82 protein-coding genes and 2 pseudogenes (1 of these 84 running past the window's edge) are annotated in these 85,199 nt (G+C 41.1%); 53 read left to right on the forward strand and 31 right to left on the reverse strand.

The genetic code is table 11. The features are described from left to right. A protein-coding gene (locus ACM0OR_RS02130) for a sensor histidine kinase (RefSeq protein ID WP_414574812.1) crosses the window boundary here: on the reverse strand, positions 1 to 858 show its 5' portion. 474 nt of this gene lie to the left of the window's left edge; the window shows 858 of its 1,332 coding nt (coding positions 1–858); the start codon lies at positions 856 to 858; the stop codon falls past the left edge of the window. Positions 859 to 1,138: 280 nt separating this feature from the next. Here ACM0OR_RS02130 and ACM0OR_RS02135 point away from each other — a divergent pair, with 280 nt between their 5' ends. Further along, positions 1,139 to 1,456, forward strand: a complete 318-nt coding sequence (locus ACM0OR_RS02135; RefSeq protein ID WP_190702843.1) for a DUF3155 domain-containing protein — start codon at positions 1,139 to 1,141, stop codon at positions 1,454 to 1,456. A 554-nt stretch (positions 1,457 to 2,010) separates the two neighbouring features. On the opposite strand, the gene ACM0OR_RS02140 is transcribed toward ACM0OR_RS02135, so the two are convergent. Further along, positions 2,011 to 2,544, reverse strand: coding sequence for a cofactor assembly of complex C subunit B (locus tag ACM0OR_RS02140; RefSeq protein WP_414574813.1), 534 nt, complete (start codon positions 2,542 to 2,544; stop codon positions 2,011 to 2,013). A 231-nt stretch (positions 2,545 to 2,775) separates the two neighbouring features. Beyond that, complete coding sequence (locus ACM0OR_RS02145; protein ID WP_190702849.1) at positions 2,776 to 3,123, reverse strand: PadR family transcriptional regulator; 348 nt, start codon at positions 3,121 to 3,123, stop codon at positions 2,776 to 2,778. Between the two features lie 680 nt (positions 3,124 to 3,803). On the opposite strand from ACM0OR_RS02145, the gene ACM0OR_RS02150 reads away from it, so the two are divergent. The 11 genes from ACM0OR_RS02150 (at position 3,804) to rpsN (ending at position 9,911) form a co-directional block, all read left to right on the forward strand. Continuing rightward, the gene (locus ACM0OR_RS02150) at positions 3,804 to 4,382 is read left to right on the forward strand and encodes a DUF3611 family protein (protein WP_414574814.1); all 579 of its coding nucleotides are present in this window, start codon (positions 3,804 to 3,806) and stop codon (positions 4,380 to 4,382) included. Between the two features lie 249 nt (positions 4,383 to 4,631). Further along, positions 4,632 to 5,912, forward strand: a complete 1,281-nt coding sequence (gene serS, locus ACM0OR_RS02155) for a serine--tRNA ligase (protein WP_414574815.1) — start codon at positions 4,632 to 4,634, stop codon at positions 5,910 to 5,912. Between the two features lie 118 nt (positions 5,913 to 6,030). Next, the gene (locus ACM0OR_RS02160; RefSeq protein ID WP_323265349.1) at positions 6,031 to 6,267 is read left to right on the forward strand and encodes a type II toxin-antitoxin system Phd/YefM family antitoxin; all 237 of its coding nucleotides are present in this window, start codon (positions 6,031 to 6,033) and stop codon (positions 6,265 to 6,267) included. Further along, positions 6,264 to 6,527, forward strand: a complete 264-nt coding sequence (locus ACM0OR_RS02165) for a Txe/YoeB family addiction module toxin (RefSeq protein WP_414574816.1) — start codon at positions 6,264 to 6,266, stop codon at positions 6,525 to 6,527. The genes ACM0OR_RS02160 and ACM0OR_RS02165 overlap by 4 nt, the downstream gene beginning before the upstream one ends. A gap of 100 nt (positions 6,528 to 6,627) precedes the next feature. Then, entirely contained in the window at positions 6,628 to 6,810 is a 183-nt protein-coding gene (locus ACM0OR_RS02170) for a hypothetical protein (RefSeq protein WP_323265347.1), read from the forward strand. A 7-nt stretch (positions 6,811 to 6,817) separates the two neighbouring features. Then, positions 6,818 to 7,060 carry a hypothetical protein gene (locus tag ACM0OR_RS02175; RefSeq protein WP_414574817.1) on the forward strand — a complete coding sequence of 81 codons (243 nt, stop codon included), beginning with the start codon at positions 6,818 to 6,820 and terminating at the stop codon, positions 7,058 to 7,060. After that, complete coding sequence (locus ACM0OR_RS02180; protein WP_323265345.1) at positions 7,053 to 7,436, forward strand: type II toxin-antitoxin system VapC family toxin; 384 nt, start codon at positions 7,053 to 7,055, stop codon at positions 7,434 to 7,436. The genes ACM0OR_RS02175 and ACM0OR_RS02180 overlap by 8 nt, the downstream gene beginning before the upstream one ends. 142 nt (positions 7,437 to 7,578) lie before the next feature. Next, the gene (rseP, locus tag ACM0OR_RS02185) at positions 7,579 to 8,664 is read left to right on the forward strand and encodes an RIP metalloprotease RseP (protein ID WP_414574818.1); all 1,086 of its coding nucleotides are present in this window, start codon (positions 7,579 to 7,581) and stop codon (positions 8,662 to 8,664) included. Then, the gene (nth, locus tag ACM0OR_RS02190) at positions 8,661 to 9,380 is read left to right on the forward strand and encodes an endonuclease III (RefSeq protein WP_414574873.1); all 720 of its coding nucleotides are present in this window, start codon (positions 8,661 to 8,663) and stop codon (positions 9,378 to 9,380) included. The genes rseP and nth overlap by 4 nt, the downstream gene beginning before the upstream one ends. A 13-nt stretch (positions 9,381 to 9,393) precedes the next feature. Beyond that, entirely contained in the window at positions 9,394 to 9,531 is a 138-nt protein-coding gene (locus ACM0OR_RS02195; RefSeq protein WP_414574819.1) for a hypothetical protein, read from the forward strand. Positions 9,532 to 9,608: 77 nt separating this feature from the next. Beyond that, positions 9,609 to 9,911 (forward strand): 30S ribosomal protein S14, encoded by a 303-nt coding sequence (gene rpsN, locus ACM0OR_RS02200; protein ID WP_190702869.1) that lies wholly within the window; start codon positions 9,609 to 9,611, stop codon positions 9,909 to 9,911. A 76-nt stretch (positions 9,912 to 9,987) separates the two neighbouring features. Here the strand turns inward: rpsN and ACM0OR_RS02205 are convergent, their stop codons facing one another. Continuing rightward, positions 9,988 to 10,317, reverse strand: a complete 330-nt coding sequence (locus tag ACM0OR_RS02205; protein ID WP_190702872.1) for a hypothetical protein — start codon at positions 10,315 to 10,317, stop codon at positions 9,988 to 9,990. A gap of 126 nt (positions 10,318 to 10,443) precedes the next feature. Here ACM0OR_RS02205 and aat point away from each other — a divergent pair, with 126 nt between their 5' ends. From aat to hpsP, 7 genes are all read left to right on the forward strand, one after another. Beyond that, complete coding sequence (gene aat, locus ACM0OR_RS02210) at positions 10,444 to 11,019, forward strand: leucyl/phenylalanyl-tRNA--protein transferase (protein ID WP_323265342.1); 576 nt, start codon at positions 10,444 to 10,446, stop codon at positions 11,017 to 11,019. A 388-nt stretch (positions 11,020 to 11,407) separates the two neighbouring features. Continuing rightward, positions 11,408 to 12,883, forward strand: coding sequence for a phosphoglucosamine mutase (glmM, locus tag ACM0OR_RS02215; RefSeq protein WP_323265341.1), 1,476 nt, complete (start codon positions 11,408 to 11,410; stop codon positions 12,881 to 12,883). Positions 12,884 to 13,090: 207 nt separating this feature from the next. Next, positions 13,091 to 13,834, forward strand: coding sequence for a glycosyltransferase family A protein (locus tag ACM0OR_RS02220; RefSeq protein ID WP_414574820.1), 744 nt, complete (start codon positions 13,091 to 13,093; stop codon positions 13,832 to 13,834). Between the two features lie 59 nt (positions 13,835 to 13,893). Continuing rightward, positions 13,894 to 15,534 carry a hormogonium polysaccharide biosynthesis protein HpsL gene (hpsL, locus tag ACM0OR_RS02225; protein WP_414574821.1) on the forward strand — a complete coding sequence of 547 codons (1,641 nt, stop codon included), beginning with the start codon at positions 13,894 to 13,896 and terminating at the stop codon, positions 15,532 to 15,534. 86 nt (positions 15,535 to 15,620) lie between these two features. Beyond that, on the forward strand, positions 15,621 to 16,616 hold the full coding sequence (hpsN, locus tag ACM0OR_RS02230; RefSeq protein ID WP_323265338.1) for a hormogonium polysaccharide biosynthesis glycosyltransferase HpsN: 996 nt from the start codon (positions 15,621 to 15,623) through the stop codon (positions 16,614 to 16,616). A gap of 32 nt (positions 16,617 to 16,648) precedes the next feature. Then, a complete protein-coding gene (hpsO, locus tag ACM0OR_RS02235) occupies positions 16,649 to 17,824 on the forward strand; it encodes a hormogonium polysaccharide biosynthesis glycosyltransferase HpsO (RefSeq protein ID WP_414574822.1) in 1,176 nt (391 codons plus the stop codon). A 27-nt stretch (positions 17,825 to 17,851) separates the two neighbouring features. After that, positions 17,852 to 19,036: a hormogonium polysaccharide biosynthesis glycosyltransferase HpsP gene (gene hpsP / locus ACM0OR_RS02240; RefSeq protein WP_414574823.1), complete on the forward strand. Its 1,185-nt coding sequence runs from the start codon at positions 17,852 to 17,854 to the stop codon at positions 19,034 to 19,036. A gap of 1 nt (position 19,037) precedes the next feature. Here the strand turns inward: hpsP and ACM0OR_RS02245 are convergent, their stop codons facing one another. The 3 genes from ACM0OR_RS02245 to ACM0OR_RS02255 form a co-directional block, all read right to left on the reverse strand. Further along, positions 19,038 to 20,159: a substrate-binding domain-containing protein gene (locus tag ACM0OR_RS02245; protein ID WP_414574824.1), complete on the reverse strand. Its 1,122-nt coding sequence runs from the start codon at positions 20,157 to 20,159 to the stop codon at positions 19,038 to 19,040. Positions 20,160 to 20,380: 221 nt separating this feature from the next. Next, the gene (locus ACM0OR_RS02250; RefSeq protein ID WP_414574825.1) at positions 20,381 to 21,106 is read right to left on the reverse strand and encodes a hypothetical protein; all 726 of its coding nucleotides are present in this window, start codon (positions 21,104 to 21,106) and stop codon (positions 20,381 to 20,383) included. A 51-nt stretch (positions 21,107 to 21,157) separates the two neighbouring features. Then, positions 21,158 to 22,870 carry an extracellular solute-binding protein gene (locus ACM0OR_RS02255; protein ID WP_414574826.1) on the reverse strand — a complete coding sequence of 571 codons (1,713 nt, stop codon included), beginning with the start codon at positions 22,868 to 22,870 and terminating at the stop codon, positions 21,158 to 21,160. A 399-nt stretch (positions 22,871 to 23,269) separates the two neighbouring features. Here ACM0OR_RS02255 and ACM0OR_RS02260 point away from each other — a divergent pair, with 399 nt between their 5' ends. The 4 genes from ACM0OR_RS02260 (at position 23,270) to ACM0OR_RS02275 (ending at position 27,362) form a co-directional block, all read left to right on the forward strand. Continuing rightward, a complete protein-coding gene (locus tag ACM0OR_RS02260; RefSeq protein WP_190702906.1) occupies positions 23,270 to 23,908 on the forward strand; it encodes a peroxiredoxin in 639 nt (212 codons plus the stop codon). A gap of 172 nt (positions 23,909 to 24,080) precedes the next feature. Beyond that, entirely contained in the window at positions 24,081 to 24,665 is a 585-nt protein-coding gene (locus tag ACM0OR_RS02265) for a Uma2 family endonuclease (RefSeq protein ID WP_414574827.1), read from the forward strand. 790 nt (positions 24,666 to 25,455) lie between these two features. Then, on the forward strand, positions 25,456 to 26,199 hold the full coding sequence (locus ACM0OR_RS02270; RefSeq protein WP_414574828.1) for a hypothetical protein: 744 nt from the start codon (positions 25,456 to 25,458) through the stop codon (positions 26,197 to 26,199). A gap of 275 nt (positions 26,200 to 26,474) precedes the next feature. Continuing rightward, on the forward strand, positions 26,475 to 27,362 hold the full coding sequence (locus ACM0OR_RS02275; protein ID WP_414574829.1) for an alpha/beta hydrolase: 888 nt from the start codon (positions 26,475 to 26,477) through the stop codon (positions 27,360 to 27,362). Positions 27,363 to 27,568: 206 nt separating this feature from the next. Here ACM0OR_RS02275 and ACM0OR_RS02280 read toward each other — a convergent pair whose 3' ends face one another. The 3 genes from ACM0OR_RS02280 to ACM0OR_RS02290 all read right to left on the reverse strand — a co-directional run bounded on the left by ACM0OR_RS02280 (position 27,569) and on the right by ACM0OR_RS02290 (position 32,436). Further along, entirely contained in the window at positions 27,569 to 29,809 is a 2,241-nt protein-coding gene (locus tag ACM0OR_RS02280) for a dynamin family protein (protein WP_323265329.1), read from the reverse strand. 198 nt (positions 29,810 to 30,007) lie between these two features. After that, a complete protein-coding gene (locus ACM0OR_RS02285; protein WP_414574830.1) occupies positions 30,008 to 32,092 on the reverse strand; it encodes a dynamin family protein in 2,085 nt (694 codons plus the stop codon). Between the two features lie 17 nt (positions 32,093 to 32,109). Then, the gene (locus tag ACM0OR_RS02290; protein WP_190702923.1) at positions 32,110 to 32,436 is read right to left on the reverse strand and encodes a DUF3040 domain-containing protein; all 327 of its coding nucleotides are present in this window, start codon (positions 32,434 to 32,436) and stop codon (positions 32,110 to 32,112) included. 484 nt (positions 32,437 to 32,920) lie between these two features. Between ACM0OR_RS02290 and ACM0OR_RS02295 the strand changes: the two genes are divergently transcribed. The 3 genes from ACM0OR_RS02295 to ACM0OR_RS02305 all read left to right on the forward strand — a co-directional run bounded on the left by ACM0OR_RS02295 (position 32,921) and on the right by ACM0OR_RS02305 (position 35,277). Beyond that, positions 32,921 to 33,895: a cysteine synthase A gene (locus ACM0OR_RS02295; protein WP_414574831.1), complete on the forward strand. Its 975-nt coding sequence runs from the start codon at positions 32,921 to 32,923 to the stop codon at positions 33,893 to 33,895. 68 nt (positions 33,896 to 33,963) lie between these two features. Further along, positions 33,964 to 34,296 carry a (2Fe-2S) ferredoxin domain-containing protein gene (locus tag ACM0OR_RS02300; RefSeq protein WP_323265326.1) on the forward strand — a complete coding sequence of 111 codons (333 nt, stop codon included), beginning with the start codon at positions 33,964 to 33,966 and terminating at the stop codon, positions 34,294 to 34,296. Positions 34,297 to 34,413: 117 nt separating this feature from the next. Then, a complete protein-coding gene (locus tag ACM0OR_RS02305) occupies positions 34,414 to 35,277 on the forward strand; it encodes a DUF5331 domain-containing protein (RefSeq protein WP_414574832.1) in 864 nt (287 codons plus the stop codon). Positions 35,278 to 35,552: 275 nt separating this feature from the next. Here ACM0OR_RS02305 and ACM0OR_RS02310 read toward each other — a convergent pair whose 3' ends face one another. Further along, entirely contained in the window at positions 35,553 to 36,590 is a 1,038-nt protein-coding gene (locus ACM0OR_RS02310; RefSeq protein WP_414574833.1) for an adenosine deaminase, read from the reverse strand. 376 nt (positions 36,591 to 36,966) lie between these two features. Between ACM0OR_RS02310 and ACM0OR_RS02315 the strand changes: the two genes are divergently transcribed. From ACM0OR_RS02315 to ACM0OR_RS02340, 6 genes are all read left to right on the forward strand, one after another. Continuing rightward, positions 36,967 to 38,310 carry an adenylosuccinate synthase gene (locus ACM0OR_RS02315; protein WP_190703141.1) on the forward strand — a complete coding sequence of 448 codons (1,344 nt, stop codon included), beginning with the start codon at positions 36,967 to 36,969 and terminating at the stop codon, positions 38,308 to 38,310. Between the two features lie 132 nt (positions 38,311 to 38,442). After that, the gene (gene rplY, locus ACM0OR_RS02320) at positions 38,443 to 38,742 is read left to right on the forward strand and encodes a 50S ribosomal protein L25 (protein WP_190702936.1); all 300 of its coding nucleotides are present in this window, start codon (positions 38,443 to 38,445) and stop codon (positions 38,740 to 38,742) included. Between the two features lie 258 nt (positions 38,743 to 39,000). Beyond that, the gene (locus ACM0OR_RS02325; protein ID WP_414574834.1) at positions 39,001 to 40,545 is read left to right on the forward strand and encodes an AAA family ATPase; all 1,545 of its coding nucleotides are present in this window, start codon (positions 39,001 to 39,003) and stop codon (positions 40,543 to 40,545) included. Between the two features lie 189 nt (positions 40,546 to 40,734). Then, positions 40,735 to 41,238 (forward strand): hypothetical protein, encoded by a 504-nt coding sequence (locus ACM0OR_RS02330; RefSeq protein WP_414574835.1) that lies wholly within the window; start codon positions 40,735 to 40,737, stop codon positions 41,236 to 41,238. A 52-nt stretch (positions 41,239 to 41,290) separates the two neighbouring features. Continuing rightward, the gene (locus ACM0OR_RS02335; RefSeq protein ID WP_414574836.1) at positions 41,291 to 42,082 is read left to right on the forward strand and encodes a YdcF family protein; all 792 of its coding nucleotides are present in this window, start codon (positions 41,291 to 41,293) and stop codon (positions 42,080 to 42,082) included. A gap of 56 nt (positions 42,083 to 42,138) precedes the next feature. Then, on the forward strand, positions 42,139 to 42,357 hold the full coding sequence (locus ACM0OR_RS02340) for a hypothetical protein (protein WP_190702945.1): 219 nt from the start codon (positions 42,139 to 42,141) through the stop codon (positions 42,355 to 42,357). A gap of 314 nt (positions 42,358 to 42,671) precedes the next feature. Here the strand turns inward: ACM0OR_RS02340 and ACM0OR_RS02345 are convergent, their stop codons facing one another. Continuing rightward, complete coding sequence (locus ACM0OR_RS02345) at positions 42,672 to 44,831, reverse strand: hypothetical protein (protein WP_414574837.1); 2,160 nt, start codon at positions 44,829 to 44,831, stop codon at positions 42,672 to 42,674. Positions 44,832 to 45,621: 790 nt separating this feature from the next. On the opposite strand from ACM0OR_RS02345, the pseudogene ACM0OR_RS02350 reads away from it, so the two are divergent. Continuing rightward, positions 45,622 to 45,824 (forward strand): annotated as a pseudogene (locus ACM0OR_RS02350) (DUF4277 domain-containing protein); the annotation flags it as partial. A 282-nt stretch (positions 45,825 to 46,106) separates the two neighbouring features. Further along, on the forward strand, positions 46,107 to 47,165 hold the full coding sequence (mnmA, locus tag ACM0OR_RS02355) for a tRNA 2-thiouridine(34) synthase MnmA (protein WP_414574838.1): 1,059 nt from the start codon (positions 46,107 to 46,109) through the stop codon (positions 47,163 to 47,165). Positions 47,166 to 47,425: 260 nt separating this feature from the next. On the opposite strand, the gene ACM0OR_RS02360 is transcribed toward mnmA, so the two are convergent. Together ACM0OR_RS02360 and ACM0OR_RS02365 are read right to left on the reverse strand one after the other, a co-directional pair. Further along, the gene (locus ACM0OR_RS02360) at positions 47,426 to 48,547 is read right to left on the reverse strand and encodes a sodium-dependent bicarbonate transport family permease (protein WP_414574839.1); all 1,122 of its coding nucleotides are present in this window, start codon (positions 48,545 to 48,547) and stop codon (positions 47,426 to 47,428) included. 780 nt (positions 48,548 to 49,327) lie between these two features. Further along, a complete protein-coding gene (locus ACM0OR_RS02365; RefSeq protein WP_414574840.1) occupies positions 49,328 to 49,573 on the reverse strand; it encodes a hypothetical protein in 246 nt (81 codons plus the stop codon). Positions 49,574 to 50,153: 580 nt separating this feature from the next. Here ACM0OR_RS02365 and ACM0OR_RS02370 point away from each other — a divergent pair. Continuing rightward, the gene (locus ACM0OR_RS02370; RefSeq protein ID WP_414574841.1) at positions 50,154 to 50,471 is read left to right on the forward strand and encodes a P-II family nitrogen regulator; all 318 of its coding nucleotides are present in this window, start codon (positions 50,154 to 50,156) and stop codon (positions 50,469 to 50,471) included. Positions 50,472 to 50,774: 303 nt separating this feature from the next. On the opposite strand, the gene ACM0OR_RS02375 is transcribed toward ACM0OR_RS02370, so the two are convergent. Then, the gene (locus ACM0OR_RS02375) at positions 50,775 to 51,371 is read right to left on the reverse strand and encodes a glyoxalase-like domain protein (protein WP_414574842.1); all 597 of its coding nucleotides are present in this window, start codon (positions 51,369 to 51,371) and stop codon (positions 50,775 to 50,777) included. 195 nt (positions 51,372 to 51,566) lie between these two features. Between ACM0OR_RS02375 and ACM0OR_RS02380 the strand changes: the two genes are divergently transcribed. Next, complete coding sequence (locus ACM0OR_RS02380) at positions 51,567 to 52,196, forward strand: sigma-70 family RNA polymerase sigma factor (protein WP_414574843.1); 630 nt, start codon at positions 51,567 to 51,569, stop codon at positions 52,194 to 52,196. Positions 52,197 to 52,290: 94 nt separating this feature from the next. Beyond that, a complete protein-coding gene (locus tag ACM0OR_RS02385) occupies positions 52,291 to 53,394 on the forward strand; it encodes a tetratricopeptide repeat protein (RefSeq protein ID WP_414574844.1) in 1,104 nt (367 codons plus the stop codon). Between the two features lie 21 nt (positions 53,395 to 53,415). Here the strand turns inward: ACM0OR_RS02385 and ACM0OR_RS02390 are convergent, their stop codons facing one another. The 3 genes from ACM0OR_RS02390 to ACM0OR_RS02400 all read right to left on the reverse strand — a co-directional run bounded on the left by ACM0OR_RS02390 (position 53,416) and on the right by ACM0OR_RS02400 (position 56,677). After that, on the reverse strand, positions 53,416 to 54,219 hold the full coding sequence (locus ACM0OR_RS02390) for a hypothetical protein (protein ID WP_414574845.1): 804 nt from the start codon (positions 54,217 to 54,219) through the stop codon (positions 53,416 to 53,418). Positions 54,220 to 54,517: 298 nt separating this feature from the next. Continuing rightward, on the reverse strand, positions 54,518 to 54,997 hold the full coding sequence (locus ACM0OR_RS02395) for a DUF2267 domain-containing protein (protein WP_414574846.1): 480 nt from the start codon (positions 54,995 to 54,997) through the stop codon (positions 54,518 to 54,520). Between the two features lie 150 nt (positions 54,998 to 55,147). Further along, positions 55,148 to 56,677, reverse strand: a complete 1,530-nt coding sequence (locus ACM0OR_RS02400) for a sensor histidine kinase (protein ID WP_414574847.1) — start codon at positions 56,675 to 56,677, stop codon at positions 55,148 to 55,150. A gap of 327 nt (positions 56,678 to 57,004) precedes the next feature. Between ACM0OR_RS02400 and ACM0OR_RS02405 the strand changes: the two genes are divergently transcribed. Continuing rightward, positions 57,005 to 58,270 carry a hypothetical protein gene (locus ACM0OR_RS02405; protein ID WP_414574848.1) on the forward strand — a complete coding sequence of 422 codons (1,266 nt, stop codon included), beginning with the start codon at positions 57,005 to 57,007 and terminating at the stop codon, positions 58,268 to 58,270. Positions 58,271 to 58,446: 176 nt separating this feature from the next. Then, positions 58,447 to 59,259: a hypothetical protein gene (locus ACM0OR_RS02410; protein ID WP_414574849.1), complete on the forward strand. Its 813-nt coding sequence runs from the start codon at positions 58,447 to 58,449 to the stop codon at positions 59,257 to 59,259. A 112-nt stretch (positions 59,260 to 59,371) separates the two neighbouring features. Here ACM0OR_RS02410 and ACM0OR_RS02415 read toward each other — a convergent pair whose 3' ends face one another. Continuing rightward, entirely contained in the window at positions 59,372 to 59,974 is a 603-nt protein-coding gene (locus ACM0OR_RS02415; RefSeq protein ID WP_414574850.1) for a DUF411 domain-containing protein, read from the reverse strand. Positions 59,975 to 60,339: 365 nt separating this feature from the next. Between ACM0OR_RS02415 and fldA the strand changes: the two genes are divergently transcribed. The 3 genes from fldA (at position 60,340) to ACM0OR_RS02430 (ending at position 62,745) form a co-directional block, all read left to right on the forward strand. Continuing rightward, positions 60,340 to 60,852, forward strand: coding sequence for a flavodoxin FldA (fldA, locus tag ACM0OR_RS02420; protein WP_414574851.1), 513 nt, complete (start codon positions 60,340 to 60,342; stop codon positions 60,850 to 60,852). Positions 60,853 to 61,057: 205 nt separating this feature from the next. Further along, positions 61,058 to 61,447: a hypothetical protein gene (locus ACM0OR_RS02425; protein ID WP_414574852.1), complete on the forward strand. Its 390-nt coding sequence runs from the start codon at positions 61,058 to 61,060 to the stop codon at positions 61,445 to 61,447. Between the two features lie 116 nt (positions 61,448 to 61,563). Next, positions 61,564 to 62,745 (forward strand): HAD-IC family P-type ATPase, encoded by a 1,182-nt coding sequence (locus ACM0OR_RS02430; RefSeq protein ID WP_414574853.1) that lies wholly within the window; start codon positions 61,564 to 61,566, stop codon positions 62,743 to 62,745. A gap of 93 nt (positions 62,746 to 62,838) precedes the next feature. Here the strand turns inward: ACM0OR_RS02430 and ACM0OR_RS02435 are convergent, their stop codons facing one another. Genes ACM0OR_RS02435 through ACM0OR_RS02445 form a run of 3 tightly spaced genes read right to left on the reverse strand, consistent with a single transcriptional unit; the run spans position 62,839 to position 67,831 of the window. Then, positions 62,839 to 63,048: a hypothetical protein gene (locus tag ACM0OR_RS02435; RefSeq protein ID WP_414574854.1), complete on the reverse strand. Its 210-nt coding sequence runs from the start codon at positions 63,046 to 63,048 to the stop codon at positions 62,839 to 62,841. Between the two features lie 48 nt (positions 63,049 to 63,096). Beyond that, positions 63,097 to 66,219 carry an efflux RND transporter permease subunit gene (locus tag ACM0OR_RS02440; protein WP_414574874.1) on the reverse strand — a complete coding sequence of 1,041 codons (3,123 nt, stop codon included), beginning with the start codon at positions 66,217 to 66,219 and terminating at the stop codon, positions 63,097 to 63,099. A 25-nt stretch (positions 66,220 to 66,244) separates the two neighbouring features. Next, positions 66,245 to 67,831 (reverse strand): efflux RND transporter periplasmic adaptor subunit, encoded by a 1,587-nt coding sequence (locus tag ACM0OR_RS02445; protein ID WP_414574855.1) that lies wholly within the window; start codon positions 67,829 to 67,831, stop codon positions 66,245 to 66,247. Positions 67,832 to 68,013: 182 nt separating this feature from the next. Between ACM0OR_RS02445 and rppA the strand changes: the two genes are divergently transcribed. Both rppA and rppB read left to right on the forward strand, forming a co-directional pair. Further along, positions 68,014 to 68,718, forward strand: coding sequence for a two-component system response regulator RppA (gene rppA, locus ACM0OR_RS02450; protein ID WP_414574856.1), 705 nt, complete (start codon positions 68,014 to 68,016; stop codon positions 68,716 to 68,718). Continuing rightward, positions 68,705 to 70,045 carry a two-component system sensor histidine kinase RppB gene (rppB, locus tag ACM0OR_RS02455; RefSeq protein ID WP_414574857.1) on the forward strand — a complete coding sequence of 447 codons (1,341 nt, stop codon included), beginning with the start codon at positions 68,705 to 68,707 and terminating at the stop codon, positions 70,043 to 70,045. The genes rppA and rppB overlap by 14 nt, the downstream gene beginning before the upstream one ends. 24 nt (positions 70,046 to 70,069) lie before the next feature. Here rppB and ACM0OR_RS02460 read toward each other — a convergent pair whose 3' ends face one another. Next, on the reverse strand, positions 70,070 to 72,070 hold the full coding sequence (locus ACM0OR_RS02460; protein ID WP_414574858.1) for a protein kinase domain-containing protein: 2,001 nt from the start codon (positions 72,068 to 72,070) through the stop codon (positions 70,070 to 70,072). Between the two features lie 51 nt (positions 72,071 to 72,121). Beyond that, entirely contained in the window at positions 72,122 to 73,822 is a 1,701-nt protein-coding gene (locus ACM0OR_RS02465; protein ID WP_414574859.1) for a protein kinase domain-containing protein, read from the reverse strand. Between the two features lie 108 nt (positions 73,823 to 73,930). On the opposite strand from ACM0OR_RS02465, the gene ACM0OR_RS02470 reads away from it, so the two are divergent. Beyond that, on the forward strand, positions 73,931 to 75,448 hold the full coding sequence (locus ACM0OR_RS02470; protein WP_414574860.1) for a phenylacetate--CoA ligase family protein: 1,518 nt from the start codon (positions 73,931 to 73,933) through the stop codon (positions 75,446 to 75,448). A gap of 86 nt (positions 75,449 to 75,534) precedes the next feature. Here the strand turns inward: ACM0OR_RS02470 and glp are convergent, their stop codons facing one another. After that, a complete protein-coding gene (glp, locus tag ACM0OR_RS02475) occupies positions 75,535 to 76,767 on the reverse strand; it encodes a gephyrin-like molybdotransferase Glp (protein WP_414574861.1) in 1,233 nt (410 codons plus the stop codon). Positions 76,768 to 77,111: 344 nt separating this feature from the next. Between glp and ACM0OR_RS02480 the strand changes: the two genes are divergently transcribed. The 4 genes from ACM0OR_RS02480 to ACM0OR_RS02495 all read left to right on the forward strand — a co-directional run bounded on the left by ACM0OR_RS02480 (position 77,112) and on the right by ACM0OR_RS02495 (position 80,406). After that, positions 77,112 to 77,669 (forward strand): RDD family protein, encoded by a 558-nt coding sequence (locus ACM0OR_RS02480; RefSeq protein ID WP_190700636.1) that lies wholly within the window; start codon positions 77,112 to 77,114, stop codon positions 77,667 to 77,669. 43 nt (positions 77,670 to 77,712) lie between these two features. Then, entirely contained in the window at positions 77,713 to 77,907 is a 195-nt protein-coding gene (gene rpmG / locus ACM0OR_RS02485) for a 50S ribosomal protein L33 (RefSeq protein ID WP_190700638.1), read from the forward strand. 2 nt (positions 77,908 to 77,909) lie between these two features. Continuing rightward, positions 77,910 to 78,125, forward strand: coding sequence for a 30S ribosomal protein S18 (rpsR, locus tag ACM0OR_RS02490; RefSeq protein ID WP_190700641.1), 216 nt, complete (start codon positions 77,910 to 77,912; stop codon positions 78,123 to 78,125). A gap of 220 nt (positions 78,126 to 78,345) precedes the next feature. After that, positions 78,346 to 80,406, forward strand: a complete 2,061-nt coding sequence (locus tag ACM0OR_RS02495; protein WP_414574862.1) for a ribonuclease catalytic domain-containing protein — start codon at positions 78,346 to 78,348, stop codon at positions 80,404 to 80,406. Between the two features lie 116 nt (positions 80,407 to 80,522). Here ACM0OR_RS02495 and ACM0OR_RS02500 read toward each other — a convergent pair. Next, positions 80,523 to 80,783: pseudogene (locus ACM0OR_RS02500) on the reverse strand (IS66 family transposase); the annotation flags it as partial. A gap of 145 nt (positions 80,784 to 80,928) precedes the next feature. Here ACM0OR_RS02500 and ACM0OR_RS02505 point away from each other — a divergent pair. Then, positions 80,929 to 81,306, forward strand: a complete 378-nt coding sequence (locus ACM0OR_RS02505; protein WP_414574863.1) for a CpcT/CpeT family chromophore lyase — start codon at positions 80,929 to 80,931, stop codon at positions 81,304 to 81,306. A gap of 127 nt (positions 81,307 to 81,433) precedes the next feature. Here ACM0OR_RS02505 and ACM0OR_RS02510 read toward each other — a convergent pair whose 3' ends face one another. The 4 genes from ACM0OR_RS02510 to ACM0OR_RS02525 form a co-directional block, all read right to left on the reverse strand. Then, positions 81,434 to 81,784, reverse strand: coding sequence for a DUF5615 family PIN-like protein (locus ACM0OR_RS02510; RefSeq protein WP_414574864.1), 351 nt, complete (start codon positions 81,782 to 81,784; stop codon positions 81,434 to 81,436). After that, on the reverse strand, positions 81,784 to 82,098 hold the full coding sequence (locus ACM0OR_RS02515) for a DUF433 domain-containing protein (RefSeq protein WP_414574865.1): 315 nt from the start codon (positions 82,096 to 82,098) through the stop codon (positions 81,784 to 81,786). The genes ACM0OR_RS02510 and ACM0OR_RS02515 overlap by 1 nt, the downstream gene beginning before the upstream one ends. A 69-nt stretch (positions 82,099 to 82,167) precedes the next feature. Continuing rightward, the gene (locus ACM0OR_RS02520) at positions 82,168 to 82,770 is read right to left on the reverse strand and encodes an MBL fold metallo-hydrolase (RefSeq protein WP_237988324.1); all 603 of its coding nucleotides are present in this window, start codon (positions 82,768 to 82,770) and stop codon (positions 82,168 to 82,170) included. Between the two features lie 224 nt (positions 82,771 to 82,994). Then, positions 82,995 to 83,213 (reverse strand): DUF1902 domain-containing protein, encoded by a 219-nt coding sequence (locus ACM0OR_RS02525; RefSeq protein ID WP_414574875.1) that lies wholly within the window; start codon positions 83,211 to 83,213, stop codon positions 82,995 to 82,997. A 234-nt stretch (positions 83,214 to 83,447) separates the two neighbouring features. On the opposite strand from ACM0OR_RS02525, the gene ACM0OR_RS02530 reads away from it, so the two are divergent. The 3 genes from ACM0OR_RS02530 to ACM0OR_RS02540 all read left to right on the forward strand — a co-directional run bounded on the left by ACM0OR_RS02530 (position 83,448) and on the right by ACM0OR_RS02540 (position 84,377). Then, positions 83,448 to 83,675 (forward strand): hypothetical protein, encoded by a 228-nt coding sequence (locus ACM0OR_RS02530; protein ID WP_414574866.1) that lies wholly within the window; start codon positions 83,448 to 83,450, stop codon positions 83,673 to 83,675. Between the two features lie 106 nt (positions 83,676 to 83,781). Next, positions 83,782 to 83,982 (forward strand): hypothetical protein, encoded by a 201-nt coding sequence (locus ACM0OR_RS02535; RefSeq protein ID WP_414574867.1) that lies wholly within the window; start codon positions 83,782 to 83,784, stop codon positions 83,980 to 83,982. After that, entirely contained in the window at positions 83,973 to 84,377 is a 405-nt protein-coding gene (locus ACM0OR_RS02540; protein WP_414574868.1) for a type II toxin-antitoxin system VapC family toxin, read from the forward strand. Before ACM0OR_RS02535 ends, ACM0OR_RS02540 begins: the two co-directional genes overlap by 10 nt. Before the next feature lie 296 nt (positions 84,378 to 84,673). Here ACM0OR_RS02540 and ACM0OR_RS02545 read toward each other — a convergent pair. Further along, positions 84,674 to 85,199 (reverse strand): WD40 repeat domain-containing protein (locus ACM0OR_RS02545; protein WP_414574869.1); only part of this gene is annotated, 526 nt, incomplete at its 5' end.

Consider the following 85,199-nt stretch of genomic DNA (forward strand, 5'->3'; position numbering starts at 1 on the left):
GGAGCAATCAGTTGCTTTGTCTCCCGTGCCTGGTAGTAATAGTACAGGTTGAGATTCTTTTTGTACAGTAGCTTCTACAAATGCTTCGTTGTCTGGTAGTGAAAGAAGCTCTAAATCTAGATTTGCCCAATCGATGACCTGATCAAATTTTTGCAGCAATTCCGTCAGGCGATCGCTTTCCCTGACGATATTGTCTCCCACATCCCGATTTATATCTCCTGGTCGCAACCGCTTTAATAACAGTTTGCCAAAGGTGCGTAAGGCAGTTAACGGGTTACGGAACTGATGTAATAAGTTATCTAACAAATCTCGCTGTTGTTCTTGCAAAATTTGCTGTTGATGCAGTTGTTGTTGCAACCAGGCTCGACGTTGATCCAATATACAAGCGATCGCTAATGTTTGCCCAATGGTTTGAATTTGGTTCTGTTCAGGTTCACTCCACGGGCGATCGTCTCTACCTGTCACCAATAATCCCATCATCACACCCTCATGAATTAAAGGAAAGACAAATTGATACCCACTCAACAAAAAGTCTTCTTCTAATTGCGGTTGTTCAGTTTGGGGTGTTTCTGTGGTTGGTGCTGGTGTCAATAAATTTCCTTGTTGCTGAGGCAGTGCCAACAAATTTCCTATTTGCAGTTGTTTGCTGGCTGTAGCCTCAAAAATTTCCTCTCCTGGCAATATTACTGCGGTTTCTGGGTAAACTACTACAGGAATGAGTTTTGTCTCACCTGTGGGAGACTCTACCAATTCTTGGGTTAAATAAACCACGCTTAAAGATGCTCCCAGCCCTTGGGTCAATAGTGCTATTTGCTCTCGGCATAGAGCAACAAAATCTGAACTGGCAGACATTAACATTTTTCAGCTCTTGCTCAGGATCACAGAATTTGAGAGAAGATAAAAGAAAATACTTTGTTTTCCCCCATTATTTAATAAAGCTTAACTAAATATTTTCAGTAATAGTTTTCACCAAAGGATTATTTACTTTTTCGCTCTCATTTAATCTACTGTCAATAATAATATTTTCGCTGTATCAAAAATTAAAAAACTATTGATCTTTTGAACTAGAACCTATATAATTACGACGGATTTTGTAGCTATCACTACAATCTATAGCTTGAAAGAGGAGGAAAATAGGTTGGCAAGGAGACGCAAAAGAAAGAGTCGTCGTCGCCAAGAAGGACGGCGTATTTTAGAACACGTGCCTCAATATAGCATCGAGAGCGGCGAAGAAAAACCTGTGACAGCAGCCAGAAAATTCATTCAAGCTGAAGGTATCTTGCCACCAGCATTGCTACTCGTAAAGCGAAATGAACACACAACAGACCGCTATTTCTGGGCAGAAAAAGGGCTGTTTGGCGCTCAATATGTGGAAGAGAACCATTTTTTGTTTCCTAGCCTGCGGATATTAGAACCTCCCGTAGGTTTAGAACCAGTGGCTGTGGGCAGTCGCTGATTTACGAATGGTTATCTTACGTGATGAGTGCAACTTCTGACAACCATTTAACTGGCAAAGATGCTCAGTTTATGCAAAGTTTCCATTTTTTTTAAGTTTGTAACTGATTTGCCAGTAAATTTAGACCAAGTACATGGGCAATCAACCATAAACCAAGATTTTTGGTTTTTATTGATTTCTATTTGGTCGCATCCTACACAAGGGAGTCAAGATAGAGCAAAAAGCATCCAAAAGCGAGAGTTAAGATGTACTTTCATCTTCTGGATTGCCAACAAAGCTCTGCCAGCACATACTGATTTCCCTTACGGCATTATGTCGTAGGGGAAATCAGTATCCGAATTGGTATCTATCTAATTCCCTATTGTTTATCCGGTTGCTCGACAGGTGCAAAATTCGGTATTTTAAAACCAGCGATTTAGCACCAACGGCAACAGGAAAGTTGTCAAATACTCAACATTTAGCCCAAACATTCAGGTCATCAGACGCATCGAACATCAATTACTAGTACAGCAGGGCGTAAAAAGCCTATTCTATAAGCTTTTTGACTTTTAACTCTAGGCATTGCCAGGCTTTAGCTGCAATGTTTTTTGTAGTTCAGCCAGCTCATCACGATGAGCTGTCACAGTAATTTTGCTAAAAGAAACTTGATCTTTAAAGTTTGGTTCAAGTTTGAGCAACACTTTTTCAAGTCTTCCCGCCTTTTGCCAATAGAAAAAACCACTCAAAGGTGAAAGTAGTAACAGCCCGAAAAAAAGAAGGCTGTATTGAGGAAAAAGGAAAGATAGAACCAATGATAAACAGACAAGACCAACAGCAGCTAGCAGCGTTAAAAAGAAAGCTAGAAAAATGCTGGGCTTGACAAATCCTTCAAAAGCTACTACGTTTTTTGACTTGTCTATCTCTACTACTCGGTAAGAGCGAGAGCGAAAATAATCTTGTAATTGAGGCATGAAGACTGCTTCATCTTGCTCAGATATCAGCTGTGTTGTCTGTGTCCTGTCTTTAGTCGCAGCACGAATAAAGAAAAGCAGCCCAACCGATAATAACAAGGTTAGCAGTAAGGTGGATGGCAAAATAGCAGTATCCATGATTGGTTGTGACTGTTTAACATCGAGGAGATTTATTCATTATTAATTATCAACGCCAGTTAATATAATTATCCGCTTTGATTTTTGTATACCTTACGGGAGCATAGCCATACTTGCTTGCGTAGTCAGGGAATAGGGAGTAGGGAATCAGCATTTTCAAGTTTTCGAGTTATGTTGACTATACTTCTACACCCCTAGACATTTACCTAACTAGCGACTTGGGTTATTTAATTACTTTATCCTCTGAGTTATGTAATCTTGCCAAAGCCGAGCCAAATCGAGTGATTGTCCTTCCCATTCTGGGGAAATTTGGTACATTCGCCTAGGCCGACCTCGACCCTCCAACTTCTTCCAATACCCATTAATAGCATTATGGTCTTCGAGAAATTTAATGGCACTGTAAAGCACAGTGTCAGAAAGCCGATAGGTGGGGTATTCAGTTTCTAATTGTTGAATCAACTCAGTACCGTAGGATTCCCCTTGTAGCAACACATCCAGAATGTAACAAATTGCTAGTTCTTGGCAGAGATAAGTTGGCGGAGGATTCTCAAAGAATTGATATATATCCTCAATTTTCATAATTTAGTAAATGGCTAAAAGTATGCCTTAGGGTGGAATTTACATCTTTGTAGCCAGTATACGCTGCTACTCTAATCCGAGTAAGTATATAGTGCTACCTAGACAGAATTTCCTAAGTGTAAACATCAAAATGAGAACCCACGATTAGAAATCAGGGAAAATAACAAAAGTTTTAGGAGCGTGAAAATAAAACGCTCCCAGCCTAGCTTTAATTAGTGTTGTGAGGAGCAATCAAGACAGTAGATTTTTCTACTACCTTTGTTTTAAGTAATGCGGAGCTGGTTAGAACTGCTTAAACGTAAGATGCTATCGAAAGAATTTTACAGGTAAAATGTCTTTTTGTCTGTAAATCTGGAAAAGTTAACCAATACTTTTTTAAAAAATCAACATTTTAGTGCAAATCATCAAAAAATTGAGCAACTAATGATGATATGGTGGCAAGCTCAAGACCTGTAGACAGGCTCAAAATATGCAACACTGAGATGTCTAACCTTGAGATATTCGTATCTCATCTGGTAAGTGTAGTATTAACAGGGCTGACACCAAAATGGTAGGGATATAGGGGTGTGAGTGTAAAAGATTTGATCACTAACATTCTTGAGCCTAGGCTTTCAGCTATCGTTACCTGTGTGTAAGTCATCCATAAAATCAGTAAGTGCCTAGCAGGTTGGTGATTCAGTATGTCACAAAACTCCGATGCTCCTTCGTCCTCCTCTAATCTCCGAACAATTGCCCAGACATTTCGCCTCACGGGTTGGATTAGCTTTTGGATTCAATTAGTGCTAGGTGTAGTTTCTGGGATTATTGTCTTATTATTTGCTGTTTTCAGTCAAAGAGCAGGCAGTCCTAGTAATAATCCTGGGTCTAGTTTCGGTGTCTTTTTAGCAGTTTGTGGAATATTAATCTTAGGTGGTGGGCTATATCTGGCTTATCGTTATACCAGAATTGGTAAGCAATTGCTGTCATCGAACCCTAGCAATCGTCCTCGGAAAATTGAGACAGTACAGGTTTTACGGTTAGGGCTATGGGTAAATTTAGGGGGAACACTAATTACACTTTTGGGAGCGCAGGCGATCGTCGGTACACTGGTAGCTAGGTCAATATCTCCGCAAGCCATCACAACTCAATTTTTTGACCCCACCAGAATCATTAGTGGTTTAGATATGTTGGTGGTACAGGCAAATATTAATACTGTGTCAGCTCATTTTGCTGGGTTAGTTGCTTCACTATGGCTACTCAATCGCATCAACCGCTCTTAATCAATTCAAAATTCAAAATGAAAAACCCAGCATTTATTAGCATCCTAGCCATACACTGTATGCAAATTCAATGTGGAACAGCTTATTAGCCAAAACGAGGCGAACCAGTTGTTTGCCCCATTCCCTACTCCCCACTCCTGATTCCCTCTTTTAATATAATTTTTGTATTTGCTTTTCTTGGCATGGCAAGTCAAAATCAGTATATGCTGATGTGTTGGCAGGAATTAGGCAAAAGACTGAGAAAAATCTGTGCTGGATATTAAGCAAATACGGGAAAACCCCCAACTAATTCAGGAACGGTTGAATAGTCGTAGTGGTAAATACGACATAGAACCGATATTACAGTTAGATAGGCAGCAACGAGACATAGAAGTTACTCGTAGCCAACTGCAAGCTCGAAGTAATGAAATTGGTAAACTCGTTGGGCAGAAGATTAAATCTGGCGTGAGTCCTCAAGACCCAGAAATTCAAGCACTACGGGATGAGGGTAATAGTGTTAAAGCCCAATTGAGCGAACTAGAACCTAAAGAAAAGGAACTCAAAGCAGAAATTGAGCAACTTATCCTCGCAATTCCTAATGTACCCAGTGATTTTACACCCCTAGGTAAAAGTGAGGAAGATAACTTAGAAGTTCGCCGTTGGGGTGATGAGTACATACCTCAGAATCCCAATATTCTACCGCATTGGGAAATTGGCGAAAAGCTAGGTATTCTCAATGTCGAGCGAGCTGTGAAAGTTGCTCAAAGTCGCTTTGTCAACCTTATCGGTGCTGGTGCAGCATTGGAGAGGGCATTAATTAACTTGATGCTGACGATGCAAACCCAAGCTGGGTATGTAGAAGTTAGTCCACCGCTTTTGGTAAATAGTGAGTCTTTGACGGCGACAGGCCAGTTACCTAAGTTTGCGGAAGAAAGCTTTAAATGTGCTGATGATGACTTATGGCTGATTCCGACGGCAGAAGTACCCGTTACAAACCTTTATCGGGGAGAAATTCTAGGGGCAGAAAGTTTGCCTATATACCATTGTGCTTATACTCCTTGCTTTCGTAGAGAGGCGGGTAGCTATGGGCGTGATATGCGGGGGTTAATTCGCTTACATCAATTCAATAAAGTGGAGTTGGTGAAATTTGTACATCCCAGTACCTCTTTTGATGAGTTAGAAAAATTGGTAGGAAATGCAGAAGCGATTTTACAGGCTTTAAAGTTACCTTACCGCGTGATCAATTTATGTAGTGGAGATTTGGGTTTCTCTTCCACTAAAACCTATGATTTAGAAGTTTGGCTACCTTCTTCTGGTAAGTACAGAGAGATTTCTAGTTGTTCCAATTTTGTAGACTTCCAGGCGCGAAGGGGGGATATTCGCTTCAAAGAAGCCGGCAAGAAGGGGACTCAGTTTGTCCATACCCTCAACGGTTCAGGCTTGGCTGTGGGGCGCACAATGGCAGCTATTTTGGAAAATTATCAACAACCCGATGGGACAGTGTTGATACCGGAAGTATTGCAACCTTTCTTGGGAAGAGAAGTGTTGTAATTAAGTCAAAGGGTAAACCAGTAGAGGCGTTTTAGGTAGCGTCTCTACACTGTCGTATGATTTTGTAGAAATCATCTTAGTAGGGGATAACAAATAAAGGATAAGGATTGACAAATTAATGATTCCAATTAATGAAGCTCAACAGCAGTTACAGGATTTAATTGATTCAGTGAATCAGTCCCATCAACCTATTGTGATTGCAGGGAAGAGTAGCAATGCCGTTTTGTTGTCGGAAGCCGACTGGGTATCTGTACAGGAAACCCTCTACCTTCTCTCAGTTCCAGGAATGCGGGAATCAATTCAGGCAGGACTTGCAACACCGATTGAGGAGTGCAGTCGGGAATTAGAGTGGTGAGTTGGGATTTAGTTTACACTAAACAAGCTCAGAAAGATTCTAAGAAACTAGCTGCTAGCAATTTACGAGATAAGGCGCAAAAATTACTCGATATTATTCAAATCAATCCATTTGAGAATCCGCCACCTTATGAAAAGTTAGTGGGAGATTTAGAAGGTGCATACTCCCGACAAATTAACATTCAGCATCGTTTGGTGTATGAAGTTATTGAATCCGAAAATACGGTAAAAGTCTTGCGGATGTGGACGCATTATGAGTAGTAGGATACCTCAGTTACGTTCAATTGGCTTAATCCCAATGTAAGCGATCGCCCAAACTATAATTTAAGAAAGCACAAAGGTTAATAAAACCCTGATTGCCATGTTAAAAAGTTACGAAGCGATTTATGAAAATGGTCAAGTAAAATGGGTATCGGAACAACCCCAAGTTAATACCGCTCGTGTCATTGTTACCTTTATAGAAGAAACCTTACCATCGAAAAAACAACGCACTCCCCCGGCATCTATTGCTGGCAAAGGTAAAACATTGGGGGATATTGTTTAGTTCAATTATGAGAGCATTAGAAATAATCGTCACAATTACCCAGGATGGTAAGTTGCTAGTTAATTCTCCTATAGACCTACCTGTGGGTGAATATAATGCTGTCCTTGTACTAGAAGATCAACCCATCAGTAGTAGTATTCAAACTTCTGTCCAAGAAGCTCAGGCTCTTTTGAGAAAATATATTCCTGCTAGTAGAAGGCTTTCTCAAGAGTTAATTGAGGAGCGAAGATTGGAGAGCTTGAGTGAGTGAAGTTGTTGTAGATGCTTCTGCTGTTTTAGCGTTGCTTAATCAAGAAACTGGTAGCGAAGAAATTTTGCAGTTGATTGACAATGCAGCAATTAGTAGTGTCAACCTATCGGAAGTTATAGCAAAGTTAGCAGAAGCAGGAATCCCTGAAGAAGAGATTAGGCAAATTCTATTGAATCTAAATCTTGAGGTAATTCTTTTTAATGAAGAACAAGCTCTGAGGGCTGGTATGATGCGTCCGGCTACTAAATCTATCGGACTTTCATTTGGAGATCGTGCTTGTTTGGCTTTAGGTGTTATTCTCAACCAGCCTGTGATCACCACTGATCGTTTGTGGAGTAACCTTAATATTGGAATTGAAATTCGAGTAGTGCGTTAGTGCGTAGGCGTAACATCATTATAGACATCGCTAGGCTGAATCCAAGCATCATCTCACCCTGAGAGATAGGTTGAGTCTGTGCGTCCGTTCCCTAACTACTACAATAAAAATATATATCCAAATATTTTGACTAATTTGCTCTATGTCAGTTTTAGCAGCGATCGCAGTCTTGGCTGTATTAATTTTGGTACATGAGTTGGGACATTTTATTGCAGCCCGTTCTCAAGGTATTCATGTCAACCGCTTTTCTTTGGGGTTTGGCCCAGTTCTTTGGAAGTACCAAGGATCTGAAACCGAGTATGCTATCCGCGCTTTTCCTTTGGGTGGCTTTGTTGGGTTTCCTGATGATGACCCCGATAGCGATATTCCGCCCAATGACCCGAATTTGCTGCGTAATCGGCCAGTTTTAGATCGAGCGATCGTCATTAGTGCAGGGGTAATCGCCAATTTAATTTTTGCCTATATGTTACTGGTAGGCCAAGTTAGCTTCATTGGTATCGGCCAAGCTAGTCAACCAGGGGTATTAATTCAACAGCTAGCACCAGATGTCAGTAATGTAGCCACTAAAGCCGGACTACAAGCAGGAGATGTGATTCTTGCAGCTAATCAACAACAATTTGGCACTTCCCTCCAAGGAATCGATAGTTTAAGAGACATCATTAAAAGTAGTCCCAATCAGTCGATTCAACTAGAAATAGCCCGTGGTGACAAAACGCTGTCTGTAAATGTTATCCCTGAAGCCAAGCCTAATGGTGGCAGTATTGGGGTGGGACTTGCACCTAATGGTAAAGTTGAACGCCGTGCAATTACTAATCCCGGAAAGGCTTTAAGTATCGGTGCTACTGAATTTCAGCGCATCGTCACTATGACTTTTAAAGGCTTTGGACAGCTAATTACTAACTTTGGTGAAACAGCCAGTCAAGTCTCCGGCCCCATTAAAATTGTCGAAATTGGAGCTAACATTGCCCAAAACGATACAGGTAGTTTGTTCTTCTTTGGGGCTTTAATTAGCATCAACTTGGCAGTCATTAATATTTTACCCCTCCCGGCTTTGGACGGAGGACAATTAGCATTTTTGCTGATCGAAGGTTTGCGCGGTAAACCCTTACCTAATCGGATTCAAGATGGTGTGATGCAAACTGGTTTAATGCTACTCTTGGGTCTGGGAATTTTTCTGATTGTTAAAGAAACTACCCAGTTGGAGTGGGTACAAAAATTGTTCCAGTGAGTACAAACCGCAAATCCCTATCTAAAAAGCAAAAAGCTCTAGAAATTCTGACTCGCTTGAAGCGGTTGTATCCAGATGCCACTTGCTCCTTAACTTATTCAACCCCTGTGCAGCTGCTGGTGGCTACGATTCTTTCGGCTCAATGTACAGATGAGCGAGTTAATCAAGTCACCCCAGCTTTATTTAGTCGGTTTCCTGATGCCGCGAGTTTAGCAAATGCTGACTTAGCGGAGTTAGAAAACTTGGTACGTTCCACTGGGTTTTATCGCAATAAGTCCAAAAATATCCAAGGGGCTTGTCGGATGATTGTGAACGAGTTTGACTCTGTAGTTCCCGATCAAATGGAACATCTGTTAAAGTTGCCTGGGGTAGCACGTAAGACTGCCAATGTGGTTTTAGCCCATGCCTATGGGATTAATGCGGGGGTGACAGTAGATACTCATGTTAAACGTCTCAGCCAACGCTTGGGTTTAACGAAGTATCCAGATCCCATCCACATTGAAAAAGATTTGATGAAGTTATTACCGCAGCCAGATTGGGAAAATTGGTCAATTCGCCTGATTTATCATGGTCGCGCTGTGTGTAAAGCCCGTTCTCCTGTTTGTCTAGCTTGCGAACTAGCTGATTTATGCCCTGCGGTGATGGTAGGAGGTAGGGGAGCAGGGGGATTAGAGGAGCAGGGGGAGCAGGGGGAGCAGGGGGAGCAGGGGGAGTAGAGGAGAAAAACTAATGACTCAAGACTCAGCACGGGCTAAACGCCCCGCTACCGCTAACAGCACTCAAGACTCAGCACTCAAGACTCAGGACTCAGCACTCAGGACTCAGGACTCAGAACTCAGAACTCAGCACTCAGCACTCTCTAGATAAATAGTCAAAAAGAGAGACGATCAGCGTGTACTAAATGTAGAATGGAAAATGCTGTCTTTACGTTGGTAAGATAATTTATGGCAAAGAAAAGTATGATTGAGCGCGAGAAAAAACGCGCTAAGTTGGTGGAAAAGTATGCTGCCAAGCGTGAAGCTCTTTTAGAAGAGTTCAGAACAACAGAGTCTCCCTTAGATAAACTAGCAATTCACCGCCAAATCCAACAGCTACCCCGCAATAGTGCGCCTACTCGTCAGCGTAACCGTTGCTGGTTAACTGGTCGTCCTAGAGGTGTTTACCGTGATTTTGGGCTGTCTCGGAACGTGCTACGGGAATGGGCGCACGAAGGCCTATTACCTGGAGTAGTTAAGTCTAGTTGGTAGTTATTTAGTCAATAGTCATTAGTCAATAGTCCAGACATGAGCTTTTGACTTTGGACTTTTGACTGTAGACTTTCTTTTATTGTCCGCAACAACGGTCGATACCCAGACTTTCTAAGAGTAGATCGCTGACAGCGTTAGCGATCGCAAACTCTCCATAAAAGCTTTTGGAAAAATCAAACGCCTGCATCTCTGTGACAATGGCAATCACTAGAGAACCAAGGTCATTTTCCCCTTCCATTCTTTGACGCAAAAAAATCTGTGCAGCGCGTTGAGCAATCTTTTGATTAACTGCTTCTGGAATAAATTCTGTATCCAGCCACCGCAGCAAACGTTCTTGTAACCATTCACCTTCGAGGTGGGGATTGTCTGAGGGTGGTAGGGTGATAGGTGGTATTGGTTGTGTCATCGTTCTTAAACGCACAGTATGGGGCATTGGGTATGGGGCATAGGGCGTAGGGCATTGGGGTAAAATTTCCTCCCCTGCTTCTCTGCTTTCTGCCTTGTTTTTTTATGTTTATTTTTAGTTTTATCTATGCAATATGATCTTGCCGCTATTATACAAGGCTATGCTCAAGGCTATTTTCTCATGGCTGATGACGATACTGGACTGGGATGGTACAAAAGTCGCGATCGCACTTTGATTCCTTTAGATGATAAATTTCGCTACCCCAAGTCTTTGCAGCGTGTCTTAAATCAAGAACGGTTTACTGTGGCGATTAACCGTGATTTTCACTCTGTAGTCGCCGGTTGCTCTAACCGAGAAACCACCTGGATTTCCGCAGAATTAGCAGAGATTTACTTATTACTGCACGAAGCTGGCTTTGCTTATAGTTTTGAAACTTGGCAAGGTGACAAACTCGCTGGGGGTATTTTAGGCATTGTCATTGGTGGTGCTTTCATTGGCGAATCGATGTTTTACCTGATTCCCGAAGGTTCTAAAGTAGGGATGGTCAAGTTAGTCGAAAGATTACGCCAAAGACAATTTGTTCTGTTTGATGCTCAAATGATGAACCCCCATTTGGAAAGGTTTGGTGCTTATTGCATCAATGATGAAGACTATCAAATTCTACTGCAAAAAGCATTGTTGAATCCTTGCACTCTGCTCTGAGGGTGTAAGCAATACGGTTCGGATCAGATAATTTGCCAAAATAATCACGTCTATCAGAGACTTTGCAGTGCAACGTCTCTACCTACTAATGACTATTCACCTCTTCTTTAAAAAAAATTTTGTGAAGTTAACAAATTTGCCCTGGTAAATACCGCAATCAGGAGTTACACTTGGGAGCATCTTAGTTAGGCAGGTATATTGAGATGTAAAAAATTCCCGAAACCTCGTTATTTTCTCAGTAAAATTCCCTAAGAAGTGAAGTAAAAAATTTCTGAATAACAAAGAAAAATAATTATCATAAAAGCAAAGCAAAGAACGTTGACTATAAATTGTTAAATAACCTTTAAAGTGATAATCTCCTGTGTGAGTGTGTGGGGTGTTTAAGCATATGGTTTCATCAATAACTCGAACTCAAAGCAACATTCGAGTGATTTCTGCTTCTGAAGTTGAAAAGTTAGGTAAGGGATTTGAGCAGAATAATGCACTGAATTTACTATCTTTGCCTGCAAATCCCCTGTTTGGTACAGATGGGATTCGTGGCAAAGTCGGAGAATTGCTAAGTGCGCCGTTGGCATTGCAAGTCGGTTTCTGGACTGGTGTAGTTCTACGTGACCATGTTGATCGGGATGGACCGATCATTTTGGGACAGGATTCCCGCAACTCTAGTGATATGTTGGCGATGGCATTGAGTGCAGGGTTAACAGCCGCAGGAATAGAAGTTTGGTATTTAGGATTATGTCCTACTCCTTGCGTCGCTTATCTGACTAGCATCAGTGCAGCCATAGGTGGGGTGATGATTTCTGCTAGCCATAATCCACCAGAAGATAATGGGATTAAGATTTTTGGGGCAGAAGGTACTAAGTTATCACTAGCGTTACAGAAAAAAATTGAAGATGGATTGCGTGGTAGTACCTCAGTTACAGGCGAGGGGAATCATTGCGGACGGCATTACTCACGTCTGGAATTAATTAAAAATTATGGCGAAGCTTTACAAAAACCCTTAGAAAATGCTGGCAATCTTCAGGGAATGAAGATTGTTTTAGATTTAGCGTGGGGTGCATCTGTGGGGTTAGCACCTGCTGTGTTTCAAGAAATGGGGGCAGAGGTCATTTGCTTGCATAATGAAGCCGATGGCGATCGCATTAATGTTAACTGCGGTTCTACCCATTTAGACATTCTCCAAGCTACCGTTCAAGAACATAACGCTGACTTAGGGTTCGCCTTTGATGGCGATGCCGATCGCGTTTTGGCTGTAGATCATACTGGCAGATCAGTCAATGGTGATTACATTCTCTATCTTTGGGGACAAAATCTCAAGCAACAGCAACAATTACCAGATAACTTGATTGTATCTACAGTCATGGCTAACTTGGGCTTTGAGAGGGCTTGGCAACAACAAGGTGGGCAATTAATTCGCACAGCAGTAGGTGATCAATACGTGCAAGCCGAAATGCTGAAAACGGGAGGGATGTTAGGTGGTGAACAATCTGGTCATATCCTTTGCCGACACTATGGTTTGACTGGGGATGGGTTACTAACAGCCTTACACATAGCTGCTTTGGTGAAACAGGCTGGTGTTTCTTTAGCGGAATTGGTAGACCAAAGTTTTGATACCTATCCCCAATTGTTGCGGAATGTGCGCGTGACAGATCGCGATCGCCGTTTGAATTGGCAAGATTGCGAACCTGTGCAGAAAGCGATCGCCTCTGCGGAAGCGGCAATGGGCAATTCTGGCAGAATCTTAGTCCGGGCTTCTGGTACAGAACCAGTGATTAGAGTCATGGTAGAAGCGGCTAGCGCAGAACTAGCTAACTACTGGACAGATGAACTAGTAACACAAGTACAGCAACACCTTGCCATCTAAGTTTCTGTGATTCCACCAATCTTGGTTGTTGCCCCATTTCTCAGCAACATTTCTATTGCGGAGAAATGGGATAATTAGCCAGGATGATTTGCGTATAGCAGGATACATGAGAAGACTTCTTCATATATATCTCAGCGACGGGACATTAATTGTTACTATGTTATTATTTACGCGTTAACTATTGCGGTACTTATAAAAGGTAACAATATGCTTGTTTTTGTTATCCCACTTAAAGGTCGAGAATTTTCAAAATCATGGGAGCGTGTTACACATTTATTTGAAAGATGTATTAAATCAGTTTGTCATCAAACTTCGCCAGATTTCCGGGTAATTGTGGTTTGCAACGAGCAACCAGAAATAGAATTTCATCACCCTAACATAACATACTTGACAGTTGATTTTTCAGACCATAAAGAGTCCCTTTATATCAATCGTGGACGCACAGATAAAGGAAGAAAAATCCTGCAAGGATTAGTATATGCCCAACAATTTGCTCCTACTCATACTATGGCATTAGATGCCGATGATTGTATCAGCAGAAAGTTAGCAGAGTTTGTCAAAAACAATCCTCACAGTAATGGATGGTTTATCAATCAAGGTTATAAATATCAAGAAGGTAGTGACTATATATATAGTAAAAGAAATAACTTTTATAGAATGTGTGGTAGTTGTAATATTTTGCGATATGATTTAAATTTTTTACCAGAACACCCAGAATATAACCGTGGATATGGCTATTATAAATATTATCTAGATCATGCCAAAGTTAAAGATATTTTGACAGACAAAGCCCAACCTATTAGCCCATTACCATTTCCCGGTGCAATTTATATATTAGAAACAGGAGAAAATCTTTACTATGATCGCACAAAGCTAACTTTCAACATTTTTAATCGTAAAAAGATTACGCAATCGATGAGAGAGGAATTTGGATTATATAACTTACCGTAATCTGAATTTATTAGGTCAAAAATATACTTTTTCTAAGGCTGATAGGCTAAAACGCACCTATGCCAAAATTAAAATCCAAGTCATCACGTGCTAAAAAATCAACACAGCAACCACAGAAAGAAACGCCAACCCTGAGCCTAAAAGACAGGTTAGCCAAAAAGCGGAAAGAGACTCAAGCGCGGAAAGAACTAATTAGTTTACTGACTACCGTTTCTTTCGTCAGCTTATTTGTTGGTATCTTGCTGTTTTTAACTGTAGGAATTAAGGCAGCAGTTCCCACTGTTTTGGGAATTATTGTGATGTCTATATCTTACAAATATCCAAGGTTAGCTCTTTTTGCCTTTCTTGTTTACGTACCTTTTGGGGGTACAATCACTTACTACATTGGGAACAGTCCTATCTTACAACTTGCTAAGGACTCGTTCTATTTGCCTGCTTTAATCGCAATTTGGCAAACTTGTCGTAAGCAGAAACTACCTCTAATTCTGCCCTCTGCTATCAGAACTCCACTATTTATTTTATTTGGCTTGTGTATGTTGACGTTGCTGTTTATCAATGGTGGACAGCAACTAAACCCACCTAGTGTGGGGCCATTCCAAGGAGCTACTAGCGAAATACCTATAGGTATGGGTATTTTGGGACTAAAAGTATTTTTAGGGTATGTCCCTTTGATTGGTTGCGCTTACTACTTAATTCGTGACAAACAGGATTTTCTCTTCTTATCTCGCCTCCAGGTAAGCGCGATCCTCATATGTGGAGCATTAGGTATTATTCAATACGGACTATTGTATACAGGGATCTGTGAAGGTACTAGAAATGCTTCAGGTGCTGACCTATTCAAAGCCACCCTGGACGCACGTTGTTATTTTGGTGGTTCTCTAGTTTATAGTCCTAGCCAAGGAATTATTCGCTTACCGGGAACATTTGTTGCTCCTTGGCAATGGGCATGGTTCTTAATTTCTAGTACCTTTTTAGCCTTTGCTGCGGCTTTCTCTGACCCCTCTTTCATTTGGCGTGCAATCAGTTTAGGTTCATTGGCAACGGTATTTATTAATGCCGTTGTTTCGGGGCAGAGAATTGCACTAGCTTTAGTACCAACGTGCTTTATGTTGTTGCTAATACTCACAGGTCAAATTGCCAACCTCAAACGCTTTATTCCCATTGGTATAGGCTTGGCTGCCATCTTAGGAATTGCAATGGTCACTAACCCTGCTGTAGTTCAAGAAAGGGTTGATAGTTTATCTGGTCGTTGGGACGCTTCACCACCAGAGGAATTTATCGTCCAACAATTTGAAGAGAACTGGAAAACTGTAGAGACTCCCATAGGCAGTGGTTTGGGAAGGGCTACTAACTCGGCTCGCAGTTTAGGTGGAACTAAGTTGGTGGAAACCTACTATCCCAAAGTGCTGTATGAAGTTGGCATTGTGGGATTATTGGGTTTTGTCGCCTTAGTGACTACCCTGACGGTTACAGCCTTTAAAACGTATCGTTCGATAAAAAACCGTAGTTTCCGTACTTACGCAGCTGCTATATGGGTGTTTATATTGTTTATCAGTTACAACACTTACTACTATCCTTTAGATGTCGATCCAGTAGCTGTATATTACTGGTTTTTTGCTGGAGTTCTTTTCAAATTACCAATACTGGATAAACAAGAAAGGAAAAATGAAGCACTTGAAGAAAAAGGAAAAAGTGTTTGATGTTGAAAAAATAGTCTGACCTGTTTGTGCGGATATATGACCAGAAAAAAACTTAAATTTTGATAGCTTCATTTATCATCAAAAATATGAATAATCAGCCTTTAATCACTGTAATTATTCCTACATACTGTAGAGAAGAAGCATTAAGAGATAGCGTTGCAGATGTTTTAAATCAAGATTATCCAAATTTTGAGGTTTTGGTAGTAGACCAGTCACCAACACACCAACCAGAAGTGCAAAATTATTTGGAAGAACTAGCAGCAGCAGAAAAAATTAAATGGTTTAAACTGAACTGGGCAAGTTTACCGGGTGCGCGGAACTATGGTGTCAGACGGGCATCTGGGGAAATAATTATTTTTATTGATGATGATGTCAAGTTAACCTCCAACTATATCTCATCTCATGCCAAAAACTATCTACAAAACCCAGAAATAGGGGCGGTGGCTGGACGGGTATTTGACAGAATGAAATTAGGTGATTCTGGGGGAGAATTTGAGATTGAATATCTACCCCCAGAGGCGATGGACGCGGGAATAGCTTGGTATCACATTGACTTAGTACACACCATTAAGCCCCAACAAGTTCTGACAGCCAGGGGTTGCAATATGTCCTTCCGCCGGGAAATTTTCACTAAATACGGACTGCACTTTGATGAGAGGTTTCGCGGTAGTGCAGTGCGGGAAGAATCAGATTTTTGTCTGAGGTTACGGCAGACAGGGTATAAGATTTGGTATGACCCAGAAGCTAATTTAGTCCATCTGGGGGAAGAAACAGGAGGCTGTCATGATATTAGTATGCGATCGCTCAAATATCAAATGACCTTCTATCACAATCATTTTTTGATGGGGCTGAAAAACCTTACTGCTAGCCAATCTTTACGTTTATACGCCCGTTTATTTGATTGTCACGTCCTTGGTCGTCCCCCTTGTCATAAGAGTGGCTCACCTATAAAAATTGCTACTCGTGGTGTATTCTATATCTTGGGTTTCTTCAAAGCTTTGGGAACTGTCATTCAATCTAATTGGGATGATGGGCAAATTTACAGTCGTCTTGATCAAGAGTCAACCCCTACGGGGAATTAAAAATTAAAAATTAAAAATTAAAACCCCCATAAATGAAGATTTTAGTTGCCAGTCATACCTATATCGTAGACCTCAATTGTGAAAAACTTCGGGCTTTATCTCAACTGCAACCTGGTATTGAGGTGACAGTTGTAGTTCCTAAAGTTTGGAAACCTGGTGGTGTACAAAATAAAACTATTGCCACCCAATATAGAGATGAAGGTGCATTTAGAATAGTTCCGGTTTCTAATTTTAGTCAAAACCATCAAGGTCTACTTACCTTCGGTGCTGATTTAATATCTTTATTGCGACAGTTCCGCCCCCAAATTATCCAAGTAGAACAAGGTTCTAGGAGTCTGGCTTATACTCAGATGATTGTCTTAAATCAGTTATTAGGACTGGAGGCAAAAAATATCTTTTTTACTTGGTGGAATTTACCTTACGAATTAAAACTACCAGTTGCTTTATTAGAAAAATATAACCTTAACCACAGCCACGGTATCATCTCTGGTAATCAGGATGGGGCTGAAGTTTTACAACAAAGGGGTTATCAAGGTGCAATTAAAGTCATGCCGCAATTGGGTGTAGATGAAAATCTTTTTACTCCTCAAGCACAACCAGAACTAGCTGCTAAATTGGGTATCACACCCAAAGATTTCATTGTGGGCTTCGTAGGGCGTTTTGTTCCAGAAAAAGGTTTATTAACACTCTTAAAATCATTAATTACTTTAAAAAATAAACATTGGAAACTACTACTATTGGGACGAGGTGTTTTAAAAGAAGAATTAGTCAAAATAATTACAGAAAATAATATTCAAGATAGGGTGATTTTCGTAGAGAGTGTGCCTCATGATGAAGTCCCCAACTACATTAATTTAATGAGTACCTTAGTCTTGCCTTCAGAAACTACATACAAATTTAAAACTCTCACTTCTGTTGGTTGGAAAGAACAGTTTGGTCATGTACTAATTGAGGCTATGGCTTGTAAAGTACCTGTGGTTGGTTCTGATTCGGGGGAAATACCTTATGTAATTGGTGACGCTGGTTTGGTATTTCCTGAAGGTGATGCTCAAGCTTTAGCTAATTGTTTATTACAGCTTATGGAAAAACCAGATTTGGCTCATAATTTGGCTGAAATTGGTTATCAGAAAGCAATGGATAAATATACGAATAAAGCTTTAGCCAAGCAACAATTTGAGTTTTATCAGGAGTTAGTCAATAGTCATTAGAATTATAATCAATAAAAATTAAATAAAATGAAAATTTTACATATTGTTCCATCGATTTCTTTAATCTATGGTGGCCCTAGTCAAATGGTGCTAGGACTAGCACCAGCTTTGGCTAAAGAAGGGGTAGAAGTTACGGTACTAACTACAGATAGTAATGGTGATAATGGTCAAAAACCTCTGGATGTACCTTTAAATGTACCTATAAAACAAGATGGCTATGATATTATTTATTTTCGCTGTGCGCCATTTCGGCGTTATAAATTTTCTTTGGATTTACTAAATTGGTTAAAAACTTACGCTAAAGATTTTGATTTAGCACATATTCATGCTTTATTCTCTCCGGTGAGTAGTGCGGCGGCGGTTGTATGTAGCCAACAAAAATTACCTTATATTTTACGTCCTTTAGGAACGCTTGATCCGTCTGATTTACTGAAGAAAAAACAATTAAAAAAGCTGTATGTAGAAATTATTGAACGGCGTAATTTAGCTAAAGCAGCAGCGATTCATTTTACAAGTGAACAAGAGGCAAAAATCTCAGAAAGATTTGGTGCAGCTACACGAGATTTGGTGATTCCTTTAGGTGTGATTCCTCCTAAATCTTTACCTAAAAATGGGAGAGATTTGATAAATAATAATTTAGGTATATCAAAAGATTTACCTTTAGTGCTGTTTATGTCACGACTTGACCCAAAAAAAGGTTTAAACCTGCTAATTCCAGCATTAGAAAAATTATTAGCATCTGGCACAAACTTTCATTTTGTCTTAGCTGGTGCAAGTCCCCAAGACCCAGATTATGAACGCAAAATTAAAGAACAAATCGATAATTCACCTTTAAAATCGCACACAACCATCACAGGTTTTGTCAGTGGTGAATTAAAAACTAGTCTACTGCAAGCAGCTGATTTATTTGTCTTGCCTTCTTATTATGAAAACTTTGGTATTGCCGTAGCTGAGGCTATGGTAGCCGGAAAACCTGTAGTTATTTCCGACCAAGTGCATATTTGGCAAGAGGTGCGTGATAGTGAATCAGGGTGGGTGGGAACAACAGATGTATCATCGTTGGTAGACTTGCTACAAGAGGCTTTGCAAAATCCTCAAGAATGTCAGCGTCGGGGATTAAATGCTCAAAAGTATGCCCTAGAAAATTTTAGCTGGAATGCGATCGCAAAACAAACTATCCGAGCCTATCAAGAAATTATTACGAATCAGTGAATTAATTTGCTCTTTCCCAGAGACGCTGAATTTCTCTAATTGTCTGAGTGTTGGGTGGTGGGATGGTTTGCACAGTTGGCTTAATTTCAGCACCAGGGATATTTTGATTCCAAGGACTATTAGGTACAGCTTTTAAATCAACCGCATTATTCACTGGACGGAAACCATGCTGAACTAGAACGGCTTGTTGTGGGGGTTGTGTCAGGAAATCTAAAAACTTCCTAGCTGCATTTGCTGTTCCGCCATCAACATCCCGGCGGACAATTGCGGCTGTAGCTGTAGACTCACTGGTGGGATTTAGATAGTAGATTTGGTAAGGTTTACCTTGATTAGCACCTGATTGTTGCCAACGATAGAGAGCTATACTTTCATATACTGTGGCCACATCTGCATCGTTGGGACCTCTAGTAATAAACTCTTGCAAGAGAATATCTGTAGAACGGGGTGGCTGATAGACTGATTTTTTCACCAACCCAAATAAAGACTGTACAGATGGGTTATTAAAACTATTTTGGTTGATATTTGTACCTAATTTTGCTTGTGTCCATAGGTTTAGTGTCACCTGACCACTATTAGAACGGGTGGGGTCTGTCGTGACAAAATCAAAGCTACCCCAGTCATTAGCACCGCCAATTTTTCCCCAGTTACTAGCTTGCATTGCTTGTTCGATTTTTTGCCATTGGAAGCGTCCATCTGGGAACAGGACTTTACCCCGTTGTGGCCAAGCAATGGCTACCAATAAGGTTTTAGCTATTGGTGTGGGAGAATCATAAAATGGGTCGATGTTGTTGGTAGCTTGCAGGCGATCGCTCAATTCTGTTAAAATTTCTCCACTTGCAGGTATTAACACCGCAGGTTTAAAGTCGTTCTTCTGATTAACATAATTATTAATTAGTTCTTGAGAACCTTGAAACTTGAGTTCTAACTTAATATTTGGGTTCTCCTGCTCAAATTTTGCTTCTAGTTTTTGCAGTGGTTCTTGTAGTTCCGTCCCACTCACAATTACCACAGTTTGCTGTAAACCAGGAATCGGCACATAGGTTAAACCTAATGCAGCTAAGATGATGGCGATTGAGGTAAAAAGTTGATTTTTGCGGTTTAATTTAGACTTTTTCGTTTTCATAATTATTTTCTTTTGATTAGGAAATGTAAATGTTGGGTTTCCTAATTTCAAACCAACCTACCTGATTTAGTGTTTTTAGCTTAACCGACAAGTATTGAGATTCTTTCCTACGGAACGCTTCGCGAACCTTACGCTCCGCTCCAGTCAGAATGACATTTTTATTTTGAATTGTGAATTGATTCATACCTCTTCCGACTTTTTAAACAACCGCTAAAACAAAATTATTGTCGTACTACTAAATCTAGGTTTTCTGAAAGACTACTTAGTTCATCGGCAATTAATTGTAACCCATTAATTTGTTCAGAATCAGTTAAATCAGATGTACGTAATCTTGTTTGCAGTTTTTGCAATACACCTGCAAAATCTTGTATTAAAGTAGCAATATTAATAATCCTGGCTAGACGACTATCTTCACCTTCTTGTGCTAACTGTATATTGCGCTTGAGACTCTCTGATAATTGATTGAGGTGTCGTTGAGCCACCCCAGAACTAGAGGGTAATTTCTTTTGTACTTCTGTGAGTTGCTGTTGTAAAGTCTCGATAGAAAGGAGTAAATTGGTATGATGCAGATTAAAGACTAACTTATCAATTTTACCTGGAAGTTCGACAGCGCGATCGCAACTTATAGAAACAGTAGCCAATAGTTCAATTTGAAAAGTATCATTTAACAGCTTTTGGGCTGCCAAATTTAGTCCATTAGCTTGGTTTGCTAAAGCCAAAGCCGATGTTTTAACTGCTAAAATTTCCCGTTCCAATGCTGGATTATCTAACTCTAAAAATTCTGGTTCACGAGACTTTAAAAAACTAGCCCCAGCAACAGCAATACCAGCAGCAAAAGGTATCATAAATGGACTTGGCAATTGTCCTAAACGCACACCTACAAATAAAGTTACCCCTCCAGCTAACACAGCTAACGGATAAAACATTGGGTTTGCTAATTTCAGCATAATAGAAAAAACTCCGCGTACCTTTGCGTTTCCCTCAGCGTACCTCTGCGTTTAAAACTCAACCTGCAAATCTGACATCAACCGAGCAATTGTTTCCGGATCACCCTTAGAATAATATCCCCCATTCAACTCAGCAATCCTCTTCAAATCATCCGGATTAAACTCACCCTCTTTCCCATAACCAACAGTAAAAAAGCCAATTCTTTGGTCAGTAGAAAAACCGCTTTTTTGCAATTCACTTGATAGTTTATCTAAAGAAACTTGCGAGCCAGAATCTTCCCCATCTGTCAATATTAAAACAGCATTAATTGCATCTTGACGACGATTTCGCTGTAACCAATTGCGAGCTTGTAAAGCAGCATCATATAATCTTGTTCCACCATCCGCCTTCAGTCCACTAATAAATTGCAGGCCGCGATCGCGCCCTTGGGGTGTACCATCTACTAACACTGGGGGACGAATCTCCGAATCAAAATCAATCAAAGCAATCTGCTCTTTTACACCGAGATTATTAATGTAATTTAATAGAGTATTTTGGACGGCTGGTAGTTTATTTCCCCCCATCGAACCAGAAGAATCAACAACTACCACCACTAACGATGGTTTCTTCGAGGCTTCCTGCCAAGATTTCAACATAGCGTCAACCACCTCTGGTTTAGGCGGTCTGAGGGAATCATACTTGGCTTGAGATTCCACACCAAAATCAGGAGAAAACTTTGCACCTAAAGCGACGCCGGGAGTTCCTGGTCTTAAACCTAAATCGGGGGCAATTTTTTGAGTTTCCGGCGATCGCCAATAGGTGATAAACTTCTCAGCAGCAGCCTTCTCATCTGCACTCACCCAAGGCGTATTCGGCACAATTGCCCGCATATTAGAAGTAAACGTCACTTTGGGATAAACAGCTGTATAACGCTGCTGTCCTGGTTGCAAGCCAGAATTAGCCACAATCACACTAGACTCGTAAACAGACCCCACCGAAGCCCAAAATGTCCCATTTTTCACCATCGATTGGGCGAGAGAATTAGTAGAGACACCATAACGGGTAATCTTGCTTTGGATTTGCTGAATTTGCGGCTGAAACTTCTGCACATCAGCAACAGTCAACTCTTCAGGACGCTTATTCGATACACTGACATATTGAGCTACTAGTGTTTGTAACCCAGAATTAGAACGAGTCGGCGCAGTGTGGACATAGTTAACAGTTAATGGCGGCGCGGCTGGGTCAATATCCCGGTGAGTCTTCGCTGTCACCAAAGCTTGATAAGGGTCAGCAACTTTTTTTAGTCCTCCAGCCACATCCGGCTGCGCCATAAACACCATTGGCGTGTTTGCTATTAGCTGTGCGTCAGTAATGTCGGGAATATAATTTTGTCCTGGAAACAGTTGGTTAATTCGGTAAACTAGCTGACTGTGATATATCTCTCCATCCAGAGAAATAATACTTGGTAAGTCTGGTGCATCTGCTGGCAAAGTCCCATTTTTCAGTTGCGTCGCTGAAGTAACCACCTTTGTCACCACATCGCCGCTACCTAATGCTTCGCAACTTACCCGAAACCCTGTCCCATTATCTAACTTCGGTTGAGTATCATTAAAATTCTTTGCGGCTTGGTTGCAAAAATCACCCAAGGCACTACCCACCAAAAGCTTAACTTTCAAACCCGTAAAGTTATCATCAGAGTTGGCATTACTATTACAAGCTGTTAGTAACAGTAAACTAAAGGCTGCCGTCAAACGCGTAATTGACCAAGACCCTTTGAGAATCATGTATTTATCCCAGAAAGTCAGTTACCTAGTAATCTCTGCAATTTCCTACTACAAGCAAATATTTTAATATCAGCCGCCTAAAAAGCGTATATATGTAAGTAAAGCTTGTAACAAGTATAACTTAACTCAGATTATACGAATACCTCTAAAAACTACAAATATTTGCCAGACTATTCCAGCAAATTTGTCACATTATTTCATAGTTAAGAAAAAACAAATACATTGTATTTATGCAATAATCAGATTCCGTCAGTTATTATTCCCCATCTGGAAAGACTTCTTAAAGGCTCAAAAGTTAAAATTTTGTTACAAACAACTAAAAGCCGATGGGGAAACCGATGTTGTGTCAAAACGACACGCTAAAATACATAAGCCTTATTTAACTACAGGGAATCTTATATGGCTCTCCGTCTTGGTGATACAGTACCCAACTTTACACAAGCGTCTACACATGGCGACATAGATTTTTACGCATGGGCTGGTGATAGCTGGGTTGTGCTGTTTTCTCACCCTGCTGACTATACACCAGTTTGCACAACTGAGTTAGGTACAGTTGCCAAACTAAAACCAGAATTTGACAAGCGTAACGTAAAAGCGATCGCTCTCAGCGTTGATGATGTAGAATCTCACAAAGGCTGGGTAGGCGACATCGAAGAAACTCAAAGCACCACCCTCAACTATCCAATTTTGGCAGACGCAGATCGTAAAGTTTCCGATCTTTACGACATGATTCACCCCAACGCTAACGCATCTGTTACAGTGCGTTCAGTATTTGTGATTGATCCCAACAAAAAACTACGTCTTTCCTTTACTTACCCCCCCAGCACCGGACGCAACTTTGATGAACTGTTGCGGGTAATTGATTCACTGCAACTTACCGACAACTACAGCGTCGCTACCCCAGCCGACTGGAAAGATGGTGACGATTGTGTAATTGTACCCTCGCTCAAAGATCCAGAAGTATTGAAGGAAAAATTCCCCAAAGGCTATCAAGAAGTTAAACCCTACTTGCGGATGACTCCTCAGCCTAATAAATAAAAGGTGACAGGTTACAGGTGACAGATGATTGGGCGTAGCCTAGTCCAGCTTTAAACCTGTACCACTGTTTGTAAATTTTTAAGTCAGTTCATGTACAAGACGCAAAGATGAAGCTTTGCGTTTTTTTTGTATTTACGTAAAAATGGAAAATAAAGTCAGCTGTTGAAATTTTATGCTGTCATCTTCCTTCGTGATACAAATGCCGCCATCAATGCAAATGACAGACGAGCAATTCTTTGAGTTCTGTCAAGTGAATCGTGAATTACGCATTGAGCGCAATAAATTAGGAGAAATCTCAATTATGCCGCCTACAGGTTCAGAGACAGGGTATCGAGGAGGTAATATATTTGGACAGTTGTGGGTATGGTCAGAACAAGATGGTACAGGTATTTGTTTTGACTCCAGTACAGGCTTTACATTATCCACGGGTGCAAAACGCTCTCCTGATGCTTCATGGATGAAATTAGAACGGTGGAATACTCTCTCATCAGAACAGCAACAAAGCTTTGCACCTATTTGTCCCGATTTTTTAGTGGAACTGCGATCGCCTAGCGATAACCTCCAACCCCTGAAAGATAAAATGGTTGAATATATGAAAGAGCCAGGGGTAAAGTTAGGTTGGTTGATTGACCGCAAGTATCGCCGAGTTTATATATATCATCCAGGTCAACCAGAAGAATGTTTAGAAAGTCCTGATAAAGTGAGTGCAGATCCAGCTTTACCCAGATTTGTCTTGAATATGTCTAAAATTTGGTAACTCTCAAGAAATAATCTTTCTACCCCTACACCCTTAAACTTATCGCAATTTAAGGTTTCATAAAATGCAGATGCACGACTAGCGGCTTCCAGTCTGCCATTTGTTACCTTGATTGCACCAGCACCCTTGATGCTTTAAGCGAGTTTGACATAATATCTGTTAAGTGAGCTAAGTGAGCAGACTGTCTCTATTTTTGCTCAACATACATAACTTTCTACTCATATACATATTTGAGTCAACCACTAGGGTGTGAGAGGAAATTCTGGCTTCATCCCCACTTAAATACACAGGTTTTGATGCCTAATTAAAATCCTCGTTACAAAACGTAATTACGTTAGCGAAGTTTTTTAATGGTCTTCACATAGTTTTGTTTTTTCGTGCCTAGTTACTTATGTACTTTTATCTAGGCTCATCAACATTTAGGAGCGTTTGCCCTGCCTTTCAAAGGCGGTGTTAGCTTTCAATTTTATGTAATTTTCCCAAAGTTATCATTTTTGACCTAATCTTTATATAAATTTAAGTATTTATAATGTATTATCGTGATGTAGGCTAAAAAGTATGATCAAGCTCCAAAAATAAAATGCCCTGCCGTTCGGGTTGGTGCAGCCGCTTGGCTGTAACTTAAACCGCAAAGACTTACTGCCTTACCGGATCAAAAATATTTTTTATACAATCCATATATTTTTGACGCTTTTGCACTCAATGCAGAAGCGGCGGTCAAGCATTTTATTACTGGTAAGTGCCTAGCTCTTTGTTTATTCTGCCAACGGGAAAAGATATGAGCATCAAAATGAAATCAATTCTTGAGTTGATCGAAAAGAAGAACCAGGAGTACGCCCAGTTGCCGTTCTTTCAGTATATGGAAGACGAGACAATTGACCCCCGGCAGAGGTTAGCATTTGCACCTGTAATTACTCCACTGGCAATGGAGTTCAGTGAGTTGTGCAAAAGAGTTCTCAGAGATGAGCCAACGACCAATTACATTCAAGATATGGTCAACGTGCATACCCACGAAGAGCATTTCCATTGGCAATGGTTATTGGAAGACATGGAAAAGATGGGCATTGACTATCCTATGCGGTTTAGCGATGCGGTGCGATTCATTTGGAGTGAGCATACTAAGGTTTCCCGTTCCATGTTTCCTCTGTTCGAGCGGTATACTCATGGAGCGCATCCGATTATCAAATTAGTTGCCATAGAAGTCTCTGAAGTGACAGCAAATGTCTTTTTCCGTTCAACTATGTCTGCGGCACTACAACTGCAAGAACTAGTTGAAGCAGAGTTCCGTTATTTCGGAATGCGGCACAACCACATAGAAAATACTCACACTCTCCATACTCCTGCTTCTCTGCAAGTAATGGCAGAGATTGAAGTGCCAGAGGAGATTCATCAGCAAATACTAGAATTTATTGATGTGGCGTTTGAGTATTTTGCTGACTTGATCAATGAGTTTCATGCCTATATTACAACTCATTCCTATCAAGAACCCTTCGCTAGAGTTTATCAATCAGAGCGATCGCTAATTCCTGTCTAAGCTATCTGCTCAATTTTGAGTCTTCGTGCGATGGTAAAGAGTTCAAAGCTTTCTACCGAATGACAGGGTTGCAAAGTGCAAGTCCTTCTACCATCGCTTCTTTCACGGCGATCGCTACTGCATAAACAGCATTGCGCTCTGACCGATCAAAAGCCAGCTGCTGCTCTACGGTTCAACCCTATGGGCTGTTTTCTCCTGCCTATTCCTTGATGTGCTGACTTTTGAACAAATATCCAGTTTTTTAACTCATATAAAATATAAATCAGAAAAATTTAATGCTTTACCGTAATTTTCAAACTCAAACAGAGCTAGATTTTCAGTACAATCCTGGTGAACTAGGCCTTGATATACCTGCGTACATGAATTTTTATGCTACAAACAGTGCTAAAGTGCGTGACAAACTACGCTGCCATTTAAATGTTGCTTTTGGCCCTACCGTAGCCGAACACTTAGATATTTTCCCTGCAACAGAGCCAAACTCTCCAATTTTGGTATTTATCCACGGTGGCTATTGGATAATGGGAAGCAGTAAAGACTTTAACTTTGTCGCCCAAGGTCTGGTAGCTGCAAATGTTACAGTCGTGGTGGTCAACTATGCCTTGTGTCCCAAAGTGACCATTGATGAAATTGTCCGCCAAAATCGTTCAGCAATTACCTGGATTTATCATCATGCCGAAAGCTTTGGCGCAGACCCCAATCGGATCTATGTAGCTGGTCACTCAGCAGGTGGTCATTTAACCGCAATGGTCATGGCTACAGACTGGAAAAACGAGTATGGAGTGCCAGATAACATCATTAAAGGTGGTTGTGCTATTAGCGGTTTGTTTGATTTGATGCCGTTTCCCTACACCTGGCTACAACCCAAACTACAACTAACCTGGGCTGAAGTTCTTCGTAATAGTCCTATGCTTAATCTTCCCGAAAAAGCTGGCTCTTTACTCATAACTTATGGAGGAGAAGAAACTTCAGAATTTCAACGACAGTCGCAAGATTTTCTGACTACATGGAAGGAAAAAGGATTGACTGGTGAATACTTACCACAGCCTCAAGAAAATCACTTTACCGCAATCAAAGGTTTTTTAGATGCGGATAGTCCACTATGTACAGCAATTTTGAAACAGATGAACGTGAGTTCAATAAAATTACATGAGAGCAGGAAGTAGCACAAGTGAGACAACTGGTGTTAGATGAGCAGGCTTCTTCTTTTAAAGAATAGAGGGTAATAGACCATATCAGGCGATCGCTTATTTCTTGGCGACTCCCTCAAATGTTCACAAATACAGTTAGGCTGCAATCATAATGTAAATTTATACCGGGGTCTACCCCGGTTTTTGTTGGCAAGCGACCATAGTCAAAAATCCAAAATAAATCAACTTTTAGCAGTAGATAATACTGTATAAGCTTCATTAAGCAAACGCATTTTTTCCTGAGCTTGTTTTTGCATCTGAGGTTGGTTGACAAATAAATCTGGATGCCATTTTTTAACTAAAGTTTTATAAGCCTGTTTGATATCCGCAAAAGCTGCATTTTGTGGCAAACCTAAAATATTATACGCGCGAGCAATTTTATCTTTTTCTACTTGGCTTTGAGGTGGTTTAGGTGCTTGCTTACTTTGATTTGTCTGCTGCTGACTATTCTGAAAACCAGGAATACGCATTTCTGCTTTCATTCGTGCTATTTCTTCATCCATTTCCCAGTTACGAAACTTCGCTTCTAACTCTGCGGGATTGGGTGAAGGAGTAGTTTTTGGTGGTGGTGGGGGAGAATAAACTTGTTGTTTTGGAGATTCTACCTTTTTTTCAGGAGTCTTAGGTGTATTCTCCTGTCTTGGTGGGTTATAAGTAGCTTGAGGTGGGCGAGTATAAATCCGTTCTTGTTGGCGCGAAGACTTTTGTTGAGGTTGACTAACTTTTGGCGTTTCTATATAAGGTTGATAGTTAGAAGGAATTTTCGCTTTTTCTAACTCACCAAGTAATTGATTAAATCCTTGTTGCAGTCGTCGTAAACATTCACGTTGTTGATTAACTTCTTGGGGTTCTTGAGTAATTTTAAAGTAAATCACTTTTTCAGCGTGACGTTCAAATTCAAATAACTTTGATAAAGCTTGACTACTAAATTGAGACAAATAATCTTCAGTTGCATTTATACAAAGTTTAGCAACTTGTTGATGATATGATTCGTTTGCTGATTTTTCTTCATACTGTTGAATATTTTTATTTAATACATAAGAAATACTCCCAACAACAGCAGCACCTACTGGCCCACCTAATAACCAACCAATCCCACCACCTACAGCCATTGCTCCAGGTTCACTTAATATTTCAGTATTATCTGGTTTTGATGGTAAAGTAATTTGTGGTTCTGGCGGGAAAGAAATTAATAAATCTTCAGGTCGTTCTTCCTTAAAAAAATCATAAGCTTGATATAGCCATTTCATTACAGCTAACTGTAATTCTATGAGTTCTTTTTTGAGTTGATTTTTTTGCCAAGATTTAAAATTATTTTCTGCTAGTGCAACAGCTGCATCAGCTTGATATTTAGCTAGTAAGTTTGGTAAAGACAGCCAATTTCTTAACTCATATAGACTAGTATTAAAGCCTTGTTTGATCAGATTTTGTGCTTTTTGTTTAATTTCTATTTTGGCATTTTGTTTTGCATCAAAAACTTTAAATTCGTTAGCAATAGGGTCAATTTTATTTTTTAATGATAATTGAATTTGGGATGAGATCGCCTGCACTCTTGGCAACCTGACACCACCCCGATTTTGTTGTAAAATACTCACAATATTTTGCAAAGCCGTCTCAAAAGCCACTAAGCCACTACTACTAGCCGCCGCCACATCACCTTTTAATCTAGCGCGCAAAGCAGGTAAAGCGTCCACACGATATAAATTACTAAAACCAGGAGGTAATTCCGCACGGAAACTTTCTGCAACAAACCGCAGCCGATTCTGCACTTGTTTTTGCTCTTCCGAGTCAAGTAAATTAATAAAATTAGCAACAAAAATAACTGTTTTAATACCCCTATCTAATAACCAATCTCGCAAGTTTTCCCGCTCACCTAAAGTCATCAACTTGCGTGCATCTAGTAACTGCACAACTAAATCAGCACTGAAAAGTTGCTCTCGAACTAAATTATCCTGCTCATCCCGATCATTTGTCCCTGGTAAATCAATAAACTCTACACCAGTTTCTAAAAAAGTATGAGGACAAAAAACTTCAACAGATATTACATCTTTTCGCATCTGTCTATCACCATCAAGGATTGCATATTGTTGTAAAACTTCCGTACCACTGCGATAGATTTCTGATCCATCTACCAACATGATGCGAGTTCTGACATCAGAACCATATTTCACAGTAATAGCTGCGCCTGTGGTGGGAATTAAATCTATCGGTAACGTGCGAGTTCCTAAGATAGCATTTAACAGCGTTGATTTACCATGATTAAAGGGGCCAAAAACTGCAACCCTAAAGTTAGGATTAGTCAGATAATTGCCAATATTAATAATATCTTGATGTAGTTGTGATGTGCGTTCTAAACCTAGTAATGTAGATGCAGATTTTAAAACCTCTGCTAAGTCTCTGTATCTTGTATCCTGTTGTGGCATATTCCCCTCATTCTAGGTTTAGTCTGTAAACTTTTAACTACAGATAAACACAGATAATTTTATCAGTGTTCATATGTAGTTAAGGGAGCATCACAATTTTTTAACCTCTAAACACAAAGCTTTCATTCAACCTCGGCGTTTAAAAATTACCACTTCTCTCTATATTGTAGCCAAGAGAGAGATGAGATTTGATTGATACTAGCCATAGTAAGCTAAAAGATTACTATAAGCTGTCTCAATCTTTTGTAATTGAAAGATGACATTTTCTTGCAAAGTTTTAAACCGCTTTAACTCACTCTCCCGATTTATTTCTCGTGTTTCTTTTTGCTTAAGCAGATTATCTAACTCAGATTTACGAGCAGTAATATCATCATTAATCCTTTTACTCACTTCTCTTTCGTAGCTGTCAAAACACTCTTTTACTGCATCATATACAGTTCGTGATTTTTCATTTGCTACTTGAGGTAAATATTTGATTAACTCTTTCTTCGCAGTTTTAACTAACTCTTTTCGAGCTTGATCTGCTTGTAAAACACCTACTCCCAAACCAAGTAAAGCAAATCCAATGGGGCCGAGAAGTATACCTGTAACTGCGGTGATAATACTCCCCACACCAATGACAGTGAAATAATTTAATAAGATATTTTTCCAGTCAAATCCAGCTCCAGCCATTGCAAAACCAGCTAGATTCCCCCTAGAAAGTGATAACAATCCCATTGCCCATTTTGCCCAACTGGGAGCATTATCTTCTTCTGTATTACTGTTATTAGTGTTGACTTTAACTTGTTTTCCAGTGAGTTTTTCTGTAATTTGCTCAGTGACTTGGTTGTAAGATGCACCATACTGCGCTGCACTACGAGATAATTCTTTAAAAGCTGCATTAATATCTTTCTCAGCAGTTAAAGTCCAAGCTGCACATTTATCAGTCATGTATTGTTCAAAGGCTTTTTGCAGTGCAGCATTAAATGCTTCTCGTTTCCCATTACTAAGAAAATCTAATATCTTTAATTCTGGTTGATAACGTAAGAAATCACTTTCAAAAGTATTGCCTAAATTTAAAACATAACTGCGGAAAGATTCAGATATTTTGCGTGATTGGGTGTCTCTAGTAGTAAAGATTTCTCTCTGGAATTGATCTCGAATATTCGTGAGCTTTTTAAACTCAGGTTCTACAGAATTAATGCGTGTTTTTAATTCTTCGACATCTTGATCAAGTAATGGTATCCTTCTACCTATGGCTTCGCGAGTATGGTTAACCGCTTGTCTAGCTAATGTTCTTGCTTGTCGGAGTTCTGCGATCGCGCGTTCTCTAGTAAGAAAAGTATTAAGCGCACCCATAAAATCAGGGAAGCCAGTCCCGCTTAAATCTGCTTGGGGATTCTTTAAACGTAGCCGCAGTGCTTGAATCGATGACAGTTCAAATACTCTTTCATCATAAATATTTTGGCCGTCTACTTGGCAATATTCTGCTAAATTCGCCTTAAAAACTTGTCTTAATCTATTTTCAGCAGATTTAATCTCTTCTACATCATCAGGATCAATCAATGATTCTTTTACCTGATCCCAAGCATTAATTAAGAAGAAAACTGATAAACCTCGCCCTTTAATATAGTTTTCTAGATAACGACGCTCACCCAACGTACACGGTTGGGAAGCTCTCATCACAAATAGAATCGCATGGCAATTATTGACATACCCTAAAGATAACTCATTCCTGGCTTCTGTATCATTTAATCCTGGACTATCAACAATTTCAATCCCTTTTTCTAGAAGTGTTAAAGGATACTCAACTACTGCATAATCAACATCAGGAAATGCCTGTTTTTTCTCTTGCTCTAACTTTTTAGCTTCGGCTGGATCAATTGTATATTTATATTTAAAACTTTGAAAATCTAGCTGTTGTGGTTTTTTGCCATCATTAAAATGAATCGTAACTTTTTTTTCTGGCCCGTAGCGTAAAACTGTTAAAACTGCGGTACAGGGGTTAACATCACTGGGGAGTAAGTTTTCTCCAATTAAGGCATTGAGAAAAGTGCTTTTACCCCGCTTCATATCGCCTAAAACCAACAAGCGAAATACACCTTTTTTTAAGTTTTTACTTGCTATATCAATATCTTCTAAATCCCGTTCTAAACTAAGCTTACCAGAGGAAGATTCCCCATCTAATTCAGCTTTGTTAATGGTTTCAGATAGATGTTGTAAACACATTGCCATCTCAGAACGTACCTGAGCAACACGTTCTAAATCTTCAATAAATCTATCAGTTGCTACTTGATTAACCATCACCATTTCCCCTTAATTTAAGATGATTTTTTGCGATTTTCAAAAAATAGCTTGTATGCTACCCAAGCTAGAACTGCCATAATGACAAATCCGGCCAAAACCGATGCGACTCTGACTGCAACTAACGCCGCTACACCAAGAGCAAATAATTTACCACCAAGAATTACTTTTTTCATCCAGGGTTTAGGAGAATTGTCTGGTTGGTGTTTCAACGTCTTATGAAATGGTGCATCATTAGTAGGCATTTGTTGTTCCATTTCTCGGAGTCGTAATTCTACTTCTTTCTCTCGCAGTATCCGTTCCCTTTGCTCCAGTTCATGATGGTGATTATTTTGAGATGTCATGGATATCCACCCCATTGAGGATGATATTATTACTTATCAATTTTCTGTATATTAACTTACGTATGTAGCTGAAAACCCCAGTGAATTTACTATTTTGATTCAGGGGTTTTTAAATTGACTTCAGAGAATAGATCCTACAGCTTAGGCTTGCTTTTCGGAAATTGCAGATGAATTTGTTGGGCTACGCCCCGCTAACGCTAACACGCAGAGGCGCATTCGCGGAACGTCCCGCAGAGAAGACGCGGAGAGTTAAGAAAAGTGGAATTTTGGTAGAGATGGCGTGGCGTATCCGCCCACGTAGGCGCAGCCTCTCGACACGCTCCGCGTAACCCTCCTGGGTGAATCCTACGGATACGCTACCGCAGGGAAAGTAGAGATGGTCTCCGAGCGTCGGTCGGTCATCGTTTTACGGATTAAAATCAGTGTATACATACCACCGCTATGAGCCACAATTTTTATAGGTAAGAACTCAAGTAAAATGACAATGGATATTAAAAATGGTTTCATAGGCACTGTTGGCAATACCCCACTGATTCGCTTAAATAGCTTCAGTGAAGAAACAGGGTGTGAAATCCTGGCTAAAGCAGAATTTCTTAATCCTGGGGGTTCAGTCAAAGACCGCGCTGCACTTTACATCATCAAAGATGCAGAAGAAAAAGGTTTACTTAAACCGGGTGGTACTGTCGTCGAAGGAACTGCTGGTAATACTGGCATTGGATTGGCACATATTTGCAATGCCAAAGGCTACAAATGCCTGATTATCATTCCTAACACCCAATCACAAGAAAAAATAGACGCGCTTACAGCCTTGGGTGCAGAAGTTCGTCCCGTTCCGGCTGTACCCTACAAAGACCCCAATAACTATGTCAAGCTATCTGGCAGAATTGCGGCTGAGATGGATAATGCTATCTGGGCAAATCAGTTTGATAATTTAGCTAACCGTCGCGCTCATTACGAAACTACAGGAGCAGAAATCTGGGCGCAAACTGACGGAAAAGTTGACGGTTGGGTGGCTGCAACTGGTACTGGGGGAACATTTGCGGGTGTTTCCATGTACCTGAAGGAAAAAAATCCAGCAATTAAATGTGTAGTTGCTGACCCAATGGGTAGTGGACTGTACAGCTACATCAAAACAGGCGAAATCACAATAGAAGGTAATTCTATCACCGAAGGCATTGGTAACAGTCGAATTACAGCCAACATGGAAGGCACACCAGCTGATGATGCTATCCAAATAGATGACAAAGAAGCCTTGCGAGTGGTTTACCAGCTATTGCGAAAAGATGGTTTATTAATGGGTGGTTCGACGGGTATCAATGTAGGCGCAGCTGTGGCTCTAGCCAAGCAGTTAGGCCCCGGACATACCATTGTCACCATATTATGTGATAGTGGTTCTCGCTATCAGTCGCGGATATTTAACCGTGAATGGTTAGCATCAAAAGGACTGTCTGTGGATTAGTCATTAGTCAATAGTCATTAATTATGATGACTATTGACTGAGTTTTTGCAGGGTGGGAAACATTACCTATGGCCAACTTCATTCAAGAATTTAACTCCCCAGCTACAGAACAACCATCTACTCCTAGATGTGTAAGAGTTTGCCAAAATCGCACCTGTAAAAAGCAAGGTGCGAAGGAAGTATTAGCAGCTTTTGCAGTTTTGCCAGTTGCTGAAGCGATGGTGACAGCTAGCAGTTGTTTAGGACAGTGCGGTAACGGGCCGATGGTGTTGGTGTTGCCGGATATGGTCTGGTATAGCGGCATTCAACCCCATGAAGTACCTCTAGTTATAGAAAAGCATTTATTAGGTGGTCAAAGAGTTCAAAAGATGCTCTATCATCGGTTTCATCCCCAGGGATAAATCAGTGAAAAATAAACAGTGAAAAGTTATCAAGTTTTCCTTGCACTGATAACTGATAACTGGTAACTGTTAACTGTTAACAGGTCTGCACTATTGTTGACTGAAGCGAGGCATCCGATGAATATTCAGGAGCTGCGTCAATCCTTAAAAATGAAGTGGCTGGATTATTATGAGCAAAATCGTCCTTGGTTAGTCAAATTGAGAGTTTGGGCTGCCTATGATGGTTTACGCCGGCCTTCGTCTGGGTTTATTTTGGCAACACTGTCTGTTTTAGAACCAGAGTTTGATCAAATTCTGGCTTTTGTGATGGAACTAAATAACAATCCTGATGAGATAGTTGCAGCTTTGGGTTTGAATTTTAATCCTGACAAAGAGTTAGGCTTAATCGAATCACAGATGAATTTGGCTGTCACCAAAGTCGAACAAGAATACCCAGAGGAGCAACCAGTAACATCAGTTGCACTCACGGTTCAGGATGTTCCACAGACGCTAACCCATGTAGATAGGTTGGAAAAGTTGGTAGTGATGCCATGCTCATATCATGTACCAACGTTACCAGCGATCGCTACAGAAGTCAGGACATCTGGAAGAGCGATCGCAACTACTGCCAAAATGAATATAAAGTCTACTATCCACAAATCATCCTCTCAACAAGGACAGTTATTCGCTATCACTCTGGAACTACCGAAAAAAGACAAACCTTTGACTTCCTTGGCATTAGCTACCACCAAACCCCGCAATGGCAAAGTAGTCAGTTCACTAGAAATCACTACTGAAGTTCCCGGTACACCCAAGACATTAATATCGTCAAAAATGGTAACGGAAATTTCCCAAAACGGGCAATATGTGCATAAAAAACCACCCGCACCTGCTAACAAATTTAATCCTAGACCGCATACTAATGCCAGTAATCTAGCTTCTTGGGTGGATGAATTTTGTCTGGGTACTGGGTGGAATTCGGAAGAGGCTGTTTCGATGTAGGAGACAAATCAATTCAAAATTCAAAATGACGCTCTCTACGAGACGCTGCGCGAACGCGGACTCGCTAACGCTGCGCTAACAAAATTCAAAATGAAGAATGGAAATAATTTTGAATTAATTAATTCTGGGTACAAGAAAGAGCCACAATCTTCTCTACGTTCCCTGCGGTAGCGTTGCGTAGCAAAGCAAGCTACGGCAACGCTGCGCGTTTCCTTCGGAACACTGCGTGAACGCGAAGCGTCCCGCAGGGAACGTAGAGAAGCGACTTGACCCCCTTAATTTGCCAAAGCTTTTAATGGTTCAGGTTTTAACAACCCATTTAACAGAGATGCTGGACGTTGAGCATAAGGCCAAGCAAAGGCATGACGAAAAGCTGCATCCTGACAGGCTTGCAGCTGTTCAAAATTGATAATGTCGTAAGTTAGAAGATTTTCATACTCAAATGGCAACCGAACATTATGCAGTCCAGCATTATCTGTACAAATAGCTATGTCTACCCCAGCCTCAAAGCAACGGTCAAACACTAACTTAAGTTGACGGATATCTTGTAAAGTACCTGTTTTTAGATAAGTTGTGGGGCAAACTTCCAAACACTGCCTACGTCTTGCCACTTCAGGCAGTAACTCTGGATACAATAGGGGAATTTGGATACCGTGACCAATTCGCAAGAGGTAAGGTAACAATTCTGGGTAACAGCCATCGGTGGTTTCGTATAGGTGTCCGGTGGTATTAATCCCCAGCGATCGCGCATAATCATATAGACTAACCCATTCTGTCAGGCGATCGGCATAGTGGCTATCACCTCCAGCTACGTCAATAGCACAAATATACTGTCTGTTTTGCGCGGCTAAATCAATAATCGCCTTATTCACTTCATAGGGTAGCCGCGAGTGCATACAGAGAATTTGGCTAGTCACAATGGGATATTCTGGCAGGTGGCTGGCTTTGCCCACAACTTCCACAATTTCCGTCATCTTGTCAATTCTCTGGGATTGACTCAAATGCTCTGGTGTCCGCAAATAGGGAGTATAACGGAGTTCTAGATAAGCTAAATTCTCAAAAATATAAGCCCCGCGCACTAGGCGAGAGATAAAGTACGGTAATGTCTCTGCTGTTTGCACACTTTCTACTAAAGTATGCAACTCTAGATATTCGTCTAGAGTGTTGCGTGGACGGGTGTAAAAATCTTCAAACTCTGGATAATTGCTAAAACGAGAAATTAACTCTGATGAATGTCGCTCAAAATAACGCCATAAGACACGGGGGACAACAGAACCGCCCAAGTGTCTGTGTAACTCAGCATATAAAGCCATAGTGATACTTTGTCTATAAAAAGTTTAATAATATTAACAAATACACTGAGTAAAACCCTCTGTACCACAAAAAAGATTGTGTAAATTTAATTTATCTAGAGTAGAGGGCAGGGGATAGAGGACAGGTGACAGGTGACAGGTGACAGGTGACAGGTGATAGGTGATAGGTGATAGGTGATAGGGGATAGGGGATAGGGGATAGGGGATAGGGGATAGGGGATAGGGGATAGGGGAATTTTAGATTTTAGTATTGAGATCCCAATCCAAAATCCACTCATTGAATTGCCCAATTCCCAATTCCCAATTTCCATTGACAAATATCGCAGAATATGTTGATAATGATTCTTTGTGGAAACTTTACCTCAATAATAAAAGCTTGGCTAACGTCATTGTTATAGGCGCCCAATGGGGCGATGAAGGAAAAGGTAAAATAACTGACTTACTCAGCCGCTCCGCAGATGTGGTAGTACGTTACCAAGGGGGTGTGAATGCTGGACATACAATTGTAGTCAAAGGTCAGACCTTTAAGCTGCACTTGATCCCCTCTGGTATTTTGTACCCAGAAACTAAGTGCGTCATCGGCTGTGGTACGGTCATCGATCCACAGGTTTTGATCAAAGAACTCGACCAATTAGAAACTTTAAATATTTCTACTAAAAATCTGCTCATTTCTGAGACAGCCCACGTCACGATGCCCTACCATCGATTAATAGATCAGGCATCTGAAGAACGACGGGGAAGCCATAAGATTGGTACGACTGGTCGAGGGATTGGCCCTACTTACGCTGACAAATCAGAGCGTACAGGGATTAGGGTACTAGACTTGATGGATCAAAATGCCCTGCGCGACCAGTTGGAATGGGCAATTAATAATAAAAACCTTATTTTAGAAAAGCTGTATAACCTACCACCTTTAGATCCACAGCAGGTAATTGAAGAGTATCTAGGTTATGCAGAACGCCTGCGGCCTTACGTTGTTGACACCTCGCTGAAGATATATGATGCAGTGCAACGGCGGCTTAACATATTATTTGAAGGGGCGCAAGGTACTCTCCTCGATTTAGATCATGGAACTTATCCCTATGTCACTTCCTCAAACCCTGTCGCTGGGGGGGCTTGTGTTGGTACAGGGTTAGGCCCGACAATGATAGACCGCGTGATTGGGGTTTCTAAAGCCTACACCACACGAGTTGGAGAAGGGCCATTTCCTACTGAGTTGGACGGTGAGCTAGGTGAATTACTGTGCGATCGCGGGGCAGAATTTGGTACAACCACCGGACGTAAACGGCGTTGTGGCTGGTTTGATGCCGTTATCGGTCGCTATGCCGTGCGAATTAACGGTATGGACTGTATGGCGATTACCAAATTAGATGTTCTCGATGAATTAGAGGAAATTCAAGTCTGTGTCGCCTATGAAATAGACGGCGAACGATCTGATCACTTCCCCACTAGTTCTAGGACTTTTGCGCGGTGTCGTCCAATTTACAAAACCTTACCAGGCTGGCAAGTGCCAACAACAGAATGCCGTACCCTGGAAGACTTGCCACCGCAAGCACTGGACTATCTGAAATTCTTAGCAGAATTGATGGAAGTCCCGATCGCGATCGTCTCTTTAGGTGCTAGCCGCGATCAAACCATAATTGTAGAAGACCCCATTCACGGGCCAAAACGTGCCTTGTTGCACGCCGACGGTACTCCAGCTTCTTTGCTAAGTGCTTAGTGAGTAATGAGTGCTGAGTGCTGAGTGCTGAGTAGTGAGTAGTGAGTAATGAGTAATGAGTAATGAGTCTCAAGTTTTTTGACCATTGACCATTGACAACTAACAAATAACAAATAACAACTGATAAATTTTATGGCTCTGACTGTCGAATCTAAACCCAGACCAGAAGGAAGCAAACCTAAAGCTTTACGCCGTTCTGGACTTATCCCTGCTAACTTATACGGTCACAATGCTAGAGAATCAATTTCTTTAGTGATTGATGCCAAAGTCGTAGAACGTCTACTGAAAGCAGCTGCTGTTAACAAGACGGAAATTGAACTTAGTATTCCTGAATTGCAATGGACTGGTAAAACTGTACTTAGAGAAGTTCAGATACATCCAGCAAAAGGTAATCCTTACCACATCAGCTTTTTTGCAACTGCCAAAGGCTAAGGCAGTGAGTGACAAATTTTGTCTCAACTTGCCATTTAAAGTTTGTAATAATTACTGATAAAACCAGGGATAAAACCCTGGTTTTTTTGTTGTTTGGCTTTCTTGACTTTTTCTGTAATTATCTAATAGTTGCTTAAAGTTTCAATCTATAAGTAAGCCAGTTTGTAGTAAGGACTTTAGTCCTGATTCTTTTAAGCACTAAAGTGCTTATTACAAACCATCAAAACTAGCTTGACAAATTACTCAGCCAAAATTTTTATGACCGAAATAACTCTTCCAGCCTTAATTCAACAAATGTTACAGCCGGGATTTTATCCCCATTCTATACAAGAACCGATTCAATTAATTCAAACCCACGTTTCTTATGTCTTGCTGACTGGTGACTATGCCTATAAATTGAAAAAACCAGTGAATTTTGGTTTTTTAGATTTCTCCACCCTAGAGAAACGCCAGCATTTTTGTCAGGAAGAGTTGCGCTTAAATAAACGAGGCGCAGCTGAACTGTATTTGGAAGTGTTACCTATAACTTTGGAGGGTGAGCAATACGTTCTAGGGGGAACAGGTAATCCTGTGGAATATGCAGTAAAAATGCGTCAGTTTCCCCAAGAGACTCTACTTAGTTCACTGTTTGCAGACGATAAGTTAAAAGAAACCGATTTAGAAGAATTAGGACGGGTAGTAGCTCAATACCACGCCAAAACTGAAACAAATGATTACATCCGTAGTTTTGGGGAAGTATCTCAAATCAGGGCTGCGTTTGATGAAAATTACCAACAAACCGCAAAATACATTGGGGGGCCGCAAACTCAGGCGCAGTTTGACGAAACTAAAGCTTACACTGAGCGTTTCTTTGCAGAACGACAAGAGTTATTTCAGCGTCGCATCCAAAATGACTACATTCGAGAGTGTCACGGCGACTTACACCTGAGAAATATTTGTCTGTGGCAAGATAAAATTTTGCTGTTTGATTGTATTGAGTTTAACGAACCGTTTCGCTTTGTCGATGTGATGTTTGACATTGCTTATGCGGTGATGGATTTGGAAGCACAACAACGTCCTGATTTGAGTAATGCCTATCTTAATACCTATGTAGAGCAGACTGGCGATTGGGAGGGATTAGAGGTATTACCTATATATTTAAATCGTCAGTCTTATGTGCGGGCAAAGGTGACATCGTTTTTGTTAGATGACCCCAGTGTACCCGTCACAGTTAAGGAAGAAGCAAGCAAAACAGCCGCAAAATATTACAAACTCGCTTGGGAATATACTAAACCCAAACAAGGAAAAATACTTTTAATGTCGGGTTTGTCTGGTTCTGGAAAGAGTACGACAGCCAAATATTTAGCGAGACAAACCGGAGCAATTCATCTGCGTTCAGATGCAGTCAGGAAACACCTGGGAGGAATTCCCCTGTATGAACGTGGAGGCGATGATTTATATACGCCGGAAATGACCCAGAAAACTTATGCGCGGTTGTTAAATTTGGGGATTATACTAGCTAATCAAGGTTACACCGTGATTTTAGATGCTAAGTATGATAAACAAGAACTTAGACAGGAAGCGATCGCTCAAGCTCAAAAACACCAACTACCCCTGCAAATTATTTACTGTACAGCACCTTTAGAAGTAGTGCAAGAGCGTCTTGTCAACCGTACTGGTGATATTGCTGATGCAACAGTTGATTTATTAGCTTCGCAACTCAAGCAAACAGAACCCTTTACTGATACGGAAAAACCCTATGTGCAGATTTGGGACACAACACAGCCACCACAAACACAATTGAGAGTGCTGAATAATGAGTAATAAGTAATGAGTCATGAGTGCTGAGTTAGGATATTCACTTAGGATGCAAAACTACCAACCAAGTAAAATATTTACGCAGCACAAACTTACGCTCCTCTACGCTAACAGCACTCCATACTCAACACTCAAAACTAGATACTCCATACTTGACACTCATTACTCATTACTCAAAACTCATTACTCATACTCATGGCGCAAAACAATAACAACTTATTCAATTTCTCCCCTGAGTCTTTATCTCAAATCATATTTGGGGCATTCATAATATTTATATTGAACACGACGGGAACACCACTAGCCCTAAGTATTTTTCTGGGTATTCTCGGTTGGTTTATTTTGGGTTGGTTTACTAGTGCCAATAAAACTAGTCCTCAGCCTCCCACTGTACCCTCCTCTGATGGGATTGATGCCGGATTAAAATACTGGTTATTTTTCTTGCTAGGTTTGGGCTTATTAGGATACCCAGCACTCATGAGCATCTTACTAGGTGGTGTGGGTGCTATAGGTGGAGGTTGGATTATTGCTTGGTGGAGAAGTAAAGAAGAAACCAGAACTCAATTACCAGTTGAAACTTTAGAAGATGTAGAAGGTGAACAATCTACCAGCAGAATCACGAGACAGCAAACAAGAAGGCCAAGCCGTCGTTATCGTCGTACACCTGGTAGTTTCAGTTTTAAGTTTTGGAATAAGTAGGGATTGGGGATTGGGATAAAATCTCCTCTGTCACCTGTCACCTTCTCCCAATATGTTTTTATATCTTTCTAAGTTACTACCGCTATTTTTTTACCCTTTAGGACTAGCTTGTATAAGTTTAGTAGTTGCCTTATTCACTTTGTGGAAAAGACCGCGTATTGCTGCTCTAGCTATCTCCTGGGCGTTAATTTTATTATTATTGTGTAGTAATGCTTGGGTTTCTAAGTATCTGGTGCGATCGCTAGAATGGCAAAATATCCCACCTGCACAGTTACCCACGGCTGAAGCAATTGTAGTGCTGGGTGGTGCAACGAAATCAGCCTTTCCTCCTCGACCGACGGTTGATTTGAGTGAACAAGGCGATCGCGTGATTTATGCGGCTCAACTATATCGCCAAAAAAAAGCTCCTATAATCGTACTCAGTGGTGGACGTATTGATTGGCGCGGTAGCGGTTCATCAGAATCGGCTGACATGGCAGATATTCTCACATCTATCGGTATTCCATCTGAGGTACTGATTCAAGAACCAGACTCTCTTAATACCTATGAAAATGCCGTCAATGTGAAAAAAATTCTAGAATCTCGCGGTATTCGTCAGATACTTTTGGTAACTTCAGCATTACATATGCCGCGATCGCTTAAAATTTTTCAGCGTCAAGGTATTAATGCTATCCCCGCACCAACAGACTTTCTAGTTAGTCAAGGTGAATTACAAGAACTCTCTAGCACTCCTAAAGCCGCTATCTTGAATTTATTACCAGATACCTACAACTTACACCAATTTACTAGCGCACTCAAAGAATACATTGGTAGTTTTGTTTATTGGGTACGGGGATGGGTGTAATTTGTAATTTGTAATTTGTAATTCGGTTTTTCCTATTTCCCCAATCCCCGCAAATTATGTCTGAAAATCTGCCTCACATCTTACCTAGCCTTCCACCTCAAGTTGAGGAAGGTTTTGCTGCATACCAAACAACTAAGCAGTTTTATCATGAAGTGCAGACACGCGTAGAGTTTCAGCGTTATTGTGAGTGGTACTCCATAACAGCTGAACAACACCGTCAAGAACTCAAAAAAATGCGCAGCGAAGTGAATATTTTGAGGTGGTTTCGTCGCTAATAAGAAAACATTAGCAAATAACTACTTATCAAGTGCTTTGATAATAACCTATATAAATAGGGCAATAAGAATAACTTATTTATATAGGTTATTATCAGTGAGGTTAGCTTTCAGTATGGTAGTAGGTAGCCCCCGATGGGTGGAATGGCAACATTCTCCTCGACTCTACCTTTCGGTGGCTACCCTGATACTACCGCGATAGTGACACAAGAGGGATGGTTTTAAAACACGCCCTAGTATACTTGAATATCTGACCTTCTCTAGCAAACTTTGCTGTCCTAGTTTTTTCCTGAAGTACTAAAATATCGTTCCAGCTATCTATTTCCTGGTAACTGTTGGGGAAATGAGAGAGGCTTAAAACGCTTGAATGTGTTGATGTCAACGCAGTTAGTATTATCTAGCTTAACCCTAAGTTCAGTGCTGAAAGTGACTAGCTGCTCCACAAGAGCCTGGCGATCAGTTAAACAGTTTTTAATAACCATGAGTTCTCCTAAAGTCCACTCATAGAGATTTCTGTCTGAATTGTTGATGAACACAGTCAACTCGTTCCTAATTCTCCAGATTTGGTTGAGCAGCTCATCCACCTTGACGTTGATGATATTTGCAATCTGAATATTGAAGGATTCCCTATTGCCGATGATAGCAATCAGTTCATCAACGTACTGACTCGCCAGAGTAATGAATGTTTCATTCCATTCATTACGAATGTTATCAATCTTGATGTCAACATTTCTGTAGAGGTTGCTAATCTTGTTGTTAATTTCCGTACTATTAACAACAAAGTTGAGAATTCTATTGTTAATTTCAGGACTATTGATAACAACGCTCTCAATCTTCTGGTGAATTTGATAATTATCGATAAATATATTCTGAATCTTTTGAGCTAATTGATCATTCTCAAAGATTTGATTAATTAAGACGTTGTTGTTGTTGATATTGTACTGTAAGCGTTGGTCAATATACTGGTTAATTTCGGTATTGTTATTGACCATACCTTGCGTAATCAGGTTTATATTGTTGCGGATGTTTCGTTCAAATTGTTGCCTCACATACTGATTAAGTTCAATATTTTCATTAACAATATTCTGAGTAATCAGGTTAATATTGTTACGAATATTTTGCTCAAAAGAATGGTTGGCTTGCTGACTAACGTACTGGCTAAATTCCTGCTTATTGACTATATTACTGATAATTAAGCCAATGTGATTGCGGATTTTCTCTTCAAAATTTTGGTCAAAATAGGAGTTTATTTGTTGGTTAATTTTGTTTGATATCTCAACGTTAATCTTGTCTTCCAATATCCTCTCTAAGTGATAGTCAGACCAACCTTGCAAGTTCTGCCTTAAGCTCAATTCTACCTGTTGTAGATAAGCATCCATCGAGAACTTAACTTTTGCAACTTCTATAGATAGGCTCTTAAAGTGCTGTTCGTAACTCTTGAATAGTAATTGTTCCAGTTGTTCCCAATACTTATTTTCTAGCGTTATATCAATTTTGTCTGGTACTTTGGTAGAGCTATCAATCTGCTTTAATTGCTCTTCCCACCTTTTCTTAAACTCCTCTTCTTCAAACCGGAATGTGAAGTCAAACGTATAGTTTTCTTGCCTCGTTTCTACATCTTCCTGTTCTATCTCTATAGAAGTAGAAATGTTATTTTCCCAATGTTGGCCGTTTTCATTTATTTCAGTTTCCCCTATTTGCTCTATTGTCAGAATAATATGCCCTTCATTATCTTCTTTGTAAGTGTCAAAAAATAAACCTGTGAGTGTAGTTCTTTCTTTGACTTCTAAAACTAATTCATCATTAAGCCCATTTAATGAAACCCAAGTTTCGTCAGTTTCAACTCCAGTCAGTTTTGTAATAAATTTTCCACCTTTGAGCAACATTAAAACCCAAGGCTCTATATTAAATTTTTTGCCATCTGACCAATAACTGGCATTGCTTTCACGAATTTTAATTCGATAATTACCTGGGTTTAACTCAACTAAATTAGAACCAGATTGTTTAAGAGTATAAAGATAACTTTCATCAAGAATATAACAGTTTCGTTTGCTGTCTACTGTTAAATTTACAGGATTAAAAAATTGCTTATTGCTTGTAATTATGAGATCAATTGAACCGCTATTATCTTCATTATTAAAATCAAAAAACAAAGCATTGAGAATTGCTCTTTCTTTAACTTCTAGTTTGAAGCTATCATTGTAACCGTTGAGAGTCGTCCATGTTGCGCCTACCTCAAAACCTGTAGATTTATTGATAAATGTACTCCCGTTATCTCCATATGTCCATAGTAAAACAAAAGGTTCTCCTACTGTTCTGCTATTGCTATGGCTATAGCGACCTCCAGTAATCCTGATATCAAAAGTACCTTTTTCAAAAATAAAATACGTTGCAACATTTTGTTGCAAATTGTTCATTTGGTTAGTATCGATAACATAACAATTAGTTTTGGCATCGATAGTTAAAGTATACATATTTACCTCCTTAACAATTTTAGTTTATTGGGTAATTTTCGTCTTTTCAGCTTTTTATCCCACTGGATTGTGCAAGTAGTTTTGCACCCTAAAGAGCATAACAAATTTGTTTTACTGCCTAAACTTTGGGTAGTTGAATATACCTTAGTTTGGTTGATGAGATGTGGTAATTTAGCTAGAAATTATAAGCTACTACCTCAAACCTAAGAAACGTATATTTCCCTTGCTATACACCTGATTATTATGAGGATATTGGCATAAATTTTAACCCTTTGAAATTTTTAAAACAGCCTTTACGATTTCATATCTTGCAGGTTAAAAGTTAATTATTTGCAGAACCTCTGTCTCTAGGAGTATTAAATATATTTGTTGATATACAGCAATCCTAAATAGGGGGTCTTGCTCACTTTTGGTGATGCAGGGTAGATAGAGACGACTCAGAGGAGAGATCGCCTACTTTCCTCAGATTTAGTAAAACCCACATTCCGCACTTCAAAAGTAGCATAAAGAACTACAGAGTTATTATCGGATCTACCTGAGTAAAAATACTTAGAATCTTCCTGTCGAAAAAGTGAGCCAATTAAAAAAATTAAAAATATTTTTGAGGTAAAAAAATTGTCTGCAACTTCAATTGCAAAAATTAAAAATATAGATCACTTAGGAATAGTAACGTGACTAATTGATGAAATAGGAATATAGGACTCATATTTGATTTTTGAAAAAACAAATTGGCTAGAATCTTGCCACACAAAGGTTTGTTTGTAAGTATACTTAGCAAAATTCAAGTACGATTCCTACAGTTGAAATAATCAACTCCAAATTAGGAATAGATGTTCGGAAAAAAATTCATCAGGAATATTAGTAAAAGTTATTTTGCTTAACGAATTAGGCTTTGTATCAAGACCTTTATATTTATTTAGTCAATTTTTTCAAGATAAAGAAATCGAAACATTATTGACAGAAGGAATAAAAAGCAATTATGTAAGTGATGAAATTTTTAGTGCTTACATAAGTATCAAATCATAAGTGTTTGATGATTTATTTTCATGCTGTAGATTCGTTCAGTACTATGACTCTTAATCATCCTGATTTTTTTGCTTTTCTCTTGACATAATCTCTTTGTACTTCAAGTTGAAGTGCGGAATGTGAGATAATAAGGCTTTCAAGGAGATATGCTAGAATTGAGCAGTTGAAAATTTTTGGCGTTTTGGTTGTCGGTAGTTAAGATAAATTTTTACATTCAGCAAGGCGATTCGCCAAGCTCAATTGAGAGATATGAAAAAAGTCGTCGTTGGTCTTTCAGGTGGCGTTGATAGTTCTACCGCTGCCGCTATTCTCCACCATCAGGGCTATGAAGTGATCGGTTTGACCCTTTGGCTAATGAAAGGCAAAGGCCAGTGTTGCTCTGAAGGTATGATCGACGCGGCTTATATTTGTGAACAGTTGGGCATTCCTCATGAAGTTGTGGATATGCGGGATGTCTTTCAAACTAATATTGTTGATTACCTGGTGAATGGTTACAGTGTGGGGATTACGCCCTTACCTTGCTCCCAGTGTAATAAAACGGTGAAGTTCGGCCCAATGGTAAAGTATGCTCGTGAAGAGTTGGGATGCGATCGCATTGCCACTGGTCATTATGCCCGCATTAGCTACGATGCAGCCACGAGACGTTACCAATTATTAAGGGCTATTGACCGTAATAAAGACCAATCCTACTTTCTGTATGATTTGTCTCAAGATTTACTAGCAGCATCATTATTTCCTCTAGGAGAAATGCAAAAAGCTGACACCCGCCGCATTGCTGCTGAACACGGCTTAAAAACTGCTGATAAGCCAGAGAGTCAAGATTTGTGCTTAGTAGAAAGTAACGGTTCTATGCGGGCTTTTCTAGATAAGTATATCGCTCCCAAAACAGGTAATATTGTCGATACCACAGGCAAAGTTTTGGGACAGCATGATGGTGTCCATCACTACACGATTGGTCAACGTAAAGGTTTAGGGATTGCGGCGGCTGAACCTTTGTATGTGATTGAATTAGACGCGGTAAATAATAAAGTCATAGTAGGCGATCGCACCAAGGCAACTCAGTCTGAATGTACAGTCAGCCGAGTCAATTGGGTATCTATTGCTGAACCCACTTCCCCCATTCGCGCGGAAGTACAAATTCGCTATCGTTCTAGTCCTGAAGCAGTGACAGTTATACCTTTAGAAAACTCCCGCGTGCGTTTGGTATTTGATGAACCCCAGTTCAGCATGACCCCCGGACAAGCAGCTGTCTGGTATGACGGCGAAAAAGTTCTCGGTGGGGGAATTATTGAATTGAGTGCTGAGTGATGAGAATGTAGGTTGGGTTGACGTAAGGAAACCCAAGATAGATCATAGTGTTGGGTTAGGCGATTGCTTGGTTTGGACTTAGGACTCAAGGAGTTTGCAATTACATCAAAGGACGAGAAGTTTGAGAACCCCAACCTAGTAGCCAAAAAACAGGATGTGGGTTTCCAATTACCAAAATTGGTGTGATATTTTAGTTTGGTAACTGGAGCCGCTATTGCTTTGTAAAGCATTAATAGCGGGTTGCCGCGACCAGTCTGGGATCAGCTGCCCATCAGTGCCTGGGCTAGCCCTATGAAAAGCGGTATTGCCACGGCAATCGCAACCGGCGTGCCGATGGCTGTGGAAGCACCTATGTAGGCGGAGGGATTGGCTGACGGAATACCAGCTCGTAAAGTGGGCGGACCTGAGATGTCTGAACTGGAGGCGGCAATGACGGCCAGGAGCGCGACACCGCCAGGGCTGAACCCCGTGGCGTAGTGGGCAATCATGCCGAGACCGAAGGCAATAAACCCATGCAGGAGCGGTGCTACCAGGGCATATACGGCGTACCACTGGGCTACCTTGCGTAGCTCGCCAATCCTTGACCAAGCCTCCATCCCCATTATCAGCATTAGTATTGAAAGCAGGCCTCGGAAGAGAGGCTCGTAGAAGCTTTCAAAAACACTTTCCGGCCGGGTTATTATGCCTAGAGTGAGGCCGAGCAGTAGTGCCGATAGAGCAGAACCCTGGAGGCTTTCCTGCACGATGGGCCATATCTCGACCCGCTTGCCTGCGGTAGTGCGCTGCTGGCTGAGATACTCCTGCCTGGTGGTGGGATACTCCTGCTCGCTGGGATATTCGCCTGCGGTAACTGCCTGCTTGCTGAGATATTCCTCCTGGCTGTCATACTTGTCGCGCTTCTTGCTGGTATAAATGCTGGCCACGACGATCGCAGTCACGAGCGCGGGGATGTCCATGAAGGGATAGAGTGCGCCAGCCCAGGGTTCGTATTTCATGCCTTGCGCTTCCATTACCGTTATGCCGGCGGCTAGGGTAGAGCCACTCACGGCACCGAACAAGCCCGCCGTCGCAACGGCATCCACTGTTCTGATGCCCGGCAGCTTGGCCAAGGTGTATCGCCCGATGAACACGATCAGGATACCCGTTACCACGGCGAACAGCCCGGGCAACAGCATCTCCGTCAGATTGGAATTGCGGATTGCAATGCCGCCGCTCAGTCCGACTTTGATGAGGAGCATGAAGACGATGAACTTATATATCGCATCTGGAATTTGCAGTTGGCTACCGAGGGCGGCAATGACTATACCACCAATCAGAAAGCTCAGTGTCGGGGACTGCAATTGCGCCCCGAATTTCGTCAAGAAATCGGAAAAGAAATCCATGTTGTAATTCCTCCTTGATTCAGATATTAGGGGTCAAAACAATTCAAAACTTGTACTGAGCAGTTCGACAGGTGGTACAGTGAGCCTGTCGAACTGCTCACTGTATCACTTGTCGTAAAGCCTGCGGCATAGCTGCGCTTAAGGCGTAGCCTCTCGTAGAGAAGTATTCAAAATTCTCAATTCAAAATTGCAATCATTAGGAGCTTGAACCCACTACTGATTGAAGACAAATTCAAAATTCAAAATTGCAATTATTAGGAGATTGAACCTACTACTGATTGTTCGCGTAGCGTCCCGTAGGGAAGACCAATGAACAAAGTTCAGTGGGGGCTTGAACGAGCGAATTAATTAATTCACAATAAATCTTCTTCTTAATTTTGCATTTTGCATTTTGAATTCAAAAAAGGTTAGGACGGCAGATATGTGATTAACTTTATCTTAAAATCCTTACAAATTTGCGATCGCTCTACATGGATCTGCTACGTAATTTCAAATTCAAATCATAAGTTTTCCTTTTATTCTCAAAAAACCTATATATTTCTGGTCAATGTGAATTGCAATCATAGGATTTTCTCTATACATTGTTGCTATTAAGAATGGCTTTCTATGACTGCACTTCTTTGTCAAAGTTATCCTGACTGGATCTACTTGGGACTGGCCTGCTCCATCCTACCTGTCCAGTCGAACTGGCTAGCGTTTGCTTGTTTTCACCAGAGGACGGTATGGGGCGGGCCAAATCGGAAGAGTTGCGTGGACACCACTCTTATAGCAATGCCTGAGCTAATCAATCCACATTTCGGGGGGAGTTGTTGACGGCACATAAGTCTTGGATGGACTGTAACTGGCGAGGTTAAACCACCCCACCGCCAGTATGAGACCGAACCCACAGCCCAACAAAAAAGTCCAGGCGTGAGAAGGATCGAGTACGCAGAGCAGGCGGCGATCGCCGCTATATACCTGCACTAGCCAGCCTTCGCTGGTGTTGTCAAATCTGGTTTGCAGTTTAGTTGAGTCAAACTTGTTCATTGTGTACGCTCCATGCTCATCGAATGTGTGTGGCGGTGGCGGGTACTTGCGCGCCGCTACGGAAACACCTGTCAGAAATTCACCGGTGAATGGAGAGTGTCTCAAGTAGAGAGACTCGGTTGCTCAAACCTGACATTGATGTCGAACAGAAGACAGACATCTATGCTTTAGCCTTGAACGATATTCTTACGTTTATATTTAGAAGTGCATCAAGAAATCGAACAAGAAATCCACGTTGTAATTCCTCCTTGATTCAGATATTAGAGTTTGGCAGATATGTGCTTAACTTTATCTTAAAATTCTTACAAATTTGCGATCGCTCTACATGGATCTGCTAAGTAATTTCAAATTCAAATCATAAGTTTTACTTTTATTTTCAAAACACCTATATATCTCTGGTCATCGTGTCAAAAGGATAAGTGTTTTTTATAAAATACTTCCGCTAATCTGAGTCAATTTTTCTCAATAGAGGTTAGTAGATTTGCCGATCTTTAGCATAAACTTAAAGATATGGTTCAAGGTAAGACTCGATGGTTTTGCCTTGAATTGTCGTAATAGAAAGTATCAGGAGGTAACCCACATGACCCAGAAAGCCAGCAAGCTCGTCATCGTCACAGAAAAGGTGTTACTGAAAAAGGTCGCCAAGATCATCGACGAAGTCGGTGCTACCGGTTATACGGTGGTGGCCGCTGGAGGTAAAGGCAGTCGCGGCGTGCGCTCGTCGGGACAACCCACCGTTGGCGACATCTACACTAATGTAAAGTTCGAGGTACTCACCCCTAGTCGGGATATGGCCGTGAAGATTGCGGATGAGGTCGCAGCGCAGTTTTTCAAAGATTATTCGGGTATCACCTATATCTGTGACGTGATGGAGGTACTGTACGCGCACCAGTTCTGAGTCAAAACCCCAGCAATTCCCCTTTTAGCAAGAAGCTGTTCAAGCACTGGGAATCTCGGTATTATAATGACATCGGAGAGATCCAAGAGAACTAGAGCGGTTGCAAGAACGGGGTTTATTCGACACCATCGTCGGTTCGTTTCGGCAGCGTTTGTCGTCGCTACCGGACAAACGCACAGCCAAAAACACTCGCTACGGGATGGAGGATGCCGCTTTGAGCGTTTTTAGCGTGTTGCTCATCCAGGGCGGAGAGCGATTTTTTTTGGGGAGATGAGAATAGCAATGCGATAAGATGACTAATTACTAATTCGCTACTTCGGCTATTTCAATAACCCGCCCTTCATAATCTTTAACTAGAAAATTTAGGGGTTTTTGATTACGAATCTTAAACTTTAACCCCCGTGTTTCTACGCGCAATAAAACCATTTCTAAGCAGTCACGATCAAAACAAACGTGACGTTGCTGATTTTTAGTACCTAAACTCGCACCAGTAATAACGTGGAGTTGGGTGTTTTTCTTTAGTTGATACCATAGTCCATCATTGCCGTTGTTCATGGTTTTACCTGACCAAGTGGGACTGGTGGACATATATAACGGATCGATCCCCGTCGCGCCTATGGTTTGTTCGTAGTTGTAGTAGTAGTGCAATGGTACTTCTGCGGCTGGCAAATCTAGCAACCCTTCATATAATTGTCGGGCAACTTCTAAATCAGACACCATCACAGTATGCACTTTGGGCGCACTGGTGAGGAATAGCCACATAGCACCTGCATAGGCTGCTAGTAGCATCACCATAATACCTTGGGTGGAAAACAGGCTATCTAGGGGTAAGGAGGGCAAGAAAGAGCCTAAAGTCAAAGGCGGGAGCAGGAACGATATCACACTAGCTGCTATAACCATGAACAAATTAGAAATTATATAAAGGAGTCGCTTTTATTATTGTCGATCAAGACTGACAAGAGGTCTTTATTCTAGTGTACCAAGACTAAACTTGTCTGAGTCTTAATCCAAATAGACCAACATCAAGATATTATACGGCTGACTCTAAAAATTTTATTGCCAATACTATCTTAACTACTATCCACCGGAAGATTTATGCAAATTCCTCATTTTTCTGAAACCAACCACCCGCTCGTTAAGTCCCTCTTTCATCATAGTGATCAAGAACTGCTGGAATTGTTTCAGCAAAATCCCGATGTTGGCAAATACTTTACAGTTATTTTTTGCCGCTATAGCCCGATAGTTTACACTTTGATTCAACATTCGGCGCGATCGCCTGTACAAGCTGACTACCTATTTGCTCTAACTTGGCGGCACATTTATTATGAACTCGGTGGACTGGATTTAAACAACCCCTCACCTGGCCAGGAAGGTTTGACTTTGCAAAATTGGCTGATTAATATCACGGCTGTCTGCATTAACGAAATTCAACTACCACCAACAGAATCCATACATTATTCCCTGCAAGACACTTCACCGCCGTTATGGTGCTATATCGAACAGGCATTAGACCAACTCCCCCCAATTTTAAGATTAATGGTCTTGATGGCTCAAACTTTCCACTGGAGTGAAACTCGCATTGCGGCTTATCTGCAAGCTGAAGGGGAAAAAATTACGCCTCCTGATGTAGCCAATTTTCTCCAGGAAGGCTATCGTATGCTAGAGGACAAATTACCCGCAGATATCCGCGACATCTACTTGGAAGAAGATTTAGTTGAATCGTAAGCTAAGTATATACGCGTGATTAATGAGTCTTCATACTAACATGATTAATTTCTGCGAGCTTCTACTTAAACCCGAAATCCTAGGGGTAAGTTTTATGAGACAAAGGCATACTGTTTTTAATTTATTCTCCATCCCTAAAACTTCACGTTATGGGTTGGTGAACAAATATAAATTTTTTAGTTCTTACTTTTTACTGGTGGCTGTGCTACTAAATCCTCTGGTAGCGAACGCAGTTGACATTACTCAGCAGTTGCATCGTCCATTGAATAGTTCTTTTGGACGACAATCCAGAGATGATGCAGACGCGTTATTACGTGTTAGTCAACAGCAATACGCTAGTGGCTACCCGGAAAAGTCTATTGGCTCTAGTTTGCAAGCACTGGAGATTTATCACTTGATTGGTGACCTCAGAGCTAAAGGTTTAACTTATGATTTACTAGCAAAGGCTTATATTCAACTGGGACGCTATAAAGAAGGTGAAGACGCATTGCGCCGACATTTAGCGATCGCACGGGATACTCAAGACTTTCAATCTCAGATTTTTGCCTTAAATAATATTGGGACTTTGTTCTTGCAAGTAGGTGAACCCATCCCCGCCGGCAAAACCCTAGAGGAAGCACTAATAATTGCTCGCAATGTTAAAAATATAGAAGGGGAAGGATTAACTTTAAGTAATTTGGGTTTGGTATCAGCGAGACAGGGCGATTATAACAAAGCGATTAAGCTCTATGAAACTGCTTTAATCTACCGCCGCCGCAGTGGTGATCTGCGTGCTGAACTCAATACTTTAAATAATTTAGGTGATACTTATCTAGCGGCTGGTAACTATCAAGATACTATTGCTACCTATGGCGCGGCGATGGGGATGGCTAGACTGAACCGCGATCGCGCTAACCAAATCCGAGCGATTGATGGTTTAGTCACCGCCCACAGTGCTGTAGGCCGCTACGAACGTGCTTTTGAGTTACTCCAACAACGTTTAATTCTGGCGCAAGAATTACAAAATTTGCCAGAACAATTAAAATCTTTTCAATCCTATGCGCAACTTTACGAGCAGCTAGGTAATTACCCAACTGCTCGTAATTTTTATGAAAGAGCCATCATCCTTTCACAAACCCTAGAAGATCGTCAACAGGAAGTGCTGTTGCGCGATCGCTTAACCCAAATGTCAAAGCGGCGGGAAACAGGTGACAGGTGACAGGTGACAGGTGACAGGTGACTAGTTCAAAAATACTGTACCATCCTCTTGGATTCTGACTGTACCTTTATCTTGACCAAAGTTAGTGGTTTCGTCCAATCGCACTTCTAACATTCCTTGGGTTGATGTCGGCTGTGGAATCACTTGAACCAGTCCGCCATCCTTACGGTAGAGTGTGAGTGTTACAGGTGCGTTTAAACCTCGCAGCATCACATTTGATTTACCCTGTAGCGATCGCGGTGCTGTATCGCCAATGACTTCATAAGTTACTTCAGCACCAGTATCATTTACTAACCGGACGTTAACCTGATTATTCACCAGGGCGAGTCTAGCACTGGGTTCTTGGCGTTCTCTGGGAAGGGGAGGTTGAATTACAGAAACCGGTGGGCGAGGGGGAATCATTTGTTCTGGATTTATCCCCCGTGCTTGCATTTGCTGGGTGAGAGCGTTGGGGGGACATCCTTGGGGGACTACATTTCTAGAGTTGAAAGGTTCTTCATAATAAATGCGAGGACAGGGATTGATTCCAGAAGTACGTGATAGTGGTGCTTCCCCACCCATACCTTGTGAGTATGGTGTCTGGGTAACAGGGGGAGTCATCGGTGGTAGAAGTCCTTGTGCTTCCAATCTGCGAGTTAACGCATTAGGAGGACAACCTTGAGGTACTAGAACGCGATTGTTATGAGGTTCTTCGTAGAAAACGCTAGGACAAGGATTTACCTTGGGAATGGATTGCTGTGCTGATGCTACTTGAGGAATTACAGGTATACCGATTAGTAATCCTCCGCAGATAGCACCAAATAGTTTTTGAGAATATGTCTTCATAAGTTACTCCTGATTAGGTTTAATTTTGCTCAATATATAGATTTATGATGTAGTTAATTACATTGCTAAAAATTAAGACAAAATCTGGCATATCAATATAGGTTTTCAGCCATTTAAATTTAGCAACTAGTTGTTTTATATATCTCTAACTTTAGACTTGAAACTCAAGACTAAAACATTTGGTATTTATATCTGTGGTATAATGTGAATCAGAAATATTGGCAACACATGAATAATCTGTAGGAGTGCAATTCCTTGCGCCCCTACTTGAGTAATTAACTATTTGTTAACATTCTTACTAAGCTTCTTCCCAAAGTTGGCGAACTTTGTCGGGTAGCCAACTGGCAATTTCCTCTATTCTTTCTGACGACAATTCGTCTTTAGTGGCAGAAAAAACAGCCTTAACAGCTTGTTCACGATCTACATTTGGGGGCATTCCGCCTTCATTAGCTACTCGAAATAAAAAGCGATCGCTATCAATTTTAAAAATACCAGGGCCTTGCCAGGGTGGACGTACCCGGCTCAGAAATCCCACAAGCGGATTTGTATCATGCCACAAATCAGCAATTTCCATTTGCAGAGATTTATCATCAGTGATTTCTGCTGGTTCATGTAATTCTTCTTCAACGCGATCAGCCGCTTCTGTAGTCATTAAATCACGCATGACTCGAAAAACTACTTCTGTGATATCTCTGGCATCATAGACATCTGGTAAACCACTTTCTACTTTAACTTTTTCTAAAAATGGAATATCTCTTTCTTGGATAGCAGTTGACATTTAATACTCCAAAAATTACTTCATTGTTACATTTTTTTGACAACAAAAAATTAGTTATCTCACCAGTGATAATGCAACCATTAGTAAATAAGTTAATAAATAAAGTGAAGACAATTCATCTACCACAGGAAACAAATATTAGTTAAGAAATTAAGACTCAAGAGTGACTGGTAAAGTAATAATAAAAGTAGTACCCTTACTTAAAGTGCTTTCTACTTGAATTTGACCGTGGTGATGTTCGACAATAGCTTGAGCGATCGCCAGTCCTAATCCTGAACCTGTAGCATTGTCTGTAGCTAGATTACCCGTCTTATGGGTGCGTGCTGGATCGACTCGATAAAAACGGTCAAATAACTTTGGCAGAGCCTCAGCCGGAATCCCCACACCGCTATCACTCACCTTAATTTGCAAATAAGCAGCACTGTTGTAGCGAATTCTATCTATCCGTGCTAGTTCTACATTTACCTCACCACCTGCTGGGGTGTATTGCAAAGCATTACCAATCAAATTCGTAAATAAACGCACCAATTGATCCCAGTTACCCCACAGTGTGAACCAATTTTCCAATAATTCCGGACTAGTTTCAAAAGGGGAAGAGTCAACTAGGTGCAAGTTTAAGGTAATGGCTTTTTCTGTCGCTAGCAGTTGTTGTTCTTCCACTACCTCCATGAGCAAAGCATCCACAGGACAAGCTGCAAAGCCATCTTTACTCATGCCACTATCTTGACGTGCTAAGAATAGTAGGTCATTAACTAACCTACCCAAACGCTGTGTTAGCCGTTCCACCGCCTTTAACTGTTGGCGGTAATTTTTAGTAACAGTCGTCTCGATTTGAGTTAATTCCAAGTCAGTCAAGGCTACTTGCACATTAGTTTGAATTAGCGTGATGGGACTTCTTAATTCATGGGAAGCATCAGCCGTAAATTGTTTCAGACGTTGGTAAGACTCGCCGACAGGTTGCATAGCCTTACCTGAAAGAAACCAGCCGCTAGCAGCTACAGACAGCACCATTAACCCCGTACCCAACGCCAAATCAAAAATTAACTGGCGACTCGGTTTAGTCACTTCAAACCAAGGATGACTCACCCGCAGATATCCTAAAACCTGTCGTCCTACTTCTATACGTTGGGTGACTTGGCGCAAGAGTAGTGCTGAGTCCTGAGTCACCGAAGTTTGCCCGGAGGGAGACCCTCCTTGCAACTTCTCGCTGTTAGCGGTAGCGCGGCGTTTAGCCGATCCTAAGTGCTGAATTGGGTTAGCAGTAGCGCGTGCTGAGTTGGGAGTTTCTGCGTTTTCCCATCTCTCTTGTTTAACTATACGTACAGTTTCACCAGTGCGATCGCTATGAATGGGAATATTGAGAGGTTCAGAAAAAGTAGACCAAATTAACTCACCAGTAGAACTAAACCACTCTAAATCAATGTGGTCATCTTCTACTGTCTCCGCATTGGTGCGAAAACTGGCTTCTACATTAATACGGAATTGCTCAGGCTCATCGTTAATTGGTTCAATGACTAGCGATCGCTCCACTATCTCTACTACATGATTCAACGTATCATCAACGCGCTCAATTAAGGTGTTGCGGACATATAAATATACACCACTGGCGAATAGTAAGAGTAATACCGCAGTTACAGCAGTGTACCAAATAGCCAAACGGCGACGAGTAGCTTGGAACATTTAAATGACCTGGAAAAGCATGAACTTTGAGCTATATGCAGAATGTAAATCAATAATAATCCTGAGAATGTTCCGTTACTGATGAAACATAGTTTAGGGTCGTATAACCCCGATATCACTTAGATATTGGGATTATTGAATGTTAGATATATTACAAATTCACTAGGATTGCCATCTTTGTCCAACAGTTCCTCATATCCTCTGAGGACTAAATGTTGATTATGAATTAAAACAGTAAAAATACTGTTTGTTCTGACAATGTTGTGAGTATAAATTCATCTTGCGCTTGTGGCTTTTTTTTAACAAAAAACATGAAGGAATATTGCAGTGACTCCCAAACATAAACAAAAATATAACATTATTAGCCACCCTGCTCTTTTTAAAGCTAATCGTACAAGGTGTAGTCATCTAAACTTAGGCACAACTTTAGTAACTTCTCTGCTAGGTTTAACGGTTGTTTCCGTCCCATCAGCAGAAGCTTCAGATCATGTCGTTACTGATTCACAAATAGAATTAAGTTTTACTCAAACTTTATCTGAAACTAATAGTTCTCAGACTAGCATTCAAACTGACTTTTCCCAGGATATAGAAAACCCCTCTTTATCAGACGCAAAGCAACTGTACCTCTCATCTAGAACCATAGAGGCTGTAAAAAGTCAAAATATTCAGACCCCAGAATTTATTGGTGTTGATACTACTGAAATGTTTTCCACTCACTCAAATGCAGGGATGGGGGAAATTTTAGCAGAAAATGTATTAGAATCTGATGAGCAATTAAAGCCCCAAAATCAAACTCAAATCATTGCACAAACTGACTCTTCTGGGGTAGTAGGTGACACACTAGGCGATACTAATCAATTGCGCCAAGAACTGTTAATTGAACCAATAGTCAGAGTTCGTAAGACTCCTAAAGCTGCTCCTGGTTCAGCTGCGGGTACTCCCTCTGCTTATGGTGCAAGTTTCGGTCAAGCCTATATTGGGGGTGGTTTAAGTTTCCCGCTTGATAAAGATAAGGATAATGTAGACGGTTCGTTGTCGGTGGGTTTCGGTTTAGGTGATGCAGTTAAATCTGTAGGGTTGGAAGTTAACGTCAATATTACTAGTGTCGGCGGTGGTGATAATTTTGATTTTGGCGATAGTGGCGGTGTCGGTTTTAAGCTACACAAATATTTTACCGATGGTACGGCTGTAGCTGTTGGTTGGTCAAATGCTGTGAAATGGGGAGATGTTACCGATGCTCAAGATACTATTTATGGGGTAGTTACTAAGTCATTTCCACTGCAACCAAATAACCCAAATCATAAATTACCTCTCACGCTTTCTGCGGGTCTTGGTAGTGGTAGTTTTCGTTCTAAGGGTGCGATAGAAGCAGGTGATAATGCTATAAATCTTTTTGGAAGTCTGGGTTTAAGAATTATTCCAGAAATATCTTTGGTTACTAGCTGGACAGGAAATCGCCTCAATATGGGAGCATCTTTTGCACCATTAAAAGATACTCCTATAGTTATCAATACTATTTTCACGGATGTAACCAGCAATTTTGAAACTGGTCTTGGGTTTACTTTAAGTGCAGGGTATACTTTTCGGTTTTAGATGTTGAGTTATTTTGGAAATAAAGGATATCAGGTGCAGATAAGTAGTTATGTTTTTCTCGGTCATTAAAACCCACCCAGCTTGCAGGTAAGGAAAATCAAACATAGCTTTGATGAGGTGGTTTTTTTCGAGTTTAATAAGTAATCAACCGGACACAATCTTTAGCAGCAATAGTCATGAAAAAACAAAACTTACCTCTCAATTTAGGTTTAGTATTAATTTTATTGACTTGTTTAGTCAGTGCGCCCCTGAGAGTAAATGCAGGTAGTGCTAATGTAGTCGGTGTTAGTGATGATTCTGCTACCTCATCTGGTGATAATCTTAGCCCTGCAACAGAGCCACCGCTTGAAGCTGTACCTGGTACTAATGTCGAAATAAACAGTGGTGATTCTGAGGTGAATATTAGTACATCACCAGAAATTCAGAACAATGTCAATGAAGCGGCTAATGAGATATTGGAACAAGCTGAAGATGCTAATAGCTCAGTAGCAGTCAGTAGTGTTGGTGTTGATGGTACTGTCTGTAGTGTTGGTGTTGATGGTACTGTCTTGAGTTGTGCGGGTAGTTCTAATAGTGTATTTGCCATTATTGTAGTTATTTTACAAGGTGGTGCTGATGCAGAAAATTCTGTCAATCAGTTACAAAGTTCTTTAGGTAATTTAGGTGTTTCACCATCTGCAATACGACGTCTGGTTAACGCTCTTCAGGGGATGATTAGTCAGTCATCAGCATCTACATCTGGTGTTGATATGGGGTCTTTAAAACCAGCGCATTTAGTAGCTGGTGTTAAGGGGTTAAAAAAAGAAGTTGCTCAAAATGTAGTTAAACCAAGTGTGGATCTGAATAAGTTAAATGCTGCTATTACTGCTTACAATAATATTGTGATGGAAAGCAGTCCTGAAGTTGTTCAGAAATTGGCGAAAGACCCACAATTTTTAGAAATTGGTAAAGTTCTGAAGCAGTTACGGGCTGCTTTGAATAAGCGTTAAAATTTGCACAGCGACTGACAAAGCTCATACAGTCAGTCGCTGGATAGCTACAACTGACTCAAACTGAGTCGCTTCAAGAATCCAATAGGAGTCCGATAATTAAATTCTGCAATTAATAAGATTGATATTTTTTAAATATTTGAACTTCCCCCTGATGATTAAACTCCATGACTGTAAAGGGCTGCTTTGTATTTCCCGATTCCATTCCTGGCGTTCCTATAGCCATTCCTGGTACAGCTAAACCTGCAAGTTGGGGCTGTTGTTGCAGAAAAAGCTTGATATCATCGGCGGGAATATGTCCTTCCATCACGTAACCGTCAATAATTGCTGTATGACAAGATGCTAAATCTGGAGGTAAATTGTACTTTTGTTTGATAGCTTCCATCTCGTCAGTTTTGATATCAGCTTGGATTTTAAACCCGTGCTTTTGGATGTGTTTTATCCAATTTCCGCAGCAGGTACAAGCCGGACTACGATAAACTTTAACGTCTCTTGTTCCTGAATAGGATTCGGTTTGCTGATCCCAAACACTGACGTTGAGCAGTGATGTAGAATTACTCGCTAATACTTGTAGATGATTACTAGCTGTGACATTCTCTCCTTGGCTCATTAAATTGAATGTTATGTAGGCAGTTGCTACAACTCCAGTGGTAACAATTACTGCCAACAAATAACGAGGCAATTTACTCATCCAATCAGAAAAACGTTTGTACATTGTTAACACCTTGTAAGAGATTTTTAGTATTCGTATTTCCAACCTATTTTTGTGAGTTTATACTCTCTAGTTAAGTGAAGAGTCAACGGCGAGATTTTAAGATGTAGACAATATTTACTTTTATAAAGAAAATATTGTCTACATTTTTAGCTAAAAATACAAAAATGAAAATAAGATGAAATTTGGTATATTACATCAGACATAAATTTTTTTATCCCATTTGGAAGATGTTTGAGCGATAGGAAATTTTTAAATTAAAGTCAAGGGACAAGCTAAATTCAAAGTAGAGTGTACCATCATCAAGTAGTATCCGAATTACACTACACTCGCAAAATATTTAATTCCCAGATTCACAAGGATTAATTATGGCTAATATAGGGTTATTTTTTGGTACTCAAACAGGCAATACCCAAACAGAATCAGAAATGATTCAACAACAGTTTGGTGATAAACATACTGTAGAATTGCATGATGTCTCTCAAGTAGAATTGAGTGAGTTCAATAAATATAATTATATCATTATTGGCTGCCCCACCTGGAATATTGGTGAATTACAAAGCGACTGGGAAGGTTTTTATGATGAGCTAGATAATGTTGATTTTTCTGGGAAGAAAGTAGCTTATTTTGGTGCAGGGGATCAGGTTGGTTATCCTGATACCTTTCAAGATGCAATGGGCATTCTCGAAGAAAAAATTGTGGAATTAGGTGGTAAAACTGTGGGTTATTGGCCTACAGATAACTATGAGTTTAGTGAGTCTAAAGCACTCCGTGATGGGAAATTTGTAGGACTTGCTCTTGACGAAGATAATCAAGCGGACTTGACAGAGGAACGAATCAAAACTTGGGTAGCTCAACTCAAACAAGAGTTTGGTTTGTAGAAGAGTCCTGATAGGCAATTTTACAAAGTTGCCTCAACTCTAACACTCAGGATTCTGGTATTACTGAAGCAAAATCTTGAGTAATACTCTAAGTATTAGAGTTTCTCCAATTATGACAATTAATTTATATCTATTAGTTGATTTTTTATCCAGCACAATAATATACGGTGAATTTAAAACCTTGACTTTAAAAAGCCAGTAGAAAATGATGAAAAATACAAATTTCGTTAATTATTTTGTTACTGCTCTCACTCTATTAGGATTGAGTGCTGTTCCTTCAATTGCTCAAACTCAACCTTCTCAGCAACGTTCAGAAATGAACTTACAACAGATGGGTCAGCATCGCCGAGAAATGATGACACAGATGGGACAGATGCAGCAAATGATGGGACAAATGCAAATCAATATGGGTCGAATGCAGCAGAGAATGTCTCAGATGACACCTGAACAAATGCAGCAAATGATGCAAAGAATGACTCCACAACAAAGAGAACAACACCATCAACAAATGATGAGGCAAATGCAAGAAGCGATGAGAAGTATGCAGAAAATGAATCAAATGATGGAAAAGATGAACCAAATGATGGGAAGTTAAAGTAATTCGTAATTATGAAAGTACCACGGAATTTGGGTTTTTATGTTTGAATCTATTGGGGAATATTAGAGGATTGGAATTAAATGCCAACAAAATACTAATGAGTGCTATTGATCATGACAAATCATCATAGGAGAACAGCTACACATCCGACTCACGAACACTACGAACATGAACACCATTCTGAGCATCAACCAGGGCATTTACAACATGGTAAACACGCTGGACATAGCCCGGAAATTTTCAAACGTCGCTTTTTTATCTGTCTGCTGTTAACTTTGCCCATCTTGTATTTTTCTACCCAACTACAAGATTGGTTGAATTACGAAGCGATCGCTTTTCCTGGTTCGGAGTGGATTAACCCAATTTTAGGCATCATCATCTATTTTTACGGTGGTTGGGTATTTCTCAAAGGTGCTTGGAATGAACTGCACAGCCAAATCGGGATGATGACTTTGATTGCGCTAGCAATTACGGTTGCATTTACGTACAGTTTGGCTGTTTCTCTTGGTTTGAGGGGGATGCCTTTTTATTGGGAGCTAGCAACCCTAGTAGATATTATGCTGCTGGGTCACTGGATTGAAATGGCTTCTGTACAAAGTGCTAGCCGGGCTTTAGAAAATTTAGCACAACTTTTACCTGCCCAAGCCCATCGCCTCACTAACGGTCAAGTTGAAGATGTGCCGGTCAGCGAAATTCAAGCAGAAGATATTGTTTTGATTCGTCCAGGGGAGCAAGTCCCCAATGATGGGATTGTGATTGAGGGAGAAAGCAGCATTAATGAATCCTTTCTCACAGGTGAATCTCGTCCAGTTGCTAAACAAGAAGGGGATGAAGTAGTAGCTGGTTCGGTAAACGGTGAGGGTTCAGTTAAAGTTAAAGTGACTCGTGTAGGTGGCGAAACTACGATTAATCAGATTATGCGCTTGGTAGAAGAGGCGCAGGGTTCTAGAAGTAGATATCAAGTCTTAGCAGACCGGACAGCCTACTGGTTGACTATAATTGCGATCGGTGCAGGAACTAATGTAGCAATTGAATCTGCGGATTTAGTGTTAATTGAAAATGATCCCTTAGACGCAGTTAAAGCCCTGAATTTAGCCCAAAAAACCTACAGCAAAATGATTCAAAATCTTGCATGGGCGACAGGTTACAACGTGATTGCTATTCCTCTGGCGGCTGGTGTGCTTTACACTTGGGGAATTTTACTTTCACCGGCGGTGGGAGCATTATTAATGAGTTTGTCAACTGTGATTGTGGCAATTAATGCTGTAATGTTGCGTCGGGCGAAGTTGGCTTAAATCCAATACAGTTCAGTTAAGAAAATAGTTTGTAGTGTACCCCTGCGGGGAAGCAAGCTACGCCTAGCGTCTCGTAGAGAGTTTAGTCCTCATCTAAGGACTAAAGTCCTTACTACGAACTCTTACTTCACAAACCCCAGATTTTAGCCTTGTTAGGCGTTGCATTAATAATGTCAAGCGTTGCATTAGCAATGTCAAGCGTTGCATTAGCAATGTCAAGCGTTGCATTAACAATTTCAGGCGTTGCATTAGCAATGTCAAGCGTTGCATTGGCAATGCCGATGAAGCAACTTGCGTAGACACCGTAGCCCCTTTACAATGGGTACTGTGCAAATTCATATAGAATTGGGATTACTCAAAAACTGATGTCATTCCCTTTCCTGATTCGACATCTGAAAGCGGTTTTTTAGGCAGCAAGAATTTACCGAACTGAGCATATAAAGCAGGTAAAACTAATAATGTTAACCCTGTAGAAGTAAACAAACCTCCCAGTACCACTATAGCTAAAGGCTGGAGAATTTCTTTACCTGCACCTATGCCAATTATCAAAGGTATCATGCCCAAAGCGGAAGTCAAAGCTGTCATTAAAATAGCAACTAAGCGTTCCATTGAACCTGTCAAAATTACTGTCTTTAAAGGCAAACCCTGGGCTAATTTCTGATTGTAATTATCTACTAATAAAAGTCCGTTGCGTGTGGCTACACCAAATAGAGTAATAAACCCGACTAAGGAAGCTACAGAGATAATTCCGCCACTTAAAGCAATGGAAAATATACCTCCTACCAATGCTAGAGGTAGGTTAATCATAATCATTAGCATGGCAGCAACAGATTTAACTGCAAAGTACATCAAGACAGCAATAATTACAATTGCTAAACTTCCAAATACTAGTAAGTTTTGGGTAGCGCGTTGTTCTGATTCAAATTGTCCGCCGTATTGAATGAAATAACCTGTAGGTAACTGAATTGATTGCTGTACTTTAGCTTGAATTTCATCAACGACAGAACCTAAATCTCGCCCGGAAACATTAGCAGAAACTACAATTAAACGTGAGACATTTTCCCGGTTAATTGTGTTGGGGCCTGTTCCATAGTCAACGCTGGCGACTTGAGCTAGGGGGATTTTCTGCCCTGTGGGGGTATCTACTAATAAGTTGCGGATAATTTCTAAATTATTGCGTGCTTCTGGTTGCAACCACACAACCAAATCAAATAATTGCTGTCCTTCCAAAACTTGAGAGACAACCCGCCCATTCAAAGCAGTTTCGGTCACTTCTGCTAGTTGACCGACTGTTAAACCATAGCGAGCTGCGGCGGTTCTGGAAAATTTAATTTGTACCTGCTTAATGGGGACTTGGGGTTCAAGTTGTAAATCTACCAGTCCCGGTATATCTTTGACAGCCGCTTGCACCTCAGAACCAATGTGACGCAGTTCGCCTAAATCTGAGCCAAAAATTTTGATTGCGATCGCACTTCTCACTCCTGATAATACCTCATCCATGCGGTGAGAAATAAAGCCGCCAATACTAGGGGCAACTCCCGGTATTTTGGCAAATTCTGCCCGTAACTTCTCAATGCTTCCTTTCCTATCTTGTAAGCCGTCCTTAGTCAATTCCACATCTAAATGTCCCAAATTCACGCCACCAGCATCAGCATCACCAGGAGCGCGTCCGGCTCGTAACTGGACTGTGCTAAATCGCTTGTCACCTTTCAAAGCCTCTTGCATAACGAACCCGACTTGATTCGTGGCTGACAGAGAACTCCCTGGATACAGCAGCACAGCATTGACTAAAGATGGTTCTTGGAACTCCGGCAGAAAAACCCTACCCAAACTTGGTAAAATTATTAGAGATGCAACTAAACTAGCCCCCGCAATTGCCAAGATAATCGTCGGGAAGCGCAGCGAAAAATTGAGCAACGGTTGATAAAGTCGCTGTGATAAGGCATTTACCCAAGTATCATCTGAAGGTAACTGGCGATTGGCTAATAAAATCGCGCACAATGCAGGCGACAGCGTCATAGCTACAAAGGTAGACGCAAAAATTGATACCAAATAAGCCACACCCATCGGGGCAAATATGCGCCCTTCTACACCCGTAAGCATGAAAATAGGTGCAAAGACTACGGCAATAATGACTGTAGAAAAAATGACGCTGACTCTGACTTCAACTGAGGTATCGTAAACTACTTTAAAGGGATGAACAGGATTGCTTGCAGCTTGATTTTTACGTAACCCTCGGTAGCAGTTTTCCATATCAACAATTGAGTCATCCACTACCGAACCAATAGCCACAGCTAAACCACCCAAAGTTATGGTGTTAATTGCCTGACTAAATAAATTGAGAATCAACATCCCAATTAAAACTGATAGAGGAATGGCACTCAGAGTAATTACAGCCGTGCGCCAGTTCATCAAAAACAGCAGCAAGATAACAGCGACAATAATAGTACCATCACGGAGAGAACTGGTAACATTTTCAATAGCTGCGGCAATAAAACTTTCCTGGCGAAAAGTTTCTGTAACTTTCACGTCTGGGGGTAATGCTAATTTTACCTCTGAGATCGCCTTTTCAATTGCTTTAGTTACAGTCGGTGTATCATACTGCGGCTGTTTATTCACCATCACCACAATCGCAAGCTGACCATTGAGACTACCATCACCACGTTTTAAAGCTGCGCCAATCTGCACAGATGCGACATCTTTAAGTAAAACAGGCGTACCATTACGGGCTGTCACAGCAGAGTTAGCCAACTGTTCAATAGATTTAACCCGTCCCAGTCCCCGAATGATAATTTCTTGGTCGGGGTTAATTAAAAAACCACCAGATGCATTCACATTAGCGGCTTTTGTAGCTGCTGTCACCTCATCCAAAGTGACATTAAATGCTTTCAGCTTCGCCGGGTCAACTAAAACCTGATATTGACGAACATCACCACCATAAGCAATCACTTGAGAAACCCCAGATACAGCCAACAGTCGATTCGTCACATCCCTGTCAACCAAACGCCGCACTTCCATCAGTGGCGTTGTGTCAGCAGTGAAAGCATACTGCAACACAGTCCCAATCGGGGAAGTAATCGGCGAAATTTGGGGATTTTCTACACCTGATGGTAACTTCTCCTGCACCTGTTGCAATCGTTCCATCACCAACTGACGAGCCTGATAAACATTCGTCCCCCACTTAAAAATCACCTTCACCACCGAAATTCCCACCGCCGAGGAAGAACGTACCGTTTCCACCCCCGGTGTACCATTCACAGAACTTTCAATCGGCAAAGTCACCAGCGATTCTACCTCTTCTGGAGCGAGTCCTGGGGCTTCAGTTTGAATCTCAACTTGCGGCGGTGCAAAATCAGGAAACACATCCAATGGCATTTGAGTCAGATTGTACACACCCAAAAACGTAACTACAACTGCTCCCAACACCACCAACCACCGTTGAACAATCGACCACTTAAGGATGCTATTTAACATTTCCCAACTCCAAACACCAAAAAACTCACTCCAACTCTCTGCGCCTCTGCGTCTCTGCATGAGACAAATCCAAACTCAAATTCACCGCCGATATCCGCCGCCGAGACCAAACAGCACCCCCAAAAAATGCGCCTATAATTAATAAACTCCCTCCACCAACCCCCAATAACCACAGTGGTACAGGCAGATTCGATGTTACACCTGTAGTAGCTTCCCCATGTTCATGGTCATTTTGATTAGATTTATTTCCCCCAAGCAAAGACTGCGCGTATAGTTGCGGCGCACGCTGAGTTACTACTAAATCCCCTGCAAATAAACCCATCTTCACCTCAACCATATCCCCAGAGGTTCGACCCAAAGTAACATCAACTCCTTGGTAAGCATTACCATTTTGGATATAAACCTGTTCCTTACCATTAACATCAACAACGGCTGTAGAGGGAATAGCTAACACTGCTGATGAAGTTTGGTTGGTGAGGACTTCCAATTCAGCAAACATCCCAGGTTTAAGTACACCACCAGGATTATTAATTTCCGCTTTTACTGGGACAACCCGCGTCTCCCCTGTCACCGCCGAATCAATAATAGTAATGCGTCCTGTAAATGTGCGGTCAGGTAAAGCAGCCACTTTGACATTAACCCGTTGACCTTGACGAACTTTATCTAAATCTTTTTCGTAAATATTAGCTGTAGCAAACACCCGATTATCATTAACAATCGTCATTAATTTGCCACCTGCATCATTAAAGGTTTGACCGATAGTAACTTCTCTATCCGCAACCTTCCCAGAAATTGGTGCTGTTATTGTCACAAGTCCTTTGCTATTACTACGGATGCCTAATTGTTGCAAGCGAGTTCCATAGTTTGCACTGCTGAGACTAATTCGAGATTTGGCAACTGTAACATGAGCCTGGGCGCGTTTGAGTTGATTTTCTGCGGCGATGACTTCCCGGCGACTATTAGCTTTCGTCAGTTGCGCTTTCGCCTGGGCTAGCTGAGTTTGAGATTCTAAAGCATTCCTTTGGGGTAAAGCACCCGCCTCAGCTAAATCTTTGTCTTTGTTATATTTTTCTTGAGCAAATGCTACTTGACTTTCAGCTTCAGTAATTTCAGCAGCCGCAATTTGTTGATAGCGATAATAATTTTGTTGCGCTAATTTTAAATCTGCTAAAGCTTGTTGTAAATCTGCTTCACCTTGAGCCAGTTTCTCTTGTGACTCTACGCGCAGTGATGCTAAATCTGGACTGGTGACGACAGCAACAGGTTGACCTTGCTTAACTATAGTACCTGGTTCTACTAACAACTCAACTACTTTTGCCCCTGGAATGGGTGTAGTAACTTCTGCTTGTTTACTAGGTAGGGTTTCTATTTTACCTGTAGTTTTAATGCTGATAGCTAGTTGCTGTGATTTGACTGGTGTAACTTTTATTCCTAACCTTTGAGCCGTTTCTGTATCTACCTGAACCGAACTATTAGCCGATGCTTCATTTCCTCCCTGAAATTCATTTCCGTGTCCAGCATGGGCTAGAACTGCTGCGGGACTCGCTAATAATAGTAAGCTGGCTAGTATACCAGAGGCACTACGCATGATTAAAAACAGAGAGTTTAACATCGCTATCAGAAATCCTGAGTTACGGGGTAAAAGGGTTATTCTGCACCCCACCCTAGTATTTCATCTCAAAATGAAATTAGGATGAAATTTAGTAGAGATTCTCTGTGTCTTTGTGTCTCTGTGGTAAAAAAGTCTTTAACCACAGAGACACAAAGACACAGAGTTATGAAGAAATTTAATTTATGAGAGTGCTACTTGTTGAGGATGAACCAGATTTGGGTACTGCTATTAAGCGAACTCTTACCCAACAGAAATACTTGGTTGATTGGGTGATAGATGGTAATGAGGCGTGGGCATATCTAGAAAGTAGTTGGACACAATACACTTTAGCTATTTTTGATTGGATGATTCCTGGTATTTCTGGTTTGGAATTATGCCAGAAATTACGTTATCGGCATAATCCTCTACCTGTGTTAATACTGACAGCTAAAGATAGAATGGAAGATAAAGTCATGGGGTTAGATGCAGGGGCTGATGATTATTTAGTCAAACCCTTTGGTATGGCGGAACTGTTAGCGAGATTGCGGGCTTTGCAGAGGCGATCGCCTCAATTTCAACCCCAAGAATTAACTGTGGGAAAGCTCACTTTAGATTATGGTAATAGTAAAGTAATTAGTAGAGGTATTGCGGGGAATAAACAGGAAATTATCTTAACTAATAAAGAATTTCAACTTCTAGAATATTTTATCAAGCACCCCAATCAAATATTAAATTCTGAACAAATTCGCTATCAACTTTGGGAGGTAAATGCAGAACCTGTAAGTAATGTAGTTGCAGCACAAGTTAGGTTACTACGTCGCAAGTTGGCTAATAGTGGCTGTGAAAATATGATTGAAACATTACATGGTCTGGGATATAGATTTAATTTCACCGATGAATCAAAATAAGTTATTTCAGCAAACCCGCTTACGTTTGGCGTTGTGGTACGCGCTGGTGATGGCTGTGATTTTAAGTTTGTGTGGAATTGGTGTTTACAAAGCTGTGTCTCACGCTCATTGGATGACCTTAGACCAAGAAATAGAATCAGTAGCGGGAACATTGCATGATAGTATTGAATTGAAATTACAACAACCTGGTCAATTAGAACCAGTCATACAAACTCTTTTACCCAATATATGCATAGTAGGAAAAAGGTGTATTTCCGAGCCAGTAAACTCTCAGCGTCATACCCTAAGTGCTATTCATCAAGACCATTATTATGTGCGTTTCTTTGATAATTCTGGACGCTTATTTGCTATAGCTGGGGCTTATCCAGAAGGGCTATCACCAGAATTTAATCGAGAATTATGGCAAACTCTCAAAGATAATAAAGGTAAGGTCTATCATCAAATTTCTTTAACTTTACATACCCAAAATAATCGTGATTGGGGTTACATTCAAGTCGGGCGGAGTATTGAAGATTTTAATAGTTATTTAGATGCGGTTAAGCTCATATTAGTATTGGGTTCGCCAATTGTTATTACTTTAGTTGGTCTTGCTAGTTGGTGGTTAGCTAGATTAGCAATGCAACCAATTTATAAATCATACAGACAAATTCAACAATTTACAGCCGATGCAGCCCACGAATTACGCACACCTTTAGCAGCTACTCAAGCAACTGTAGAATCAGCACTTTTGATGTCACAATTGGATGAAGTAGAGGCGCGGGAAACTTTACAAACTCTACACCGTCAAAATCAGCGTTTGACTAATCTTGTAACTGATTTATTATTACTATCTCGTTTAGATAGTCAACCTGTGCCAATGCGGCGTGAGATTTGTTGTTTAGATGATATTATTAATGACTTAATAGAAGAGTTTGCAGCATTAGCGATCGCCACAAATATCACCCTCACATCTCGGATTCTGGTATCGACACCTGTAAATATTATCGCTAATCAAGACCAGCTTTATCGTTTGATTTCTAACTTAACTATCAATGCTATTCAGTATACACCATCAGGTGGTAAAGTAATAGTTGCTTTAAACCGTAGTGATAATTATGCTGTGATTCAAATTCAGGATACAGGTATTAGTATTCCTCAGTCAGAATTATCACACATTTTTGATCGCTTTTATCGAGTGCATAGCGATCGCTCTCGTAGCACTGGCGGTTCTGGATTAGGATTAGCGATCGCTCAAGCAATTATCCTAGCACACCACGGTAGTATAGATGTGCAGAGTGAATTAGGTCAAGGCAGTATTTTTACGCTTAAGCTACCCCGTAAAAACTAATTGATGAATTTCAAGCTTTAGTATTTAATTAGGGGTTGGTGTTGGTGTTTCTGTCGGGGTTTCTGTGGGTGTGGGTGTGGGTGTTTCTGTGGGAGTTGGTGTTGGTTCTGGTGGGGTGGGATTTTTGACTGTAAGGCTGAGTTGATAATCTGCTGATGTGGATGCAGTGGACACCACAACAAATTCATAAAATCCCGATTCTGGTAGTTCTGTTGTTAAAGTCCGTTGCGTAGAATCTTCTAAAAATATAATTTTCCCAGAAGGCGAATAAATTGATAACAAAACTTGGGGATTTGCTTGTAGTTGGAAATCTAAAGTTTGATTTTGAGCTAAATCAGCAATAAAAACTTTACCCACACCAGGGTTAAGATTACCACTGATAGTTTTATTAATAGCATCTTGATCAAAAACGATTTTTTGGAAAGCACTACCTGCAATGATGGCGTTAAGTTTGTCACTAACAAAAGCGTGCCAAACTTGTCCTATAGGCTGATTGATGAAGTCTTGTCCTTTTCGTTTTGGGAAGGCGTTAAAAAAAGCCGCATCACCCAAATCATACAAAGCGCGACTACTAACATTAACTTGATTGATATCCACCTTCCAGCGATCGCGTTCTGCGGCAGTATAAGTACCTAATTGCCGTCGTGCTTTGGTACTTAATGGTACAAGCTTTTCGAGTAATTCACCAGCGATTTTATCCCATTCTCCCCGTAAACTTTCATCCTCTGGTTCATCGCTGAGGGTACGTCCCTTTAAACTGGGATTTTGCTCCCAAAAACTTTGATTGACTAAATTAACGTAGAAATTAAAGTCTATCCCTAATTGTTGACGGCGATCGCTTAATCTTTGTTTGCGTCGTCGTTCTGTGGGCGAGTATTTATCTAGAGGATTGGTAGGCTGGGTAATAGTTGGTGTTGGTGTAGAATCGACTATGACTTGATTACCAGTTCTTCCGCCAACTCCCCACCAAATTAATCCCCCAGTAGTAACTAACACCAACACTGCTAGAAAAGTTTTAGTTGATGTCCATTGATTGTTAGGTTCGGGAGGAAGAGAAGCAGGGGGAATAGGAACAATAGGGGGAGTAGGCGAGACAGCTAGAGTTGCTGATGTCGGTGCGACTGGGGGGATGGGTGCTTGAGTGGGGGGATAATGTACTGGTGGAGAATTGAGTGCTTCGAGAACTTGTTGGGCTGACTGATAGCGATCGCCCGGTCGAGGAGCTAACATTTGATCTAATACTTGTCCTAATAGCGGACTGAGGGTAATTTCCCTTCGCCATTGCCAAGAAAGATTATAATTATCGACTAATTCTTGGGGTTGTTTACCCGTCAATAAAACTATTGCAGTCACCGCCAAAGCATACAAATCACTATGGGGAGACACTGCACCGGTTTGCATTTGTTCTGGTGGTGCGAATCCCACCTTACCTAGTAGGGTAGCGACTGGAGGCGGTGTAGCTATCCCCTGTTGATAATATTGGGAAGCAACGGCGGCTACTACTTGTTTGACACCACCAAAATCAATTAATATTGGTAGCTGGTCAAAAGTGCGAAGAATTAAATTATCTGGCGAAATATCACGATGAATCACACCCAAGGAATGGATATAATTCAACACTGGTAAAATTTGCTGTAAAAGTTGCTTAATTTCTAATTCTGTAAATCGTAAACCCTGTTGTTTACGGCTATTTAATAAATAACTATAATTTTGTCCTTCTATATAATCTTGGACTAAAAATAAATATTCTTTACCTTCCAAATTAATGTGAAACTGTTCCCGAAAGCGAGGAATTTGGGGATGTTGTAACTTATAGAGAACACTAGCTTCACGCTGAAATAGTTCTTCTGCTTTTTGTAAAACGTAGTCTGTTTGAACTTGGGGACAAAATTCCTTTAAAACACAAAGTTCGCGAAAACGGTTAATATCTTCAGCTAAATAAGTCCGTCCAAATCCTCCCTGACCGATTTGACGTACAATCACATAGCGATCGCCTAAAGTTAGCCCTGGTTGAATGTTATTCATTACTCATTAGTCATTGAGGCAAAATTCAATTCTCCCTGATCTTCTTCACTGTCACCTGTCACCTCTCATCTGTCCCCTATTTTTCACTTGTTCATCTGCGATCGCATACCAAACTTGACCTAAAGTCCGTTGATTCAGTTTCCCACGGTCTTGACCTGGAAACAACTGATCAAATTTTTGATTGGTATCCTTATTTAAATCGCTGACTGTGTAATTTCCTAGTTGTCCAGAACGAGCTTGTCGTCTCCAAGTTTGATAATCTCTCTCTGTATAGCTTCCCAGTTGACGGCGAGTTGCTGTACTGAGTTTAGCCTGTTCTATTTTATTCAATAAATCGCTAGCGACGGCAGACCATTCATCTCGCAAACCTGCATCTTCTGGGTTAGAAGTGAGGCTACGTCCGTTTAACTCTGGTTTTTGGGTATGGAATAAGCCGTCTACTGTCCGGGTAAAAAAGGGTTCAGGAATTTCTAATTGTTGGCGACGACTTAAAACTTGACTCAGGGTAATTTTATTTTTGTCACTAACTGGTTGACTAGTAGGACTAGATAACGATGGTATTTGGGGTAAAGAAATTTGTGGTGGAGTGATTGAAGAGACACCTCGAATCAGTGAGTTTACTACCGCAAAAGTCCCTGCACCAGTCAATATAATTAAAGCCGTTCCCCCAAAACTGACTGCAAAAGGACGTAGCCAACCAGGGAGAGGTAACTTTTGGGCTACGGCTTGAGTTTTGTTATGGAATTTACTAACGATTACCCCTGCTTTACGTCCAGGGGCAACTATCATTGTCTTGATCTTGGTAAGATGAGTCACAGGTGGTTTAGTCACATCTGGTGATGGTAAATCTTTGAGAATTAGATCAGCATTTTGATAGCGATCGCTTGGTTTATACGCCAACATCTTTTTTAACACAGCTTCTAGCTTAAAGCTGACATTAATTTCCCTACCCCAACGCCAAATTCCTTGATAGCTGTCGTATAGTTTTTGCGGTTCTTTCCCTGTCAATAAAACTAACGCTGTCACCGCCAAAGAATATAAATCACTGTTGAAATATACCTTTCCTTGTCGTAATTGTTCTTCTGGCGCGTAGCCTTTTTTACCCAACAGAGTATGATTGACAGCCAACTTAGTAAACCAAAAACCCTGAGAAGCTGGTAATTGCTTCACACCACCAAAGTCAATCAGTACAGGTAAATTATCAGAACGCCGCCAAATTAAATTATCAGGAGAAATATCGCGGTGAACTACATCTAAAGAGTGAATATAGGATAAAACAGGTAAAAGTTGTTGTAATAAAGTGATAACTTCTGCTTCTGTAAAAGTTTTCCCTTGACTTTGGCGTTGTTCTAATATTTGGTCAAAATTATCGCCTTCTACATAGTCTTGCACTAAAAAGAAAAAATCCTGATTCCCCATTTTTACTTGTAGTGAAGCGTGAAACATGGGAATCTGGGGATGATGAAGTTTTTTGAGGACGTTTGCTTCTCGCTCAAACAACTCCTTAGCCTTTTGTAAATCCTGTTTTTCTGTGACTTGGGGTGCAAATTCCTTCAAAACACAGGTTTGATTAGATTTCTTTTTATCCTCAGCTAGATAAGTACGTCCAAAACCACCCTGTCCTATTTGACGAACCAGCCGATAACGATTGTCTATAACTTGTCCAACAGTAATAGACAAAGGTTCACCGCAATGAATGCAAAAATGATTACTGCTATTATTAGCGTGTTTTTTACTGCAATAGACTTGCATGGTGCTGAAGGATAGATGAGGGTTTTTTTAATTACTACAACTAATATGCTTCAATTTACGAATATTCTTTTAAGAAGGTGACAGGTGACAGGTGACAGGTGACTAATTATGAAACACAAATCAAGAGGACAGCAAGTAATCAAGGTATGGGAAGATTTTGTGTCTACCCCTCTAGAGGATTTGTTACAGCAGCATATCAACTCTTCTGGGGAATCGGCTGTCTTGGATTTGTTTCATGATGTGGCTGCTAATGTCCCTGCTTATCAGGCTTTTTTAGCAGAAAGGGAAATTCAGCCAGATACGATTGAAAGTTGGGGTGATTTTCAGAAAATTCCAGCGATCGCTAAAGAAAATTATATCTCACGTTATCCTCTCGCTGATTTATGCCGCAATGGACAGCTAGAGGGTTGCGATATGATAGCGGCTTCCTCTGGTTCTACAGGGAAACCCACATTCTGGCCTCGGTTCTTCACTGATGAACTCCAAATTGCTACACGCTTTGAGCAAATTTTTCACGACAGTTTCGCCGCCGATACCAAACCCACCCTTGCAGTCATTTGCTTTACTCTAGGAACTTGGGTAGGTGGGATGTTCACTACAAATTGCTGTCGTTATCTTGCTAGCAAAGGCTACCCCATTACCGTTATTACCCCCGGTAACAATAAAGAAGACATATTGCGCGTAGTGCAGGAACTCGGCGGGAATTTTGCACAGGTGGTTTTATTGGGATATCCACCATTTCTAAAAGATGTAATTGATACAGGTATTGCCCGTGGTGTAGAGTGGCAACGCTACCAGATGAAATTTGTCATGGCGGGTGAAGTATTCAGTGAAGAATGGCGGAGTTTAGTAGGTGAAAGGGTGGGTTCTCAAAATCCCTGCTACGATTCAGCATCACTTTACGGTACAGCTGATGCAGGGGTGTTGGGCAATGAGACACCATTAAGTATTTGCATTCGCCGCTTTTTAGCACAAAATCCCGAAGCTGCAAAAGCTTTATTTGGGGAATCACGTTTACCTACACTAGTGCAGTATGACCCGGTTAGCCGCTTTTTTGAAGTCCAGAACGGGCAATTATTGTTTTCTGGAAATAACGGTATTCCCCTAATACGGTACAACATCTTAGACACTGGCGGAATCATTAGTTATGATGCCATGCTCCAGTTCTTAGCCGATTGGGGATTTAACCCACTGGAAAATCTTACTCCTCACACCCAGCAACCACCTAGAGGTATTCATCAACTACCCTTCGTCTACGTCTTCGGACGATCTAACTTTACAGTCTCCTATTTTGGCGCAAATATTTACCCCGAAAATGTGACAGTAGGATTAGAACAACCAGTCATTAAAGAGTGGGTGACAGGTAAATTCGTCTTGCAGGTAAAAGAAGACACCGACAAAAACCGCTTTTTATCTGTAGTTGTAGAATTAGCAACAGATGTTGAAGGTTCTGAAGACAAACGCCAAACCATAGCAACCTCAATTCTCACCCAATTGTTGCGACTTAACGGCGAATTTGCCAACTACGTCCCCAAAGAATACCAAACACCCCAAATCACATTAGCACCAATGGGCGATCGCGAATACTTCCCCATCGGAGTCAAACATCGTTACACAAGAAAATAATCCAAAACGCTCTTTTCTCTCTTTTCTCTCTCTGCGCCTCCGCGCCACCCTGCGGGAAGCCGCAAAGCGTCTACTGCGTGAATAAATCATCCGAATATTTGTAAAACTCGCACCTCTTCCCCCGGTAAAATTAATCTTTGACCTACCGGCAGCACAGCCAAAGCATTAGTTTGAGCCAAATTAATTAAATTCCCAGAACTATGACTACCACCAGCTTGGTGAAATTCATAAACTCCATCAATTAAACACAACCGTCCCCAAATATAAGTTTCCCGCTTCCCGTCCGATCGCAATTCATCATGCGATCGCACTTTCACTAATTCTGCTTCCCAACCCCCAGCCAGTCCCCCCAGTTTCTTGATGACTGGTTGCACAAATCGCCAGAAAGTCACCAACACCGCCGCCGGATTTCCTGGTAAACCGAAATATATAGGGAACTGGGAGAAAGTGGCGACTGTGAGGGGTTTTCCTGGGCGCATGGCTACAGAACGGATATGAATTGTCGCACCCAATGAATCCAGAATTTTATCAACGTAGTCATAATCTCCCACAGAAACACCACCAGAAGAAATCACTATATCGGCGTTAGCGATAGCTTGCTGAATTGTTGCTTCTAAAGCTGCTGGGTTATCCTTAACAATGCCTAATAATATCGGTTCTGCCCCCATTTGTCGCACTAAAGCAGCTAAAGCATACTGATTAGAATCAACAATTTGTCCTGGTTGTAAAGGTTGATTAACTGTCACCAATTCATCCCCTGTAGAAAAAATTGCCACACGAGGACGACGGTAAATCCTGACTTGCGGACACTGGGCTGCTGCTAACACGGCAATTTCCGCCGCATTTAACCTAATCCCGGCTGGTAATAATTGTGTACCTGATTGGTAATAAGCGGCTTTGCGTCTGACAAATTCCCCTGGTTGGGATGCAGTGAGAACCAAAACACAGTTATCTTCCCGGCGCGTCTTCTCTTGCATGACTACAGTATCCGCACCCTTGGGCATTACTGCCCCGGTAAAAATTCGCGCGGCTTGTCCTGGTTTTAGGGTAGACTTTGGTTGATAGCCTGCGGGAATTTCTGCAATAATTTCTAACTTTACTGGTTGTTCGGCGTTAGCATTTTGGACATCTTCATAACGTACCGCGTAGCCATCCATCGCCGAATTATCCCAATGAGGAAAATCCAGAGGACTGGTGACAGGCGTTGCTAAAATGCGCCCATTGGCGGCAAATAAATCTACAACCTCTGTATCTTGTTGGCTATCTAGTGGTTGAACTAAATTAAAAATAATATCTGCTGCATCCCTGACTGATAACATAGCGATCGCCTCAAATTATTGATTTTAGTCAACATTCAATCGTAAATGGATTAACACGCCTAATTTTGTGCATTATATGTAGGTTGGGAAGCCACCGCCTTGGACGGGTCTCCCGGCTTGGGGCGAGTGGCGTTTGACGGAAGGAAACCCAACACCAAGATCCATATTGGTTATCCGAGATCAATGTTGGGTTGCGCTGCGCTTAACCCAACCTACAATTTTTTTGCTTATGATTTATCAAGTAAACATTAAATCCTAGGGTGCTTTAAAACAGCGCAGAATAAGAACTAAAGTTCTTACTACAAACTTTAAAATTACCCTCTAATACCCAATCCCCAATCTCTATGACTATCGAACGAGTTCCTCAAAAACACTATCCCAAAGCTGAGATTAATCGGCGCGGTATGGCCTTGGGATTGGATTTTCTCGTTGTCTGGCTAGTCAGTTCTCTATTGGGAAGTAATCAAGGTAGTATTCAATTCATCCAAATTTTAGTGTTTATCTTCGGTTGGCTAATTTTGCGGGTACTAGTGGTATTCAACAACAAAGGGCAAAGTTTAGGGCGGTGGGCGTTTGACTTAAAAGTGCTAGAAGTAGAAGACGGACAAGTTGTCGGCAGAATTCCCCAATTGCTAGCACTATTTAAAAGAGAAGCTATAATTTGCTTTGGGGCAATTTTGGTATCTGTTGCCTTGGGCAATATTAGTGCCAATCCCACTGCTATACTGCTAGTGATTCCCCTAGCAATTGACTGTAGTGCAGCGTTATCTGATACCCAGATGCGCCAAGCTTTGCACGACCGTTATGCTGGAACTTTCATTGTTTCGTCGCGTCGGGGCTACTCGTTAGACTTAAAAATTAAACGATTAGTTGGAACTTTGCGCCGAAATGTGAGAAGATAGTTATTTGTGTTAATTCTCTTCAGGCTTTATTGTTTGTAAGATTATGGCTAAAAGTAAAGGTGTCCGCATCATAGTGACACTAGAATGCACTGAGTGTCGGACAAATCCAGACAAAAGATCCCCTGGTGTTTCACGGTATACAACAACTAAGAACCGTCGTAACACTACCAACCGCTTAGAACTTGCTAAGTTCTGCACCCACTGCAATAAACATACCGTTCACAAGGAAATCAAGTAAAGATGAGTTATTATCGTCGGCGTTTGTCTCCAATTAAGCCTGGAGAACCAATTGATTACAAAGATGTTGACTTATTGCGGAAGTTTGTAACTGAGCGCGGTAAGATATTGCCACGTCGGATCACGGGATTGACTTGTCAACAGCAGCGAGAATTGACATTAGCGATTAAAAGGGCGCGGATTGTGGCATTGTTGCCATTTATTAATGCGGAAGCCTAATTTTTTGAGTCAGTGGCGAGAATTTTAGATTTTGGATGAGCGGGAAAAGCTACATAAATGGTGATATGTAGCTTTAGATTGTCTGAGTCCACAATCTAAAATCTCAGTCAGTGATAAAATCTTGTTCTACAGTTAAAATCATGAGATTTTGGGTTAAGTAGCAATTATTCAACTCCAAAATCTAAAACTTATTTGTTAACCAATAATAATAGCGAGAGTTGTGGAGAAGGGGACGCTAGTTGAATTTAGGGTTCAAGGCGATCGCCGTTTGGGCGTGATAGACCGTCCAGACGGAAAGACCCGTTGGTTTGTGGTAGATGAACGCGGTCAATCCCACAGCCTCGCGCCTAGACAAATTACATATACAGTTAACGGTAAAACTTACAAGTCATCGGAAATTCCAGCCTTTTTAGAAGAGGTCAAGCCTTATTTAGACCCCTCTAGCTTGGAAGTGGCTTGGGAATTGTTGGTAGAAGATGGGGAAACAGTCACACCATCCCAAATGGCTAATCTGCTGTTTTCCGAATCAGAATCAGCCTCTTGTTACGCTGCCCATTGCCTACTATCAGATGACAAACTCTATTTCAAGCAAAAAGGTGATGCTTACGAGCCGAGAACGACGGCGCAAGTAGCAGAACGCAAACACCAAATAGAAGTAGAAGCCCTCAAAGCTAGGGGACAGCAGGAATTTTTAGTCCGAGTAGAACAAGCACTGCAAGGTGAAGCCGTCGAGTGGCAACGACATGACCGCCAACGTTTAGAAGCTTTAGAAAAGTACGCAGCACTGTTGGCGGATATTGTCAGGGTGGGAGTCAACTATGATTCCCTAGCCCGTGCCTATCCCCCACCAGCCCCAGTTTTAGAAACAATGAATATGCTGGGGCGACCTGCAACCCCCCAAGGAGCATTTCAATTATTGGTAGATTTGGGGTGGTGGAGTGCGACTGAGAATTTATTCCTGCGTCGTTCTGCGATTCCCGTCCAGTTTCCTAGCAAGGTATTAGAAGTGGCGCAACAGCGTTTGGATGATCTGCCAACAGACTCAGATACAAATCGCCTTGATTTGACCCATCTGAAGGTCTACACAATAGATGATGAAAGCACCACTGAAATCGACGATGGACTGAGTTGGGAACAAGTATCAGATGGCAGAGAAAGACTGTGGGTGCATATTGCCGACCCCACCCGTTGGTTAGCACCAGAAGATGACTTAGACCTAGAAGCGAGAAAACGGGGTAGTACCGTATATTTACCTACTGGCATGGTTCCCATGTTTCCAGAGGTATTGGCAACTGGGCCAATGAGTTTGGTACAGGGAAAAGTCTGTTGTGCTTTGAGCTTTGGGATTATTTTAGATGCTCATGGTGGAGTAGAAGATTACACCATTCATCCCAGTTTAATTAAACCTACCTACCGCCTCACCTACGAAGATGTAGATGAGATGTTGCAATTAGGAGTACAAGCAGAACCAGAAATTGCGGCGATCGCCACTTGGGCAAAGAAGCGGAAAGTTTGGCGTTACAATCAAGGTGCAATCAGCATTAATATGCCAGAGGCGATGATTAAAGTTAAAGATGACGATATTAGTATCGACATCTTAGATGATTCCCTATCGCGGCATTTAGTAGCAGAAATGATGATTCTGGCTGGAGAAGTTGCAGCCCGTTACGGTCAAGAACACAACATTCCCTTACCCTTTCGCGGTCAGCCACAGCCAGAATTACCCCCAGACGAAGAATTACTCTTGCTACCGGCAGGATTTGTCCGTTCCTGTGCGATGCGGCGTTGTATGCCCAAGAGTGAAATGAGTATTACTCCTGTGCGTCACGCTGGTTTAGGCTTGAATACTTATACTCAAGCAACTTCTCCCATTCGTCGTTATAGTGATTTGCTGACTCACTTTCAACTTAAAGCCCACCTGCGGGGGGAAGTTCTGCCCTTTAGTGCCGAACAACTCAAAGAAGTGATGATGACTGTCACCAGCACCACCCAAGAGGTGACAATGGTAGAACGGCAAACCAATAGATACTGGGCATTAGAGTATTTACGCCGTCATCCAGAGCAGATTTGGCCAGTCACAGTTTTAATGTGGCTACGGGAAGACAGTAACTTAGCACTCATCCTGATAGAAGACTTGGGTTTACAGTTACCAATGATCTTCAAACGTTCAGTCAACCTGGGGGAACAGGTATGTGTAAAAGTTAGCATCTCTGACCCGCAAAAAGATGTGATTCAATTCCAAGAGATAATTTATCAAGAAGCTCAGATAGCAACAAATTGAGTTTTACCTGAATAATTGCTTTTTGAGATTTATGAATCTAAATTAAGCAATAGCGATTAGAAGTAATCATTTTCTAGCATACTTTGAGTTGAAGATATTGTAGTAAATGTAACTGCCTAGCTACTAGGATTTGAGGAAAGGAAAACAGAGACATTACCAAGTAACGCATCAGTAATAACTTCCAATAGATTAAGACCACGCTTAGATGCAGTGGAAAGAAAAGAACGAATATTGGCAAATGAAACCGCAAAATCGAAGGAGCGAAAACCACCGGAAATTTTCTGCTTACACTTCATCATCCGCAAGTCACGTTCTGCTTGATTATTGGTAAACGGAACATCCAGTTGTGTCAAAAACCGTAAAACATCATCAACATAATGAAAGAAGCCGCAACAATAGACCTATCTTTAAAATAAATTTTATAGGAAAATAAACAGAGAAGATAAAAAAGCGAGTATTAATAATGATAAGTCCCTTAAAAAGAATAGAATCATACCCAGAGGAATCTTAGACAATACTTTTGTGCGAGGTTTATGTAACGCACCTCAGTCTACGCGAAAAATACCAACTAGTAATTTGCCAATAACCAGTTGTGACTTGAACCTTATTTGGCAAGAGACTGACTATTACAAAGGTAGTAACGAACCTAATGGCTGTCCAGCAGGTTTTGGGTTGAGAGTGGTTTCTAATGTCACTGTCTGGGCGGATCGGATCGATTCTTTAGATCAGATTTTCAACGCTCAAGGTGTTTTAGAAGTTGATACACCTATTAAGTTTCGCCGAGTTTATCCCATTCCTGAACCCTCATTGATGTTAGGAATACTGGCGGTTGGTCTTTGGGAATCAAAAAAAGCTATTTCTAGTAAATTTAAACACAAATCCAAGAAGCATTCTAAGTAATTTTACTTCGTCCACAGATCAAAATCAGATTTAGGATGTGGGCGATATTATATCAAGCTGACAACGTCGCCACTAGTTCCTTTAAGCGATCGCGGCCATCTCGAAACACGCAAAATCAGGTTTTTAGTTATTGCAAGGGTAAGTATTCAACCGTATTCAACCACTCATCCGGCTCAGAAACCTGTGAAATTAGCTCTAAATCTTTGACGTACTGCCCAATTGTACCTCCCAACTGATGTCCAAAAATTAGCCCCGTAAATGGTTTGCCTTGGCGTTGCCACTCTTCAGCCATTGCTTTGAAACGAATATCTTGAGTGAAAATTACCTTTCCTAGCAGTCGAACACGTTCTAAAAGTTCATCATCGGGTAATTCATCTGCGTTATCCTCAATTGCCGTGATAACATCTACACCACGGCGACGGAGTTGATCAGTTATGGCTTGGGGAACATGAACATCCATGTATAGCTGAACTGTCACTATAAAAGTCCCTTAGCTTTCATTCGCACAACAAAAGGAGAGGCTGTAGCCTGAACTTTAGATTGCTGTGCTTGTTCCCATTCAGCACTAATTTCGCTGTCAATTTCCTCTTGATGGTCAAAATAATACCCCATTGCTGCGTAGGCTTCAGCCGGGTGTAAATAAGGATGTTGACGGCATATCTCCTCCACTGACCAGCCATACGCTAAATAATCCATGACAATTTGAGCGACTCGGATACGAGGAAGTCTTTGTAAGTAAGCAGGCTGACTCTCTGGCTTTTCTATGTGAGGGTAAGTTATTTGAGAGGTCATTGCAGTCTTTTCAGCTATCTAAAATCTCAATCTATCACAGAGCTTATCAAAATCAGGCTAGCCTCCAATTTATCCCAAAGTCGCCACTAGTTCCTTTAAGCGATCGCGTCCATCTCTAAACACTGACCAACCATCACCGACTAATACAGTTTCTACTTTCTCCAAGGCTGCTAATCTGCGAACTGAAGCCACAGCCTCGGCTTTATTCAGCAGCTTGTCATAGGGTAGGATACCTAAACTACCAGCTTTGTAGGCTCGCACCAAATCCCCGGTAATCAAGGTAGTTTCTTCTAGTAACAGTACCAACTCTCCCGGAGTTTTAGAACCTTGCATTTCCAGCACCTTTAGTCCGGGGACAAACTCATCACCATCAGCTAACCAGCGATCGCACATTAAGGGAAAAGACTCTTTTTCTCCCATAGGCGCGGCTATCTTCGCATAGGTTTGATCAGCGATTTCCTTAGCTGACCGAATATGGTCTGAGTTGGTGATGATAATCCAATCCACACCACCCAAGGATTCTAAGTGATTCCAATCATGATTTGATAGAGCCACAGGATCAATCAAGATGTTACCACCGGGACGAATCCAGGCAATCCCATTGAAATCAATATTTCTCGCCGGGTTGAAATGAGACCAGCCATATAGATCAGGACGGTGTAGAAATTTCATAATAATTCTGGCTCTATAGCTTTGATAGATTTATTCATAGGTCAGCATCAATAATCTACCATTCAAAGCTGTTTTGGTATATCAAATCAGGGATATGCAGGCGATCGCATTTATAGCGATTCTCATTTATATGCAATATACTCTGACCTCTCTCCAAACCTCTCTCCTACAAGGAGAGAGGCTTTGAAACTTACTCCCCTTCCCACAAGGGAAGGGGTTGGGGGTTAGGTCTGTATTGGACTCAACTGCAAACCGCTATATGATTTGCTGATCAGCACTTGATTCAAAATCAAGAGTTCTGGAATGATTACCCGCAGTTTTTGCGCCAGAATCTCTATCGTAGAAGCTTCTGTCACCAATCCAGGCACATCATCACTAGTGGCGACCCAGACTTCAGCTTCAGAATCCCAAAATGCGTCCACCTTAAATGTGATTTGTGTCATCATCGACTGCTTAAGAATTAGTTCAGTTTAAAATATTCACAGCTACATTAGTAATTATGGCAGCGATCGCTCTTTACACACCATGATTGCAGATCAAATCTCGGATATTGGTGTTCCCATCTCAAAAATTCCTGTTTTTATCTCAATACAGTGAAGATGAGCGATAATAAATGAAGCTAAAAGCCACGCCGAACTTATTGATAATTAATCAGCAACAAACAGAGAATTTGATTTATGTTGATTGATAAAATTATCCAAGAACTGCGAGATATTCCCGAAGATAAATTAGCAGAAATTTATGAGCTAATTCATAGCTTTCGCATAAATTTAGAGAGAGATTCATCGGCTGAGGAAACACCCACTGAAATAGTAATTGAAGGCATTCACCAAGGCATAAAAGAGGCATTGAGTGGACAAACTATACCCCTCTCAGAAATGTGGGAAGGTATTGATGCAGAGTGAACCACCAGCGATTCAAATCGCTCTTACTCCTCGTTTTAAAAAGGATCTACGAGAACTTGCTAAACGTTATCGTTCAATTAAACACAAAATACCGAGGGTTTGACTTATGCTGATTCAGAAAATTGTCCAAGAACTGCAAGAAATCCCCGAAGAAAAACTTGCAGAAATTTATGATATAGTTCACCACTTTCGCTTAGGTTTAGATCGAGAAGCTGCCCAGCCCCGCACCCCAGGAATACTAGCTGGAAAACTCAGCGATGCTTTTTTTGAGCCATTACCAGAAGAGGAACTTCAGCAATGGGAATGAGCTACCTGATTGATACACATATCCTATTATGGTGGCTCTTTGATGATCCAAAACTCGATACAGACTGCCGAAATATCATTCGCAATCCCGATAATCGCATTTTCGTTAGCAGTGCATCCCCTTGGGAAATTGCCACCAAATACCGCATTGGTAAATTATCAGAAGCAAAACAACTCGTTGAGCAATATTCACAGATATTACATCAGGCAAGATTTGTGGAACTTGCCATCACTTCAGCCCATGCAATCAGAGCCGGAAGCCTACCAATTGTCCATCGAGATCCTTTTGATCGCATGATTATGGCTCAAGCGGAACTCGAAAGTTTACCCATTATCACTTATGATGCAATCTTTCAAACTGGACTGATTCAGGTAATTCCCAAGCAAAATCATTGAAGAAGCGATCGCAAAATATGAGCAAGAAACTCAAATAGAAGATAATCCGAAGTAACGCTACACTGGGCGATCGCTTTTCACTCATTATAATTGCACCTCAAAGCTCGAAGTTCCATGTTCTCAGCTTGGTGTTCCGAGTTCCAAGCACAAAGTTTCGTGTTCTGAACTTGAAATGTCGAGTTCCAAGCTTGAAGTTTCGATTTCCGAACTCGGAGTTTAGTGTTTTTATCTCGAAACTTACAGTTCTAAGGCTCAACGTTGCAGGTTAGAACTTCATGTTTCGTGTTAATTTCTTCTTACTTGCTGGTTTTATCTGCTTCTTGACTCCAAACATATTTACGGCAGACTTCGCAAGCGGCTTTTGCCTCCTCAGTTTGCGGATTTGTGAAGATGGGATGATAACGCAACTTATCGCAGCAAACTTGCAACCACGCACGCCAGTCTCCATCCCACAACTGCACTGTGCCGTCACCATCCCTACTGACAATCGTCTGCCCATCCGCGCTAATGCCGACACAATAGACCTCACCCTGATGACCACGGAAGGGTTCAGCCAAGGGCAGACCTTGGAGATTCCACAAGCGCACCGTACCGTCTTTACCTCCACTGACAATCGTCTGCCCATCCCTGCTCATGGCGACAGACCTGACCCAATCCTGATGACCACGGAAGGGTTCAGCCAAGGGCAGACCTTGGAGATTCCACAAGCGCACCGTGCCGTCATCACCTCCACTGACAATCGTCTGCCCATCCCTGCTCATGGCGATAGACCTGACCCAATCCTGATGACCACGGAAGGGTTCAGCCAAGGGCAGACCTTGG

Origin of the sequence: Anabaena sp. CCY 9402-a (genome assembly GCF_963920945.1) — a bacterium.
In the GTDB taxonomy this organism is placed as follows: domain Bacteria; phylum Cyanobacteriota; class Cyanobacteriia; order Cyanobacteriales; family Nostocaceae; genus Trichormus; species Trichormus minutissimus.

Bases quoted from the DNA above. Each gene is read 5' to 3' on its own strand.
- ACM0OR_RS02140 (WP_414574813.1), bottom strand. From the start codon at position 2,544: ATGGATACTGCTATTTTGCCATCCACCTTACTGCTAACCTTGTTATTA.
- ACM0OR_RS02145 (WP_190702849.1), bottom strand. From the start codon at position 3,123: ATGAAAATTGAGGATATATATCAATTCTTTGAGAATCCTCCGCCAACT.
- ACM0OR_RS02150 (WP_414574814.1), top strand. From the start codon at position 3,804: ATGTCACAAAACTCCGATGCTCCTTCGTCCTCCTCTAATCTCCGAACA.
- ACM0OR_RS02160 (WP_323265349.1), top strand. From the start codon at position 6,031: ATGATTCCAATTAATGAAGCTCAACAGCAGTTACAGGATTTAATTGAT.
- ACM0OR_RS02170 (WP_323265347.1), top strand. From the start codon at position 6,628: ATGTTAAAAAGTTACGAAGCGATTTATGAAAATGGTCAAGTAAAATGG.
- ACM0OR_RS02175 (WP_414574817.1), top strand. From the start codon at position 6,818: ATGAGAGCATTAGAAATAATCGTCACAATTACCCAGGATGGTAAGTTG.
- rseP (WP_414574818.1), top strand. From the start codon at position 7,579: ATGTCAGTTTTAGCAGCGATCGCAGTCTTGGCTGTATTAATTTTGGTA.
- ACM0OR_RS02195 (WP_414574819.1), top strand. From the start codon at position 9,394: ATGACTCAAGACTCAGCACGGGCTAAACGCCCCGCTACCGCTAACAGC.
- rpsN (WP_190702869.1), top strand. From the start codon at position 9,609: ATGGCAAAGAAAAGTATGATTGAGCGCGAGAAAAAACGCGCTAAGTTG.
- ACM0OR_RS02205 (WP_190702872.1), bottom strand. From the start codon at position 10,317: ATGACACAACCAATACCACCTATCACCCTACCACCCTCAGACAATCCC.
- aat (WP_323265342.1), top strand. From the start codon at position 10,444: ATGCAATATGATCTTGCCGCTATTATACAAGGCTATGCTCAAGGCTAT.
- glmM (WP_323265341.1), top strand. From the start codon at position 11,408: ATGGTTTCATCAATAACTCGAACTCAAAGCAACATTCGAGTGATTTCT.
- ACM0OR_RS02220 (WP_414574820.1), top strand. From the start codon at position 13,091: ATGCTTGTTTTTGTTATCCCACTTAAAGGTCGAGAATTTTCAAAATCA.
- hpsL (WP_414574821.1), top strand. From the start codon at position 13,894: ATGCCAAAATTAAAATCCAAGTCATCACGTGCTAAAAAATCAACACAG.
- hpsN (WP_323265338.1), top strand. From the start codon at position 15,621: ATGAATAATCAGCCTTTAATCACTGTAATTATTCCTACATACTGTAGA.
- hpsO (WP_414574822.1), top strand. From the start codon at position 16,649: ATGAAGATTTTAGTTGCCAGTCATACCTATATCGTAGACCTCAATTGT.
- hpsP (WP_414574823.1), top strand. From the start codon at position 17,852: ATGAAAATTTTACATATTGTTCCATCGATTTCTTTAATCTATGGTGGC.
- ACM0OR_RS02245 (WP_414574824.1), bottom strand. From the start codon at position 20,159: ATGAAAACGAAAAAGTCTAAATTAAACCGCAAAAATCAACTTTTTACC.
- ACM0OR_RS02250 (WP_414574825.1), bottom strand. From the start codon at position 21,106: ATGCTGAAATTAGCAAACCCAATGTTTTATCCGTTAGCTGTGTTAGCT.
- ACM0OR_RS02255 (WP_414574826.1), bottom strand. From the start codon at position 22,870: ATGATTCTCAAAGGGTCTTGGTCAATTACGCGTTTGACGGCAGCCTTT.
- ACM0OR_RS02260 (WP_190702906.1), top strand. From the start codon at position 23,270: ATGGCTCTCCGTCTTGGTGATACAGTACCCAACTTTACACAAGCGTCT.
- ACM0OR_RS02265 (WP_414574827.1), top strand. From the start codon at position 24,081: ATGCTGTCATCTTCCTTCGTGATACAAATGCCGCCATCAATGCAAATG.
- ACM0OR_RS02270 (WP_414574828.1), top strand. From the start codon at position 25,456: ATGAAATCAATTCTTGAGTTGATCGAAAAGAAGAACCAGGAGTACGCC.
- ACM0OR_RS02275 (WP_414574829.1), top strand. From the start codon at position 26,475: ATGCTTTACCGTAATTTTCAAACTCAAACAGAGCTAGATTTTCAGTAC.
- ACM0OR_RS02280 (WP_323265329.1), bottom strand. From the start codon at position 29,809: ATGCCACAACAGGATACAAGATACAGAGACTTAGCAGAGGTTTTAAAA.
- ACM0OR_RS02285 (WP_414574830.1), bottom strand. From the start codon at position 32,092: ATGGTTAATCAAGTAGCAACTGATAGATTTATTGAAGATTTAGAACGT.
- ACM0OR_RS02290 (WP_190702923.1), bottom strand. From the start codon at position 32,436: ATGACATCTCAAAATAATCACCATCATGAACTGGAGCAAAGGGAACGG.
- ACM0OR_RS02295 (WP_414574831.1), top strand. From the start codon at position 32,921: ATGGATATTAAAAATGGTTTCATAGGCACTGTTGGCAATACCCCACTG.
- ACM0OR_RS02300 (WP_323265326.1), top strand. From the start codon at position 33,964: ATGGCCAACTTCATTCAAGAATTTAACTCCCCAGCTACAGAACAACCA.
- ACM0OR_RS02305 (WP_414574832.1), top strand. From the start codon at position 34,414: ATGAATATTCAGGAGCTGCGTCAATCCTTAAAAATGAAGTGGCTGGAT.
- ACM0OR_RS02310 (WP_414574833.1), bottom strand. From the start codon at position 36,590: ATGGCTTTATATGCTGAGTTACACAGACACTTGGGCGGTTCTGTTGTC.
- rplY (WP_190702936.1), top strand. From the start codon at position 38,443: ATGGCTCTGACTGTCGAATCTAAACCCAGACCAGAAGGAAGCAAACCT.
- ACM0OR_RS02325 (WP_414574834.1), top strand. From the start codon at position 39,001: ATGACCGAAATAACTCTTCCAGCCTTAATTCAACAAATGTTACAGCCG.
- ACM0OR_RS02330 (WP_414574835.1), top strand. From the start codon at position 40,735: ATGGCGCAAAACAATAACAACTTATTCAATTTCTCCCCTGAGTCTTTA.
- ACM0OR_RS02335 (WP_414574836.1), top strand. From the start codon at position 41,291: ATGTTTTTATATCTTTCTAAGTTACTACCGCTATTTTTTTACCCTTTA.
- ACM0OR_RS02340 (WP_190702945.1), top strand. From the start codon at position 42,139: ATGTCTGAAAATCTGCCTCACATCTTACCTAGCCTTCCACCTCAAGTT.
- ACM0OR_RS02345 (WP_414574837.1), bottom strand. From the start codon at position 44,831: ATGTATACTTTAACTATCGATGCCAAAACTAATTGTTATGTTATCGAT.
- mnmA (WP_414574838.1), top strand. From the start codon at position 46,107: ATGAAAAAAGTCGTCGTTGGTCTTTCAGGTGGCGTTGATAGTTCTACC.
- ACM0OR_RS02360 (WP_414574839.1), bottom strand. From the start codon at position 48,547: ATGGATTTCTTTTCCGATTTCTTGACGAAATTCGGGGCGCAATTGCAG.
- ACM0OR_RS02365 (WP_414574840.1), bottom strand. From the start codon at position 49,573: ATGAACAAGTTTGACTCAACTAAACTGCAAACCAGATTTGACAACACC.
- ACM0OR_RS02370 (WP_414574841.1), top strand. From the start codon at position 50,154: ATGACCCAGAAAGCCAGCAAGCTCGTCATCGTCACAGAAAAGGTGTTA.
- ACM0OR_RS02375 (WP_414574842.1), bottom strand. From the start codon at position 51,371: ATGGTTATAGCAGCTAGTGTGATATCGTTCCTGCTCCCGCCTTTGACT.
- ACM0OR_RS02380 (WP_414574843.1), top strand. From the start codon at position 51,567: ATGCAAATTCCTCATTTTTCTGAAACCAACCACCCGCTCGTTAAGTCC.
- ACM0OR_RS02385 (WP_414574844.1), top strand. From the start codon at position 52,291: ATGAGACAAAGGCATACTGTTTTTAATTTATTCTCCATCCCTAAAACT.
- ACM0OR_RS02390 (WP_414574845.1), bottom strand. From the start codon at position 54,219: ATGAAGACATATTCTCAAAAACTATTTGGTGCTATCTGCGGAGGATTA.
- ACM0OR_RS02395 (WP_414574846.1), bottom strand. From the start codon at position 54,997: ATGTCAACTGCTATCCAAGAAAGAGATATTCCATTTTTAGAAAAAGTT.
- ACM0OR_RS02400 (WP_414574847.1), bottom strand. From the start codon at position 56,677: ATGTTCCAAGCTACTCGTCGCCGTTTGGCTATTTGGTACACTGCTGTA.
- ACM0OR_RS02410 (WP_414574849.1), top strand. From the start codon at position 58,447: ATGAAAAAACAAAACTTACCTCTCAATTTAGGTTTAGTATTAATTTTA.
- ACM0OR_RS02415 (WP_414574850.1), bottom strand. From the start codon at position 59,974: ATGTACAAACGTTTTTCTGATTGGATGAGTAAATTGCCTCGTTATTTG.
- fldA (WP_414574851.1), top strand. From the start codon at position 60,340: ATGGCTAATATAGGGTTATTTTTTGGTACTCAAACAGGCAATACCCAA.
- ACM0OR_RS02425 (WP_414574852.1), top strand. From the start codon at position 61,058: ATGATGAAAAATACAAATTTCGTTAATTATTTTGTTACTGCTCTCACT.
- ACM0OR_RS02430 (WP_414574853.1), top strand. From the start codon at position 61,564: ATGACAAATCATCATAGGAGAACAGCTACACATCCGACTCACGAACAC.
- ACM0OR_RS02440 (WP_414574874.1), bottom strand. From the start codon at position 66,219: ATGTTAAATAGCATCCTTAAGTGGTCGATTGTTCAACGGTGGTTGGTG.
- ACM0OR_RS02445 (WP_414574855.1), bottom strand. From the start codon at position 67,831: ATGTTAAACTCTCTGTTTTTAATCATGCGTAGTGCCTCTGGTATACTA.
- rppA (WP_414574856.1), top strand. From the start codon at position 68,014: ATGAGAGTGCTACTTGTTGAGGATGAACCAGATTTGGGTACTGCTATT.
- rppB (WP_414574857.1), top strand. From the start codon at position 68,705: ATGAATCAAAATAAGTTATTTCAGCAAACCCGCTTACGTTTGGCGTTG.
- ACM0OR_RS02460 (WP_414574858.1), bottom strand. From the start codon at position 72,070: ATGAATAACATTCAACCAGGGCTAACTTTAGGCGATCGCTATGTGATT.
- ACM0OR_RS02465 (WP_414574859.1), bottom strand. From the start codon at position 73,822: ATGCAAGTCTATTGCAGTAAAAAACACGCTAATAATAGCAGTAATCAT.
- ACM0OR_RS02470 (WP_414574860.1), top strand. From the start codon at position 73,931: ATGAAACACAAATCAAGAGGACAGCAAGTAATCAAGGTATGGGAAGAT.
- glp (WP_414574861.1), bottom strand. From the start codon at position 76,767: ATGTTATCAGTCAGGGATGCAGCAGATATTATTTTTAATTTAGTTCAA.
- ACM0OR_RS02480 (WP_190700636.1), top strand. From the start codon at position 77,112: ATGACTATCGAACGAGTTCCTCAAAAACACTATCCCAAAGCTGAGATT.
- rpmG (WP_190700638.1), top strand. From the start codon at position 77,713: ATGGCTAAAAGTAAAGGTGTCCGCATCATAGTGACACTAGAATGCACT.
- rpsR (WP_190700641.1), top strand. From the start codon at position 77,910: ATGAGTTATTATCGTCGGCGTTTGTCTCCAATTAAGCCTGGAGAACCA.
- ACM0OR_RS02515 (WP_414574865.1), bottom strand. From the start codon at position 82,098: ATGACCTCTCAAATAACTTACCCTCACATAGAAAAGCCAGAGAGTCAG.
- ACM0OR_RS02520 (WP_237988324.1), bottom strand. From the start codon at position 82,770: ATGAAATTTCTACACCGTCCTGATCTATATGGCTGGTCTCATTTCAAC.
- ACM0OR_RS02525 (WP_414574875.1), bottom strand. From the start codon at position 83,213: ATGACACAAATCACATTTAAGGTGGACGCATTTTGGGATTCTGAAGCT.
- ACM0OR_RS02530 (WP_414574866.1), top strand. From the start codon at position 83,448: ATGTTGATTGATAAAATTATCCAAGAACTGCGAGATATTCCCGAAGAT.
- ACM0OR_RS02535 (WP_414574867.1), top strand. From the start codon at position 83,782: ATGCTGATTCAGAAAATTGTCCAAGAACTGCAAGAAATCCCCGAAGAA.
- ACM0OR_RS02540 (WP_414574868.1), top strand. From the start codon at position 83,973: ATGGGAATGAGCTACCTGATTGATACACATATCCTATTATGGTGGCTC.